Raw genomic sequence first — 104,299 nt, 5'->3', positions numbered from 1 at the left:
ACCCGTCCCCCATCCCCTGCCCTTTACAATCCCCCGACTTCATCACGCCGCCACCCATGCTCACCTCGCTCTACGTTCGTCATTTCGCCGTCGTCGAAGAAGCCGAGATCGCCTTCGGCCCGGGTCTTACTGTCGTCAGTGGCGAAACCGGCGCCGGCAAGTCCCTGCTGGTGGATGCGCTGATGCTGCTGGCCGGCGCCCGCGCCGACAGCGGCATGGTGCGCGCCGGCAGCGACCGCGCCGAACTCACCGCCGAGTTCGACCTGGGGCAGCTGCCTGAGGCACGCGAGTGGTTGCGGCAGCAGGAGCTGGACGAGGACGACAACTGCCAGCTGCGCCGCGTGATCCGGGCCGAGGGCAGCTCGCGTGCCTGGATCAACGGCCGTCCGGCCAACGCCAGCCAGCTCGGCGAGCTCGCCACGCTGCTGGTGGAAATCCACGGCCAGCACGAACACCAGGCCCTGCTGTCCCGGGCCCACCAATTGGAGCTGCTCGATGCCTATGCCGGCAACGAAGGGCTGGCCGCGCAGGTCCGCGAGCTGGCCGCCCAATGGCGCGAACTGGGCCAGCGCATCCGCAAGCTCAGTGGCGGCGACGATCGCGAGCAGCGCATCGAACTGCTGCGCCACGAACTGGACGAACTGGAAAAGTGGGCCTTGCCGCCCGGCGAGCTCACCGAGCTGGAGGCCAGCCACAAGCGCCTGGCCAATGCCGGCCGCTTGGCCGAAGGCGCCGGCGGCGTGGTCGAGCTGCTCGACGGCGACAGCGAATTCGCCCTGCGCCGGGCCCTGGGTCGCGCCCAACTGGAGCTGAGCAAGCTGGCCGGACTGGACGACAAGCTGGCGCCGCTGCTGGAGCTGCTGGACAACGCCTCCATCCAGCTCAGCGAGGCCGCCGATGGCCTGGGCCGCTACGCGCTTGATGTCGACCTTGATCCCGAGCGCTTCGCGGAAGTGGACACCCATCTGACCCGGCTGCACGAACTGTCGCGCCGCCACCGCGTGGGCACCGCCGAGCTCCACGACAAGGCAGCCGCGCTGCGCGACGAGCTCGGCGAACTGGAGGGCGCAGGCGATGCGCTGGAGAAGCTCGCCCTGCAGCGCCAGCGCCTGCAGCAACAGTATGACGAGGCCGCGGGCAAGCTGAGCCACGCGCGAGAGACCGCAGGCCAGCGCCTGGGCGAGGAGGTCAGCGCGCTGATGGCCGAGCTCGGCATGGGTGGCGGGCGCCTGGTGATCGAGCTGGAAGCCACCGGCGAAGGCGAGCCCGACGTGCAGGGCCGCGAGCGCTGCGAGCTGCTGGTCAGCGCCAACCCGGGCCAGCCGCCGCGCCCCCTGCGCAAGGTGGCGTCAGGTGGCGAGCTGGCGCGCATCAGCCTGGCCATCGAGGTGGCCACGCTGGGCAAGGACACCATCGGCACCATGGTGTTCGACGAAGTCGACACCGGTATCGGCGGCGCCGTCGCCGAAGTGGTGGGGCAGAAACTGCGTGCGCTCGGCCAGCAACGCCAGGTGCTGTGCGTGACCCACCTACCCCAGGTGGCGGCACAGGGCCATTCCCACCTGCGCGTGAGCAAGGCCAGCGACGGCGAGTCCACCCGCACGCGCATCGAAAAGCTCGATGCCAACGGCCGCCGCGACGAACTGGCGCGCATGCTCGGCGGCGTGGAGATCACCCGCGAAACCCGCGCCCACGCCAAGCAGATGCTCGAACGGGCCCAGGCCTGACCACCACTGCGCCGCGCTCTTTGCAGGAGCGCCCCCTGTGCGCGATTGTCGCGCTCACCGTCGCGCGGCGGCCGGGTCATTGGTGACGCCGGGCCTTCCTGCGTCATCGCTTCGTAGGCTTTTCGCGCACAGGGTGCGCTCCTACAGGGGCGGCGCTTAGTTCTTGCGGTTCAACAACCCGCGCTCGGCCGCCATGCGATAGAGGTCCAGCTCCGAGCCGGCGCCCAGCTTGCCCATCAGGCTGGCACGATGGATGTAGACCGTCTTCTGGCCAATGCCCAGTTCGCCGGCGACCTGCTTGGGCGCGCGTCCGGCTGCCAGCAGCAGGAACACTTCGCGCTCGCGGGCGGTCAGGCGATTGATCGGGTCACGCCCTTCGTTGGGGCGTTCCGCACGACGCTTGCGCAGGTCGGAACTCAGGAAGCACTCGCCCTGCATCACGGCGCGCAGGCCAGCCACGAGTTCCTCCGGCGCCACGCCTTTGGTGACATAACCGCTGGCGCCACGCCGCAGTGCCTCCGATACGTACGGCTCGCCGTCATGCATGCTCAGCACCACGATGCGCGTGTCGGTGGCCACGCTGCGCAAATGCTCGATCAAGGGCAACCCGCTGCCGTCAGGCAGCGAGAGATCAAGCGCCACGAGATCAGGCTTGCGCGAGCCAACCGCCTCCACCGCATCATCGGCGCTGCGGCACTCCGCAACGACCTCCAGATCCGGCTCCAGCTCGATCAGCCGTTTGAACCCCTCGCGTACGATGGCATGGTCATCGACCAGGACAATGCTGTACATGGGATGCATGTATAGCAGCCTCGGGGATGGCCGCCTATCCCCTCAGCGCGCGTTCACGAACAGTCGCTCGCCCGCGGCATGTAACATCGACCGCATGCGATCGAAACCTTCTGCGCTGCCCGCACCCAACCTCTTGTTCGGCATTGCCTATCTGCTGCTTTGGTTGCTGCTGTGGCCGACCGAGCAGCCCTACTGGATGCTGCCCTACGGCCTGCGCTTCGGCGCCTTGCTGCTGGCACCGCTGCGCATGTGGCCCTGGCTGCTGGGTGCCGAGTTCGCCGCGACCGGCCTGATTGGCCTGGTGCACGGCGTGACCATGGGCTGGATGGGCCTTTTCCTGGGCGAACTACCCGAGCCGCTCGTCGTGGTGATCTGCCTGTGGTTGATGCGCCGCGCGAACCTCCATGCCAGCTTGCGCGACCCCGAAGACGTGGCGCGCCTGCTGCTCTCGGCGGCCTTCACGGTAGCGGCAACCACCGCCACCGAGGCCGTCTTGCTGGCGCTGATCCATGCCAGCCCGACCTCCGACGAGATGGTGCAGGCGCTGGGCCAGAACCTGCTGGGCAACTACGTCGGCGTGCTGCTGGTGGTCCCCCTGCTGGTGATGCTGTTCCGGGCGCCATTGAGCCGGCGCGCATTGGGGCGCCTGCTGATGGATGGCCTGCTGGTGCTGCTGCCGTCGATGGCGATCCTGCTGGTGCTGTCCTCGCACGAAGCCCCGCAACCCCAGTTCGCCCGCGTGCTGTCGCTGGCGCCGGTGCTGTTCTTCGCGTTCCGCCACGGCTGGCGCGGCGCCAGCCTCTCCATGCTGATCTCCAGCCTGGGCATGACCGTGGTAGACAGTTATTCGGGCCATGGAGCCCCGGGCGCGGCCGGCATCCTGTTCCTGGCGGTGGCCGGTACCGGTGCCCTGATGCTCGGTTCAGCCACGGACGCGCTGCGCCGCAGCAGCGAACGGGTGGCCGAACAAAACGTCTATCTGGCGGCCGTGAACCGACGCCTGGACCACCTCGCCCGGCAGCTGCGTGACGCCGCGCGCGGCAACCTGCGCACCGAGGAAAACCAGCGCCGTCACATGGCGGCCGAACTGCATGACGAGTTGGGCCAGAACCTCACCGCGATCCAGACTCACCTGAAGCTCGCGCAATCGCGACTGGCCCAGGCCGGCATGGACGACATCGGTGTTTCGATCAACACCATCCTGGGCCACATGCGGCGCGCGCTGCACCGCTTGCTGGATGATCTGCGCCCGGCGGTGCTGGATGAGTTCGGCCTGCTGCGCGCGCTGGATGAAGGCCCTATCCGCGACCTGCTCAACGCGGCCGGCGTGGCCTACCGCACCGAACTGCACGGCGATCCGCGCCTGCTCGACGACGACACGCGCACGGTGGTTTATCGGCTGGTGCAGGAAAGCGCCACCAACGCCGTCAAGCATGCCCACGCGGACCTGTTCCAGTTGCGCCTGCGCATCGGCGAGCGCCAGGGTATCGCGCTGGCCTTGCTGGATATCCGCGACAACGGCATCGGCCTGCCGGCCCGCGTTCCGCGCGGCGGCCGTGGCATGCAGGGCATGCGCGACCGGGTGACTTCGCTGGGTGGCCTGTTCCGCGTCCGCCCCGAGTCGCAGGGCGTTCATCTGCGTATTTTGCTGCGAAGCAGCACGGCTGTCGGCGAACCGCCCCGAAACTAAAGCGGTTACATAGGAAATTTTCTGATACCGGCCGTGTGAAGGCTTCGTTAGTCTGAATCCATCGATGTGGGGGAGCCACCATCGCAAGATGGTGAGCCTTGCCAACCGTGGGGACGGTGGGCAAGAAGAGCGGCAGGATGCCGTTCCGCCGGAATCGGTGGCACAACCGGGACTCGCGAGCAACTCGCCTCCTTGGAGCCATCCGGTAACGGATCAGCCGCTGGGCGGACAGGAGTCCTCCCGCGGCTTTTTTTATGCGCGATCGCCGGCGCCGGCCCAATGAAAAGGGCCGGCGACCCTTCGGCCGCCAGCCCCGCAACGCGCCACCCGCTTACTTGGACCCGTGCTTGTGCTTGGGCCGCACGTACAGCACCAGGCTGTGGTCTTCGATCACGTAGCCATGCTTGGCGGCGATTTCGTGCTGGAGGCGCTCGATCTCCTCGCTGACGAACTCGATGACCTTTCCGCTGTCCACATCGATCATGTGGTCGTGATGCTTTCCGCGGTCCAGCTCGTAGACGGCCTGGCCGCCCTCGAAGTTGTGCTTGACCACGATGCCGGCGGCCTCGAACTGGGTCAGTACCCGGTAGACAGTGGCCAGGCCAATGTCCTCCTGGTGCGCCAGCAGGCGCTTATAGATGTCTTCGGCGGTGAGGTGGTGCGCCTCCTCGTCCTCGAAGATCTGCAGTATGCGCATGCGGGGGTGGGTGACCTTCAGCCCGGCTTTGCGTAGTTCTTTGGTTTCCTGTTCCATAGCAAGCTCCACGCACACGGCGCCACGGGGCCGTTAGTGTATCATCCGACACCTTTACGATCCGGACGCAACACGCATGCACAAGCTGATTCGCACGCTGGGTTTTGCCCTGCTGGCCGTCTCCCTGGCCAGCTGCCGCCTCATTTACACCCCCGACGTGCAGCAGGGCAACCTGCTCGACAAGAAGACCGTGGATCAGCTGCAGCCCGGCATGACCAAGCGCCAGGTGCTCGTCCTGATGGGCTCCCCCTCGGTGAACTCGCCGTTCAACCAGAACGAGTGGGATTACGTTTCTACCCAGCAACATCGTGGCGGCGACCTGAAGATCCGTACCCTGAAGCTGACGTTCAATAACGACGTGCTGGTCCGCACCGAAGGCGATTTCTTCGCCGAAGACGCCCAGAAACTGGTGAATGACACCAAGAAGTATCACGCCAGCTACCCGGTCGACGAAACCAAGGGTGACAAGAACACCGATGGTTCGAGCGGCAAGGACGGCGGCGACAACGGCGGCGGCGGCGGCGACGACAACGGCCACTGAGTGGCCCTGCCGGCGTCAGCCCTCGTGGGCGCGGCGCCGGCGTGCTTCCTTGGGGTCCAGCGTGAGCGGCCGGTACACCTCCACCCGGTCGCCATCGAGCACCACCTGCTGCGGCGACACCTTGCGGGCGTAGATGCCCAACCGGTCCGGATCGACCACCAGCCCGGGGATGGCCCGGGCCATGCCTGAGGCATCGATCGCCTGCATCACTGTGCTACCGGCCGGCAAGCTCACGCGGCGCACGAACTGACGCGACGGCTCGGCGTACACCACGTCCACGGTCACCTGCTCAGCCATAGGCGCGCTCCGCCTCGCGGCAGAAGTCATCGACCATGCGGCCTGCCAAGCCCTGGAAACCAAGCTTGAGGGCCGTACCGCCCAGCTTGCCGGCATAGTCGAAATCCAGCGCGAACGACACCTTGCAGCCGGCGTCGCCCAGCGCAATGAACTCCCACAAGCCGTCGAGGGTGCGGAACGGGCCATCGACCAGGCTCATGTGCAGGCGTTGCGGGCGCACGGTGGTGTTGCGGGTGGTAAAGCTCTGGCGGAAGCCGGCGTACTTGAGATCCAGCCGCGCAACCAGCACATTCTCACTTCGCTCCAGCACTTGCGCGCCGACACACCAGGGGAAGCGCTTTGGGTATGCTTCGACCTCATTGACCAGGTCGAACATCTGGGCCGGCGAATATCTCACCAGGGCGCTGCGGCGGATCTCGATCACTTCAGCCTCTTTTCGGAATCATCGGGATCCAGGCCGACGGGCCGGATCTTCATCGGGGCAAACAGCCCGAAGTTTAACGGACATGGCCAAGCCTAAGGACAAAGACAAGCACGCTGGCGGAACGATTGCGCTCAACAAGCGCGCCCGCCACGAGTACCACATCGACCAACGCTTCGAAGCCGGCATTGAGCTGCAGGGCTGGGAAGTGAAGTCGCTGCGCGCCGGCCGCATCAATTTCGGCGACAGCTACGCCATGGTGATCGCCAACGAGATCCAGCTGGTGGGCACCTCCATCCCGCCGTTGATCAGCGCCTCCACCCACGTGGTGGCCAACGACCGCCGCACGCGCAAGCTGCTGCTGCATCGCGCCGAGATCGACACGCTGATCGGCGCAGTCGAGCGCAAGGGCTACACCCTCATCCCCACCGCCATGTACTGGAAAGGCAACAAGGTGAAGGTGGAACTGGGGCTGGCCAAGGGCAAGCAGGCCCACGACAAGCGCGAAACCGAGAAAGAGCGCGACTGGCAGCGCGAGAAGCAGCGCACCATGCGCGCCCACAACCGCTCAGCCTGACTTGCCCCAGCGCAGCCCGGGCTCTCCCTCGGAGAGCCCCACCACGCCGTCGTGCAAGGTCATGTTCATGGCGTCCACCGAGGTACCAAAGCCGAACCGCTCGTACATGCGGTGAGCCGCCGCGGTGGAATGCAGGTTCAGCGAATCCACCTCCTGCTCCCGCGCCGCCGCGCCTACCGCGGCCAGCAGCGCGCTGGCGATGCCTTGCCGGCGATGGCTGCGCTTGACGTACATGTTGAGCACGTACCAGCCCACGCCCCGGCGGAAATACCCCGAAGGCAAATGCGTGTAGGGATGTACCGCCACGCACCCAGCGGTTCGCCCATCCACTTCCGCCAGCCAGGCCAGCAAGCGCCCCTCGGGCATCGCCTCTTCGATCCAGCCGCGCAACTGGTCGGCAAAGCCATCCGGCAGTTGCTGGTGAAGCTCTTCTTCCAGAAACGCACAGCGCAATTGAGTCAGCACACCTGCATCGGACAGCCCAGCCTGACGAATCCGCAGCATGGCCCTACCCTTCCGGTGGTGGTCGGCGGCCAACGATAGCCTTGACCCACGGCCTTGATGAAAGCCCGGCCGCCTACATATACTGGCTGACCAGCAATCTTTTCCCCGGGGGTGTCCTGGCTTCGACGGGGGTAGTGAGATGGCTTGGTGCATGCCGAGGGGGCAGCTTTCCTCGTTAATCCAGCGGCAAAACTCATAGTTGCCAACGACGACAACTACGCTCTGGCCGCTTAAGGCCTAGCCCCGAACCCACTTGTGCTCGTGCTCGTGGATGTAGGGTCATTATCACGAGATCGCCCGAAGCTGCCGCCTGTCGGTCAGGGCTAAATCAAGCAGGCTGGTCCTTCGATGCGCTTCGCGCACCGTGCTGTCGCGGGACGAGATCCAACGGTGAGCTAAGCATGTAGTACCGGGCGTCAAACGCCTTCGGACGCGGGTTCGACTCCCGCCACCTCCACCATCACCCATCGGCAGGTCAATGCAAGCCATTGTCCTGCCGATGTTTTTTGGCAAGAACGATTTACCCAAAGCGGCCTTTCCTTAGGTATCGTTTTAGGTATCGTTTCCATGCCCAAGCCTTTCTTGATGCATCGTCCATCTGGCTGGTATGTGCGCTTTCGCGTGCCGCTCCATGCTCGCGAAAGCATCGGCTCACGATTCATTGTTCGAGCAATCGGCCACTTGGACGGCGATGAAGTCCGCTTGGCCGCGGCACGGCTCGGCTATGCTCTGGCGCAACAGTTCCGAGCGATCAAAGACTCGATGAGCGATGAGCCATTTGGAAAAGACGCGTTGAACCTGAGCACCTGGACAGCATCAATCGGCGACGCGACCAGACTCACCCAGCTTGAGGTCGCGGACCCAAGCGCGCTCATGCTGCAGATCAAGTGTTATCTCCCAATCGCGCAGAATGCCTCTCCCGAAATTTCCATCCATGATCAGATCCTTGACGACTGCCTTCCCTTCCACACCGAGACTATCCACTACTGCTGCTTTGAAATCTTGAGGGTGGGGATTGTTGGGATCCAGCCCAAGCAGAGGAGCAATCGTCTTATCGATCATGGCCGGACCATAGTTGCCAGTGTCCAGTTCCATCCATGCCGTGCCCGAAGCAGTGCGTATGCCCACATCAACCGTAAGTGCAGCACCCTCGGCAGCACGCACCAAACGGATTGGCACCTCGACTTCACTTTTTCGAATCGAGTCGAAGCTTGCAGCATCTTCGACTACGACTTGGTGCTGGGCAATATTGAGCGTCACCACCTCCCCCCTGAACGCATCCAGCCCGACGATGCCTGAAAGCCCTTTAGAAGCTGGACCCATGAATTTGGCGAGGTCGAAAACCGCGACTTGAGGCAAATACGTCTTGTAATCACTCAGCGCGAGCTTATAACCGTTGCAGCGAGGAATATCCAACCTCTCCCCAATCGCGCGAAAACCCGTGATTTTCCCCCAGGGTTTACAGCCCAACGCAGTGGCCACCTGCGGAGTTATTCCAGTTACACCAATCCCGCTATCGAAGAGATAGTTTCCGACTTGATTGCCCACGGCTGCCTGGATGGTCTCAACGCCCTTCGCAGCATGTTTAAGTGAAAGCACTTCTTGCGCGTCCGCTGTTTGGGCGATGAAAGTGCACGCAAGTGCTGCAAGTGCCACATGTTTCCTCATAAACATCTCCTTTTGGTGTGAGGAAAAGTTTATGTCCGAATTTTTACCTAGCGCCACATTACCGACGACACCCTGACTATCGGCACTCCGACGTGGGCCGACCTGAGCACAGATATTCTGTTGGATGTTTTGTGAGAAACGAAGATATCCATAGCCATGGCATTTCCGAACACCCGAACAAGTGAGGCATGCAGACGCACCGACGTCCCCCCGCATTCAGTAGCGGGGCAATTTGGAGCCCGGGGTTACTTTAGCTGCTCGGCGTAGGCGGCGGGTGTCAGCCCGCCCAACGCCTTCTTTGGTCGCTCCTCGTTGTATTCCCGACGCCAGGTTTCGATCTCGGTGCGCGCGTGTAGCGGGCTGGGAAACCAGTGTTCGTTGAGGCACTCGTCCCGCAAGCGGCCGTTGAACGATTCGATGTAGGCGTTCTGGTTCGGCTTGCCCGGCTCGATCAGGCGTAGTTGCACGCCGCGCTCGTGGGCCCAGGAGGCCATCGCTTTGCCGCAGAACTCTTTGCCGTTGTCGCTGCGAATGATCTTGGGCAGGCCGCGGGTGAGCGCCAGGCGTTCCAGCACGCGCGTCACGCCCGTGCCGGAGATCGCTCGTTCGACCTCGATGACGACGGCCTCGTGAGTGCCGTCATCAACGACCGTCAGGCACTTGATGACACGACCCTCGGCTGTACGATCGAACACGAAGTCCATCGACCATACCTCGTTGGGTGCCATCGGTCGGAACAAGGGCTGCCGTTCGCCCGCTGGCACCTTCTTGCGCTTGCGCCGACGCACCTGCAGCTTCGCGTCCTGACATAGCCGCTCCACGCGCTTGTAATTCACGCGCATCCCTTCTTGCCTAAGCTTGAGGTAGATCATGCCGACGCCGTAGCGCTTGTGTCGCTGCGCCAAGGCCAGGATCCGCTGTCGAAGTTCCACATTGCGGTCCGCGCGTGGCGCGTAACGCAAGGCACTGGCACTCATGCGCAGCACCGTCAACGCGCGGCGCTCGCTGAGTCCTTGGCTCGTCATCTCCCGCACCAGCAACCGTCGCGCCGGTGCGGTCACCACTTTTTTCGCAGTGCCTCGCGGGTGATCTCGTTCTCCAGCATCGATTCGGCCAGGAGCTTCTTCAGCCGGGCGTTCTCCGCCTCCAGCTCCTTAAGCCGCTTGGCCTCGGGCACCGTCATGCCGCCGAACTTGCTGCGCCAGAGGTAGTACGAGGCTTCGCTGAAACCGTGCTTGCGGCATAGATCCTTCACCGCCACGCCGGCCTCCGCCTCACGCAGGAAGCCAATGATCTGCTCTTCGGTAAAACGCTTCTTCACGTCCAATCTCCTTGAGTTGGGGGATTGGACTCCAAATCACCGTACTACTCAAAAGTGGGGGCACGTCGATTCGGGCGCGTGCCTGAAAATTTACTACATGCGAGGAGGCATTCCTTTTCCCATTGGCTCCCTCTCCACGGAGCACGAATACCAATCCACCGATCTATCCCTATTCCTAGATAACCCGACGCCACGGGCACGCAGGATTCGGATATCGATATCATGTGGCGATCAACACGGAGTGATTTCCAGACTGTTTATACGGGAGAAGCCTGCGGGGTAAATGCTCCGTTGGCACACTTATCTCCGACAGATGCCACAGGGGTGTCATTCAATTCAACGGATTGCCCCCTTTCGGAGGAACCCAATAATCACTACCACCCCACACAACCACATTCGTGACAATTTCGTTCTCTACAATGGCCCAGTTAGGCATCGCGCATACTCCCATATGATGATGACTCCTGCCGATCCATCACCACCAGCGACAGCGCCACCGCTTGGTTGAAGGATTGCCAGATCCACCGCCGCCGTTTCCAGTTGCCGCGCGCGATCCATTTTCGGTCGGGCCTCCCTGGGAACAGCTAAAGAACGATGCGCCACCAGCTCCGCCAAATGGATTGACTGCACCGCAGGCAACGCCCCGCATGGCACCTGGCCATGAAGCGGGCCGAGGTGCGTTACCGATGCGCCAGACTTTCAGCTCCACACTCCTTAGCGCTGGCGAGAATCCGGTCTGGGTAACATCAATGATGAGGCACAAGGGCTAGACGATGATCGTGCGCACTACGGTCGCGGGATCCCGTCGGTTGCTCCTGACGCCGGCCAGAAGGTCACCGCCGTTAGGTTAACTTCTGGTCAACTGATGGCCCTGAGGCGTTGATACAGATCAATGAGCGCTGGCTCTATCGACTCCCGCCACCTCCACCAATGACGAAACGCCCGGCCCTCAAAAGCCGGGCGTTTTGCTTTGCACGCCTCGGCGGGGGTATCCGGAAAGCCAACCACCCTCCGGGCCGGATCACGCGTTCACGCTGGAAAACCCTCGCGCACTCGGGGAAGCTATGACCGTCTGTTCGTCGAGCCCGCGTTCCGGACATCGGCCGGTAGGCGGCACGTCAGTCGGTAGCACCATGCAAGGGGAAGCTACGCCATGCCCTACCAGATGCCGCCCGGCGATTCGGTCAATCGACGATTCCGGCGCGTGGTGGTGGTGATCTACCTGGTGGTGCTGATCCTGGTGTTGTGGATATGCGCGGAGCAGTGGCGCGGTTACCGTGACGCAGCCGAGGCACAACGCGAGTTCGTGGTGGTGCAGGCCGCCCTGCAGACCATGGCCGACATCTCCAGCGAGCGCCGACCCAGTTTCAACGTGTTCATCCACGGCGATGCCAGCACGCAGGACGAGTACGCTGCGCAGGCCGCCGCGCGGCGCGCCACCGATGCGCACCTGGCCGAGCTCGACCAGACGCTGCAGGACTCGGGGTGCCGGGCTTGTGCTGGCCTGCTGGAACAAGCCGACAAGGTCCGGCCAGCGCTGGACGCATCCCGACAGACCCTGGATGCCATCAGCCGACAGCCGGCGAGTCCACAACGCAACGAGGCTGCGACATCGGCCTTCGAGCAGATGGCGGGCACGATTCCCTTGCTCTCGGCCCTCGCCGAACAGGGCGCGACTGGAGTGATACGCGAAAACGCCGATGTGCAGAGCTACCTGCTCGCCACCCGCCTGACCGCACTGCTACGGGAGCAGGCGGGTTACCTCGCCTCCCAATTCGTTCCGGCGCTGACCCTGCAGCGCTCCCTGAGCCAGGACGAGGCATTCGACATGGCCCGCACGCTCGGCCAGATCGAGCAACTGCGGACCCTGCTCGGCACCAGCGTCCGCAGCCTTCCACCGACACTGCAGCGCGACTTTGGGGAGATCGAGCGCCGTTACTTCGGCACGGCCCTCCGCTACATGAACCAGCTGCGCTCGCAGGCGCTGCAACCCGGCGGCGCCATGACCTCGCCGGCCGAGATGACCCGGCAGTACAGCCCCAACGTCGAGCCGATCAATCGTTTCCGTGACGATGCGCTCGCACTCACCGGCCAGACCATTCGCAACAGCCTGCATTGGCACCTGCAGGTGCTGATCGGTGCGGCCCTGTTTGCATCGCTGCTCACCGGGGTGCTGATGGTGACGATCTGGCGGGTCCGCGAGAAGATCGTGCGTCCGTTCGTGGAAGCGCGGCAACTCATTCTTGCCATTGCCGCTGGCAAACGCGCCGTGGCCATTCCACGCGACGTCTATAGCGGCGAGATCAAGGAACTGTTCGGTGCGCTGGCCGTACTCAAGCACAACAGCGACGAGCGCATCCGGCTGGAACACGAACGCAAGCGCCTGATCGAAGAACTGCGCACCATGGCCGAAACCGATCCGCTGACCGGCTTGCTCAATCGGCGTGCGTTCGAAGGGCGGGCACGCGTGCTGGCCAAGAACCGGCGACGCAGCGAACCCTATCTTTCGCTGATCATGCTGGACATCGACCATTTCAAGCACATCAACGACACCTACGGCCACGAGACAGGGGATCGTGCACTGGTGAAGCTCGCCAGTCTGTGCCGCGAAATATCGCGTACCGAAGACGTCGTGGCGCGCACGGGCGGCGAGGAATTCGTCATGCTCCTGCGCGTGAACGATCCGGCGGAAGCCATCGCGCTGGCGCAACGGCTGCGTGCCCGCCTGCACCAGGAACACATCACGGCGGTCAGCGATGCAGTGTTCGGCATCCGGGCGAGCTTCGGCATTGCCTCCGCATTGCGCACGGACTCGCATCAGGTCGACGAATTGATGCGGCAGGCCGACGCGCTGCTCTACCGGGCCAAGCAGAATGGCCGCGACCGTGTCGAAAGCGTAGTGCTCGGCTGAGGGCCTGCATCGACGCGAATGGCGGGGCAGTCATCCCGCCGGCGGCAGCCACTCAGGATTGATGGGCCAGGTACATGGTCGGCGCCATGCCCAGTTCGCGCTTGAACATGGCAGTGAAGGCGCTGGGACTGTCATAGCCAAACGCCAGCGCCACGTCGGCCAGCGATGCTCCCGAGGCCAGCTGCGGCAGGCTCAGTACCAGGCACATGCGCCGGCGCCAGGCACTGACCGACATGCCCAGCTCACGCTCGAACAGGCGTGACAGCGTGCGTCCACTGACGTGGATGCGCCCAGCCAGTTCGTCGAGCGTGGGCGCCCGTGCGGGATCAGCCATCAGTTGCCGGCAGACCTTCATCAAGCGCGCATCCTGCGGAAACGGCACGTGCATCGACAGCCTGGGCGCCTGTTCGAGTTCGTCGAGAATCAGCTGCATCACGCGGTGGTCGCGCCCGCTCTGGCGGTAATCGAGCGGGATGGCCATGGCAGCCATGATCGCCTCGCGCAGCAGCGGCGACACATCGATGACCTCGCAGCGCTGCGGCAACCCCGGGCGGGCATCGGTGCGCACGTATACGGTGCGCATGCGAACATCGCCCGCCATGCGTATGCGGTGCGACATGCCCGCCGGCATCCATACCGCCTTGCCGGTCGGCACCACCCAGCGCCCACCATCGCTGGTTACCGTCATGGCACCGGTCACGCCATGGATCAGCTGCGCGCGGTGATGGCTGTGCGTGGGCACCTCGTCGCCATGCACGTAGTCCGTTGCCAGCGCGGCCACGGGGCGGTCACAGGCTTCGCAATCATCGACGGTGCGCTTGATGTCCATTTCCCGACGATTGTCGTCTCAAACAAGCATAGAAGACAAACGGCCGGCATGGCCCAATGTGGGGCATTCTCCTCGGGGCCGCACTGATGCACCGGACTGCTCTAACGGCCTGCCTGCTGCTGGCCCTCAATGCCTGTGCCACGCGCCAACCGGTCCCGCCGGACCTGGCCAGCATCCATCCCCAGGGTGTGCTGGTGCCCGCGCCATCCACCCTGGTTTCGCCAGCACCTGCCGTCGATACCTGGTGGAACCTGTACGACGCTCCCAAGCTTGGCCGGCTGATTCAGGACGCCCTGCACGACAATCTCGACCTGAAGGCCGCCGCAGCGCGGGTGGCACAGGCGCGCGCGGTGCTCGACGCCCGCAAGCGGGCCCGCCTGCCCACGACACGCGTTACCGCGGGCGCCGGCGAAGGAAGCACGCTGGACGACCAGTTGGCCGCCGCCCTCGACGACACGCCGGTGCGCACCGGCATGCGCTATGACGCGGGCCTCGATTTTTCCTGGGATACCGATATCCAGGGGCGGCTGGGCGCGTCCGTTCGCGCCGCGCACGCGCACGCCGCGGAGGTGCAGGCCCTGGCCGATGCAACGCGGATCGATATCACAGTGGAAACTGCGCGGGCGTATGTCGACATCTGCGGCTATGCAGCGCGCGTGGGCGATGCCCGGCAATCGCTGGATCTGCTCAGGCAAAGCCTCACGTTGCAACGAAGGCTGCTGGACAGCGGCGCAGGCAATCGCCTGGACGTGGTGCGCACGCAGGCATTGGCCGACGAAGCCGCTGCCGCCATTCCCGCACTGCAGGCCGCGCACGACAACGCCATCCAGGAATTGTCGGTGCTGTTGGCCCGACCAGCGGATGCGCTGCCAGGCGATGCCACGGCCTGCCACGTGGTGCCGCGCCTCACCGCGGCGCCACCTGCCGGCGACGTGGCCGCGCTGCTCAAGCGACGGCCGGATGTGCGCGCCGCGGATGACCATCTACGGGCCAGTACCGCAGGCATCGACCTTGCGGTTTCGGAGCTTTATCCCTCGCTCTCCATCGGGGCCGAGCTGCTGAGCTCGGCGCCATCGATAGGCGAACTGAATGCCCGCTCGTCGATGGTGTGGCGCATCGGTCCGTTGTTGTCCTGGAGCTTCCCCAACCTGAGCGTGGCGCGCGCCCGCATTGCCGGCGCCAAGGCCGGCCAGCGCGAGGCGCTCGCGCAGTTCGACAAATCCATCCTGCGCGCGATAGCCGACGTACAGGTGGCACTCGGCAGTTACCAGGCGGCCGAGACCCAGCACAACGCCCTGCAGCATGCCAGCGCGCAGACCGGCGAAGCACTGCGCCTGGCCCAACGCGCACGCCAGCTCGGTGCCGTCGACGCGCTCGACCTGCTGGACGCGCAACGCAGCGATGTAAAGGCTCGCCTCGCCGCCACCGCTTCCGACGCCGATGTCGCCATCGCCCAGCTCGGTCTGTTCCGGGCATTGGGTGGTGGCTGGCAAACCGCGCCCGACCTCGAGCCTTCCATGCCTGCCCCATCCGGCCCATCCGGATCCGCCCCCTGAGACACGAGAAAAACCATGCTCAACCGACACACTCGCCTCGCCGTCATCCGGGATGCCAGCGCGTGGGCAGGAAAACGCCCGCTGCAGGTACTGGCCTCTCTCGGCGGCGTGGCGCTGGTACTTATCGGAACCTTCTACCTGTGGGCTGTCGCGCGATACCGTGAAAGCACGGATGACGCCTATGTCCGCGCCGACATCGTCACGGTCAGTCCGCGCGTCGCCGGCTATCTCACCGACGTGCGGGTGCGCGACAACCAGGAGGTGAAGGCAGGCGACCTGCTCGCCCGAGTCGACGACAGCGACTACCTGGCCCGCGTGGAGCTGGCCAGGGCCGCAGTGGCTGCGGCCACCGCCGACGTCCAAGGACGGGACGCCGCGCTCGCCAACCTCGCCGCCCAGGCGGATGAGCAAACCAGCCGTATCCGTGCCGCCGAAGCCGACGTGGCCACCGGCGAAGCCGCTGCGCGCAAGGCCACGCTCAACTATGCACGACAGCAGCAGCTGCATCACGAGCAGATCAGCAGTGACCAGCAGCTGGAATCCGCCGAAGCCGACGCCACCTCCAGCACGTCCGCAAACGCGGCCACCCAGGCCGCTCTCGCCGCCACCCAAAAGCGACTGGTCACCTTGCAGACCGAACGCACCCAGGCAGAGGCCGCAAGGAAAACGGCCCAGGCCGGGCTCGCCAAGGCACAGGCGGCGCTTCGGCTCGCCGACATCGAGCTGGAACACACCCGCATCATCGCGCCCGTCAGCGGACAGGTCGGCCAGCGCAGCCTGCGCCCCGGCCAGTTCGTGGCGGTGGGCACGCCCTTGCTGGCGATCGTGCCGCACGACAGCTACGTCGTGGCGAACTACAAGGAAACCCAGCTGGCACGCGTACGGCAGGGCCAGCCTGTGACCATCGAAGTGGACGCGCTGGGCGGGCGTACCCTGCACGGCCACGTCGACAGCTTCTCGCCGGCATCGGGCGCCGAATTCGCACTGCTGCCGCCGGACAACGCCACCGGCAACTTCACCAAGATCGTGCAGCGCATGCCGCTGCGCATTGCGATCGATGCGGATACCGCGCTGCTGCGCCCCGGCATGTCCGTCGTTACCACCATCGACACCCATGCGGCGAGCGCCCCATGAGCGCGGCGGACGAAAACGCCGTACCGCTGCGTACCTGGGTCGCGGTGATCGGTGGCGCCGTCGGCTGCTTCATGGCCGGCATGAACGTGCACGTGACCAACGCCTCCCTGCCGGATATCCGCGGCTCGCTTGGCGCCAGCTTCGAGGAAGGCTCGTGGATCAGCACGGCCTACCTGGTGGCCGAGATCATCATCATCCCGCTGTCGGCATGGTTGGCCCGCGTATTCTCGATACGCCGCGTATTGATGACCGGAACGCTGGGCTTCGTGGTGTTTTCGCTGCTGTGCTCGGTGGCGCCCAACATCGGCACCATGATCTGCGCGCGCACGCTGCAAGGCGCCTTTGGCGGTGTGCTGATTCCCTTGTCGTTCCAGCTGATCGTGACGGAATTGCCGCGTTCGCGGCATGCGCTCGGCATGGCGCTGTTTGCCGTGGCCAACAACGTGGCACAGGCGGCAGGCCCTTCGCTGGGCGGCTGGCTGACCGACATGTATTCCTGGCGCTACATCTTCTATCTGCAGATTCCGCCGGGACTGGCGCTGCTGGCTGCGATCGGCTGGTCGATCCGGCCCGCGCCGGTGCAGCGCGGCCTGCTGCGCAAGGGCGACTGGACGGGCATCGCCGCCATGGCGATCGGACTTTCCGCCTTGCAGATCATGCTGGAGGAAGGCGAGCGCAAGGATTGGCTGTCCTCGCCCTTCATCGCCAGCACGGCTATCGCCGCCACGCTGGGATTGCTCTGCTTCGTATGGATCGAGCTGAGGCGCAAGGATCCCTTCATCAACCTGCGCCTGCTCGGCAGCTACAACTTCGGGCTGGCAAGCCTGATGCAATTCCTGTTTGGCGCCGTGGTATTCGGCGTCGTGTTCCTGGTGCCCAACTATTTCGCCGACGTGCACGGTTTCAACGCGCGCGACATCGGCCTGACCATGATTCCCTACGGCGTGGTGCAATTCATCATGTCCTTCGCCACGCCACCACTGATGCGGCGGACCAGTCCCCGCACGGCGATCGTCGCCGGCTTCATGATCATGGCACTCGGCTGCCTGATGAACATCCATCTCAACCAGGATGCCGCGCAGAACGCCATCGTGCCGTCCCTGGTGGTGCGCGGCATCGGGCAGTCGCTGATCGTGGTCGCGCTGGGCGTGATGTCGGTCGAAGGCATGGACAAGGCCGAGCTGGGCTCGGCGTCCGGCGTGTTCTCGATGGTGCGCAACGTCGGCGGCGCCATCGGCATTGCCCTCGCGAGCCAATGGGTGGTGGAGCGGCAGAAGTTCCACGAGGCTCGCATCGGCGAGCACGTCACGCCGTACCTCCGGACCTATCGCGAACGCGTCACCGCGCTGGTCAGCCGCTTCGCTGGCCATGTCGTAAGCCCGGCCGATGCATTGCAGGGTGCGGCGTATGCGGGGTCACGGCAGCGCGCGCTCGCGCAGATCGAACAGATGGTGCACAAGCAGGCCTTGCTGCAGGCCTATAGCGACGTGTTCCTGCTGGCCGGCCTGACCATGCTTGCCTGTGCCGCCGGCGCATTCCTGCTGCGTGGTCCATCCGGGCAGCGCCGGCACGCGCAAGCGGCAACCAAGGCCGCCGAAGCCAGCGAACCCGCCGCCGAAACGGCCTGAGCCCGCGCAGCCGCTCCTGCTTCAGATCACCGATGTCTTGCCGCCGTCCATCGGAATCACCGCGCCGGTGACGTAACTGGCCAGCGGCGAGGCAAGAAACACAGCCACGTTGGCGATTTCCGCCGGCTCGGCCATGCGCCCCAGGGGAATCTCGGCGACCTGCTCCGCGAGCAATTCGTCCGCAGCGCGTCCGCTGGCGCGCGACGCGGCCTGCAGGCCCTCCTGCACGCGGCCGGTGCGGGTAAGGCCGGGATTGATCACGTTGACGCGCACGCCCCTCGCCGCATACGCATTGGCGTAGCCCACCGAGGCCAGCATCAGCGCCGCATTGGCCGCGCCACCACCGATGTGCAGCGGGTTGGCCTGGCGCCCGCCCTGCCCGACCACGTTGATGATGCTGCCGTGGCCACGTGCAGCCATGCGGCGGATCACCGGATCGATCACGTGCATATAGGTGAAATACTTCGCCTGCATCGAGGCATGCAGGGCGTCGGCATGCAGCTCGTCCACCGGCGTACGCGCGGCGGCGCCGGCGCAATTGACCAGCACGTCGATCCCGCCGAAATCGTTCTCGATGCACTCGATCACCATCTGGGCTGCAACGCTGTCGCGCAGGTCGGCCGCGGCAACCTCCATGTGCAGGCCTTCGCGCTGCAGGTCGTGCTGGGCCGCGTGCAAATGCGCGAGATCACGAGAGATACCCACCACCTTCGCACCTTCCCGCGCCAAGGCGACGGCGCAGGCCAGCCCAATCCCCTTGCTCGCCCCCGTCACCACCACAACGCGCCCTGCCAGACCTGCATCCATGGAACAGCTCCCTACGTGGCTAACCGTGTCATTGAAGCACGAGCCCGAACGGCTCGCCGGGGTGATGGCTGTCACCCGCGATGACTGATGGGCGCCCCTGCCCGGCGCCGGCCAGGAAACCGACGATGTTGCGCAGGATCCGGACCGCAGGCCTGCCCGGACCGGGCTCAGGCTTATAGGCCATCAGTCATGTTGCGAAATTCACCCGTCTCTATTGACGGTTTCGAATATGGTGTTATAGTTCACTACAACACCGGTCCACGAGGTCACTAAAGGAGACCCGCCATGAAAGCGAATAACCTGCTAGCCCTGACCGCCGCCGCCCTGTTCACCACCGTCGGCTTGGCCGCCATCCACTCCAACGTCACCAGTCTCCCTGCCAGTGAGATCAATGGCGTTCAGGTCCACAACCTGGCCCCGGTCGATGTCCGCCCGACGGCCGAAGACATGCGCGCCGCCGCCCTGCTAGCGGATGCCGGAATCGCAAGCCTGAGCGTTTCGCCGATGCTCCGCCGCGAAGCCAACGCGAGCGTGCTCGGGGCTCAGCTGGCCATGCCCTACTATTCGTTCGGTAACCAGTTCGGCCGCATCAGCAAGGAATAACCGTATGACCATCACCTGGAACGACAGCGTCCCGATTTATCGCCAGCTCCGCGAGCGCGTGGTGGCGATGATTCTGGACGGCGCCTTGAACGAGGGCGACCCGCTGCCGTCAGTACGCCAGGTTGCAGCGGATTTTCAGATCAACCCGCTGACCGTCTCGAAGGCGTACCAGGAACTGGTCGACGATCAACTGGTGGAAAAAAGGAGGGGGTTGGGCATGTTCGTCATCGATGGAGCCAGGGAGGCGCTGCTCAAGTCCGAACGCGAGCGCTTCCTGCGTGAGGAGTGGCCGGCGCTTTACGCCAGACTGCAGCGCCTCGGGCTGGATCTGAAGACCCTGCTGCGGGAAGCGCCGGGCAACACGCCGGCCGACGGGGAGAACCAGTCATGAATGCGGTCGTCACAGCCACCGGACTGACCAAGACCTACAAGAACGCGCTGGCGCTGGACCATGTGAGTTTTCGCATCGATTCCGGGCGCATCGTGGGGCTGATCGGCCCCAACGGCGCGGGCAAGACCACGGCATTGAAGGCCATCCTGGGCCTCACCGACTTCCAGGGCGAGCTGAACGTGCTGGGCCTGGATCCGCGCTCGCAACGCGACCAGCTGATGGAGCAGGTCTGCTTTATCGCCGACGTCGCGGTGCTGCCCCGCTGGATCCGCGTGCGCGAGGCGGTCGACTTCGTCGCCAACGTGCACCCCCGCTTCAACCGCGCCAAGTGCGAGGGTTTCCTCGCCCGCACCAAGCTCACCCCGGACATGCGCGTGAAGCAAATGTCCAAGGGCATGATCGTGCAATTGCACCTGGCGCTGGTGATGGCCATCGACGCCCGCCTGCTGGTGCTCGACGAGCCGACGCTGGGCCTGGACATCCTCTATCGCAAGCAGTTCTACCAGAGCCTGCTGGAGGACTACTTCGACGAGAACAAGACCATCATCGTCACCACCCACCAGGTCGAGGAGATCGAACACATCCTCACCGACCTGATGTTCATCCGCGATGGGAAGATCGTGCTCGATACCGACATGGACGCCGTCGGCGAGCGTTTCGCCGAAGTGCTGGTCAGCGCCGACAAGGCCGACGTGGCGCGCCGGCTCAAGCCGCTGGACGAGCGCCAGGTATTCGGCAAGAGCATTTTCCTGTTCGACGGTGCCGATCGCAGCGTGCTCGAGGACATGGGCGAAGTGCGCCGTCCTTCGATCAGTGACCTGTTCGTCGCCACCATGAAGGGAACCTACGCATGAAAACCTTCTACTGGCTGTTGAAGCGTGAATTCTGGGAGCACCGCGGGGGCTTCCTGTGGGCGCCGGTCATCACCGGCGTGGTGTTCCTGGTGCTCAATGTCATGGCCGTGATCGCAGCCGAGGTGCTCGGCGCACGGCATGGCTTCCACGTCGGCGGCGACAACCTGCAGATGATGATCGCCAGGGCCGATGCCGGCGATATCCGGCAGATCGGTGCCGGGCTGGACATCGCCATGCTGTCGTCGATGGGCGTGATCGGCATCGTCATGGGCATCGTGGTGCTGTTCTACTGCCTGGGCGCGCTGTACGACGACCGCCGCGATCGCAGCATCCTGTTCTGGAAGTCGCTGCCCATTTCCAACGTCAACACCGTGCTGTCCAAGGTTGTCAGCGCCATCGTGGTGGCGCCGGTGATCGCGGTGCTGGTGAGCCTCGTCGTCGGTCTGGCACAGCTGGTGATCTACGCCCTGGTGCTTTCGCTGCACGGGGTCAACGCCTGGCAGCTGATCGGCCTGGCCCATCCGTTCCGTGCCGTCGGCACCTTGGTCAGCAGCATTCCGCTGTATGCCTTGTGGGCAGTTCCCGCGGTCGGCTGGCTGATGTTCTGCTCGGCCTGGGCACGCAACAAGCCCTTCCTGTGGGCCGTGGCGGTACCGGCGGTGATCGGCCTGCTGGTGAGCTGGTTCGGCATCATGGGCCTGTTCAACCTGCCTACCGCCTGGTTCTGGAAGAACATCGTGCAGCGTGCCCTGCTGAGCGTATTCCCCGGCTCCAGCCTGGTCTATGACGATGGTTCGCTGACTGCAGGCGCCGATTTCGGTGACGATGGCCACGACCCGCTTGCCGTGCTTTCACCGATGCATACCTACGGCCTGCTGGCCTCGCCCAACCTATGGATCGGGGTACTGGCGGGCGTGGTGCTGCTTGCAGGCGCAGTGTGGTTCCGCCGGATGCGTGACGACAGTTGACGTCCAGCCGAATTCGAAGGGGAGATACGCAATGAAGATCCACATCATCACCGGCAGCATCCTTGCCCTGCCCCTGCTGTGGTCGCTTGCCGCGTGCAGCCAGTCGGGCCACGACGCCAACAGCGACCTGGCACAGGCGGCGAAGGAAGTGCAGCAGCAGACTTCGCCATCGGTCATCGGCGCACAAATCCAGAAGGGCATCGACCAGGCCAAGCAGGACCTGCTTACCAAGGACATCGACGTCAGCAGCATTCACCTCAGTGGACATCCGCACGATGGCAGCGACGCCCGCCCGAGGGCCGTGATCACCCCGCAAGGCGAGCTGGTGATCGCCGGCAAGCCGGTCGACGCCACGCCCGAACAGCACGCGATGCTGGTGGATTACCGCCAGCAGATCATTGGCATCGCCACCGCCGGCATGGATATTGGCGCGAGCAGCGCCACCATGGGCATGGGGGTAGCGCGGCAGGCCATCGTGGGCGCGTTGACCGGCAAGAGCGACAAGGACATCGAAGCCAGCATCAAGCCGCAGACCGACCAGATCCGCGCTGCCGCCATGCAGCTGTGCAGCCGCATGCCCGCCATGCTGGCCGCGCAGCAGAAGCTGGCCGGCGCCATGCCGGCGTTCCAGCCCTATGCCACCATGACGCAGAAGGACGTGGAAGACTGCGGCAAGCAGACCGACGAACACGGCAAGCCGGGTTTTGCAGTGTTCTCGGAATAGGCATGACACGCCCGTTCACGGTTCTGTCCCGCCGGCACACTGCAAGGATGCGGAGTGCCGGCGGGGCACCACGCGGCAGATGGACGCGTCGCGCGTTCGCCCATGACAGGGACTTGGAGGCATCCATTTCCACTATGCATCGAAGGGAGGAACCGATGTATCCACAAAAGCTCGCTGCCACTCTGGCCCTGGCACTGCTGCTGGCCGCCTGCGGAAAGAACGCGGGCGGCACCAATATCGCCAACGGCGGCATCGTGTACCGGAATGGCGAGGTGACCCTGCATGCAGCCGGCGCCCCGGATGCCGTCATCAGCGAAACCGGCGACCTGGTCATCAATGGCAAGGCGGTCGCTGTGGACGAGGCGCAACGCGACATGCTGCGCCGCTACCGCGGCACCGTGGTCGACATCCACACGCAAGGCATCGCTGCAGGCAAGGCCGGCGCCGCACTGGCGCTGGACTCGGTCAAGGGTGCTGTGCAGAGCCTGGGCGGCTCGGACAGCAACGCCAGCCAGAAGTCCGCCGAAGCCAGGACGGCGCAGGTGAAGCAGACCGGCACCCGGATCTGCGAGGACGTGGTCGCCATCAAGGCGGCACAGGACCAGCTGGCCGCCCAGCTTCCGGCCTTCCAGCCCTATGCGCACATCCTGGGTGACCGTAGCCACGAGAAGTGCTCGGACGACCACGCCTCATCCTGAAACGCCTGCGCCCTCAGGGTGGCGACGCCTAGCCGCCGCCACCGCCTCCGCCGTGAATTCCGCCGCGCGTGAGCGTCATGGGGTCGAGCAGCTTCTGCAGTTCCGACTTCGACAGGCCGGTGGTCTCAAGCGCCACGTCCAGGATGGGACGTTTTTCCTTGTAGGCCTGCTTGGCGGTGGCCGCGCCCTTCTCGTAGCCGATGACCGGATTGAGCGCAGTGACCAGGATCGGGTTCTTGGCCAGCGCCTCCTTCACCCGCGCCGTGTTCACCTTGAAGCCGGCGATGGCTTTGTCCGCCAGCAGCACGCTGACGTTGGACAGGATCTCCACCGATTGCAGCAGGTTGTGCGCCACCAGCGGCAGCATCACGTTGAGCTGGAAGTTACCCGACTGCCCGGCGATGGTGATGGCGGCATCGTTGCCGATCACCTGCGCCGCGACCATCGCGGTCGCCTCCGGAATCACCGGATTGACCTTGCCCGGCATGATCGACGAGCCCGGCTGCAGTGCCGGCAGCTCGATCTCGCCCAGGCCAGCCAGTGGACCCGAATTCATCCAACGCAAGTCATTGGCGATCTTCATCAGCGTCACCGCCAGCGTCTTCAACTGGCCGGACAACTCCACCGCCGCGTCCTGCGAAGCCATGCCCTCGAAGAAATTTGCCGACGAGTCGAAACGCACGCCGGTGAGCTTTTTCAGCTCACGCGCCACCGAGGCACCGAACTTCGGGTCAGCGTTGATGCCGGTACCCACGGCGGTGCCGCCCAGCGGCAACTGGCGCATGCGCTTGAGCGCATCCTCGATGCGTTCGATGGAAGAGCCAACCTGCGCCGCCCATCCGGAAAGCTCCTGTCCAAAGGTCACCGGCATGGCATCCATCAGATGGGTGCGGCCCGTCTTGGGCACGTTGCGCAACTCGCGCGCGCGCCGCTCGATGGTGCGCTTGAGATGCCGCAGCGCCGGCAGCAACTGCTCGGTGACCGTCAGCGTGGCACTGACGTGGATGGTGGTGGGGATCACGTCGTTGGAGCTCTGCCCGTAGTTGACGTGATCATTGGGATGCACCTTGCCGCCGCCACGGGCCGCCACGTGGGCGATCACCTCGTTCGCGTTCATGTTGGTGCTGGTGCCCGAGCCGGTCTGGAACACGTCGATCGGGAACTGGTCGTCGTAGTCACCCGCCGCCACGGCCAGCGCCGCCTTGCGGATCGCATGGGCCTGTGTCTTCTTCAGGTGCCCCAGCAGGAAGTTCGCATCGGCCGCCGCGGCCTTCACCAGGCCCAGCGCACGGATGAAGGCCCGCGGCATGCGCAGGCCGGAAATCGGGAAATTGTCCACTGCGCGCTGGGTCTGGGCGCCGTACAGGGCTTTCGAGGGCACCTTCAGTTCCCCCATGCTGTCGTGTTCGGTGCGGAACTGGCTCATGTCGTTGCGATTCCTCGGGAGGAGAACGGCAATATAGATAGGGATGTGTTAGCGAGTCGCCAAGAGGCGCGCGGGGCAGTGACCCGCCATTCTTGCCGGAGCGCACCCCACGCGCGAAAACCCGGCGAAGCGCAGTGCCAAGGGGTCAGCTACGAATAGCGATGGCGCCAGCCCCCATCCGTCGCAACCCGCGCGCCGGCCTCGGCGGCCGGACTTGGCGCCCCCACTATCCGCCCCTCGCCCCTGTTCCGATCCGGTCGCGCACAGGGTGCGCTCCTACAGGGCGAAATGCGGTGGCGTGGACGAGCGCCCCCTTGGAACCGGTCAGCCGCGTGGCCTAAAGCCAGGCCAGGCTCGCCCGCCCGAGGCTGCCGGGCCCGAACCCCGCCCCCGCCCCACCCCTGTTGTAAAATCTCCGCTTTCCCGCCTCTGGAACGCCCCTGATGTCCTCCCATGCCCTGACCGCCCTGTCCCCGCGGGACGGCCGTTACGCCAGCAAGGTCGAAACGCTGCGCCCGATCTTCAGCGAGTTCGGCCTGATGCATCGCCGCGTGCACGTCGAGATCGAATGGCTGCTGGCACTGGCTGCCGACCGGGGCATCGTGGAGCTGCCGGCCTTCTCCGCCGGGCAGATCGCCAAGCTCAAGGGCATCGCCGCCGACTTCAGCGTGGACGACGGCGCGCGCATCAAGACCATCGAGGCGACCACCAACCACGACGTCAAGGCGGTGGAGTACTTCATCAAGGAGCGCATCGGCAACGATGCCGCGCTGGCCCAGGCCAAGGAATTCGTGCATTTCGCCTGCACCAGCGAGGACATCAACAACCTGTCCTACGCGCTGATGCTGCGCGACGCGCGCGACCAGGTGCTGCTGCCGATGCTGGACGAGATCATCGGCAAACTGCGCGCCCTGGCGCACGCCAATGCCGGCCTGCCGATGCTCTCGCGCACGCACGGCCAGACCGCCTCGCCGAGCACGCTGGGCAAGGAGCTGGCCAACGTGGTGGCGCGCCTGGAGCGCCAGCGCAAGCAACTGGTGGCGCTGGAAATCCCGGGCAAGATCAATGGCGCCGTGGGCAACTACAACGCCCATGCGATCACCTATCCGGAACTGGACTGGCGCGGCTTCTCGCAGCGCTTCGTGGAAAGCCTGGGCCTGGACTACAACCCGTACACCACCCAGATCGAGCCGCATGACGGCGTCGCCGAGTACTGCGACGTGATCCGCCGCGCCAACATCATCCTGATCGACCTGGCGCGCGACATCTGGGGCTACATCTCGCTGGGCTACTTCAAGCAGGCGCTGAAGGCCGGTGAAGTCGGCTCCTCGACCATGCCGCACAAGGTCAACCCGATCGACTTCGAAAACGCCGAAGGCAACTTCGGCCTGGCCAACGCGCTGCTCGGCCACTTCGCCGAGAAGCTGCCGATCAGCCGCTGGCAGCGCGACCTGACCGATTCCACCGTGCTGCGCGCGCTGGGCACGGCCTTCGGCCACACCCTGGTGGCGCTGGAATCGCTGAAAAAGGGCCTGGGCAAGCTCACCGTCAACGCCGATCGCCTTGCCGCCGACCTCGACGCCAGCTGGGAAGTGCTGGCCGAGGCCGTGCAGACGGTGATGCGCCGTTACGGCCTGCCGGAGCCCTACGAGCAGCTCAAGGCGCTGACCCGCGGCCAGGGCATCACCAAGGACTCCATGCGCACCTTCATTACCGGCCTGGACCTGCCAGCCGACGCCAAGCAGCGTTTGCTGGATCTGACGCCGGGTGGCTACATCGGCCTGGCCGAACCGCTGGCCAAGGACATCTGAGCGCCTCTGCCATACCGGCAGGGACACGTGAGGGCCGCGCAGTCATGCGCGGCCCTTCGCTTTTCAGGCCGCCTTGACCAACCCCTCGGCCTGCATCGCCGCCTTCACCTGCGGACGCTCGGCCACACGCTGCTGGAACGCAAGCAAAGCCGGGAATCCGGACAAATCCAGGCCCACGTGCTGCGCCCAGTTGGTCACCGTGAACAGATAGGCATCGGCGACGGTGAAGTGCTCGCCAACCAGCCAGTCGTGCTCCGCCAGATGCTGTTCCAGCAAGGTGTAGCGCCGTTGCAGGTACGCCTTGCGCTCCTCGCGCACGGCTTCGGTCGTGTCCGGCTTGAACAGCGGCGTATAGGTCTTGTGCAGCTCGGAGTTGATGTACCCGAGCATCTCCTGCAGGCGGTAGCGGGCCGGCGTGCCATTGGGAGGCGCAAGCCCGGCTTCGGGCTTGAGGTCAGCCAGGTACTGCACGATGGCCGGGCCTTCGGTCAGCAGCTCGCCATTGTCGAGTTGAAGCGCCGGCACGTAGCCCTTGGGGTTGATCTGCCAGTAGTCCTCGCCGGCCGCGGTACGCTTGGCCCTGGTGTCGACCTTCTCCAGCGATACCGGGATGCCTGCTTCAAGCGCGACGATGTGCGGCGAGAGCGAGCAGGCTCCCGCGGCGTAATAGAGCTTCATGGTGGTTTCTCCATCGGGGGGACAGGATCGGCGCGACCCGGGCTCGCGCAGGCCCTCGATGCTAGGCCACCATGGTTACTGTTGGATACCATCTATCCATGCGTAATCCCTAAAATGCGGTAACCGCCGGGTTACCGCATTCGTCCAACAGGATCGCCGCCATGGGCCTGCCCCTGCGCAAAAGCAAAGTCGCCCCACCACCGGGCTGCCCACTCAGCGAGGTGCTCACCCTGCTGCGCGGCGCCTGGGCACCCAACGTGATCTGGCAATTGAGCGGCGAACCGCGCCGTTTCGGCGAACTGCGCCACGACATACCGCGCATTTCCGCGCGCGTGCTGAGCGCGCGGTTGCGGGAACTGGAATCACGCGGACTGGTGACGCGCCGCGTCCTGGACACCTCGCCGCCTTCGGCGGAGTACTCGCTGACGCCACTGGGCCGCGAACTGTTGCCGGCCATCGATGCGCTCGCCGGCGTAGGCCGGAAATTGATTGCGGAATGGGAAACGTACGGTCGGCTGGTCCGCGCCAGGTGATCGCGCGCCTTGCTCCCTCTTCCCGCCGGGGAAGAGGGAGCAGCACGCAATTACTCCACCTCGTCCGAACCTTCGTTGACGCCCTCGAACAGGAAGGTCGATAGATAGCGCTCGCCAGTATCGGGCAGCATGGCCAGCAGCACCGAGCCTTCCGGCGCATCCTTCGCCACCTGCAGCGCAGCGGCCAGCGTGGCGCCTGCCGAGATGCCGACGAAGATGCCTTCCTTCTGCGCCAGGTCGCGCGAGGTGTCGCGGGCGAGTACGTCGTCGATCGGCAGGATCTCGTCCGCCACTTCGCGATTCAGCACGGCCGGCACGAAGTCAGGCGTCCAGCCCTGGATCTTGTGCGGCTGCCACTCCTTGCCCGACAGCAACGCGGCCCCCGCCGGTTCGCTGGCGATGATCTTCACTTCCGGGCGCGCCACCTTCAACACTTCGCCCACGCCGGTGAGCGTGCCGCCGGTGCCCCAGCCGGTGACGAAGTAATCCAGCCGCTTGCCGGCGAAATCACGCAGGATTTCCGGCGCGGTGGTGTTGCGGTGGTAAGCCGGGTTGGCCGGGTTCTCAAACTGGCGCGCCAGGAACCAGCCATGCTTGTCGGCCAGCTCCTTGGCCTTGCGCACCATGCCGCTGCCGCGTTCGGCTGCCGGGGTCAGCACCACCTTCGCGCCATACGCACGCATCAGCTTGCGGCGCTCGATGGAAAAGGTCTCGGTCATCACCGCCACGAACGGATAGCCGCGAGCCGCGCACACCGCGGCAAGCGCCACGCCGGTGTTGCCCGAGGTCGCTTCCACCACGGTCTGCCCGGGCTTGAGCAGGCCCTTCTGTTCCGCATCGATGATGATGGCGTAGGCCAGGCGATCCTTTACCGAGCCGGCCGGATTGAACGCTTCCACCTTGGCGTACAGCGTCACGTGCTTGGGCGCCAGCCGATGGATGCGCACGATGGGCGTGTTGCCGATGGTGTCGAGGATGCTGTTGTAGATCATGGAGTCACTCCGTGGCACGGCATGGTTGGAAACGGCGTCGCGCGATGGTGCGCCCGTTCGGGATTAAGGTTGTGTCAAGCCGTCAGTGCTTCCGGCAACGGCGAACGCCGCCCCACGCCGCCTTCTGGCGGCCTGCCGTACCATGCCAGCGTTTCGGCCAGCGCTGCCACCTCGCCGATGATCAGCAAGGCCGGCGGGCGCAGCTCGTACCGGCGCGCATGCTCGACCAACTGGTCCAGGGAACCGGTGATGACGCGCTGTTCCAGCCGCGAGCCGTTCTCCACCAGGGCGAACGGGGTGCTGGCCGCGCGGCCATGGGCAAGCAACTGTTGCTGGATGACGGGAAGCTCGCTGGTGCCCATGTAGACCGCCAGGGTCTGGCGCTCCTGCGCAAGCGCGGGCCAGTCGAGCGTATCGATCGAGGCTTGGCAGTGGGCCGTCACCAGGCGCACCGACTGCGCGTGGTCGCGATGGGTCAGCGGCACGCCGGCATAGGCCGCGCACGCCAGCGCGGCGGTGATGCCGGGCACCACTTCGTAGGCGATACCGTGCGCGCGCAGGAACTCGAGCTCCTCGCCACCACGGCCAAACACGAAGGGATCCCCGCCCTTGAGCCGCACCACCCGGCGACCGGCCGAGGCGTGCTGCAACATCAGCGCGTGGATCTGCGCCTGTGTGGTCTGATGGTTGCCCGCCTGCTTGGCCACTTCGATGCGCTCGGCATCGCGACGGGCCAGGGCGAGCACCTCGGCGCTCACCAGCCGGTCGTGCAGGATCACGTCGGCCTCGTTGAGGGCACGCAGTCCGCGCAAGCTCAGCAATCCCGGATCGCCCGGGCCGGCACCCAGCAGCACCACGCTCCCGGCGCCCAGGGGTTCGGTGGCGTCCAGCAGGCGTTCGGCCGCGGCTTCCGCCAAGGCCCACTGGCCCCGCCGCAACAGGCTTTGCACGGGGCTGCCGAGCAGGCGCTCATAGAAGCGGCGGCGCCGGGCCAGGTCCGGCAGGCGCATGCGGATGCGGCTGCGCAGTTGCGCCAGCAGCGACGCCAGCGGACCCACCACCGGATCGATCAGCAGCTCCATGCGCTCGCGCAGCAGGCGGGCCAGCATCGGCGCATGGCCACCGCTGGAGATAGCAATGGTGACTGGCGCGCGGTCCACCACGGCCGGCACGTGGAAACTGGAGCGCTCGGCGTCGTCCACCACGTTGACGAAGATGCGTCGCCGCGCCGCCTGCTCGGCGATATGGGCATGCAAGGCCGCGTCGCCGGTGGCCGCAATGACCAGCCAGGGCTCGTCAAGCCAGCTATCATGGAAGGCACCAGCAAACCAGCGGATGCGCCCCGACTCGGCCCAGCGCCGGAGCTCGGGGGTGATTTCCGGGGCGCCGACGGTTACCTGCGCGCCCGACTCGAGCAGCCCAGCCGCCTTGCGTTCGCCGACCACGCCGCCGCCCACCACCAGCACGGCACGTCCGCTCAGGTCGGCAAACAGCGGATACAGCTTCATCGGTCGGCGGGCTCCAGCGGCGGCAGGGGGTAACGGTGGGTTCTGCCACGCTAGGCAAGTGGCCGTGCCTGCACAAATGATTTGTGTCTCACGGCATATGACTCTCCGTTATAAGTCCGGGCAGCCGGCCGCACCGAGTATTGACGCATCGCAACAACGGATGTATAGACGTCTAATTCACACCTATCGCCCTATTCCGCCCCGTGGACAGCCGATACCCGTTGCCAGACACCCGGATGATCGCCAGCGACCGCTGGGCGGCGGTGGACGAGGTCATGCGATGTACTCCCCCCGCAACTGCGAGCCCCTTCCTTCACGATCGCCTGCGGACCCCATGCCATGACCCTGACCCAACTGCGATACCTGGTTGCCATCGCTGACGCCGGACTCAACATCACCCTGGCGGCCGAGCGGGTGCACGCCACGCAGCCCGGCCTGAGCAAGCTGCTGCGCCAGCTCGAGGACGAGCTGGGCTTCCAGCTCTTCCACCGCAAGGGCCGCAGCCTGCATGCGATCACCCACGCCGGCACGCACGTACTGGAGCGGGCGCGCATCATCCTGGCCGAAACGGCGAACATCCGCTCCATCGCGGCCAACCTGCGCAACGAATCGCGCGGCACGCTGCGCATTGCCACCACCCACACGCAGGCGCGCTTTGCGCTGCCCTCGGCCGTGGCCGCGCTCAGTCGCAGCTATCCGCAGGTCAGCGTGCACCTGCAGCCGGTGAACGATTCGGACGTGATCTCCCTGCTCGAAGGTGGCCAGGTCGACCTCGCCATCGTCAGCACCGCCGCCGGCGCACCGCCGCCCAACGGCATCGCCCTGCCCGCCTATCGCTGGAACCGCACCGTACTGGTGCCCAAGGGCCACGCGCTCAGCAAGCAGAAGCAGGCTCCGACGCTGGAGCAGCTGGCCGCGCACCCGCTGATCAGCTACGACTCGTCGCTCAAGGCGGAATCGTCACTGGCCCGCGCCTTTCATGCCGCCAACCTGCACCCGCAGATCGCCATGACGGCCAGCGACGCCGACCTGATCAAGACCTATGTGCGCGAGGGCCTGGGTGTCGGCGTACTGGCCGAGATGGCCTACCAGCCCGAGCACGACACCGACCTGAGCGAACTCAGCGCCGATCACCTGTTCGCCGCCTGCACCACCTGGATCGTGCTGCGCCGGGAAAGCGTGCTGCGCGAGTACACCCTGGACTTCATCAGCGTATTCGCACCGCACCTGGAACGGCGCGCGGTGAGCCGCGCCCTCGCCACCGGCGGCGCCGGCACGTCACAGTGGCCGGGCGTACCGCACTGGCGCCAGCGCCAGGTGCCGCACAAGGTGCAGGATCTGGTAGCCGAGGCGCAGTAGCCCCGCACCGGGCGCATGGCTGGCCACGCCATCGGTGGCCCCGTGACTCATGCCCGCAGCAGGCCACGACTCTCCAGCAGCGACACGATGTGGCGCGCCAGCACCACCGGTTCGGCCGCATTGCCATCCACGCGCACCTCCGGCTGCTCGGGAACCTCGTACGGATCGCTGATCCCGGTGAAGTGCGCAATGGCGCCCGCCCGCGCCTGCGCGTACAAGCCCTTGCGATCGCGCGCCTCGCATACCTGCAGCGCGGTGGCGACATGGATCTCGATGAAGTCGCCATGTGCCTCCACCAGCGAACGCGCCTGCGCGCGCGCCGCGGCGTACGGCGCGATGGGCGCGCACACCGCGATGCCACCGTGGCGCACGATCTCGCTGGCGACGTAGCCGATGCGGGTCACATTGGCATCGCGATCCTCGCGCGAGAAACCCAGCCCTTTTGAAAGGTGCTTGCGTACCTCGTCGCCGTCGAGCACCGTTACCGAACGGCTGGTGCGCTCCAGCAGCTGCGCCACCACCGCCTGCGCGATGGTGGATTTGCCCGCCCCGGACAACCCGGTGAAGAACAAAGTGAATCCACGCACGGCGCGCGCCGGGTGCCGTTCGCGCAGGATCTTCACCACTTCGGGGAAGGAGAACCACGAGGGAATCTCGCTGCCCTCCTGCAGGTGCCGTCGCAGCTGGGTGCCGGAGATGTCACGCACCTCGTCCTCGGCCTGCAGCTCGGTGGACGGCAGGTAGGCGTCGCGATTGGCCACGTAGACCATGGCCGGAAACGGCACGATGCGTATCCCCAGCTCCTCCTGGTGGCGCTCCAGCAGATGCTGGGCCTCGAACGGGCCATAGAAGGGCCTGCCGCTGGCGTCCTGGCCGGGGCCAGCATGATCGCGGCCCACGATGAAATGACTGGCACCGTAGTTCTTGCGGATGATGGCGTGCCACAGCGCCTCGCGCGGACCGCCCATGCGCATGGCCAGCGGCAGCAACGACAGCTTGGCGCTGTTGGCCGGGTATTGCGGCAGCAATGCCTGGTAGCAGCGCACGCGGGTGTAGTGATCCACGTCGCCGGGCTTGGTACGCCCGACCGACGGTTGCACCAGCAGCTTCGCCCCCACCTGTTGCGCCGCGCGCAAGGTCAGTTCGCGATGCGCGCGATGCATGGGATTGCGGGTCTGGAACGCCACGATGCGATCCCAGCCTTGTGAGGCAAACCACGCGCGCAGGCTGGCCGGCGAATCGCGCAGTTCGCTGAAGTCATAATGCGCCGGCGCCTGGATGCCATGCACGCGGCCGCCGAGATTCACCGGGCGATAGCGATCCAGCAGCTCGGCAACGCCAGGATGCGCGCGATCCGTGCTGCCGAACACCTGGCGTGCCTCGTGCTCGCGATCGGGACGATAGATGTCCTCCACCTGCAGCACCGCCAGTGGCACACCCTGCGTGTCGCGCAACGCCACTTCGCTGCCAGGCGCGAGTCGCGCGGCAAATGCCTCGCTGACATCCAGCGTGACCGGTATCGGCCACAGCGTGCCGTCGGCCAGGCGCAGTTCCTCCACCACCCGTCGGTAGTCGCGTTCGGTGAGAAAGCCTTCCAGCGGCGAAAAGGCTCCGTTGAGCAACAGCTCGAGGTCGCACAGCTGGCGCGTGTCCAGGTCGATGCCGGGAAGGCCCGCGCTGCGCAGCTTGAGTTGTTCGGCTTCGGCGACAGGAAGATACAGGTCCTTCAGGTGACCACCATGCGGGGCGATCAGTTCGGCGACACGGGGCGGCTGGGACGATGCTTCGGGGGGGGCAAAGGCGCTCAGGGTCATGGGTATCTGCTGTGATCGGGGTGGCTGCCGACGCTTTGCGCCGGACGATTCTTGTCGTGTGTGCTCAGGCCAGGCCGTGCAGGCCGCACTCGCGCTTCAGGCCGAAGAAACGCGTCGATTCGGCATCCTTGCCGGGCTCCCAGCGATGCGTGGTATGCACGTCGCCGATCGAGATGTAGCCCTGGTCCCACAACGGGTGATAAGGCAGGTCGTGGCGGCGCAGGTACAGGCCGACGTCGCGATCGCTCCAGTCCGCGATGGGATGGAATTTCCAGCGGCCATCACGGCGTTCCGCGAACGGGATGCTTGCCCGCGTACGCGCCTGGCTGCGCCGCAACCCCGCGAACCACGAGCCGGCGTCCAGCTCGCGCAACGCGCGCTGCATGGGCTCCACCTTGCGCAGCTGGTTGTAGCGGTCGATACCGGCCACGCCCTGCTCCCACAGGCGGCCTTCGCGAGCCTCCAGCCAGGCCGGACTTTGCGCGGCGCTGTAGACCTTGAGGTTGAGCGCCAGTCGCACACTCAGCTCGTCGATGAACTGGTAGGTCTCGGGAAACAGATAGCCCGTATCGACCAGCACCACCGGCACGTCGGGCCGGTGCCGCGTCAACAGGTGCAGCGACACCGCAGCCTGCGCGCCAAAGCTGGACGAGAGCACATGTGCACCCGGCGCATAGGCCAGGGCCCAGATCACCCGCTGCTCCGCATCCAGCGTCGCCAGCCAGGCGTTGAGCGCGTCCAGCGCCTTGTCGTCGTGCTGGGCTTCCTCCAGCAACTCCTGCTTCATGCCACTACCTCCGCGGGAATCCGTCGCGGGTTCGCACCGATCACGCCAGCGCGCACCAGAAAATCGCCAAAGTGCTCGCCCTGCCCGCGCTCGGCCGCATAGCGCGCGAACAGCGGCGCGAGCGCATCGAGAATGGCCGCCTCGTCGACGTTCTCGCGGTACGGCTGATTGAGCCGCTCGCCGCGGAAATCCGCGCCCAGGCGAAGGTCGTAACGGCCCGGCCCACGCCCGACCAGGGCGATCTCGCCGAGGTAGGGGCGCGAGCAGCCGTTCGGGCAACCGGACAGGCGCAGCAGGATCGGCGCGTCGGTCAAGCCGTGCTGCGCCAGCAGTTGCTCCAGCAAGGGAAGGAACTGCGGCAGATATCGCTCGCTCTCGGCCATGGCCAGGCCACAGCTCGGCAAGGCCACGCAAGCCACCGCGTGCTGCCGGATGCCGCTGTGCGTGCGATAGCCGTCGAGGCCATGCGCCTGCACGATCGCATCGATGCGGGCGCGTTCGCCGGCATCGACATTGGCCACGATCACGTTCTGGTTACAGGTCAGGCGAAAGTCGCCCTGATGCACCCGGGCCAGCTCGCGCAGGCCGGTGAGCCAACGGTGCTCTCCGGTATCGGCCAAACGCCCCGATTCGATCTGCAAGGTGAGGTGCCACCGACCATCGCTGCCTTCGATCCATCCATAGCGATCGCCGTTGTGATCGAAGCGATACGCCCGCGCCTCCTGCAGGATGAACCCCAGGCGCGACTCAAGATCTGCCTTGAAGCTATCGAGCCCGCGGTGATCCAGCGTGTACTTCAGGCGCGCATGCTTTCGCTCGCTGCGGTTGCCCCAGTCGCGCTGCACCGCCACCACGGCTTCGGCGGTGGCCAGCAACTGTTCCGGCGTAACGAAGCCGATCACGCTGCCAAGCCGCGGATAGGTGGTGGGGTCGCCATGCGTCGCGCCCATGCCGCCCCCGACCGCCACGTTGAAACCCAGCAATTCGCCCTGTTCGATGATCGCGATGAGGCCCAGATCCTGGGCAAACACATCCACGTCGTTGAGTGGCGGAATCGCCAGGCCGATCTTGAATTTGCGTGGAAGGTAGGTCGTTCCGTACAGCGGCTCTTCCTTCGGCTCGCCGACCAGCGGCTCTCCGTCCAGCCAGATCTCGTGGTAGGCATGCGTACGCGGCGATAGCTCCTCCGACAGTCGCGTGGCCCAGTGGTAGGCCAGCGCATGCGCGGACGACTCAACCGGATTGGGTGTGCTCACCACGTTGCGCACCACATCGCCGCACGCGGCAATGGTGGTGGCCAGCGCCTCATGGATGGCGGCAATCGTCGGCTTGAGCTTGTGCTTGATGATGCCGTGCCACTGGAAGGTCTGGCGTGTAGTGATACGCAAGCTGCCGTTGGCGTATTCGCGCGCCAGCCGGTCGAACGCCAGCCACTGCGCGGGCGTCACCACGCCCGACGGCAGGCGCGCACGCAGCATGAAGGCATAAGCAGGCTCCAGCTTCTGCTTGCGCCGTTCCTCGCGCAGGTCGCGGTCGTCCTGCTGGTAGCTGCCGTGGAACTTCAGCAGTTTGTTGTCGTCATCGCTGATGGCGTTGGTCAAGGGGTCGCGCAGCCCCTCCGCGATGGTGCCGCGGAGATAGCGGCTGTTCGCCTTGATGCGTTCGAAGTCGGAGGGTGGTGTGCTCATGTCAGTACACGTCGCGGGCATAGCGCCCCTGTTGCAGCAGGACCGAAAGCCATTCGCGCGCCTGCTCCTGCGTCTGGCCGCCATGGGTCACCGCCACGTCGATCAATGCGGAGTTGACATCCTTGGCCATGCGGCTGGCATCGCCGCAGACGTACAGATGCGCGCCCTCTTGCAGCCACGCGTACAACTCGCGCCCCTGCTCGCGCAGGCGCTGCTGCACGTAGACCTTCTGGGCGTCGTCGCGCGAGAAGGCCAGGTCCAGCCGATGCAGCGAGCCCTCGCGCAAAGCGGCCTGCCACTCCACCTGGTAGAGGAACTCGCTGGTGAAATGCCGGTTGCCGAAGAACAGCCAGTTGCGGCCGCGCGCCCCACTTTCGCGGCGCTCCTGCACGAAGGCGCGAAACGGCGCGACGCCCGTGCCCGGGCCAATCATGATGATGTCGCGTGCATCGTCCCGCGGCAGGCGAAAGCGTTCGTTCGACTCGATGAATAGCGGCAGCCGGTCGTCCCCGGCGGCGGCAATGAATGACGACGCCGCGCCCCAGTGGCGCTCTCCGTGGGCGAGATAGTCGACCACGGCGACGGTTAGGTGTACTTCCTCACCCACCACCTTCTGGCTGGACGCGATCGAATAGAGGCGAGGTGTCTGCGGGCGCAGCACCGCGACCAGTTCCTCCGCCGACCAGCGCACGGGATGACGGCGCCACAGGTCAATCGGCTGGTCCTCCGCCAGCAACACAGCCAGGCGCGAGGCCTGGTCCGGCCGCAGCAACTGGGCCAGCTGTTCGTCACCGCTCGCCTCCGCCAGCGCCGCGACCAGCGGACGGCTCAACCGGGTGAGCTCGCGCTCGCGGGTCAGCCAACGATGCAGGCTCAGTTCGCGACCGTCGTGGCGTACCCGCTGCTCGCCATCGAGCTGCAGCCATGCCAGCCACTGCTCGACCAGCGCCAGCGGGTTGTCCGGCCACACGCCGACGGCATCGCCGGGCTCATAGGTCAGGCCCGATCCTTCGAGGGAAAGCTCAACATGGCGCACGTCGCGCTGCGCGTCACGAGCCACAATGCGCTGGTTGTCGAGCACCGCAGCCTCGAAAGGCCGCTCGCGCGAATGGGCCAGCCGGCTGGGCACCGGTTGCAGGGCCGCGACGCGAGGAACCGGCGTCGAGCTGCCCAACGCCTGGCGCGCACGCTCGAACGCATCCTCGCTCCATGGCTTGGCGACGGCATCCACGTCCACATCCGCTTCACCCAGCGGTGCAAGGCGGGCCGCGCCGAGTTCGGCCAGGCGAGCATCCAGCTGCCGCCCGATGGCGCAGAACTCCGGATAGCTGGAATCGCCCAGGCCCAGCACCGCGTAACGCAGGCGCGCCAGCCTGGGCGCTCGCTTGCCCAGCACGAACTCCACCAGCGCGCGGGCATCATCCGGCGGCTCGGCGTCGCCCTGCGTGCTGATCACCACGATGAGCAGGGTTTCCTGGACCAGGTCGCGCTGGGCATAGCTGTCGGCACGCACCAACCGCACGGCCAGCCCGGCCGCCTCCGCCCGCGCATGCAACTGGCCGGCGATGCGTTTGGCCTGCCCGGTCTGGCTACCGTACAGGATGGTCAGTTGTTCGCCCGCCTGGCGCATCGGTTGCAACGGGGCCGAGCCGCGTTGCAGCTGCTCTGCGCGCGCGGCGCTCCAGGCCGCGATCCAGTAGAGCTCGGCCGGCCCCAGGCCCTCGGTGAGGCGCTCCAGCGCGGACAACTTCCCGCCATCCATGGAAGCCTGCACCACACCTGCCGCAACGACAGCGTTCACATCGACTTCCTTTGGACGTCCATCCATCTGGGCATCCAAAGTTAGTCATCACTTAAAGTCATGTGAAAGGACGTGTTGGCATAACCATATGACCCCGCGCTCATTTCCCCTGTGGCGCGAGCCCACGTACACTGGCGTCAACACATCCTTTCCACAGCCCATGCCCACGGATTTTCTTGCGTCCGCCGCCATCGGCGTGCTGGCCCAGCTTGTCGATGGCGCCCTGGGCATGGCCTATGGCGTCACCTCCACCGCCCTCTTGCTGGGGCTGGGCGTGCCGCCGGCGCTGGCCAGCGCCAGCGTGCATTACGCGGAGACCTTCACCTGCGGTACCTCCGGCCTCAGCCACCTGCTCGCCGGCAATGTGCTGCGCCGGCTGTTCTGGGCCCTGGTGATTCCCGGCGCGGTGGGAGCCACCCTGGGCGCCTATGTGGTCAGCCATGCCCCGCCCGGCTGGATGAAGCTGGCGCTCGCGCCCTATTTGATCGGCATGGGCGTGTTCCTGCTGGTGCGCCCCACCCGACGCCAGCACCTGCATGAAGAGACCCCGCGTATCACCCGCCCGCTCGGCCTGGCCGCGGGCTTCGCCGACGCGGTGGCCGGCGGAGGCTGGAGCGCGCTTACCGTTACCACCCTGGTCGCGCGCGGCGTGAGGCCGCGGATGGTGATCGGCACGGTGCACCTGGCCAAGTGCCTGGTCAGCGCGGTGGCCAGCGTCAGCTTCCTGGTGCAGGTAGGCCTGCCGCACGGGGCCACCGTGCTGGGCCTGATCACCGGCGGCGTGCTGGCCGCCCCGCTCAGCGCGCTACTGGCCCGGCGCATGGCGCCACGGGTGGCCACGGTGCTGGCGGCGCTGGCGGTGCTGGCCATCGGCCTGAATAACATCGCCCACACCTTGCTCCAGCACTGAGCGGGAACGATTGCTTTCCGCGAGCGACTGAGTTTCAAGATTTTTCTCATGGCCGCCACCGCGCTCACCGGCCACACTCGCGCCCTCCCAGCCAAGTCCGCCCGGATGAACGATAGATCTGCTGCAGGCAACACAGCGCCATTCACCCCGGGTGCGTTTGCATTGCGTGCGTTCTGGCTGGAACTGGCCGCGGCAGCGCTCGCGGTTCCCGCGATTCAGGCGATCCCGACCCAGGGCTATCAGGACATTGGGCTGGCGATCCTTGCGTTCGACCTGGCAGCGCTGCTGGTGCTTTGCTCGTTCTGCTTTGCCATAGCGGCTTGCGCCACCTGGATCCGCTACCGGAACGACCGGCATGTCCAGCTAATCCGGGCGCAATGGGCCGCAGGCTTGCACGGATCCGTGGTCTTCGTGGGCGTCGTTGCATGGTGCTGGGCATACGACTTTCTTTGACACGAAACGGACGCCCCCGCCAAGAATGACCGCCCCTGGCGGCTTATCGGGGCGGATCGCCGCCCGCGCTCCCGTCGCGCCCTAGATCAACAGGCCCGTCATCGCCTTCGCATAGAATGCCCGGATGACCAAAGCATCCCCCCTCCCGATTGAAGTCCGCGGCAGCGCCAAGCAGCCGCTCGGCATGAGCCCCGCGCAGTTCCTGCGTGATTACTGGCAGAAGCGCCCGCTGCTGATCCGCCAGGCGTTCCCCGACTTCAAGCCGCCGATCCAGCCCGACGACCTAGCCGGACTGGCGCTGGAAGACGTCGCCCTGTCGCGCCTGATCATCCACGACGAGAAGCGCGATCGCTGGAAGGTCAAGACCGGCCCGCTCACCGAGAAGGACTTCGCCAGCACGCCCAATAGCAACTGGACCCTGCTGGTGCAGGACGTGGACAAGTGGGATGCCGACGTCGCCGCCCTGCTGGAAGACTTCACCTTCCTGCCCAGCTGGCGCCTGGACGACATCATGATTTCCTATGCCGAGCCGGGCGGCGGTGTGGGTCCGCACGTGGACCAGTACGACGTGTTCCTGCTACAGGCCATCGGCCAGCGCCACTGGGCGATCAGCACCGACCCGAACGCACCCAAGGATTTCCGGCCCGATATCGAACTCAAGCAGCTGCAGCACTTCGACCCCGACCACGAGTGGATGCTCGAGCCGGGTGACATGCTGTACCTGCCGCCCGACGTGCCGCACGACGGCATCGCCTTCGGCGGCCCCTGCATGACCATCTCGGTGGGCATGCGCGCGCCCTCGCGCGCCGAACTCACCGGCGACCTGGCCGACTACCTGGCAGAGCGCCTGCCCGACGAACTGCGCTACGCCGACCCCGACCTGGCGCCGGCCAAGGCCGCGGGCGAGATCGACAAGGCCGCCCTTGCCCGCCTGCGCACAGCGCTGCCGTTCGCCGCCGGCCTGGATGACGCCACGCTCACCGACTGGTTCGGCCGCTTCATCACCCGCTACCGCAACGCCCAGCTGCCGGTGCCGCCCGAGAAGGAACTGACCGAGGCGGCCTTGCGCAAGCAGCTCGACGGCGGCGCCCACCTTCTGCGTCATCCCTGGGCACGCATGGCCTGGGCCAAGGCCAAGGGCGGCGCCACCCTGTTCGTCAACGGCCAGGCCTATCCGGCCACGGTCGAATGGGCGACCCAGCTGTGCAGCCAACGCGAACTGAGCCCGGGCAAGTCCGCCCCTGCCGCCCAGCTCGCCTTGCTGCTGTCCCTGGTGAACGACGGGCACCTGGTGGTACGCAAGCCGCGACGCCGATGAGCACCCAGGAGCTCGCGCTTCCGGCCTCCACCCGTGGCGAACTGGCCGACAGCCGCCAGCTGCTGCTGGCCGAGGCGCGCCACCGGGTGGCGATCTACCAGCCACGCCTCACTGGCGATATTTTCGCCAGCGAGGCCGAGCTGGGCGAGTTGCGCCGACTGGCCATCTCCGGACGCGGGGCGCAGATCCGCGTACTTCTGCACGATCCGGTCACCGCCCTGCGCGAGAGCCACCGGCTGATCGGCCTCGCCCAACGGCTGTCCTCCGCCATCCAGATCCGCACGCCGGTGGAGGAGCTGGACCAGTCCTACGCCTCGGCCTACCTGCTCACCGACCAGGGCGGCTACCTGTTCCTGCCGGACGCAGCCAGGGCGAACGGCCGCGGCTCGCGCCAGGACCGCGCCGCGCAGGCGCCGCTGCTCCAGCATTTCGATGAGGTGTGGGAGCGCTCGACGCCGGCCACGGTGTTGCAGCCACTCCATCTCTAGCCGGAGGCTGAACGACGGAAGCACGCCGATGGCGTGGACGCCTTCGTCACAAATCAGCCATCTTCCCGGCGAAAAATAACGATCTACGACGATGGTCGGTACCCCAAGGGTCGAAATATCCACCATCGACCCCATCTCCGGTGCAGGTTTTGGGTTGCCGCGTCGCAGCACCCCAAGGCTATAATTAACGGGATTTTTCCCAGCCATCCGATCCACCCCGGTCGGACCGGCTGCAAGCCTCCCTTCCTCACCGGTGGTGACGTGAGCACTAATCTGATCCGCGAGTTCTTCGAATCCTCCCAACTCGCCGGCGGCAACGCCGATTACGTTGAACAGCTCTATGAATCCTGGTTGGCAGACCCGTCGTCGGTCTCCGCCGAATGGAGCAAATATTTCGAAACCTTCAAGGGCCGCGAAGCGGGGGATAAGCCCCACTCCGCGGCCATTGCGCGTATAGAGGCCGCACAAAAGCAGCGCCGCACCGCGGCGGCCGCCGTCGGCCCGATCGACGACGCCCATGCCCGCAAGCAGGCCGGCGTGCTGCGCATCCTCACCGCCTACCGCTCGCGCGGCCACCTGGCGTCCAACCTCGACCCGCTGGGCCTGGCCGAGAAGCTGCCGGCCCCGGATCTGGAGCCCTCGTTCCACGGCCTGTCCGACGCCGACCTCGACACCGAGTTCGACTGCGGCAACTTCGCCGGTGGCGGCCAGCGCATGAAGCTGCGTGACCTGCTGGCTCGACTGAAGAAGGTGTACACCAACACCCTCGGCGTCGAGTTCATGCACATCAGCAACCATGAGCAGCGCAACTGGATCTACACCCGCCTGGAGCAGGCCAATGGCAGCGCCGGCCTCGACGCCGCGGGCAAGAAGCGCATCCTCGCCGAGCTGACCGCCGCCGAGGGCCTGGAGCGCTACCTGCACACCAAGTACGTGGGCCAGAAGCGCTTCTCGCTGGAAGGCGGCGACAGCCTGATCCCGATGGTGGACGACGTGGTCCGCGCCGCCGGCGACAACGGCATCAAGGAAGTGGTGATCGGCATGGCCCACCGCGGCCGCCTCAACATGCTGGTCAACATCCTGGGCAAGCCGCCGCGCACCCTGTTCAACGAGTTCGAAGGCAAGTGGGATCACCCGGACGATCCGGCCCACTCGGGCGACGTGAAGTACCACATGGGCTTCTCCGCCGACGTCAAGACGCCCAACGGCGGCACCCACGTGGCGCTGGCGTTCAACCCGTCGCATCTTGAGATCGTCAACCCGGTGGTCGCCGGCTCGGTGCATTCGCGCCAGATCCGCCGCCGCGACACCGAGCGCAAGCAGTCGATGGCCGTCATCGTGCACGGCGACTCGGCGCTGGCCGGCCAGGGCGTGAACATGGAACTGTTCAACATGTCCCAGGCCCGCGGCTTCAAGATCGGCGGCAGCCTGCACATCGTAGTGAACAACCAGGTGGGCTTCACCACGTCCAACCCGCAGGACACCCGCTCCACGCTGTACTGCACCGACCTGGCCAAGATGGTCAACGCGCCGGTGTTCCACGTGAATGGCGATGATCCGGAAGCGGTGATCCAGGCCACCCGCCTGGCCTACGACTTCCGCAAGCAGTTCCGCAAGGACGTGGTGATCGACCTGGTGTGCTACCGCCGCCACGGCCACAACGAGGCCGACGAGCCGTCCGCCACCCAGCCGGTGATGTACCAGATCATCCGCAAGCGCCCGACCACCCGCGACCTGTACGCGCAGGAGCTGGTCAAGCAGGGCGTGATCGCCGACGGCGATGCCCAGAAGATGTTCGAGGACTACCGCAACCGCCTCGAGGCGGGCGAGCCGATGACCGAGCTCACCACGGCGCTCATCAAGGACATCGAGGTCGACTGGGACAAGTTCATCGGCGGCAAGCTGACCAACGACACCCACACGGGTTACTCCAAGCAGCGCCTGGTCGAGCTGGCCAACCAGATCCTGGTAGTGCCGAAGGACCTGACCCTGCAGTCCCGCGTGGCCAAGATCTACGAAGACCGCGCCAAAATGGCCGCCGGCGACCAGCCGGGCGACTGGGGCTTCGCCGAGAACCTGGCCTACGCCACGCTCATCGACGAGAACTACAACCTGCGCCTGGTCGGCCAGGACGTGGGCCGCGGCACCTTCTTCCATCGTCATGCCGTGCTGCATGACCAGAAGACCGGCTACACCTACATGCCGCTGGCCGACGTGCGCGGCGGCGCCGACGTCGAAGTGATCGACTCGCTGCTCAGCGAAGAAGCGGTCATGGCCTTCGAGTACGGCAGCGCCACCACCGACCCGTTCACCCTGCACATCTGGGAAGGCCAGTTCGGCGATTTCGCCAACGGCGCGCAGGTGGTGATCGACCAGTTCATCAGCTCGGGCGAAGCGAAGTGGAACCGCCTGTGCGGCCTGGCGCTGTTCCTGCCCCACGGCTACGAAGGCCAGGGTCCGGAGCACTCCTCCGCCCGCCTGGAGCGTTTCCTGCAGCTGTGCGCGCTGGACAACATGCAGGTCTGCGTGCCTACCACGCCGGCCCAGGCCTTCCACATGATCCGCCGCCAGATGGTGCGCCCGACGCGCAAGCCGCTGATCGTGATGACGCCCAAGTCGCTGCTGCGCCACAAGCTGGCCGTGTCCACCCTGGACGAGCTGGCCACGGGCAGCTTCCAGCTGGTGATCCCGGAACACCGCGACCTGGCCGCCAAGAAGGTCAAGCGCGTGGTGCTGTGCTCGGGCAAGGTCTACTACGACCTGCTGGAAGACGCCGAGAAGCGCGGCCTCAGCGACGTCGCCATCGTGCGTGTCGAGCAGCTGTACCCGTTCCCGCGTCCGCAGGTCACGGCCGAACTGGAAAAGTATCCTTCCGCCAAGGAAGTGATCTGGTGCCAGGAAGAGCCGATGAACCAGGGCGCCTGGTTCCAGATCCGCCACCACCTGCAGGCCTGCGTGGGCAGCAAGCAGAGTCTCTCGTACGCGGGACGCGCTCGCTCGCCGGCTCCGGCCGCCGGCCACCTCAACACGCACGTCGCCGAACAGGCGGCGCTCGTCGAGCAGGCCCTGGTGGCGCCGATCGGCACCGATCACGCGGCAGAGTAGTCTTCATTGAATAGTGCGGCCATGGATGGCCGCTTTTTGATCTTCGCGTTCAAGGATGAGCGCACCTCATTTGAAAAGTGCGGCTATGGATAGCCGCTTTTTGACCTTAGCGTTCATGGATGAACGCACTAATCAAAGGAATTCATATGTCCATCGAAGTCAAAGTCCCCGTCCTGCCCGAGTCGGTCTCCGACGCCACCATCGCCACCTGGCACAAGAAGGCCGGTGAAGCCGTCAAGCGCGATGAGAACCTGGTCGACCTGGAAACCGACAAGGTGGTGCTGGAAGTCCCGGCGCCGGTCGACGGTGTGCTGAAGGAAATCAAGTTCCAGTCCGGTGACACCGTGACCAGCCAGCAGGTCATCGCCGTGATCGAGGAAGGCGCCGTGGCCGCTGCCCCCGCAGCCGCTCCCGCTGCTGCCGCCCCGGCTCCGGCCGCTGCTGCCCCGGCCGCCCCGGCTGCCGCTGCGGCCGGCAACGCCGACCTGTCGCCGGCCGGCCTGCGCGTGGCCACCGAGCAGAACATCGACGCCTCCAAGGTCGCCGGCACCGGCCGCGACGGCCGCGTAACCAAGGAAGACCTGGTCAACTACGCCAAGGGCGGTTCCGCTCCGGCTGCCGCTCCGGCCGCCGTCAAGCCGACCCCGGGCTCGCGTCCGGAAGAGCGCGTGACCATGACCCGCATGCGCGCCCGCATCGCCGAGCGCCTGATGCAGTCGAAGAACTCCATCGCCATGCTGACTTCGTTCAACGAAGTGAACCTGGCCGAAGTGGTCAAGATGCGCAAGTCGCTGGGCGAGTCGTTCGAGAAGGCCAACGGCGTGAAGCTGGGCTTCATGAGCTTCTTCGTCAAGGCGGCCGCCGAGGCGCTGAAGCGCCACCCGATCGTCAACGCCTCGGTCGATGGCAACGACATCGTCTACCACGGCTACCAGGACATCTCCATCGCCGTGTCCACCGACAAGGGCCTGGTGACGCCGGTGCTGCGCGACGTGCAGGACAAGAGCTTCGCCGATATCGAAAAGGGCATCCTCGACTACGCCAAGAAGGCCCGCGACGGCAAGCTCGGCCTCGATGACCTGCAGGGCGGCACCTTCACCATCACCAACGGCGGCACCTTCGGTTCGCTGCTGTCGACCCCGATCGTCAACCCGCCGCAGAGCGCCATCCTGGGCATGCACGCCATCAAGGAGCGCGCCATCGTCGAGAATGGCCAGGTGATCGCCGCCCCGATGATGTACCTGGCGCTGTCCTACGACCATCGCATCATCGACGGCAAGGACGCGGTGCTGTTCCTGGTCGACATCAAGAACCAGCTGGAAAACCCGCAGCGCATGTTGCTCGGCCTGTAAGGCCGAGCAACAGGGAATCGGGAATCGTGAATAGGGAATGGTTAGACGCCCGCACGATTCCCCTCCCCAGCTCTGCCTGGTTTCGGAATAGCGAATCGCCCCCATATTGCGAGCTGTGCCGATTCCCTATTCCCTACTCCCCATTCCCGTAGTGAGCGAATGAAATGAGCGAACAACACTTCGACGTCATCGTCATCGGCGCCGGCCCTGCCGGCTATGTGGCCGCGATCCGCGCCGCGCAGCTGGGCCTGAAGACCGCCTGCGTCGACGCCTTCGTCGGCAAGGACGGCAAGCAGGCGCTTGGCGGCACCTGCCTCAACGTGGGCTGCATCCCGTCCAAGGCGCTGCTGGACTCGTCCAAGCAGTACTACAACATCGCCCACAACCTGCCGGTCCACGGCATCACGGTGGAAGGCGCCAAGGTCGACCTCGGCACCTTCATCGGCCGCAAGGACAAGATCGTCAAGCAGTTCACCGGCGGCATCGGCCAGCTGTTCAAGGCCAACAAGGTCACCCCGTTCTTCGGCAAGGGCAAGCTGCTCAAGGGCAATGAAGTCGAAATCACCGGCAACGACGGTTCCAAGCAGACCATCAGCGCCACCAACGTGATCCTGGCCTCCGGTTCGGTGCCGATCGAGCTGCCGTTCGCCAAGTTCGACAACAAGTTCATCGTCGACAACGCCGGCGCTCTCGACTTCACCGAAGTGCCGAAGCGCCTGGGCGTGATCGGCGCCGGCGTGATCGGCCTGGAGCTGGGCAGCGTGTGGAAGCGCCTGGGCTCGGACGTGACCGTGCTCGAAGCACTGCCGGACTTCCTCAGCGTGGCCGACGCGGACATCGCCAAGATCGCCGCCAAGGAATTCGCCAAGATGGGCTTGAACATCAAGCTCGGCGCCAAGCTGACCAAGGCCGAAGTGAAGGGCAACGAAGTCGCCCTGACCTACGAGGACAAGGACGGCGCCCATGACCTGGTGGTCGACAAGCTGCTGGTGGCCGTGGGCCGGCGCGCCTACACCGACGGCCTGCTGGCCGCCGACACCGGCGTGAAGCTGGACGAGCGCGGCCGCATCGTGGTCGACGAGCACAACCACACCGGCGTGGACGGCGTGTGGGCCATCGGCGACGCCGTGCGCGGCCCGATGCTGGCGCACAAGGGCTCCGAGGAAGGCGTGGCCGTGGCCGAGTGGATCGCCGGCAAGGCGGGCCACATCAACCTCGACACCGTGCCGTGGGTCATCTACACCGAGCCGGAAATCGCCTGGGCCGGCAAGACCGAGAAGCAGCTGAAGGACGAAGGCATCCCGTACAAGGTGGGCACCTTCCCGTTCGCCGCCATCGGCCGCGCCGTGGCCATGAACGAGGCCATCGGCCAGGTGAAGATGCTCGCCCATGCCGAGACCGATCGCATCCTGGGCGTGCACATGGTCGGCCCGGGCGTGTCCGAGCTGATCGCCGAGTGCGTGGTGGCGATGGAGTTCAAGGGCTCCTCCGAAGACCTCGCCCGCATCGTCCACGCGCATCCGACGCTGTCCGAAGCCGTGCACGAAGCGGCGCTGTCGGTCGACAAGCGCGCGATCCACAAGGGCAACTAAGGCAAGACGCCCTTATCCCGTGCCGGCCATGGATGGCCGGCGGCACGGGATCCACGGCCCGCTCGTGGCAACATGAGCGGGCCGTTTGCTTTTGTGGCATATAGAAGCCCCTCACCGTCATTCCGGCGGAAGCCGGAATCCAGCGCCTTCGGCCTCAGGCGTCATAGTCGCTGGATTCCGGCTTGCGCTGGAATGACGAGCTTATTTCCTGCGCACATCGCGACATACCATGCCCCAACCCACCGCCCTTTGCGTCTATTGCGGCTCCAGCAGCGGCAAGCATCCCCAATACCTCGAGCAGGCCCGCGCCTTCGGCGCCGAGATGGCACGGCGAGGCATCGCGCTGGTCTACGGCGGCGGCAAGGTCGGCCTGATGGGTACGGTGGCCGACGCAGTGCTGGCCGGCGGGGGCGAGGTGATCGGCGTCATCCCGCGCCAGCTGGTCGAGCGCGAGGTGGCACACAAGGGCCTGACCGAACTGGTCGTGGTGGAGACCATGCACCAGCGCAAGACCCGCATGTTCGAGCTGTCCGACGCCTTCGTCGCCCTCCCCGGCGGCTTTGGCACCATGGACGAGATGTTCGAGATGCTCACCTGGGCCCAGCTGGGCCTGCACCGTTTTCCCTGTGCCTTCCTCAATGTGCGCCAATACTATGATCCGCTGCGCGGCATGATGGACCATATGGCCGAGGAAGGTTTCATCACGCCCGGGCAACGCGAGAGTGTATGGTTCGGTGAAGACATGCAGGCGCTATTCGACTGGATGCCCACCTACGAAGGCGACCGCGCCGCGCGGCTGGTCGACAAGCGCATCGTCGACGCCTGATCCCTGCCTCGGCGCACGCCGCAAAGGATTCCCCCATGAGCTCCCCCTCAGCCTTTCGCGCCTTTCGCATCCACAATGACGCCGCCGGCTATCGCGGCGGCATCGAGACGATCGATGCCGACACCTTGAGCGCCGGCCAGGTGCTGGTGAAGGTCGACTACTCCTCGATCAACTACAAGGACGCCCTCGCCGGCACCGGCAAGGGCAAGATCCTTCGCCAGTACCCGCTCAACGGCGGCATCGACCTCGCCGGCCACGTGGTGGCGTCCACCGATCCGGCCTTCAGGGAGGGCGATGCGGTGCTGTGTACCGGCACCGGCCTGTCTGAGACACGCGACGGTGGCTATGCCGAATATGCCCGGCTGGATTCGGTCTGGGCCATCCACCTGCCCAAGGGCCTGAGCCTGCGCGAGAGCATGATCATCGGCACCGCGGGCTTCACCGCTGCCCTGGCCCTGCTGCGCATGCAGGACAACCGCCAGACGCCGGCACTGGGCCCGATCGCCGTGACCGGCGCCACCGGTGGCGTGGGCATGCTCGCCGTCGACATCTTCTCGCGCGCCGGCTATGCGGTACACGCCATCAGCGGCAAGGCCGCCCATTTCGATTTCCTGCGCGACCTGGGTGCGGCCGAGTGCATCGACCGCCACCAGCTCGCCTTCAACGGCAAGCCCTTGGATTCGGCACGCTTCGGCGGCGCCCTGGACAACGTCGGCGGGGCCATGCTGGCGGGCCTGCTGCCGCTGATCGCGCCCTATGGCAACGTCGCGCTTTGCGGCAACGCCGGGGGCATCGGCCTGGAAAGCACGGTGATGCCTTTCATCCTGCGCGGCGTGAGCCTGCTGGGCATCGCCTCGGCCGGTACCGCCCGCGACATCCGGGACCTGGTGTGGGAGCACCTTGCCGGCGACTGGAAACCGCAGCATCTTGAGCGCATTGCCACCCGCGAGGTTTCCCTTGACCAGCTGCCCGACGTATTCGCCCGCATGCTGGCAGGCGAATCCTTTGGGCGCACGGTCGTACGCATAGGCGAAGCCGCGTGAGCGTCGCGCTTGGAAGCATGGCGACAGCGTCTTAGAATCCAACGAAACAACAAGGGGAATTCCACCTTATGGCACGCATCCTGATCGTCGACGATTCGCCGTCGCAGCTGTTGGGCATCAAGCGCATCGTCGAAAAGCTCGGGCACGAGGCGCTGACCGCCGAGGATGGCGCGGCGGGCGTGGAGGCAGCCAGGCGTGAACGCCCCGACCTGATCCTGATGGACGTGGTCATGCCCAACCTCAACGGTTTCCAGGCGACCCGTACGATCAGCAAGGATCCGGATACGTCGCACATTCCCGTGGTACTGGTCACCACCAAGGACCAGGAGACCGACAAGGTGTGGGGCTTGCGCCAGGGCGCCAAGGCCTATGTCACCAAGCCGATCCGGGAAGAGGAACTGGTCACCACGCTCAAGGAGCTGCTGCCGGCCTGAGCTGGCCCAGCCCTCCCGCACAGGAAAACGGCGCCCAGGGGCGCCGTTTTTCATTTCGCCGTATGGACGTCCATCAGTGCCGCGGGTCGTACCCGGCGAACTGCTCGCGCAACGCCTCGTAGGCCTGGCGCTGGGCATCGGTATCGGCGATCGGCGCACGGATCGACAGCTCCACCAGTTGGTCGCCCGGATGCGCGCCCGGCAGGCCACGCCCCTTCAGTCGCAGCTTGCGACCCGACTGCGAGCCGGCCGGGATGCGCAGTTCCACCGTACCCGCCAGCGTCGGCACCGGCACGGTTGCCCCCAGTGCAGCCTCCCACGGGGCAATCGGCAGCACGTGCAGCACGTTGCGCCCGTCCAGGCGGAAACGCGCATCGTCACGGATACCCACCTCCAGCAGCAGGTCGCCGTTGGGGGCACCGCCCATGCCCGGATGCCCTTGCCCGGCCAGCCGGATCACCTGTCCGGGCTGGATGCCGGCAGGGATCTTCACCTCCAGCACCCGTTCCTCGCCACCGCTGCCCTGCAACGCCAGGCGGGTACGGCCGCCGTCGAAGGCGGTCTGCAGGTCGATCTGCACATGCGCATGCACGTCGCCGCCGCGGCGCGCACGCGGTGCACCGCGATGACCTGGTCCGCCACGGCCGCCAAACAGGCTCTCGAAAAAGTCGCTGAAATCACCGTCACCGGCACCAGCGCCGCCAAAGTCGAAGCCATGGCTCTGGTTCCAGCCCGGCGGTGGGCGGAACTGTTCTCCGCCACGATAGCCGCCGGCGCGAAGTTCATCGTAGGCGCGGCGCTTCTCGGCGTCGCGAAGCACTTCATTGGCCTCGTTGATCGCCTTGAATTTATCTTCGGCCCCGGCGTCCTTGTTCTTGTCCGGGTGGTATTTCTTGGCCAGCTTGCGATAAGCGGCCTTGATCTCGGCCTCGGTGGCCTCGGGCTTTACGCCCAGGATCTCGTAATAGTCTTTGAATTCCACTGCCACTCCCCGGCGATCGGCCCGCCCAGCCTGGCATGCGGGGCATCTTGGCCTCCCCGCCTACCCGCCGGCAAGGCCGAACCCGCCCGACACGTTTGGGTGATGCATGGCGCTGACCGCCACCCTCTCTATGGTGGTTGAGATGGGTGCGAAAAGAGCGTGATTCAAGGCGACAAGCCGGCGAACAGGCGCTAGCATCCGGCTCCTCTTCCCTCCAAAGACAGGCACCCACCATGAGCATCCAGGTCGGCCAGACCCTGCCCGACGTCGAGATCCGGGCGATCGGCGACGGCATCCAAGAAGCGCACACCGGCCAGCTCTTCGCCGGCCGCAAGGTGGTGCTGTTCGCCGTGCCCGGCGCCTTCACCCCGACCTGCTCCAACCGCCACCTGCCCGGCTACGTCCAGCACTACGCCGAGTTCCAGCAGCGCGGCATCCAGGTGATGTGCCTGGCAGTCAACGACGCCTTCGTGATGCAGGCCTGGGCCGCCTCGCAAAACGTGCCGCACAGCCTGCTGATGCTGGCCGACGGCAATGGCAGCTTCACCCGTGCACTGGGCCTGGAGCTCGACGGCAGCGCCTACGGCATGGGCCTGCGCTCCCGCCGTTTCGCGCTGTACGCCGAGGACGGCGTGGTGAAGCAACTGCACGTCGAGGCGCCGGGCGAATTCCGCGTGTCGACCGCCGAGGCCATGCTGGAAGCACTGGGCTGACCACTTCATCGCCGCGGCGTGAGCGCCATCGGCTGAGCGCCAGCGTGTTCGTCGTCGTCCGCAAGGGCGACGACATCCTCCTGCTGCGACGCGCGGCTACTGGCTGGATGGATGGCCATCTGAGCCTGCCGGCAGGTGGACTGGAAGCGAGCGAAACCATGCTCGACGCCGCCGTACGTGAGCTGCGCGAGGAAACCGGCCTGCTGGCGACCACCGACGACCTGCAACTGATCCATCTGCTTCACTGCCGCAGCGGGAAGGGTGGCGACGAGTGGCTGGGCGCTTTCTTCCTCGCGGAGCGATGGCGCGGTTCGCCCGTACTCGGCGAACCCCACAAGCATGACCAGTTGAGCTGGCATGCCCTGGACCGGCTGCCGGCCAGCCTCATTCCTTACGTGCGGCAGGGCCTGGATCTGGGGTTACGCAAGATCGTCCATTCCAGCTTTGGCTGGTGAAGCACGCGCCGATGTCGGCATGCGCTTCACCCTGCCCACGATAAGCTCGCCCGGTGTCCATCCAGAGGTGGCGCTGCCATGAGCGATCCCGTACGGCGCATGCCGGGCCCTGACCACCCGATTGCGCTTGAGCCCAGCCCCCTGCACATCGTGGTGAAGGTTGCCGGCAAGGTGGTGGCTGACAGCCACGCTTCGCTGGAACTGCGCGAGGCCAGCTATCCCCCGGTCTACTACATCCCTCGCAGTGACGTGGACATGTCGCTGCTCGAGCGCAGCAACCACCACACCTACTGCCCCTACAAGGGCGACTGCGCCTACTTCAGCATTCCGCTTGCGGGAGATCGCGGCATCAATGCGGTCTGGACCTACGAGGCGCCTTACGAGGCGGTGGCCCCCATCAAGGATCATCTCGCGTTCTACACGACGCGGGTCGATTCGTTTTCCATCATGACGGACTGAACCTGGCCACATCGCTACGACGTCTCGATCGGCGAAGCCAACAAAAAACCCCGGCCAGGCCGGGGTTTTTGTTGACGATGCCGGGCCGGCTTACTCGGTGGCTGGCGGCGTATCGGCGTCCGGCGCGGCGGCACCGGTTTCACCCGAGGCTTCGTCGCCCTCGCCGTTGTCGGTCTCGGCATCCAGGCGCACCACGCTCACCAGCTTCTCGTCGGCCGGCAGGCGGATCAGGGTCACACCCTGGGTGTTGCGACTCAGCTGCGATACCTCGGCGACGCGGGTACGCACCAGCGTGCCCTGGTCGGAGATCAACATCATCTCGTGCGCCTCGGTGACCTGCGTCGCCGCCACCAGCGCGCCATTGCGCTCGGAGCACTGGATGCCGATCACGCCCTGCGTGCCACGGCCCTTCTTCGGGAACTCGTCGAGCACCGTGCGCTTGCCGTAGCCACGCTCGGTGGCGGTGAGGATGTCGCCCTCCGCGGCCACGATCAGCGAAACCACTTCGGCGTCATCGGCGAGCTTCATGCCACGCACACCGGTGGCGGTGCGGCCCATCGAGCGCACCTCCGATTCGTCGAAGCGCACCGTCTTGCCGTTGGACGCGAACAGCAGCACATCGCTGTTGCCGTCGGTGAGCGCCACGTTGACCAGCGCATCGCCCTCGTCGAGGTTGATGGCGATCTTGCCCTTCTGCAGCTGGAAGGCGAATTCGGTAAGCGGCGTCTTCTTCACCGTGCCCTGGCGGGTGGCGAAGAACACGAAGCGGTCTTCCGAGTACTCGCGCACCGGCAGCACGGCCTGCACCTTCTCGCCCTGGGCCAGCGGAAGCAGGTTGACCATCGGCTTGCCGCGCGCGTTCGGACCCGACTCCGGCATCTGGTACACGTTGAGCCAGTACACGCGCCCCGTGCTGGTGAAGGTGAGCAACGTGTCATGGGTGTTCACCACCCACAGCTGCTCGACGAAATCCTCGTCCTTCAGTGCCGACGCCGAACGGCCCTTGCCGCCGCGGCGCTGCGCACGATAGGTGCTGGCCGGCTGGCGCTTGACGTAACCGGTGTGCGACAGCGTGACGACCACGTCTTCCGGCGCGATCAGGTCGAGGACGTTGAGGTCTTCCTGCGAGTGCTGGATCTCGGTGCGGCGCGCGTCGCCGTACTCCTCGTTGATCACCTTCAGCTCGTCGCGGATCACCGCGAGCAGGCGCTCGGGATCCTCCAGGATCTGGATCAGGCCGCGGATGGTTTCGAGCACCAGGCGGTACTCCTCCGACAGCTTCTCCTGCTCCAGGCCGGTAAGGCGATGCAGGCGCATGGCCAGGATTTCCTGGGCCTGCACTTCGGACAGCTGGTAACCGTCGGCCTTGAGGCCGTCGCGCGGGTCCATGTCTTCCGGACGCGAGGCTTCGGCGCCCGTGGCCGCCAGCAGCGTCGATACCATGCCCGGCTGCCACTTGCGCGCCAGCATGCGCTCACGCGCTTCCTGCGGCGAGGCCGAGGTGCGGATCAGCTCGATCATCTCGTCGATGTTGGCGAGCGCGACGGTGAGGCCTTCGAGGATGTGCGCGCGGGCACGAGCCTTGCGCAGTTCGAAAATGGTACGGCGCGTCACCACTTCGCGGCGGTGGCGGATGAATGCCTCAAGGATGTCCTTGAGGTTGAGCAGGCGCGGCTGGCCGTCCAGAAGGGCGACCATGTTGATGCCGAAGGTGACCTGCAGCTGCGTCTGCTGGAACAGGTTGTTGAGCACCACGTCGGCCATCGCGTCGCGACGGATCTCGATCACCACGCGCATGCCGTCCTTGTCCGACTCGTCGCGCAGCTCGCTGATGCCCTCGATCTTCTTTTCCTTGACCAGCTCGGCGATCTTCTCGATCAGGCGAGCCTTGTTCACCTGGTACGGCAGCTCGTGGACGAGGATCGTCTCGCGGCCGTTGGATTCGGTCTCGATCTCGGTCTTGGCGCGCACCAGGATGCGGCCACGGCCCGTGCGGTACGCCTCGACGATGCCGGACGAACCGTTGATGATGCCCGCGGTCGGGAAGTCCGGACCGGGGATGTACTGCATCAACTCGTCGATCGACAGCGAGGGGTTGTCGATCAGCGCGATGGTGGCCGCGATCACCTCGTTGAGGTTGTGCGGCGGCACGTTGGTGGCCATGCCCACCGCGATGCCGGCGGAGCCGTTCACCAGCAGGTTGGGCACGCGGGTCGGCAGGACCAGCGGCTCCTGCTCGCTTTCGTCGTAGTTGGGACCGAAGTCGACGGTTTCCTTGTCGATGTCGGCGAGCAGTTCGTGCGTGAGGCGCGACATGCGCACCTCGGTGTAACGCATGGCGGCGGCGTTGTCGCCGTCGACCGAACCGAAGTTGCCCTGGCCATCGACCAGCATGTAGCGCAGCGAGAACGGCTGGGCCATGCGCACGATCGCGTCGTAGACCGAGGCGTCGCCGTGCGGGTGGTACTTACCGATCACGTCACCGACCACGCGGGCCGATTTCTTGTAGGGCTTGTTCCAGGCATTGCCCAGTTCGTTCATGGCGAACAGGACGCGGCGGTGCACTGGCTTGAGGCCATCGCGCACATCCGGAAGGGCGCGCCCGACGATCACGCTCATGGCGTAATCGAGGTAGCTCTGGCGCATCTCGTCTTCGATGTTGACGCGAATGACTTCTTTGGCGAGTTCTGCCATCAATCGGCTTCCCTGATGATGAAAACGGTCCCACGCACGCACCGGACGGTGCCCGCGTCAGCGACGTGGAGGCAACCTATGGAGTGTACCACGTCCCGCGCCGGAATAACAGTATTTTTTCTTTTGCAATCAATAACTTACGCAGACGTCTTGGCGCGCTTGAAAAGCACCCCGCGAGCCGTCGCGAAATTGACCAGCGAAGCCGCCGCCGAGCTGGCCGCCACGGCGATCGCCGGCCAGCGATGCAGCCACGGATAGATCATCAGGATGACCGCGTACGCGGCATAGTTGACCACCGCGCCCACGCTCATCAATGCGATCCAGTGCGCCCACTCGGCCACCAGCGAGCGACCGCTCTCGCGATGCGCGAACGTGTAGCGCCGGTTCCACAGCCACGTGGCCGTGGCCGCGGAAAGGAACGACACCACGCGGGCAAGATAGGCATTCCAGTGGGCGAAGCTCACCAGCGCCTGCACCACGCCAGCGTCCACCACCAGGCCGATGGCACCACCGACGCCGAACAGCAGCACTTGCTTGCGCAGACTCATGAGCCGAACAGCGCCTGCATGGCCTTGATGGTCGGACGTTCGATCACGCCCTTCTCGGTGACGATCGCGTCGATCAATTCCGCGGGCGTCACGTCGAACACCGGGTTCCATGCCTCGGCACCCTCGACCACCGTGCGGCGACCCGCCACGGCGAGCAACTCGGCCGAATCGCGCAGCTCGATCTCGATGTCGTCGCCCGAGGCGGTGGCCATGTCCACCGTGGACGAGGGAGCGACCACCATGAACTTCACGCCGTGGTGGCGCGCCGCGATGGCCAGCTGGTAGGTGCCGATCTTGTTGGCGGTATCGCCATTGGCGGCGATGCGGTCGGCGCCGACGATCACCCACTGCACTGCGCCCGAACGCATCAGGTGCGACGCGGCCGAGTCGGCGATGAGCTTGGCGGGAATCCCATCGCGCACGAGTTCCCACATGGTCAGGCGCGCGCCCTGCTGCCAGGGTCGCGTTTCGCCGGCAAAGACCTGCTCGATGCGGCCGTTGGCCACGCCGGCGCGGATCACGCCCAGCGCCGTGCCAAAGCCCGCCGTGGCCAGCGAGCCGGTGTTGCAGTGGGTCATCACGCCCGAATGCGGGGCAATCAGGGCGGCGCCCAGCTCACCCATGTGCCGGTTGGCAGCCAGGTCCTCGTCCTGGATGGCCTGGGCCTCGCGCTCCAGCGCGGCAGCGTCGGCGCCACCGGCGATGCGCGCCTTCATGCGGTCCAGCGCCCACATCAGGTTGACCGCGGTCGGGCGTGCGGCACGCAGCATGGCCAGGGCCGCGTCCAGCGGCTCGCCCTGGCGGGCGGCCAGCACCACGCCCCAGGCCGCGGCGATGCCGATGGCCGGCGCGCCGCGCACGGCGAGATCCTTGATGGCCTGGGTAACGTCGGCGGCGCTGCGGCAGTCGATCCAGCGCTCCTCCTGCGGCAGCAGGCGCTGGTCGAGCAGGCGCAGGTGATCACCTTGCCATTGCACGGCACGGATGCGGTCGTAACGGTCGAAATCCATAAACGGTCTTGCCAAGCGGTGAAAGGAAAGCGGCGGAACGGGAGATCCGCCGCGCAATATCAGGGGCCGTCAGGCATCAGCAGCCACAACACCAGGTAGGCCACCACGCCAGAGCCGCCGAGGAAGGTCAGCACGATCCAGAGCACGCGGACCAGGGTGGGATCCCAACCCAGGTATTCGGCAATACCACCGCACACCCCGGCGATCTTCCTGTCGGTGAGCGAACGATGCAGGCGCTTTTCCATGACCAAAACCCCATCCTGTGGATAGGGCCTAGTTTCGCGTACTAAGCCACTGATGGATAGCGGGCGGTACCTCGCGCTGGGCACGGCTGGACACGTAGATGCCGATATGGCCGCCCTTGAAGGCCAGCTGGGTGTAGTCGGTGGTGCCCACGTGCCGTCCCAGCGCGCGCGAGGCATCCGGCGGCACCAGATGATCCTGCTCGGCGAAAATGTTCAGCACCGGCTGCGTGATCATGCCCAGATCCACCGGCTTGCCGCCGATGACGATCTCGCCCTTGATCAGTTTGTTCTGCTGGTAGAATTCCTTGATGAACTCGCGGAACGCTTCGCCCGCCTGATCGGGCGAGTCGAAGATCCAGCGCTCCATGCGCAGGAAGTTCTGCAACTCCTTCGGGTTGTCGAGGATGTCGACCAGGCCCACGTATTTCTGCTGGTTCAGGCGCACGGGCTTGAGCGTGAGATAGACCCAGTTGAGCAGTTCGGCCGGGATATTGCCCACGGTATCGACGAAGCGATCCACGTCGACCTCGCGCGACCAGCTGGACAGCATGTTGTCCGGCGTCTGGAAATCGACCGGCGTCACCATGGTCACCAGGTTCTTGACCTTGCTGGCGTGGGTGGCCGCATAGCACAGCGAGAAAGTGCCGCCCTGGCAAATGCCGAGCAGGTTGATGGCCTCCACGCCGGCCGCCTTGCGCACGGCGTCGACGCAGCGGTCGAGATAGCCATTGATGTAGTCGTCCAGGGTCAGCCAGCGATCGGCGCCATCCGGATAACCCCAGTCGAGCAGATAGATGTCCTCGCCCTGCTCAAGCAGGTTGCGCACCAGCGAGCGATCCTCCTGCAGGTCGGTCATCCACACCGTGTTGACCAGCGCATAGACGATCAGCGTCGGCGTCTTGGCGGTCGGCTTGCCCTGCCCCTTCATGTGCCACAGGGTCAGCTTGTCCTCGCGGTAGACGGCCTCGCGCGGCGTGTTGGCGTATTCCGGTTCTGGCTGGTGCGCCAGATTGGGGAAGCCGGCGGACAGCTTGCGCTGGAACGCGGACACTTCGCCGAGCAGCGTCGCGGGATCGAGTCGGAACGGGGGGAACATGTGTCTTCCTTACTTGCGCGTGCGCGTGGCGCCACGCACGACCGACTTGCGGGCAGCCACCGCGGCGGCAGGCTTGGGCCTGCGCACGACGGCCTCGTCCTCTTCCATGCTGCGCTTGGCGCTGCGCGTGGCGGGCTTCTTTGCCGGCAGCTTGGCTGGCGCGTCGCGCCCGGCCAGTTCGCGCTTCAGTGTCGCCACCTCGGCGCGCAAGGCAGCCACTTCGTCCGCCGCCTCCGGGGATGCGCCGACACGCACTTCGCGGCGCAGCTCCTGCAGGCGCTTGCCCAGCGCGCTGACCTCGCTGCGCGTGGGCATGCCCAGTTCACGACAGAACACATCGAGCTGCTGCCGCTGCAGTTCGCGCACGCGACTCTGTGCATTGACCATCTCGCCGTAGGCGTGACGGAATTCCTCCGACAGGGCTATCTGCGCGTACGCTTCCTCGGCTCCGTCGACCCACAGGTCGTACAGCGCCTTCAGCGATTCGACCTGCCGTGTCGTATCGGTGAGTTCGGCCAGCTTGGCCTGCAGTCGCTCGAAACCCTCGGTGTTGGCGCGCTGGATCAGCGCCTGATACCGGCCTGACCACTCCAGGTATTCCTGCATGGCCGCGGCAAGCGCCTGCTGCTGCAGCTGGCGTTCGCGGGTGTAACCGAAGGCCGCCATGTGCTCCATGTCGAAGCGCGCGCCCGGCATCGCACCCTGGCTGGCCTGCAGCCAGGACTGCCACATCTGGCCGAAGCTGCGTGCAGCTTCGCTGTCGATGCTGGCGAAGGCATGGGCAAACGGCTGGCCGCCAAGGCTGCCGAACAGATGCTGCAGCGATTGCTGCCAGTCGGCGCCACTCTGGCCAAGGCCGCTTCCCACCGCGCCCTGCAGCCATTCGCCGTAACCCTTGATGGCCGCCATGCTGCGCGCCAGCAGGTCGTCACCACTGCCGCCGGAAGCCGCGTGGGCGGCGGTACCAAATGGAGTCGCCGTGCCGGCTTGCTGTTGCAGGTAACGCGTCCAGGCATCCCAGGATTGCTGCGCCATTGCCTGGTATTCCTTCAACAAATCACTTGCCTGCTCGGCCATGCCCGCATCCTCGTCAACCTGCCAGCATCGTAGCAAAAGCATGTTGCACCGAACGCAAAATACGCATTAGCGCCAGATGCCCTGGCTTGCTGCAGTGCAAGAAAAACGAAAGCCCGGCACGGGGCCGGGCTTTCGCGACTTCTTGCTGAGCTCGAGGCTTAGGCGTTGGCGCCTTCGTCCTCGGCCACGGCCTTCATGGACAGGCGGATACGGCCCTGCTTGTCCACTTCCAGCACCTTGACCTTGACGATGTCGCCTTCCTTCAGCTTGTCGGAGACCTTCTCCACGCGCTCGCTGGAGATCTGCGAGACGTGCACCAGGCCGTCCTTGCCCGGCATGATGGTCACGAACGCGCCGAAGTCCATCAGCTTGGCAACCTTGCCTTCGTAGATGCGGCCCGGCTCGACGTCGGACACGATCTGCTCGATGCGTGCCTTGGCGGCGTTGGCAGCCTCGCGGTTGACCGAGGCGATGACCACGGTGCCGTCGTCGCTGATGTCGATGGTGGTGCCGGTCTCTTCGGTGATCGAGCGGATGGTGGCGCCGCCCTTGCCGATGACTTCGCGGATCTTGTCCGGGTGGATCTTGATGGTGAGCAGGCGCGGGGCGTACTCGCTCATCTCCGAACGGGCGGTAGTGATGACCTTGGCCATCTCGCCGAGGATATGCAGGCGACCCTGCTTGGCCTGGGCCAGCGCGGTACGCATGATCTCTTCGGTGATACCGTCGATCTTGATGTCCATCTGCAGCGCGGAAATGCCCTCGGCGCTACCGGCCACCTTGAAGTCCATGTCGCCCAGGTGATCTTCGTCACCCAGGATGTCGGACAGCACGACGAAGTCGTCGCCTTCCTTGACCAGACCCATGGCGATGCCGGCCACCGGCGACTTCAGCGGCACGCCGGCGTCCATCATGGCCAGCGAGGAACCGCACACCGAGGCCATCGACGAGGAACCGTTGGACTCGGTGATTTCCGAGACCACGCGGATCACGTACGGGAACTCTTCGATGGTCGGCTTGACGGCCTGCACGCCGCGCTTGGCAAGACGGCCGTGGCCGATCTCGCGACGCTTCGGCGCGCCGAAGCGGCCAGCCTCGCCCACCGAGAACGGCGGGAAGTTGTAGTGGAACAGGAAGGCATCCTTCGACTCGCCTTCCGGCGCGTCGATGATCTGCGCATCGCGGGTGGTGCCCAGCGTGGTCACGACCAGCGCCTGGGTTTCGCCGCGGGTGAACAGCGCCGAACCATGGGTACGCGGCAGCACGCCGACGCGCACGCTGATCGGGCGGATGTCGTCCAGGTTGCGGCCGTCGATGCGGACCTTGGTCTTCAGCACGCCGTCGCGCATGGTGCGGTATTCGAGCTCGGCGAATTCCTTCGACAGCTCGGCCTTGTCCCAGCCCTTGGCTTCGGCGTCGGCGGCCAGCGAGGCCAGCACGTCGGCCTTGATGGCGGCGATGGCGTCACGGCGCTGCAGCTTGTCGCGCACCTGGAAAGCGGTTTCCAGCTGGTTGCCGACGGCACCCTTGAGGGCGGCGATCAGCGACTCGTTGCGGGCCGGGGCTTCCCACACCATGGACGGACGGGCCGCCTCGGTGGCGAGCTCGGCAATGGCGCGGATGGCCACCTGCATCTGCTGGTGACCGAACACCACGGCGCCCAGCATGACGTCCTCGGACAGCAGCTTGGCTTCCGACTCGACCATCAGCACGGCGTTGGAGGTACCGGCGACCACCAGATCCAGCGCCGAGGTCTTCAGCTCGGTCGCGGTCGGGTTGAGCAGGTACTTGCCATCGGCGTAGCCCACGCGGGCGGCGCCGATCGGGCCCTTGAACGGGATGCCGGCGAGGCTCAGCGCGGCGGACGCGCCCAGCATGGCCGGGATGTCGCCGTCGATCTCGGGGTTCAGCGAGACGACCTGTGCGATGACCTGCACTTCGTTCTTGAACTCTTCCGGGAACAGCGGACGCACCGGACGATCGATCAGACGCGAGGTGAGCGTCTCCTTCTCGGTCGGGCGGCCTTCGCGCTTGAAGAAGCCACCCGGGATGCGACCCGCGGAGTAGAACTTCTCGACGTAGTCGACGGTAAGCGGGAAGAAGTCCTGGCCTTCTTTCGCCTTGGCGTTGGCCACCACGGTGACCAGCACCACGGTGCCGCCCATGCTGACCATGACGGCACCGGAAGCCTGGCGGGCGATTTCGCCCGTCTCCAGTGTGACTTCGTGATTACCGAACTGGAATGACTTGGTTACTTTCGCCACTGTCTTTTCCTGAATTTTGGAGTGCGGCCAGGGATGACCGCATTTTGATCTTTGCGCTCACGAATGAGCGCAAAACCATGGAATTAGCGACGGAGGCCGAGGCGCTCGATGAGGCTCTGGTAACGAGCCAGGTCACGATCCTTCAGGTACGCCAGCAGGCGCTTGCGCTGGTTGACCAGCTTGAGCAGGCCGCGGCGCGAGTGGTGGTCCTGCTTGTGGGCCTTGAAATGGTCGGTCAGGTGGTCGATGCGGGCCGACAGCAGGGCGACCTGGACTTCCGGCGAACCGGTGTCGTTCGCCACGCGGCCGAAGTCAGCGATGATCTTGCCGGTCTGTTCTGCGGTAAGGGACATGGGTATCTCTTCCTAAAAAAACGGGTGCGAAGCTTGCGCAACATCACTTGGATGACGTTGCGCAAGCTTCGCCTTGATGAATGAAAAGTTTCGAACAAGCTCCGTATTGTAACTAGCGGAGCCCAAAGACAACAAGACCGTCATGCGGGGCGGTCGCGTGGGGCAGCCGGCGGCAGGTTGAAGCCCCGGACGATGGACAACCGCCCGCCCGCCGCTTCGCCCAGGGCCAACAGGCGGCCGTCCTCGCCAAACACGGCCAGTCGCCCCGCCATCGACGGATCCAGCGGAATCTGTTGCCCTTGTGAGACAGCCAGGCTGCGCGTCGCGTCCAGACGCAGCTCGGGCAGACCGGCCAGACCGGCCGAGACCGGCAGCAGCAGCGCCAGCAAGGCTTCGTCGCCCTGCGCGGCGGCCGCCTGCAACTGCTCAACAGTGACCATGGCCGGCGCCATGAACGGCTCCACCCATAGCCGGCGCAAGGCCGTCAGATGGGCGCCGCACCCCAGGTCCTCGCCCAGATCCACGGCCAGGCTGCGCACATAGGTGCCCGAGCCGCATTCCACGTAGAGGGTGAGGCTCTCCGCGGTACGGGAGAGTACGTCCAGCCGGTAGACCTCCACCTCGCGGGCCGGCACGTCCACGGCCTCACCGCGACGGGCCTTCACGTAGAGCGGCTCGCCATCCCTCTTGATCGCCGAATAGGCAGGGGGTACCTGGGTGATGCGGCCACGCAGCTTGGCCAGCGACTGCTCGATGGCCTCGTCGGTCAGGGGCGGCACCGGCCGCTCCTGCACGATCTCGCCCTCGAGGTCGGCCGTGGAGGTGGTGGCGCCCAGCCGACATTCGGCCAGGTAGGCCTTGCGTGAGCCCAGCAACATGCCGGCGATCTTGGTGGCCTCGCCGAAACACAGCGGCAGCAGTCCACTGGCAAGCGGGTCCAGCGCGCCGGTATGGCCACCCTTCTCCGCCCGGAAAATACCCTTGCGCACCACCTGCAGGGCCTGGTTTGAACTCAGGCCCAGCGGCTTGTCCAGCAGCACGATGCCGTGGAGATCGCGAAAACGTATCCGCCGCTTCATCAGTCTTCGGTGCTTTCCTCGTCCGGCGCCACGGTACGGGCGCCGTCCTGGCGCAACAGGGTTTCAATGCGCTCGCCCTTGTCGACCGAGTCGTCGTACTTGAAGCGCAGCTCCGGCACGCGGCGCAGGCGCATGCTGCGCGACAGCGTGCGGCGGAATTCGCCGGCCAGCTCGTTGAGCGCCTTCACCGCCTCCTTGGACTGCTCGGACAGCAGCGCGGTCACCCAGACGGTGGCGAAGTCGAGGTCGCGGGTCACTTCCACGTCGGAGACGCTGACCGACGGCAGGCCGTGGTCGCGCACGGCGGCATGGACCAGCAGACCCAGTTCGCGGCGCAGCTCGGCGCCGACCCGATCGGTTCGCTTGAAATCGCGTGAGGGCATGAAAGCCTCCTTGGACGCCACAGGGGCGAGGGGCGAGTAGCGAGGGCGCCAACGCCGCAGTTTACGGAAAAAACGCAAAGCCCGGGCAGGACTGCCCGGGCTTCGGAGGCTTGCCGGACATGGGGTTTTCGCGCCCTCGCTACTCACCCCTCGTCCCGCGGTTACAGCGTGCGGGCCACCTCGATACGCTCGAAGCACTCGATCTGGTCACCGACCTTGACGTCGTTGTACTGCTTCACGGCGATACCGCATTCCATGCCGTTGCGCACTTCGTCGACCAGGTCCTTGAAGCGACGCAGCGATTCCAGTTCGCCCTGGAAGACCACGGTGTTGTCACGCAGCACGCGGATCGGCTTGCTGCGCTTGACCGTACCTTCGATGACCATGCAACCGGCCACCGCGCCGAACTTGGAGCTGCGGAACACTTCGCGCACCTGGGCGATACCGATGATCTCTTCGCGCACTTCCTTGCCCAGCAGACCCGAAGCGGCCTGCTTCACCTGGTCGATCACGTCGTAGATGATCGAGAAGTAGCGGACGTCGAGGCCCGAGGTATCGATCACCTTGCGCGCCGAGGCGTCGGCACGGACGTTGAAGCCGATGACCAGCGCCTTGGAGGCGGCAGCCAGGGTGGCGTCGGACTCGGTGATGCCGCCGACGCCGGCTGCGATCACGTTGACCTTCACGTTCTCGTTGCCGATCGCGCTGAGCGACTCACGCAGCGCCTGCACCGAACCCTGCACGTCGGCCTTGACCAGGATGTTGAGCGTCTGCTGCTCGGCACCCTGGGCCATCTGGGCCATGATGTCCTCAAGGCGGTTGGCCTTGCTGACCATGCGCGTCTCGCGGCGCTTGAGCTGGCGTTCGGCGGCCACTTCACGGGCGAGGCGCTCATCGGCCACCACCACGAAGTCGTCGCCCGACTCCGGCACGCCGGACAGACCCAGCACCTGCACCGGAATCGACGGGCCGGCTTCCTGCACGGTCTTGCCGTTCTCGTCGATCAGTGCGCGCATGCGGCCGTATTCGATGCCACACACCACGAAGTCGCCGCGCTTGAGCGTGCCCTGCTGCACCAGCACCGTCGCCACCGGGCCGCGACCGCGGTCCAGGCTGGACTCGATCACCACGCCGGACGCCGGGCCGTCTTCGACCGCCTTCAGCTCCATCACTTCGGCCTGGACCAGGATGGCGTCGAGCAGATCGTCGATGCCCATACCGGTCTTGGCCGAGATCGGCACGAACGGCGTGTCGCCACCCCACTCTTCCGGAATCACTTCCAGGTTGCCGAGGCCCTGCTTGACGTGGTCCGGATTGGCGTCGGCCTTATCCATCTTGTTGAGCGCCACGATCAGCGGCACCTTGGCGGCGCGCGCATGCTTCACGGCTTCGGCTGTCTGCGGCATGACGCCGTCGTCAGCTGCGACCACCAGCACCACGATATCCGTGGATTGGGCGCCACGTGCACGCATCGAAGTGAATGCCGCGTGGCCCGGGGTATCCAGGAACGTGATGACGCCCTTGGGCGTTTCCACGTGATACGCACCGATGTGCTGGGTGATGCCACCCGCTTCACCCGACGCGACCTTGGTGCGGCGGATGTAGTCGAGCGTTGAGGTCTTGCCGTGATCGACGTGGCCCATGATGGTGACCACCGGCGGACGCGGCTTCTTCTCGCCCTCCAGCTCAGCGCTCTGCGTGTGGGCAGCCAGCGCGGCCTCGGCGTTGTTCTCGCTGACGGCCACGGCCTTGTGGCCGAGCTCCTCGACCACCAGCACCGCGGTGTCGTGGTCGATGGTCTGGTTGATGGTGGCCATCACGCCCATCTTGAACAGGGCCTTGACCACTTCCGAACCCTTGACCGCCATCTTGTTGGCGAGGTCGGCGACCACGTTGTTGTCACCCACCACCACTTCGCGCACGACCGGCGCGGTGGGACGGGAGAAACCGTGGGCACCGCCGGCTGCCGGCGCACCGGCACGCGGCACGTCGCGACTTGGGCCCTTGCCAGGCTTGCCGCGCTTGTTGGAGCGACGGGCGCGATCGGCATCACTGAGATGCAGTTCGCCACCGGCAAAACGCTTGCCGCCCACGACGTCTTCACGATCGCGACCGTGGCGAGCCTTGCCTCGATTGTCACCCGTGCCCGTGCCCGTCGCGGCAGCGGCTGGCGCGGGGGCGGGGGCTGGCGCAGGAGCCGGTGCGGGCGCAGCCACCACCTTCTTCTCGCGGCGACGCGGTTCATGGATGCGCGGCACGATCATGCCGAGCGAGCTGTGGTCGATCTTCTGCACCACCGGCTCGGGTGCCGCCGCGGCCTTCTCGACCGGCTCGGCACTGGTCGGCTCGGCCGGGGCAGGAGCCGGCGCAGCGGCCTGTGCGGCAGCCTCGCGCTCCTGCTGTTCCTTGGCGCGTGCCGCGGCCTCGGCCTCCGCCTGCTGGCGGCGCTGAGCTTCCTCGGCCTCGCGCTTCGCGGCCTCTTCCTCGCGCTGCCGGACTTCTTCCTGGCGGCGGCGATCGGCCTCGATACGCTCGTTTTCTTCATGCTCGCGCTGCTGCTGCGACTCCTGCAGCTTGCGCGCGGCGTCTTCGCGCTCGGCATCGCCACCGGCCTCTTCGGCGATGACGCTGCGCTTGACGTAGGTTCGCTTGGCGCGCACCTCGACGTTCACCGTCTTGGCACCACCGGCGGCGCCACGGGCGCCCGGCGTCGACAGCTTCAGCTCGCCGCGCGTGCTGCGCTTGAGCGTGATCTGGCGTGGGGATTCGCCCTCGCCTTCGCTCGACGCTTCCTTGCCGTGGCTACGGCGCAGAAAGCCAAGCAGCTACATCTTTTCAGTGCTGCTGATGATCTGCTCAGGATCCGAGAAGGACATGCCTGCCTGACTCAGCTGCGTCAGCAGCCTGTCGACGGGCACCTTCATGCTCTGGGCCAGTTGTTTGATCGTTTCACCGGACATCGTGTTCTTTCTCCGCCGTTCCCGCGCTTATCGTCCGTGCGGCCTTGCCTGCACGGCCACCCCCATCCCTGGTGGAAGGCCGTTGCAGGCCCTCCTCGGCGCGCCCCTCCGGGGCGCTACCGCCCGCGGTTAGCCGCCCTTCTCCAGACGCGCGATCATCGGCGCACGCGCCGCCATGATCAGCGCTGCAGCGCGATCCTCGTCCATGCCCTCGATATCGATGAGGTCGTCCACGGCCAGGTCGGCCAGGTCGTCCACGGTCACGATCTCGCGCGAAGCCAACGCGAACGCGGTGGCTTCATCCATGCCTGACAGGTGCAGCAGCTCTTCCGACGGCTGATGCTCGTCGATGCCCTCTTCCACTGCCAGCGCCTCAGTGAGCAGCGCATCACGGGCACGGGCGCGCAGCTCCTCGACGATGTCTTCGTCAAAGCCTTCGACAGCCAGCAGCTCGGCGCTGGGCACGTAGGCGATTTCCTCGACGCTGGAGAAGCCTTCCTGCACGAGGATGTTGGCGATCTCCTGGTCCACTTCCAGCTTGTCCATGAACAGCTGGCGTGCAGCTTCCTGCTCGGCCTCGCTCTTGGCGGCGACCTGGTCCTGCGTCATCACATTGAGCTGCCAGCCAGTGAGCTTGCTGGCGAGGCGCACGTTCTGGCCACCGCGACCGATGGCCTGGGACAGCTTGTCCTCGGCCACGGCGATGTCCATGGAGTGCTTTTCCTCGTCCATGATGATGGACTGCACTTCGGCCGGCGCCATCGCGTTGATGACGTACTGGGCCTGGTTCTCGTGCCACAGGATGATGTCGACGCGTTCACCGTTGAGCTCGTTGGACACCGCCTGCACACGCGAACCGCGCATGCCGATGCACGCGCCGATGGGATCGGTGCGGGTGTCGTGCGCGACCACGGCGATCTTGGCGCGGTCGCCCGGATCGCGGGCGCAGCCCTTGATCTCGACCAGGCCCTGGCCCACTTCCGGCACTTCCAGCTTGAACAGCTCGATCATGAATTCCGGGGCGGCGCGCGACACGAACAGCTGCGGGCCACGGGCTTCGGAACGAACTTCGTAGAGGTAGCCACGGACGCGGTCGCCCACGCGGGCCGACTCGCGCGGAATGGTCTTGTCGCGCGGGATGAAGGCCTCGGCGTTGCTGCCCAGGTCTAGGTAGACGTTGCCGCGCTCGACGCGCTTGACGATGCCGGTGACCAGCTCGCCCACGCGCTCCTGGAACGCATCGACCACCTGCTGGCGCTCGGCTTCGCGCACGCGCTGCACGATCACCTGCTTGGCGGCCTGGGCGGCGATGCGGCCGAATTCGGCGTTCTCGATCTGAGTCTCGATGAACTCGCCGACCTGCGCGTCTTCGCGCTCGTCGACAGCGTCCATCAGGCGCACCTGGTGGTACGGCGACTCCATCTCACCGTCGTCCGCGATGATCTCCCAGCGACGGAAGGTCTCGTAGTCACCGCTGTGGCGGTCGATGGTGACGCGGATATCCGGATCCTCATCCGGATAGCGCTTCTTGGCCGCGGACGCGAGCGCCGCTTCCATCGCCTGGAAAATCACTTCGCGCGGCACGCCCTTTTCGTTGGCAACCGCGTCAACCACCAGCAAAAGTTCTTTGCTCATTGCAGCAACTCCGTAGACGCCACCGGCGCCCGATCGGTTTCGATTGATTTACTTCTTCGAGGCCTTCTTGCCCGGCGCCTTGCCCGGCTTGGGCTGCGGCACGTAACCGAGCGCCACCCAGTCGGGCACCACGCGCGCGCTTTCCACCGCATCGTGGTCAAACTCGAAGGTCTTCCCCTCGGCTTCCAGCGAAATCCGCTCGCCATCGACCGACACTACCTTGCCGCGCAAGCGACGACGGCCTTCCAGCGGGGCCTTCAGCAGGACCTTCACTTCCGTACCGGCCACCTTGGCAAACTGCGCCGCAGTGAACAGTGGGCGGTCGATGCCGGGCGAGGAAACCTCCAGAACGTAATGCCCCGGAATCGGATCTTCCACGTCCAACAGCGCCGACAGCTCGCGACTGGCGCCTTCGCAATCGTCCAGGCCGACTTCACGGCCCTCGGCGTCCAGATAGACCCGCAGGGTACTCTGCCCCTGCGACGGGGAGAACTCCACACCGATGCATTCCAGCCCCAAATCGGCCAGAACCTCGGTGAAACGTTGAGCGAGTGCCTGCGTGTCCATGATTCGTCTACCGTTACCTGTCGCCAGAAACAAAAAATGGGCTCAAGCGGCCCATTCCCTTATCTCGCCGATGTCCCGACCCATCCAGACCTTTCCGGGGCACCGCACGGCCAGCATCAAAGCAGCCTGTGACACAAGTGCGACGCTTCCGTGCGCCCAACAAAAAAGCCTCACGAGGAGGCTTTCTTGTTCTTCTAAGAAAGATCTGGTAGCGGGGGCAGGATTCGAACCTGCGACCTTCGGGTTATGAGCCCGACGAGCTGCCAGACTGCTCCACCCCGCATCAGAGTCCAGAAATATTAGCGAGATGGCCGATTTCTTGCAAGCCTTTTCGCAAAAAAATTTCAGATATCTGAAGTAATCGCCATGGCGGATGACAGCCGCCATGGCAGACATCAGCCTACGAACACCCGCTGGCACCAGCTGAACAGCGGGCCCCAGCCGATGCCCAGCACCAGCAACGCCCGCACGTTGAGCGAAAGCACCACGCGAACCGACACGTCGCCCTGCAGGCGGATCTCAGTACCCTCGACCGGCTTGTCGAAGTACATCACCTTGACCACGCGCAGGTAGTAGTACAGGCCGATGATGGCGAACACCGCGCCGACGATAGCCAGCCACAGGAAGCCTGCATGGATCGCGGCCTGGAACACCATCAGCTTGCCGAAGAAGCCGAACAGCGGCGGCACGCCGGCCAGCGAGAACATCACCAGCATCATGAGGAACGCAGCCCACGGCGAACGCTGGTTCAGGCCCTTGAGGTCGTCGATTTCCTCGCATTCGAAACCGGCACGGGCGAGCGCCAGGATCAGGCCGAAGGCCGCGGCGCCGGTCAGCGCGTAGCTGATGGCGTAGAACAGCGCGGAGGCGTAACCCTCGGGACCGGCGTTGACCAGGCCCAGCAGCAGGTAGCCCATGTGCGAGATGGTCGAATAGGCCAGCAGGCGCTTGAGGTTGCTCTGCACGATGGCAACGATGTTGCCGATCGCCAGCGAGAGCACCGCCAGGCAGGCCAGCATCAGCTGCCAGTCGTAGGCCAGGTCGCCCAGGCCCGAGGCCAGCAGGCGGTAGGCCATGCCGAACGCGGCCAGCTTCGGCGCCGAACCGATGAAGATGGTCACTGCCGTCGGCGAACCCTGGTACACGTCCGGGATCCACATGTGGAACGGCGCCGCGCCGAGCTTGAAGCCGATGCCCACGATCATGAAGATCAGGCCGAACACCAGCAGGTGCGGCATGGACGTCTGGGTGGCGGCGACGTGCAGGTGGGCCAGGTCAAGCGTGCCGGTAGCGCCGTAGACCATCGACATGCCGTACAGCAGCATGCCCGAGGCCAGCGCGCCCAGCACGAAGTACTTGATGGCCGCCTCGGAGGACAGGCGCGAGTCACGGTTCAGGGCAACCAGCGCGTACGACGACAGCGTCAGCAGTTCCAGGCCCAGGTACACCATGATCAGGTTGCCGGCCGAAACCAGCAGCATGATGCCGATCACCGCGAAGATGGTGAGCGTGTAGAACTCGCCCACGAACAGCTTGCGGTCCATCAGGTAGGGCTTGGCGTAGATGAACACCAGCACCGTGGTCAACAGCGCGAAGACCTTGAGGATCTCCGCCACGCCGTCGCGGACGAACATGCCATTGAAGGCGGTGACCGCCTGGCTGGGCTGGCCTTCTACCACAAGGTAGATGCCCACCAGCAGGACGGCGATGGAGAGCCAGTGCAGCAGCGGACGCTGTTCGGCCTTCATGAAGGCGTCCAGCAACAGCAGCAAGCACGCCGCCGCCACCAGATACAGCTCCGGCAACAGGATCAGAATGTCATTGAAATTCGGCATGATCGGTCCTGCTTAGATCTTGTGGTTGCCAAGCTGCGTCACCAGCTGCGACACCGAGGCATCCATCAGGTGGATGAGCGGCTGCGGCCAGATGCCCAGGGCCAGCACGGCGGCGGCGAAGGCGCCCAGCACGAACCACTCGCGGCCGTTGATGTCCTTCATTTCAGCCACGTGCGGGTTGGTGATGTCGCCCCACAGCACGCGCTTGACCATGTACAGCGTGTACGCGGCACCGATGATCAGCGTGAAGGCTGCGAAGAACGCGATCCACGGATTGGCCTGGAAGCTGGCCAGCACCACCTGGAACTCGCCCACGAAGCCGCTGGTACCCGGCAGGCCGCTGTTGGCCATGGCGAACAGCACGTAGAAGAAGCCGAACCAGGGCATCACGTTGATGACGCCGCCGTAATCCTTGATCTGGCGGGTATGCAGGCGGTCATACAGCACGCCGATGCACGAGAACATGGCGCCCGACACGAAGCCGTGCGAGATCATCTGCACCATTGCGCCCTGCATGCCCAGCTTGGCCGCATCCAGGTTGCCGGCGCCACGCACCAGCATGAAGGCGATAAAGATACCCAGGGTGACGAAGCCCATGTGCGCCACGGACGAATACGCCACCAGCTTCTTCATGTCTTCCTGCACCAGTGCGATGTAGCCGATGTAGACCACCGCGATCAGGCTCAGGCCGATGACCACCCAGGCGTACGCTTCGGAAGCGTCAGGGGTGATCGGCAGCGAGAAGCGCAGGAAACCGTAGCCACCGATCTTCAGCATCACCGCGGCCAGCACCACCGAACCGCCGGTCGGCGCCTCCACGTGGGCATCCGGCAACCAGGTGTGCACCGGCACCATCGGCACCTTCACCGCAAAGGCGATCAGGAAGGCGAAGAACAGCCAGGTCTGCTCCTTCATGGTCAGCGGCAACGCGGCCAGCGTATTGAGGTCGAATGAGCCGCCGGCCTTCAGGTACAGGTAGATCAGGCCCACCAGCATGAAGATGGAGCCGAAGAACGTGTAGATGAAGAACTTCAGCGTGGCGTAGACGCGACGCGGGCCACCCCAGACACCGATGAGGATGAACATCGGGATCAGCATGGCCTCGAAGAACACGTAGAACAGCAACGCGTCGGTGGCGCAGAACACGCCGATCATCAGGCCTTCGAGCACCAGCATGGCGGCCATGTACTGGTGCGGGTTGGTCTGGATCACCTCCCACGCGCCGACGATCACCAGGATGCCGACGAAGGTGGTGAGCAGGATCAGTGCGACCGAGATGCCGTCGACCGCGAGGCTGTAGTGGACGCCAAGCGAGGCGATCCACACGTGGTTTTCCACCAGCTGCTTGGCGCCGTCGGCTGCGTTGTACTGCGGCAGCAGGTAGAGGCTGAGCACGAAGGTGACGATGGCGACCAGCAGTGCGGTCCAGCGTGCACCGTTGGGGCGACCGGAGCCGCAGAGCAGCACCGGGATGGCACCCACGATGGGGAGCCAGATCAGCAGGCTGAGCAAATGATTGAACATGGAGCAGGTTCCCTTATTGCCCGACCAGCCAATACCCGCCGAGCAGCAGGATCAGGCCGAGAATCATCGCGAAGGCGTAGTGATAGAGATAGCCGGACTGCAGGCGGCGCACGCCACCGGCAATGCGATCCACCAGACCCGCCGAACCATTGACCAGCACACCGTCGATCACCGCCGCGTCACCACCCTTCCACAGGGCGCGACCAAGGGCGATACCGCCACGGGCGAACACGATGTAGTACACCGCATCGAACCAGTACTTGTGATTGAGCACGTTGTAGATCGGCTTGAGCGCGGTCTTGATGCGATCGGCCACGGCCGGGTTGAACAGATAGATATAGGTCTGGATCACGAAGGCGGCGGCCACCAGCCAGAACGGCAACTGGGTGAAACCGTGCAGCGCCATCGCGGCCCAGCCGTGGAACTCCTTGCCAACTTCGCCAAGCACATTGTTGGCTTCGTTGATATGGATGGCCGAGCCGAACCACTCGCCGAACAGCAACGGCTGGATGGCCAGCGCACCGACGATGATCGACGGGATCGCCAGCAGGATCAGCGGCAGCGTCACCACCCACGGCGACTCCTTCGGCGTCTCGTGCATGATGCCCGGCTCGTGGTGGCCATGGTCATCCTTGTGCGACACGTGATGGTGCTCGTCGTGCTCGGCATGCGCGTCGTGGCCATGACCGTGGCCATGATCGTGCACCACCACGAAACGCTCCTTGCCGTGGAAGGTCAGGTACATCTGGCGGAAGGTGTACAGCGCGGTCACGAAGGCGCCGGCCATCACGCAGAAGTAGGCATAACCTGCGCCCCAGCGATGCGATTCGCCGACCGCCTCGATGATGGCGTCCTTGGAGTAGAAGCCCGCGAAGAACGGCACGCCGCACAGCGCCAGCGAACCGATCCACATGGTGATCCAGGTGATCGGCATGTACTTGCGCAGGCCGCCCATGTAGCGCATGTCCTGCTCATGGTGCATGGCGATGATCACCGAGCCGGCACCCAGGAACAGCAGGGCCTTGAAGAAGGCGTGGGTCATCAGGTGGAACACGGCGCCGGTGTAGGCCGACACGCCCAGCGCCACCGTCATGTAGCCCAGCTGCGACAGCGTGGAGTACGCGACGACGCGCTTGATGTCGTTCTGCACGATGCCGATCAGGCCGGTGAACAAGGCACCGGTGGCGCCGATCACCATCACGAAGCTCAGCGCGGTCTCCGACAGCTCGAAGATCGGCGACATGCGGGCCACCATGAAGATGCCGGCAGTCACCATCGTCGCGGCGTGGATCAGCGCCGAGATCGGGGTCGGGCCTTCCATCGAGTCCGGCAGCCACACGTGCAGCGGGACCTGGGCCGACTTGCCCATGGCGCCGATGAACAGCAGGATGCAGATGACGGTGGCGGCATCCCAATGGGTGTTCTGGGTGATCTGCAGGGTCTTGCCGATCAGGCTGTCCGCGCTGGCGAAGGCCGTGGCGTAGTCCAGGGTACCCAGGAAGTACAGCACGCCGGCGATGCCGAGCAGGAAGCCGAAGTCACCCACGCGATTGACCAGGAACGCCTTGAGGTTGGCGAAGATCGCCGTCGGGCGCTTGTACCAGAAGCCGATCAGCAGGTACGACACCAGGCCCACCGCTTCCCAGCCGAAGAACAGCTGCATGAAGTTGTTGCTCATCACGAGCATCAACATCGAGAAGGTGAACAGGGAGATGTAGCTGAAGAAACGCTGGTAGCCCGGATCCTCCGCCATGTAACCGATGGTGTAGATATGCACCAGCAGCGACACGAAGGTCACCACCACCATCATCATGGCGGTGAGGCGATCGATCAGGAAACCCACGTGCGCGCTGTAGCGGCCGATCTCGAACCAGGTGTAGATATTCTGGTTATAGACCGGCGCACCGCCCACGGTGAGCTGGTACAGCACGTAGAACGACAGGCCGCAGGCGATCGCCACGCCAAGGATGGTGGCGGTGTGCGAGCCGGCGCGGCCGATGATGCGACCAAGGAAACCCGCCAGCAGGCAGCCGACAAGCGGAGCCAGCGCGATGGTCAGCAAAATGGATGTAGACAGTTCCATCGGCTCAGCCCTTCATGCTGTCGATTTCGGCGACGTTGATGGTGCTGCGGTTGCGGAACAGCAGAACCAGGATCGCCAGGCCGATGGCGGTTTCCGCCGCGGCCACGGTGAGGATGAAGAACACGAACACCTGCCCTGCCGCGTCGCCCAGGAAACGGGAGAACGCCACGAAGTTGATGTTCACCGCGAGGAGCATCAGCTCGATCGACATCAGCAGAACGATCACGTTCTTGCGATTGATGAAAAGACTGGCCAGGGCGATGCAGAACAGCACCGCGCCAAGCACGATGAAGTGCGAGAGCGTGATCATGGGGTGGTCTCCTTGCCCGGTGCCGGCTGCGGTGCCGCCGGAACGACGGCGGCCATCTTCACCACGCGGACGCGGTCACGTGCATCGACGCGAACCTGCTGCGAGGCCTGCTGGTGGCGGACACCGGTGCGGTGACGCAGGGTCAGCACCACGGCAGCCACGACACCGACGGTGAGGATCAACGCGGCAATCTCGAACGGCAGCAGGAATTCGGTGTACAGGGCGTGGCCCAGCCACTCGGTATTGGACATGCCAGCCACGGTGGCCGGGTTGGCACCCATCACCTGCTCGTGCATGGCGCGCACGCCGATCAGGGCCAGCATTTCGCCCAGCATGACCAGGGCGACGATGATGCCGACCGGCAGGTACTTGATGAAGCCTTCCCGCACCTGCTCCCGGTCGATGTCCAGCATCATCACCACGAACAGGAACAGCACCATCACCGCGCCGACGTACACCACCACCAGCGCGATGGCCAGGAACTCAGCCTCGGCCAGCAGCCAGATGCAGGCGGTGCTGAAGAAGGTAAGCACCAGCGACAGCACGGCGTGCACCGTGTTGCGCAGGGTGATCACCCCCAGCGCCGCCACCACGGTCACCGCGGCGAAGGCGTAGAAGCAGACAAGTTGGAACACAGACGAATCAATCACAGTAGTGTCCTCAACGATAGGCGGCGTCTTGAGCGCGGGCAGCCGCGATGTCGGCCTCGAAGCGGTCGCCGATGGCGAGCAGCTGGGGCTTGGTCACCACGTTCTCGCCACGCTGCTCGAAGTGGTACTCATGGATGTGGGTCTCGACGATCGAGTCGACCGGGCAGCTTTCTTCGCAGAAGCCGCAGAAGATGCACTTGAACAGGTCGATGTCGTAGCGCGTGGTACGGCGCTGGCCGTCGCTTTCACGCGGCGCGGAGTCGATCGTGATCGCCAGTGCCGGGCACACCGCCTCGCACAGCTTGCACGCGATGCAGCGCTCTTCGCCGTTGGCGTAGCGACGCAGGGCATGCAGGCCACGGAAGCGGTTGGACTTGGGGATGTGCTCCATAGGGTAGCGCATCGTGTACTTCGGGCTGAACATGTATCGCATGGTCAGGCCCAAGCCCTTCAGCAGCTCGATGAGCAGGAGGCTCTTGAAATAGTGAGTAACGCGGGACATGTTTTCTTCAGCCTCCCGTGCCGACGGTGACCCAGCCGAAGTACTTCATGCAGCCGGCGACGAGGACCCAGGCAATAGCGATGGGAATGAACACCTTCCAGCCCAGACGCATGATCTGGTCATAGCGGTAACGCGGAAAGCTGGCGCGGAACCACAGGAACAGGAAGGCAAAGACGAACACCTTGGCGAACAGCCACAGGATGCTGGAGTGGCCCAGGAAGCCCCACGACTCCGGCAGCGGCGACAGCCAGCCGCCCATGAACAGGATCGAAGCCAGGAAGCTGACCAGGATCATGTTGGCGTATTCGGCTAGGAAGAACAGCGCGAAGGCCGAGCCCGAGTACTCCACGTGGAAGCCGGCGACGATTTCCGACTCGCCTTCGGCCACGTCGAACGGTGCGCGATTGGTTTCGGCCACGCCCGAGATGAAGTAGATGATGAAGACCGGGAACAGCGGCCACATGAACCAGTCGCCGATGCCCTTGCTGCCTGCCTGCGCATGCACGATGTCGGTGAGGTTCAGCGAGCCGGCCAGCACCAGCACGCAGACCAGGCACAGGCCCATCGCCAGCTCATAGGAGATCACCTGCGCGGCCGAACGCATGGCACCGAGCAGTGCGTAACGCGAGTTGGAGGCCCAACCGGCCAGGATGATGCCGTACACGCCCAGCGAGGTCATGGCCAGCAGATACAGCACGCCGGCGTTGACGTTGGCCAGCACCAGCTGGTCGTTGAACGGGATCACCGCCCAGGCCGCAAGCGCGGGGACCAACGCGATCAGCGGCGCCATGTAGTACATCACCCGGTTGGCGCTGGACGGAAGGATCACTTCCTTCAGCAGCAGCTTGGTGACGTCCGCGAAGGCCTGCAGCAGGCCGAAGGGACCGACCTTGTTGGGTCCCATGCGCACGTGCATCCAACCGAGGACCTTGCGCTCCCACCACACGTACAGCGCCACGGTCACCACCAGTGGCAGGACGATGGCGAGGACGCCCAGGACGGGCCAGAGGACGTTATTGAAAAGCTGTTCGCCCATGTGCTTACGCCTTGCTCAGGGTGAGGGCCGCGCCGTACGGCGGCAGCGTGACGGTGTCGTCGTGTGCGGCTTCGATCCAGGCGGCACCATCGGGCACGCTGCCATCGATCACCAGCGGCAGCACCACGTCGGCGACGCGGACCGCATGACCCTCGCCCAGGCCCAGGCGCTGGGCTTCAGCCGCATTCACGCGCACCGCCGGTGCGCGATTCAGCGGATGCTTGCTCAGGGCCGTGGCACGGCGCAGAACAGCATCGGTACGGTAGATCGGCCAAGTGGCCAGGCGGCTCACGCCAGCCACCGCCGGACGCGAGGCCAGTTCGGCACGCGCCTGGTGACCACGCTCGCTGATGCCTTCGCGCAGGCCGGCCAGGTCGTCGAACTCGAAACCGGCGACCTTGAGCACGCCACCCAGCGCACGCAGCACCTTCCAGCCCGGACGCACGTCGCCTGGCGCCTTGGCGCCGGCGGCCACGCTCTGCGAGAAGCCGTCCACGTTGACCAGGGTGCCTTCGATTTCCGGCAGCAGGCCGATCGGCAGGATCACGTCCGCCACCTCACGCAGCGCGGCGCTAGCGTAGGCGGAGAAGGCCACCACCTTCTGGGCGCCCTTGAGCGACTTGAGGAAAGCCGCGCCGTCGGCCACGTCCTGCGGCTCCACGCCGTACAGCACGTACGCCTTGCGCGGCTGGACCAGCATGGCCTGCGCATCGAGGCCACCGTTGCCCGGCAGCACGCCCACGCGGGCCAGGCCCACGGCGTTCGCGCCCACCGGCAGCTCGTTGTAGGCCGCGCCCGTGGCTTCGGCGATGAAGCGCGACACCGCTCGCAGCCACGAGGCCTGCGGGTGCGTCACGGCCGCCTCGCCGAGGATGACCACGGCGCTGCCGCCCTTCATCGCGGCGATGGCGTCCTTGTCGCCCTGGTCGGAGGAGGCGCCATTGATGGCGTCGGCCAGCGCGACCGGCGCGGTGGCACCGGCCTCGACAGCCGCCTTTGCCAGCGACAGCAGCGCATCGACCAGCGCCTGCGGCGCCACGATGGCTTCACCGGCCAGCGTGTAGTTGAAGTGGAAGCTCGCCGGGTTGACGGCGTAGACCTTGGCGCCCTTCTTCACTGCCTGGTGGATGCGGTGATTGACCAGCGGCAGCTCATGGCGCAGGTCGGAACCGACCAGCAGCGCAGCCTTGACCTTGTCGAGCTCGGCCACCGGCTTGGCGAACGTCAGTGCCGCGGCGTTGTCCGCGAAGTCGAGCTGGCGCACGCGATGATCGACGTGGGCGCTACCCAGGCCACGAGCCAGGCGCACCAGCAGGTCGCCTTCCTCATTGGTGGTGGCCGGATGGACCAGCACGCCCAGGTCGCTGCCCGGCACCGCCTTCAGCGATTCCACGGCCGCACCCAGCGCGTCCTCCCAGGTGGTGGACTGCCACTGGCCGTTGCGCTTCACCTGCGGCGCGCCCACGCGGTCGGCCGCATACAGGCCCTGGTGGCTGTAGCGGTCACGGTCGGACAGCCAGCATTCGTTGATCGACTCGTTGTCGCGCGGCACCGTGCGCAGCACCTCACCGCGGCGCGTGTGCAGCCACAGGTTGGAACCCAGCGCATCGTGGTAGGCGACCGACGGCTTGGCCACCAGCTCCCAGGCGCGGGCCTGGAACTGGAACGGCTTGTTGGTCAGCGCGCCCACCGGGCAGACGTCGATGATGTTGCCCGAGAGCTCCGTCTCGATCGTCTTGCCGATGTAGGTGCCGATCTGCAGGTTGTCACCACGGCTCATGCCGCCCAGCTCGTAGGTGCCGGCGATTTCGCTGGTGAAGCGCACGCAGCGGGTGCACTGGATGCAGCGGGTCATCTCGGTGGCGACCAGCGGGCCGAGGTTCTCGTCGGCGATGGTGCGCTTGCGCTCGGTGTAACGCGACACGCTGCGGCCGTAGCCCAGCGCGACGTCCTGCAGCTCGCACTCGCCGCCCTGATCGCAGATCGGGCAATCCAGCGGGTGGTTGATCAGCAGGAACTCCATGACGTCCTTCTGATACTTCAGGGCAACGTCGGTGCGGGTCTTCACCTTCATGCCTTCGGCCACCGGAGTGGCGCAGGCAGGCTGCGGCTTGGGCATCGGCTTGCCGCCCATCTCCACTTCCACCAGGCACATGCGGCAGTTGGCGGCGATGGGGAGCTTGCGGTGGTAGCAGAAGCGCGGGATCGACACGCCGATGGCATCGGCCGCCTCGATGATCATGGCGCCCTTGCGGATCTGCGTGGGCTTGCCGTCGATCTCGATGTTCAGCAGGTCAAGATTAGGCGTAGTGGGCAGCGCACTCATGCGGCGGCTCCAAGCTTGTCGTCGACGATCGAGCGACCGTTGACGATGTAGTACTCGAATTCATCCCAGAACTGGCGCAGGAAGCCCTGCACCGGCCACGCGGCGGCTTCGCCGAACGCGCAGATGGTGTGGCCTTCGATCTGGCCGGCAATGGCCTTGAGGCGATGCAGGTCGTCCATCGTGCCCTGGCCGGCCACGATGCGATCCAGCACGCGGTGCATCCAGCCGGTGCCTTCGCGGCACGGGGTGCACTGGCCGCAGCTTTCCTTGTGGAAGAACTGCGAGATGCGGCGGGTGAAGCGGACCGTGCAGACGGTGTCGTCGAGCACCACGATGGCACCCGAGCCCAGGCCCGTCTTGAGGTCGCGCAGGGTGTCGTAATCGAACGGCAGGCCCTTCAGCTGCTCGGCGCGCAGCACTGGCATGGACACGCCGCCGGGGATCGCGCCCTTGAGGGTGCGGCCCGGACGCAGACCGCCGGCCATTTCCAGCAGCTCGTCGAAGGTGGTGCCGAGCGGAACCTCGAAGTTGCCGCCCTTCTGCACGCAACCGGAGACCGAGAAGATCTTCGGGCCACCGTTCTTGGTCTTGCTCTGCGCCAGGAACCAGTCGGCACCCTTGCGCAGGATGGCCGGCACCGAGGCATAGGTCTCGGTGTTGTTGATCGTGCTGGGCTTGCCGTACAGGCCGAAGTTGGCCGGGAACGGCGGCTTGAAGCGCGGCTGGCCCTTCTTGCCTTCCAGCGACTCCATCAGCGCGGTTTCTTCGCCGCAGATGTAGGCGCCGGCGCCAAGCGCGCCGTAGATGTCCACGTTGATGCCGGTGCCCTGGATGTCCTTGCCGAGCAGGCCGGCCGCGTAGGCTTCCTTCAGCGCCTCTTCGAAGTGCTCGAACGGCTCGTGATGGAACTCGCCACGCAGGTAGTTGTAGGCGACGGTCGAGCCCGTGCAGTAGCACGCGATCGCCATGCCTTCGATCACCGCATGCGGGTTGAAGCGCAGGATGTCGCGGTCCTTGCAGGTGCCCGGCTCCGATTCATCGGAGTTGCAGAGGATGTACTTCTGCATGTCGCCCTTGGGCATGAAGGACCACTTGAGGCCGGTCGGGAAGCCTGCGCCGCCGCGGCCGCGCAGGTTGCTCTTCTTGATCTCTTCGATCAGAGCGTTCGGGTCGGGCTTTTCGGCGAGGATCTTCTTCCACGCTTCATAACCACCGACCTGGGTATAGCTGTCCATCGCCCACGGCTTGTCGAAATGCAGCGTGGTGTAGACGACCTGGTGTTCCTTGGGTGCGGGTCCGTAAGCCATTGCGCCCTGCCCTTACTTGAGACCGTCGAGAATCTGGTCGATCGAGGCGATCGTCAGCTTCTCGTGGTAGTGACCATTGACGGTCATCGCCGGCGCACTGGCGCAGGCGGCGATGCACTCTTCTTCGCGCTTCAGGTACACGCGGCCATCGGCGGTGCTTTCGCCGAGCTTGATGCCCAGCTTCTGCTCGCAATGCTTCACCAGTTCTTCCGCGCCGTTGAGCCAGCAGGAGATGTTGGTGCAGATGGCAACGTTGTTGCGGCCCACCGGGCGCGTTTCCAGCATCGAGTAGAAGCTGGCGACCTCGTAGCCCCAAACGGCCGGCAGGCCGAGGTACTTGGTGACGGCGACGATCAGTTCGTCGGTGAGGAAGCCCTGGTTCTGCTCCTGCGCGGCGAACAGCGCCTGAATCAGCGCCGACCGCTTGCGGTCCGGCGGAAAGCGGGCAACCCACTCGTCGATGTGATGACGGGTGTGCTCGTTGAGTTCGACGAGCGGGTCGACGTTCTTGACCTGCTCGTAATTTCCGGTGGCTTTCATGTGTGGCTCCCGTGGGCTCAGCGATCGACTTCGCCGAACACGAGGTCGTAAGTACCGATCATCGCCACCACGTCGGCCAGCATGTGGCCGCGCACGATGGCATCCATCGAGGACAGGTGGGCAAAGCCCGGCGCGCGCAGGTGCACGCGGAACGGCTTGTTCGCGCCGTCGGACACCAGGTAGCAGCCGAACTCGCCCTTCGGGGCTTCCACCGCCGCGTACGTCTCGCCTGCCGGCACGCCGTAGCCTTCGGTGAACAGCTTGAAGTGGTGGATCAGCGCTTCCATGTCCTCCTTCATGTTTTCACGATGAGGCGGAGCGACCTTGTAGTTCTGCACGATGACCGGGCCCGGGTTGGCCTTCAGCCACTTCACGCACTGCTGGATGATGCGGTTGGACTGGCGCATCTCCTCGACGCGCACCAGGTAGCGGTCGTAGCAGTCGCCTCCCACGCCCACCGGGATGTCGAAATCCATCTCGGCGTACTTGGCGTACGGCTGCTTCTTGCGCAGGTCCCACTCGATGCCCGAGCCGCGCAGCATCACGCCGGTCATGCCCCAGGCCTGGGCCTTTTCGGGCGGGATCACGCCGATGCCGACCGTACGCTGCTTCCAGATACGGTTGTTGGTGAGCAGTTCCTCGTACTCGTCCACCTTGGTCGGGAAGTCGCTGGTGAACGCTTCTAGGTAGTCGAGCATGGAGCCTTCGCGCCAGCTGTTGAGGCGCTTGAGGTCCTTGCCCTTGTGCCAGGGCGACTCGCGGTACTGCGACATGTGGTTCGGCAGGTCGCGGTAGACGCCGCCCGGACGGTAGTAGGTCGCGTGCATGCGCGCGCCCGACACCGCCTCGTACACGTCCATCAGTTCCTCGCGCTCACGGAACGCGTACAGGAACACCGCCATCGCGCCCAGGTCGAGCGCGTTGGAACCGACCCACATGAGGTGGTTCAGGATGCGGGTGATTTCGTCGAACATGGTGCGGATGTACTGCGCACGCTCCGGCACCTCGATACCCAGCAGGGTTTCGATGGCGCGCACGTAGGCGTGCTCGTTGCACATCATCGACACGTAGTCGAGTCGATCCATGTAGCCGATCGACTGGTTGAACGGCTTGGATTCGGCCAGCTTCTCGGTGCCGCGGTGGAGCAGGCCCACGTGCGGATCGGCACGGACGACGGTTTCGCCGTCCATCTCCAGCACCAGGCGCAGCACGCCGTGCGCAGCAGGATGCTGCGGGCCGAAGTTCATCGTGTAATTGCGGATCTCTTGCATGATCAGTTGTTCCGCCAGTTGTCGGCCGCCTCGGCCTTGGCCTGCAGCAGGTCGGCGTCGTCACGGATGACGCGCGGCACCAGCACGCGCGGTTCGATCGACACGGGTTCGTACACCACGCGCCTCTGCTCGGGGTCGTAGCGCACTTCGACGTTGCCGATCAGCGGGAAGTCCTTGCGGAACGGGTGGCCGACGAAACCGTAGTCGGTGAGGATGCGGCGCAGGTCCGGATGGCCTTCATAGACGATGCCATACAGGTCGAACGACTCGCGCTCGAACCAGTTCACGCCCGGCCAGATGCCCGTCAGCGACGGCACCACCGGCAGCGAGTCGTCCTCGCAGAACACGCGCAGGCGCAGGCGCTGGTTGTTCTCCAGCGACAGGATGTGCACGACGGACGCGAAGCGGTTGGGCTGCATGTCGGGACGCGGGCGATCGGACCACTTGAAGCGGCCCATGGCCTCGCCTTCCACGCCACGCGAGAAGCCGGTACCGGAGACGGTTTCGGTGTCCCACTCGGTCTGGCCGTAGCTCATGTAGTCGACGCCGCAGACGTCAATCGGCACGCCGAAGCGGAACGGGGTTTCGTCGCGCAGCGCAGTGGCCACCGCGAGCAGGTCGGCGGCGGCCACTTCGGCGGTGACTTCGTTGCGGACGACGCTGATCTTCAGCGTGTCGCCGAATCGCGCGGTGAGGCGCTCGGCCAGCGAGTTGATCGGAGTATCAGTCATGGCTCAGCTGCGCCTTTGTCAGGAACGCGCGATGGTGTTGGTGCGGCGGATCTTCTTCTGCAACTGCAGGATGCCGTGGATCAGGGCTTCGGCCGTCGGCGGGCAGCCCGGCACGTAGATGTCCACCGGCACGATGCGGTCGCAGCCGCGCACCACGGAATACGAATAGTGGTAGTAGCCGCCGCCATTGGCGCAGCTGCCCATGGAGATGACCCACTTCGGATCCGGCATCTGGTCGTAGACCTTGCGCAGCGCCGGGGCCATCTTGTTGACCAGGGTGCCGGCCACGATCATCACGTCGGACTGGCGCGGGCTCGGGCGGAACACCACGCCGTAGCGGTCCAGGTCCAGGCGCGCGGCACCGGCATGCATCATTTCCACGGCGCAGCAGGCCAGGCCGAAGGTCATCGGCCACATCGAACCGGTGCGTGCCCAGTTCATCAGGGCGTCGACGCTGGTGGTGGCAAAACCGCGCTGGATGACGGGATTGTCCTCGGCCGGACGCAGGATGTCGTCCACGAGGTTCAACGGCTGCGGGTTGTGCATCACCCGGTCAAGGGACGAGATCACTCCCATTCCAGTGCTCCCTTCTTCCACACGTAAGCAAAGCCAATGACCAAGAGCAGCAGGAACGTCGCCATTTCAATCAGCGCGATGATGCCGATCTTCTGGAACACCACTGCCCACGGGAACAGGAAGGCGATTTCCAGGTCGAAAATGATGAAGAGGATCGCCAGCAGGTAGTAGCGCACGTCGAAGCGCATGCGGGCATCCTCGAAGGCCTCGAAGCCGCACTCGTAGGGCGAGAGCTTCTCCGCCTCGGGACGGCGAGGGCCAGCCAGCAGGCCAATGGCCAGCAGCACCACGCCAAGGCCGGCGGCAACGCCGATGAAGAGCAGAATGGGCCAGTATTCGGCAAGCACGGTGAAACGTACCTCCGCGCCTTCATTGGCGCATCAGTGACCGTTGGGGGAAACGGTCTGGAACTGGACTCGGCGGGCCGGTGAAGGCCGCGGGCTGCACACCACGATCGCGCTATCTGGGGGCCGCGAACGTCCGACTTTCCACGATCAGAGGCGGGAATCGCGACATTGTATCAGCGCGCTTAACAACAACAAGCCTTGACGGGTATTTGGAAGGCAATTTGCAGGCATCCAGGGGCACCTCGCGGCGGCCCGGCCCGGCCTTCTACTACAAAGGTCTTACATGGTGTGCGTCGGGCGCTCTGAGGTGGTCAGGCCGGCGAGGATGTTCTCGATGCGGGTCCGGGCGATTTCACCGTCCGACGACTCGTTGAACTGCACGCCGATGCCGGCCGTGCGGTTGCCCTGCGCACCCACCGGGGTGACCCAGACCACCTTGCCGGCCACCGACAGGCGTTCACCTTCGTCCGTCAGGTTGATCAGCAGGACCACCTCGTCGCCGAGGGAGTACCTCTGGGCGGTGGGCGCGAACAGTCCGCCATTCTTCAGATAAGGCATGTAGGCGTTATACAGCGACGCCGTGTCCTTGATCTTCAAGGAAATGATGCCCTGGCGGGCGGCAATGGCGGGATTCATGTCGGCGGCTCCTGCGAGCCGCTGCGGCGGCTCCCCTCGGTGGCATCGTAACGAGCGCCAAGCCCCAGCGACAAGCGAGTTGTCGACAGAATGTGACGGCGGCGGCCGCTCAGAGCTCGCGCCAGCCCCAGCGATCGAAGATCCAGGGGGATGGCAGGTTCATGTGCAACTTGACGAAACGCGGGCCGGCCAGGTCCTCCGGACCGTCATGCAGGGCATACCGCCCCTGCCCGTCCCGCACCAGCGGCGCCTTGGCCCACGGCCAGCCGCGCACCCCGCGTTCGTCGGCCACCAGCAGGTGCAGCCAGGGCTGCAGTGCAACCGAAGGCTGCCATGGCAGCATGGGCGCGCCCGCCCCACGATCGACGCCTCTTGCCCACTGGTAGTGCTCGGCCCGGTCGGCCATGCGGCGCATGCGCTTGCCACTCAGGGCCATCTGGCTGCGATGGCAGGCCAGCGCAGCCAGCTTGTTGGCGTGCAGGCCGACCGAGGAATCCAGCTTGACCCGTCCACTCGTCTCGCCCTCATGGCCGTGCACCAGGTAAGCCAGCAGTTCGGGCTGCTCGCCCTGCCACTGCGCCAGCGCCAGCCGCGTGATCACGTGAGCCGCCCCGTGATCCGGATGGTGATCACCCAGCGCCGGCAGTGCCAGCAGGTTCGGCCGGGCGGCGTCCAGCGCCTCACGGACAGCGGCCAGGGTCGGCTCAAACTTGTCGCACAACCGAGTGGTCAGGCCCATGTCCGGCCAGCCCAGCGCCGTCAGCGATTCGGCCGGCACGCCCAGCTGCGCCAGCGCATGCCCGACTTCGCTGCGCCGGCGCTCGCCCCAGCGACGACGCTCGTCGCTGCCGATGCGCAGCCTGCGCTCGACCCAGCGCTGCGGCCACGGGTTGTTGTCGCCGTTGGTCAACAGGAGGATGCGAACCTCGCCGCCGGACTGGCGCACCTGCTGGATCAGCTCGCCGGTGGCGATGGATTCGTCATCCGGATGCGGTGCGACCACCAGCAGACGGGTGCTGGCGTTGAGACTCAATGCCATGTCAGTGCCGCCTGCCCCGGGGCGGGGTCGGCGGCGGAGGCGGCAGCGGTCGCCAGCCCCGCTCGAACGCCTGGGTCCACACGATGGCCACGGGATTGCCCGATGCAACCTTCAAATGATGGACGCCGCGCTCGAGCACCCAGTGGTCGGCCACCGGACCGCCATCGAGGCTGCCGCTCAGTCGCTGGTGTCCGTCGGTCAGCACGTAGTCTCCGGGTACCTTCACGTCGATGGTCTGGTCGACATCATGGGTGGGAAGCATGTGTCCCGCCACCCACACGTCCCCGCCCGCCGGCACGTAATTGAGCATCACGAAACGGGCACTGGCCCGTGACAGGCGGCGCAATACCACCAGCATGGTGCGATGGCTCACCAACTCGTCGGCGATGGTGTCGGTCATCTGCCCCTTGCGGATGCGATGCAGGGCCAGGCTCTCAAGTACGGGATAGTACGGGCGCATGCGGAAGATCGAATCGCCCTTGGCATCCATCACGGTGTCGGTCTTGTCGGTATAGCGCAGCACCATGGCCAGCTCCGCGCGCTGCGCGGCGAGGCGATCCTGCCACGGCGGCGCCGATGCGAACACGCCCGCCAGTTCGACGCCCAGCGCCACGAACAGCAGCACCACCCGCAGGCGGGGCCGCTGGCCCAGCCACTCCCAGTGCGCAGCCCAGCCACAGGCCGCCAGCACGAGGGTGGGCAACACGGGCAGGAAATCCTGGCGCGTCACCAGCGGCCAGACGAACCAGATCAGCAGCAGGTACAGGCCGCCCTGCAGTGCAAAATACAGCGTCCAATCGTAGCGCGGCAGCGCACGACGGCGGGCCTCGCGCGCGATGAGCCCCACCACCAGCGCCGCGGAGATCAGGAACCACAAGGCCTGCAGCGGCGCATGCCGCTTGTTGGCACCCCCGATGTTGTAACCGGCCAGGCCATACCAGGCATCGCCAAGCAACCCCTTGCTGGCCAGCCAGAGGGTGAAGATCGCCGGCACCAGCAACAGGCCGGCCACACCTGCCAGCCAACAGCGCCATCCGGCACGCGGCGCGCCGGCCGGCTGCAGCAGGCGCACGATTGCCGCGGCCACCAACGCCGTCACCAACAGCACCAGGGTCTTCTGCGAGACCGACAGCGCGCAGCCCACCAGCAACCCCGCAAGGAAATAACGCCAGGCCCGCGGCGCCGCGCCGACCACGACAGCCATGCCGGCCAGCCACATGGCCATCCACATGTCATCGGTGCGGAACTGGCCGCTTACCACGAAGAAGCGCGGGAACAAGCCGGCCAGCAGCACAACCGCCAGCGCCAGGCGCCAGCCGTACAGGCGCCGCGCCATCCAGCCGGTCGCGGCCAGCGCGATCACGTACCACAGCTGCATCGCCAACCGCAGCCAGGTCAGTACGTCGGCGCGGTCATCCAGCAGCCGCAGCAGCGGCGAATGCAGCCAGGCAAACAACGGCCCGTGGTTGTCGAACACATCGCGATAGGGCTGCAAGCCCTGCGCCCACGCCCACGCCACGTGGGCATGCTGCGCTTCGTCCGAATTGAGCGTGTACGCGTTGAGCCATGCCAGTCGGAGGACCAGCAGGAGCAAGAGGGTAATCCAGGGCCAGATGGGGAGGCGGTGCTGCGAGGGGGACATCATCAAGAGAGCGTAGGCAGGGGTCCTGTCACCGGGCTTTCCCGATGCTTACGTACATCACGATACGCGCCAGCCTCAGCGCCAGCGCGAGAGCAATTCGAGCAGCAGCAGGTCGCCGCGCAACGGGCCACGCCAGGACTCCCGCGTGCGGTTGGCCAACATGAACCATTGGTCGAGCGCCTCGGCATCGAGCTGGCTGGCCAGCGGCCCCGTCGCGGCGGAGGCGCGCGCCTTCACTTCGTCGGCAACGGCCTGGGCCGCAAACCACAAGCGCTGCTCCGGCTCATTGTCCAGCCAGCGCTTGACCACCTCCAGCGCCTCGCCACGACCGGCTGCGAGCGCGCCCAGATCCTTGCGCACCTCCAGCCGCCGGGCCAGCACGCCCTCTTCCGCCCAGGCGCGCGCCAGTCCAGGATTGCCGCCCGCCGCATCGAGCGCGGATTCGGCATCCTTGACGCCCTGCTGGCGCAACCAGCCCAACGACACGTCGCGGGACGGCAAATGGAATTCGATGCGCTGGCAACGACTGCGGATGGTCTGCGGCAAGCGCCAGGGTGCGTCGGCGACCAGCAGCAGCAGCGTCTGCGGAGACGGCTCTTCCAGGGTCTTCAGCAACGCATTGGCTGCCGCGGTGTTCATGGCGTCGGCCGGATCGATGCAGACGATCTGCCAACCGCCGAACTGGCTGGCCATGGCCAGTCGCGCAGACAGTTCACGGATCTGGTCGACCACGATTTCGCTGCGCTGCACGCCATCCTTGCGCAGGCCGTAGCTGAGTACGGCGTAATCGGGATGCGTGCCCGCAACGAACAGCTGGCAGCTGCGGCACTGGCCGCATGGCTCGCCCTGCACGGCCTGCGTGCACAGCAGCCCCTGGGCGAAACGATGCATGAAATCGCGCTTGCCCAGGCCGGCCGGCCCACACAGCAGCAAGGCATGCGGCATCGCGTTGCGCTCACGCCGCGCCTGCAACCTGGCCCAGTGCTCGGCGTGCCATGGCGGCGCACTCATGCATTCACCCCGAACAAATGGGATGTGGCGTCGATCGCCGCGGCCAGCACCTGCGCCGGACTGAGGCTGGCATCGATCAGGCGGAAGCGTTCAGGCTCGGCCGCCGCGCGTGCGCGATAGGCGGCCCGCACGCGCTCGAAAAAGGCGTCAGCCTCCACCTCGATGCGATCGGCCTCGCCGCGCCCCGCGGCGCGAGCGCGCCCGGTGGCTACCGGCAGGTCCAGCAGCAAGGTCAGGTCGGGCCTCAGCCCGTCGGTAGCCCACTGCTCCAGCGTGGCGATGCGGTCGACCGCCACGCCACGGCCACCGCCCTGGTAGGCATAGCTCGCATCGGTGAAGCGATCGCACAACACCCACTTGCCAGCGGCCAGCGCCGGCTCGATGCATTCGCGCACCAACTGGGCACGAGAGGCGAACATCAGCAGCAACTCCGCCTCGGCACACATGCCACGCTGCGCGGGGTCGAGCACGATGGCACGCACCGCCTCGCCGAGTGGCGTACCGCCCGGCTCGCGCGTCTGCACCAGGGACACGCCCTGGTCGACCAGATACTGCTGCAGGCCGGCCAGCAGGGTGCTCTTGCCGGCGCCTTCGCCGCCCTCCAGCGTGATGAATTTGCCTCTAGAGAGCCTGGTCATGGTTCCAACGTGGTTCGGGTTGAGTTCGTGTGCCGCCTTGGCGTGGTGCGCGACGCGGAGCATGGCGGGGCCATGACCAGGGTCTCCATTCATTGGCAACGCTTCAGTTGGTAACAGGCCACATTGCGATTGTGCTCGTCCAGCGTACTGGAGAACACATGGGTGCCGTCGCCCTTGGCGACGAAGTACAGCTCGGTGCCGTCGGCCGGATGCAGCGCCGCCTCCAGCGCCGGCTTGCCGGGCATGGCGATCGGCGTGGGCGGCAGGCCGGGCCGCGTATAGGTGTTGTACGGGGTATCGGTGGTCAGGTCCACCTTGTGGATGCTGCCGGTATAGGCTTCGCCCATGCCGTAGATCACGGTGGGATCGGTCTGCAGCAGCATGTGGCTCTGCAAGCGGCGCACGAACACGCCGGCAATGCGCGGACGCTCGTCGGCACGGCCGGTTTCCTTCTCCACGATGGAGGCCAGGATCAGCGCGTCGTACGGCGTGGCCAGCGGAAGGTCCTTGGCGCGCCGTGCCCAAAGCGCGTCGAGCTGTTTGCCCATGGCGGCATGAGCGCGACGCAGGATGTCCAGGTCGCTGTCGCCCTTCACGTAGGCATAGGTCTCGGGCAGGAAGCGGCCTTCCGGCGCCTCGCCGGGGGCGCCGATGCGGGTCATCAGCGCGGCATCATCCAGCCCCGCCCCGTCCTGGCGCAGCTTGTCGGCCTTGGCCAGGGCCTGGCGCAGCTCCTTGAAGTTCCACCCGTCGACGATGGTGAAATTGCGCTGCAGCACCTTGCCCGCCGCCATGTTCAGCAACAGGTCGCGCGGGGTCATGCCGGCGGTGAGCGCGTATTCGCCCGCGTGCAGGCGGCCGGCCACGTGCAGCTGCTCGGCCAGCACGCGCCAGTACAGTGGTCCGGTGCTGGTCGCGCGCTGCCCGCGCAGCATGCCCACCACGTCGCGCAGGCTGCTGCCCTTGGCCACATCGACACTGGGCGCCTGCGCCGTGACGGCCAGCGGCGTACGCACGAAACGCTGGTAGTCCAGCCAGCCGTAGACGATGCTGCCGGCCACCACCAGCAACACCGCCACCGCGAGCACGCTCCAGAGCGCCCGCCCCTGCATCTTCAATCCACTCATGCCTGCTCCAACGGAAAACCCAGCCCGCGCCAGTGCTGCTGCAGGGCACGGGTAACTGGGCCGGGAACATACACGTTATCGCCCACGGCCTGAACAGGCAGGATGCCGCGAACCGCGGAAGTGAGGAACAGCTCGCTGGCCCGATCCAGCGCAGCCCGGTCCAACTGCACCACGGCGACACCTTCGCGGGCAGCCAGCACTTCGGCACGGGCCACGCCGGCCACGCCGCAGCGATCGAGCATGGGTGTCGACAACACCCCATCGACCACGGCGAACAGATTCGACATGGTGGCCGAGATCGGATGGCCGTCCAGGTCGCACAGCAACCCTTCGGCGACGGCCGGATCGCTCCACTCCGCCCGGGCCAGTACCTGCTCCAGGCGATTGAGGTGCTTAATGCCCGCCAGCAGCGGCTGTGTCGCCAGGCGCGTCTCGCACCAGCGAACGCGCACGCCTTGTGCATACGCATCACCGCGCATGGCCGGCGCGTCGAAAGCCGCCACCACACGCGTGGGCGTGGCCGACAGCGGCGGCGCGTAACCGCGCTCGCCCAGGCCGCGCGTCACGGTCAGGCGCACGACGGCGTGCTCCAGTCCCGCGCTGACCATCATGGCTTCACGCCACAGCAGGTCCGGATCCGGCGCCGGCAGGCGCAGTCGCACGGCACCCTCGAGCAGGCGCCGCAGATGCCTCGACCACAGCGGCGCCCTGCCCTGCACCAGGCGGATCGTCTCGAACAGGCCGTCGCCATAGGCCAGCCCGCGATCGAACGCCGACACCGTGCCGGTCGGCACGCCATCGACGAGCACGCGCCCCGACGCGGCCATTACCCCTGCACTCCCAATGCACGCAACAGCCCGCGCGCCTTGGCGCGCGTTTCGTCGAGTTCCTTGTCCGCCACCGAATCGGCCACGATGCCGGCGCCAGCCCGCAGGGTCACCTCACAACCCGACAGGGTGAAAGTACGGATCAGGATATTGAGATCCAGGTCACCGTTGCGATCGAGGTAACCCAGCGCGCCGGTATACGCGCCACGCGGCGCATGCTCCAGCGCCGAGATGATTTCCATGCAACGCACCTTGGGGCAACCGGTGATGGTGCCGCCCGGAAAGGTCGCCGCGATCACCTGGCCCGGCGTGACGTCATCACGCAGGCGCCCGCGCACATTGGAGACGATGTGATGGACGTGCGCGTAGCTCTCCACCACCATCAACTCGTTGACCTCGACCGTGCCGGGCACGCAGACGCGTCCCAGGTCGTTGCGCTCGAGGTCGATCAGCATCACGTGCTCGGCGCGCTCCTTCGGATGCGTGGCCAGTTCACGGATACGCTCCAGCTCGTCATCCCCCGGCATGCGCGGACGCGTGCCGGCGATCGGCCGCGTCTGCGCCAGGCCGCCGCGCACCTCCACCAGCCGCTCGGGCGAGGAACTCACCACGGCCCATGCCGGCTGCTGCAACAGGCCCGCGAACGGTGCCGGATTGGCCTGCCGCAACGCGGCGTAAAGCTGGGCGGCGCGCGGTGGCTCGGCGTAATGCGCGTGCCAGGCGCGGGACAGGTTGACCTGGAAAATGTCACCGGCATGCAGGTGTTCATGGATACGCGCGACGCCATCGAGAAACAGGGCGGGCGCATCCTCGCCGCAGCGCTCGGGCGCAGGCATCCGTGGCAGCTCGGCAACGGCCGACAGGTCCGCCTCCATGGCGTCCAGCAGCGACGCATGCCCCTCTTCCGCGATCAGCACGGTGCAGCCACGCAGGTGGTCGACCACGATGGCGGCAGGGCAACGCAACGCAAGCGCCGTGGGCAACGGTGCCGGCGGACGCAGCTTCAGGCGCGGCTCGATCTCGCCCACAAGCTCGTAGGCCAGCAGCAACAGCCAGCCGCCGTGGAATGGCAGGTCATCCGCACCACCGCCCGGAAGGCGCTCGGCCAGCCAGTCGTGGTCGAGCGCATCGAGAAAACGGCCCGGGCGTTCGTTGCCATGCCCGTCGACCAGGCGGCCATCCGCATGCAGCGCCAGGCTGTGCTGCGGAAAGCCGAAAAGAATGTCGTAGCGCGACTGTGGCGTGCCATGGGTCACGCTCTGCAGCAAACCGGGATAGCGGCCCGGAAATGCAGCGGCCGGCGCGAGCAGATCGCGCCGGCCGTGCAGGGTACGACGATGGACGTTGGACACGTCGATCAGTTCACGCCGCTCAAACGCGACGGAATGCGAGCGTGCCGTTGGTGCCGCCGAAACCGAACGAGTTGGAGATGGCCACGTCGAGCTTGGCTTCGCGCGCGGTGTGCGCCACGAAGTCGAGGTCGCAGCCTTCGCTCGGCTCGTCCAGGTTGATGGTCGGCGGCAGCACCTGGTCACGCAGCGCCAGGATGGTGAAGATCGCCTCCACGCCACCGGCGGCACCCAGCAGATGACCGGTCACCGACTTGGTCGAGCTCATCGCCAGCTTGTAGGCGTGGTCGCCGAACACGCGCTTGGCAGCCAGCACCTCACCCAGGTCGCCCAGCGGCGTCGACGTACCGTGCGCATTGATGTACTGCACGTCGACCGGGTTGAGGCCGGCGTCCTTGAGTGCGCTGTCCATGCAACGACCCGCACCTTCGCCGCCCTCACTGGGGGCGGTGATGTGGAAGGCGTCGCCGCTCATGCCAAAGCCAACCAGCTCGGCGTAGATCTTCGCGCCACGGGCCTTGGCGTGCTCGTACTCCTCCAGCACCAGCACGCCGGCGCCGTCAGACAGCACGAAACCGTCGCGGTCCTTGTCCCACGGACGGCTCGCCTTGGTCGGCTCGTCGTTGCGGGTGGACATGGCCTTGGCCGAGCAGAAGCCTGCCATCGCGGTACCGGTGGTGGCGAACTCGGCACCGCCGGCGATCATCACGTCGGCATCGCCATACTGGATCATGCGCGCGGCCAGGCCGATGTTGTGCGTACCGGTGGTGCACGCGGTCACGCAGGCGATGTTCGGGCCCTTCAGGCCGTACATGATCGACAGGTGGCCGGAGACCATGTTGATGATCGAGCTGGGCACGAAGAACGGCGACACGCGGCGCGGGCCCTTGTCGTGCAGTTCGATCGAGGTGTGCTCGATGGTATGCAGGCCGCCGATGCCGGCCGCCACCGCCACGCCGATGCGCGGCGCATTGGCTTCCGTCACTTCCAGGCCGGAATCGCGCAGGGCTTGCGTGCCCGCGGCGATGCCGTAGTGGATGAACGGATCCATCTTCTTGATCTCTTTCGGGGCAATCCATGCCGCCGGATCAAAATCGCGTACCTGGCCGGCAATGCGCGTGGCATAGGCGGTGGCGTCGAAATGGGTAACCTCACCGATGCCACTGACGCCCTTGAGGATGTTGTCCCAGGCAGTAGCGATATCGTTGCCGACCGGCGAGATGATGCCGAGTCCGGTTACAACCACACGTCGTTTGCTCATGCTGATCTTCCCTCGTGTTTCCGTGGCACTGCCATCGACGGCAGGAATTCGCGCTATCGCGGCCACGTCATCCGGGCCGCGCGGCGCGCGTGCGCGCACCATACGGGATCGGACGTTGCAAAATGCAGAAACGAAAACTGCGCCAGTATGGCGCAGCTTCCGATATCACCTGTGGACGGACGCATCACGCGAAACGCCCGTCACGACGGAGTGATCACTCCTTGGTGTGGGCCTTGATGTAGTCAACAGCCTGCTGCACCGTGGTGATCTTCTCGGCTTCCTCGTCCGGGATCTCGGTCTCGAACTCTTCCTCAAGGGCCATCACCAGCTCGACGGTGTCCAGCGAATCAGCGCCCAGATCGTCCACGAACGAAGCGTTCGCCGTGACTTCTTCCTCCTTCACGCCCAGCTGCTCGATGACGATTTTCTTGACGCGCTCTTCGATGGTGCTCATGTTGCCAATACCTCCCAAGGAGTAGTTACCTGTCACGCCGGCCACAAGGCCGACATTTGGCCGGCGGATTGTAGTGGCTAAGCCGCATGGCCGCCACGATCCTCCGACGATGTAAAACGCAGGCCACGGGACCGGCGCGAAAGAAGCAATTGTCGCCTAAAACGAAGCTGTGTGCGACAACTCCTTGTTAAACCGGCCCGTGCCGGCGCGCCAGGCAGTGCTCCAGCGAGGCTGGAAGACTGCCCGGACGTTTGAAACAGCTGGGAGCAGCGGGGTTTGCCGCCGCTTCCTCACGCCTTACGGCATGTACATGCCGCCGTTGACGTGCAGGGTCTCACCCGTGATGTAAGCCGCTGCCGGGGAGGCCAGGAAGGCCACCGCCTGCGCGATGTCGCGAGCTTCGCCCAGTCGCCCCAGTGCGATCTGGCCCAGCAGCGCCTGCTTGGATTCCTCCGGCAGCGCGCGCGTCATGTCGGTGTCGATGAAGCCCGGGGCCACCACGTTGACCGTGATGCCGCGCGAACCGATCTCACGGGCCAGCGACTTGGAGAACGCAATGATGCCGGCCTTGGCGGCGGCGTAGTTGGCCTGGCCCGGATTGCCGGTGAGGCCGATCACCGATGCGATGGAAATGATGCGGCCCTTGCGCGCCTTCATCATGCCGCGCATGACCGCCTTGGAGGCCCGATACACCGAAGTGAGGTTGGTATCGAGGATGGCCTGCCAGTCTTCGTCGCGCATGCGCATCAGCAGCTGGTCGCGAGTGATACCGGCATTGTTGACCAGGATCGACACTGCACCGAATTCCTTGGCGATACCGTCGACCAGCGCCTCGATGGCACCCTCCCCGGTCACGTTGAGCACGCGCCCGTGCCCGCCGTGCGGAGCCAGTCGCTCGCCGATCGCGGCCGCACCGCTTTCGCTGGTGGCGGTACCGATCACGGTGGCGCCCAGTGCAGCCAGCTCGTCGGCAATCGCCGCGCCGATGCCACGACTGGCGCCAGTGACCAGGACGATCTCGCCTTGCAGTGTCTTGCTCATCTGTCAGTTCCCTTTGGATGGCTGGACGTCAATGCGTCCAGCCGCATGAATGGGGTGTGCGATCGGCCGGCTCAAGCCCACTCGGCGCGGGCGGCATCGAGCTCGGCCGGCGTGCCGATGGCGCGCGCCTCGACGCTCTTGTCGATGCGCTTGATCAGGCCGGCAAGCACCTTGCCCGGACCGGCCTCGGCCACGCGCGTGGCGCCACCGGCAACCAGCGCCTGCACGCACTCGGTCCAGCGCACCGGCAGGTACAGCTGGCGCTGCAACGCGGCGCGGATGTCGTCCAGCGAGTCGTAGCTGCGGGCCTCGGCGTTCTGCACCACGGGAATGGCCGGCTGCTGCCATGCGATCGAGGCCATGCGCTCACCCAGGCGATCGGCGGCGTCGCGCATCAAGGCGCAGTGCGACGGCACCGACACGGCAAGCTTGATGGCCTTCTTCACGCCCTGCTCGGCCAGCTTGGCCAGCGCGCGATCCACCGCCTCGGCATTGCCGGCGATCACCAGCTGGCCCGGCGAATTGAAGTTGGCGGGCGAGACCACCTGGCCCTGCGCGACCTCTTCGCACACGGCCGCGATCTGCGCGTCGTCGCCGCCCAGGATGGCGGCCATCGCGCCGACGCCCGGCGGCACCGCCGCCTGCATCAGGCGGCCGCGCTCGGCCACCAGCGCTGCCGCATCGTGCAGCGAAATCGCACCAGCGCAGACCAGGGCACTGTACTCACCCAGGCTGTGGCCGGAGAGCTGCGCCGGCCGTGCGCCACCGAGCTTCTGCCACACGCGCCACACCGCCACGCTCGCCGCAAGCAGCGCGGGCTGCGTGTTCTCGGTGCGATTGAGCTCATCCTCCGGACCCTGCTGGCCCAGCGACCACAGATCGACGCCCGCGCCCTGGGACGCTTCGTCGAAGGTAGCCCTCACTTCGGGATGGACAGCGGCCAGCTCGGCCAGCATGCCCACCGATTGCGAACCCGGGCCCGGGAAAACGAAAGCGAGGTTGGCGGCAGTCTGGGTCATGGAACGGGGTGCGTCCGAATCGAAAAACGGAATGGTGCCAGCATTGCGCGCCATACGCAGCTGTATTTGGCAACAAGGGCCGCGAAGCGTGGCGCACGGTGGGGTTGGCCAGGGGTAGCGGGGGCGCCAAAACCAGATACCTGGAGCCCGCTTCCAGCCCGCGACATGCGAACAAAGCCGCGCCCTCGCCCTAGAAACAACAAGGCCGCCCAAAGGCGGCCTTGTTGCAGAAAACGACACCGACGCTCAATAGCGCAGCAGCGCCGACGCCCAGGTGAAACCGCCGCCGAACGCTTCCAGCAGCAGATTCTGGCCACGCTTCACCTTGCCCGAGCGCACCGCGTAATCCAGTGCCAGCGGCACGGAGCCGGCCGAGGTATTGGCGTGCTCCTGCACGGTGACGATCACCTGCTCCATCGGCATGCCCAGGCGCTTGGCCGTCGCCTCGATGATGCGCAGGTTGGCCTGGTGCGGGATCAGCCAGTCGATCTGCGAGGCTTCCATGCCGGCGGCCTGCAGGGTTTCGTCGACCAGCGAGTCGAGCGTCTTCACGGCGACCTTGAACACCTCGCGGCCGGCCATGTTGATGCGCACGCCGTGATTGGGCTCGTCCGTGAAGCCGGCCGAGACGCCCACGGGGTTGAACAACAGGTGCTTGAAGCCGCCATCGGCGTGCAGCAGCGTGGCGTAGATGCCGGGTTCCTCCGAGGCCTCCAGCACCACGGCGCCCGCACCGTCGCCGAACAGCACGCAGGTCTCGCGCTCGTTCCAGTCGATCATGCGGGTCAGCGTTTCGGCACCGATCACCAGCACTTTCTTGGACTGGCCGCTGCGAATGAACTTGTCAGCGACACCCAGCGCATAGACGAAGCCCGAGCAGGCTGCGTTGACGTCGAACGCGGCGCAGCCATTGGCGCCCAGGCGGTGCTGCACGAGGCAAGCGGTGGACGGGAAGATGATGTCCGGCGTGGTCGTGCCCAGCACGATCAGGTCGATTTCGGAGGCCTTGACGCCGGCCGCCTCGAGGGCGCGCTGCGCAGCCTCGGTGGCGAGGTCACCCGTGGTCTGGCCCTCGGCGGCAATGTGGCGCCGCTGGATGCCGGTACGGGTACGAATCCATTCGTCACTGGTTTCGACGATCTTCTCGAGATCGGCGTTGGTCACCACTCGCTCGGGCAGCGCGCTGCCGGTGCCGGTGATGCGGGCATAGATCTGGGCCATTAACTTTCCATGCAGCGGGTTGCGACGGATGGGCAGCGCGTGACGCCGCGCCCCCTGACCAACCTGCCAACGTTACGTGGGTGATCGCATAAACGCAAAGCGGCGCGAAATCGCGCCGCCATGCGGAATCGCATCCCTTGCGGGATCGATCAATCCTCTTCGACCACCGCCGTGTTGGTGTCGATGACCTTCTTGCCGCGGTAGTAGCCATCCTTGGTGACGTGGTGGCGCAGGTGCACTTCGCCACTGGTCGGATCGGTGGCCAGCTGCACGGACTTCAGCGCATCGTGCGAACGACGCATGCCGCGGGTGGACGGGGTCTTGCGGCTCTTGGCAACGGCCATGGCGAGGCTCCAGCTAAATCAACGTTTCTTGAGTTCGCGCAAAACCGCGAACGGGTTATCGGAACGCCCTTCGCCCGAGGAGGATTCCTCTGGCCCGGGGCCTACTACTTCTTCGGGCAACGCGCTGTCCGGATTGACCGGGACCAGCGGCAGCGCCAACAACAATTCGTCTTCGATCACATCCGAGAGGTTCAGCTTGCCGTCGTCGGCGATGAGCAGAGGCTCAACACCCGGCGGCAGCGCTGCTTCTTCCCGTTCGAGCCGGATCAGCCCAAGCCTGCTGTCTACCGTCACCGGCAGCACGAACGGCTCAAGCGTGCGCTGGCAGGTCAGCGTAAGCGGTGCCTGGACGCGAACGTCGAGGTACGCCGTGCCGAACTCGTCGCGGCCAAAATCCAGCTCGTATTGCGCTGTTCCTTCCGTACCGGCCAGGGCCTCGCCCAGTCGCGACAAGGCGGCTACGGGCAGTACCCCTTGGAACGAACGCCGCGCCGAGACCATGCGCCAAGCGTCCACGGACTCTGGCAGTGTCACGGACATAGACGCGAAATCTTAGGATTACAACACGTTGAAGTCAACGGGTTGTGCGGACCTCAACGGGCGTCGGACGCCATTTTGCCTGAATGCTTCCAGTACGGCAGACTTCAGGCCCTGCCTTCCTCTCGACCGGCCGCCTCCGTGAACTCTTACCTGCCGCTCGGCCTGGCCGTCCTGCTTGTGCTCGCCCTGGCCCTGGTCTGCCTGGGCGTACTGTACCGGCGCCGCGCCGAACGGCGCTCCGGCAGCGTCCGCCAGCTGCTTGAACTGGCTGACCGGCTGGAGGCCGATCTCAAGACCTGCCGGACCGGCCTGCAGCAGGCCCATGCCGTCATGTCGGTGAACCCCGACCTGCCCGCCAGCAGTGAGCAGGAGGCCCGCCACGCCATCGACGCCGGCCTGCGCTCGCTATTGCAGCAGCGCATCTGGATCCGCGACCAGGCGCCTCGCGCCACCCAGCAACAGCTGGACGAGGCCGTGGCCGCCATGAATGGCACCCGCGAACGGCTGCGCCCACTGCTGGCCGCCCTGGACCGGGCCCAGCACGACCTGGACAGCGCCATGCGAGAGCACCTGCGACGGGAGCACGACGCGTGAGCCTGCCTACCGTCGTGCTTGGCTCCACCTCGCGCTATCGGGCCGAACTGCTGCGCCGGCTGGTCGACGACTTCCAGCAGCGATCCCCCGGCACGGATGAAAGCCCGCTGCCGGACGAACAGCCCAGCGATCGGGCCCGGCGCCTGGCCGTGGCCAAGGCACGGGCGGCCGCCGACGGGCTGGAAGACGCCCTGGTGATCGGCTCGGACCAGGTCGCCGAGCTGGAAGGCCTGGTGCTGGACAAGCCCGGCACCATGGAGCGGGCGCGCGAGCAACTGTCGGCAAGCTCGGGCCGCGAAGTGCACTTTCATACCGCCCTCTGCCTTTACGACACCCGCTCAGGCCAGGCGCAGGTCCATGTGGACCACACCCGGGTGCATTTCCGCAGCCTCGCGACCGATGAGATCGAGCGCTACATCGCCCGGGAGCAGCCGCTGGACTGCGCCGGCAGCTTCAAGTGCGAGGGGCTGGGCATCAGCCTGTTCGAGCGCATCGACAACGAGGACCCAAGTGCATTGATCGGGCTACCGCTCATCGCGCTTGCGCGGATGCTGAGGGAAGCCGGGCTCGCCCTGCCCTGAGACCGGATCTTCAGCCGCCCGATTCCGCCCGGTAGGCCTCCTGCCACGGCAGACACTGCTCATCGGCCATGACCGCCCCCACCGGACTGGAAGGCACCCGCCCTTCGTAGAAGGCCATGCGACGGCGCCCGCCGAACAGGTCCAGGCGCTGGGCCAGCCGCGACCCGTCGATGCGACCGCACAGGGTGCGCAGCCAGGGAGCACGCTCACGCACTCCCAGCGCGCGCTCATCAACCGCCAGCAGCATGGGCTCACCGCCATGCATGCGGCGCAACGAGGCTTCGTCGCGCTGCCAGATCGCCAACTGGGGCGCCCGCCCATGCTTCACATTCAGCGGGCTGTCCAGCGTATACACCGGCACGCTGCCGCCCAACTCGAAATCCAGCTCGGCGGCCAGCATGAAATTGTCCGCCACCAGCACGCCCGGACGCGCCTGCAGAAGCTGCCTCGCCACGTCGGCACTTTCGCGCCAGCCAACGAAACGCGCCGGAAACGCTTTCACGCCGGCCAGCACCTGCGCACCGTTCTCGTGCGCCGCCAGCCCCAGGTATCCCAGCGCGGCCAGTTGCCCCACCGCAGCCAGGGCAAACGCTGCCCGCAGCCAGCCGCGCCGCCACACCGGACGCTCACGCAACAACACCGGCAAGGCCGCCAGCAGCGGTAGATAGCCCGGTAACGGCCAGTGCGCCCGGAACCGCAGGTCATCGGCGAACAAGCCCAGCACGAAATAGAACACGATGAAGCTGGCCGAGACCGCGGCGATGACGTCCCACGGCGCCCGCTCGTCGTCGCGCCGTAGCCAGCTGCGCCAGGCTGCCCACAACAGCAGTGCATAGAGCAACGGCGTGCAGGCCAGGGCCTGCTCCAGAGGCTGGGCCAACGCATCGAGCTGGAAGCTCCAGGGGTTGCGCTCCACCAGCTGGAAGGCGACACCCGCGCCGCGTTGTTGCCAATTGGAGATCACCAGCGGCACCAGACCCAGCGCCGCCACGGCCAGCGCAAGCCACAAGCCCGGCCGCTGCCATTGGCGGCGGCCGCGTGCGGTGAACGTGCAAAGCAGCAGCCCCGCCAGCATGGGCATGGCCGCGCGGTAATGCGTGAGCCAGGCGATGCCGAGCCCGATGCCCACCCACAGCCAGTCGCGCAGGCGGTCGCGGCGCATGGCCCGCGCCAGGGCGAGCACGGCCAGCATGATGGCGGCCGTGAGCGGCGCATCGGGCACCGCCATCACGCCCAGGCTGCCCGCCAGCGGCATCGCCAGGCACAGCAGGCCCGCCTGCCAGCCGGTTCGCTCATCGAAGGCCTCACGGGCAAAACCGCGAACCAGCCAGGGCAAAGCGGCACCGGCCAGCAGGAACGGCCAGCGCATGCCGAGCAGGCCGTGCCCGGCCACCGTCTCGCCCAGGCGGATCAACAACGCGGTGAGTGGTGGCAGGTCGCTGTAGCCCCAGGCGAGGTGGCGACTTTCCTGCCAGTAGAACGCCTCGTCACCGAATGGCGACAGGTGGGCAGCAAGCATCAGCTTGACCAGGAACACGACGACGAATGCCGTGACGAATGCACCTCGCCAGCGCGCGAGGCCCACGGCTACACTGGCTTCGTCACGCACGCGCCTTGCCCTGCATCGTCCTTCCCCGCTGCCAGAAACCCATGTCCGCCATTACTCCATTGCACCAAGAAACACTGGGCACGCGCCTGGAAGCCGCCATGGACCAGGTCAATCGCGTGCTGCTGGGCAAGCCTCGCCAGGTGAAGCTCGCCTTCACCTGTCTGATCGCCGGTGGGCACCTGCTCCTGGAAGACGTGCCGGGCGTGGGCAAGACCACGCTGGCCCATGCGCTGGCCGCCAGTTTCGCGCTCGACTTCCAGCGCGTGCAGTTCACCAGCGACCTGTTGCCGTCGGACATTATCGGGGTCAGCGTCTATGAGCGCGAGACCGGCCAGTTCCGCTTCCACCCCGGGCCGATCTTCACCGGCCTGCTGCTGGCCGACGAGATCAACCGCGCCACGCCCAAAACGCAAAGCGCACTGCTGGAAGCGATGGCGGAGAGCCAGGTCACCGTGGATGGCCAGACCCACGTGCTGTCGCAACCTTTCTTCGTGGTGGCCACGCAGAATCCGCTGGACCTCGCCGGCACCTTCCCCTTGCCCGACTCCCAGCTGGATCGCTTCATGCTGCGGGTCTCGCTCGACTATCCCGACGCCGCCGCCGAACGCGCCCTGCTGACCGGCAGCGACCGCCGCGACCTGCTCGCCCAACTGACGCCGCAACTGGATGCACAAAGCCTGGGCCAGCTGTCCAGCCAGGCGCAGGCCGTCACCGCCAGCTCCGCCCTGCTCGATTACCTGCAGGCGCTGCTCGCCGCCAGCCGCCGCCATGCCGACGTGCGTGTCGGCCTGTCGCCTCGCGCCGGCCTGGCGCTGCTGGGTGCGGCGCGCAGCTGGGCCTTGCTCAGCGGACGGCAGTACGTGCTGCCAGAAGACATCCAGGCGGTCTTCGTGCCGTTGGCCGCGCACCGACTGGTACCCACCCGGGGCGCCAGCGGCGACAGCCTCGCCCGTCAGCTGCTCGCCGACGTCGCGGTGGATTGATGCTGGCGACCTATCGTCGCCTGCAGGCCTGGGCCGAGCGACGCCTGCCTGCACTAACCCGTTACAAGCGCCCGGAAAGCCTGCCCATCACGCTGCACCGGCGGCGCATCTACATCGTGCCCACCGGTTTCGGCGCCGGCTTTACGGTGCTATTGCTGGTGATGCTGGTCGGCTCGCTGAACTACAACAACAATGCGGCCTTGCTGCTGACTTGCCTGCTGGGCGCAGCCAGCGCCGCCAGCATGCTGGTCGCCTTCCGCAGCCTCAATGGACTGCGGCTCGGCGCCATCCGGCAGGGCCAGGCACTGGCCGGCGAGCCGCTCGATCTGCACCTCGTGTTCGAGGGTGGCGACCACGTGCATCCGTCGGTTCATGCCGAACTGGACAAACAGGCGATGGCCTTTACCGCCAGCTCCGGCGAGACCCGGATCATCCTGCAGCTGGCGACCACCCAGCGCGGCTGGCAGGCCTTGCCGCGCTTCAAGCTGTGGAGCAACTGGCCGCTGGGCCTGTTCCACGCCTGGAGCTGGATCCATCCCGACCACGCGGTGCTGGTATGGCCCCGCCCGGAGCTCGCCGGGCCACCTCCGCTGCTGCCCGACGACAGCGAGCAACGGCGACGACTGCATCAGGGTGAAGACATCGCGGCGCTGCGGGACTACCGCGCCGGCGATCCAACGCGTCACATCGCCTGGAAGCACAGCGCCCGCCATGAACACCTGCTGGTGAAGGATTTCGAGCAACCCGAATCGCAGGAGGAGTGGCGACTGGACTGGCGCCAGTTGCAGGCCCTGCCGAATGAAACGCGGATTGCCCGGCTTGCCCGCTGGCTGGGCGAGGCCGAAGCCGTCGGACGCCCGACCAGCCTGTGGCTGCCGGACGAAGAAATCGGCATGGGCCACGGCCCCAGCCATTACGCCCACTGCATGAACGCGCTGGCCAGGCTGCCATGATCGGCAAGCTGTTCCACCGGACTCGCAAACCTCATCCCCCGCTGGGCGAGCGCCCGTTCGACCTGCTGTGCCTGACCGTGGCCGTCGTGCTCGGCGTGCACGCCCCGCACATACCGGTGCTGCTCAGCACGGCGCTTGCCGCCACGCTGGGGTTACGCTGGTGGCAACGCAGACGCTACGGCGGACGCGCTCCCGCCTACCTGAAACTGCCGCTGGTTGCCCTGCTCGCGGCGGTGGTGATCTTCCAGTACGGCAACCTGTTCGGGCGCGAGCCGGGTGCGGCCCTCGCGGTGGGCCTGCTGGTGCTCAAGCTGCTGGAAACGGAGTCGCCGCGCGACGCCCGGGTGGGTGCCGCCTTCGCCTGCTTCACGCTGATGGCCGCGCTGCTGTTCGACCAGGGCATGGTCGCCACCTTCGTCGTCGCGCTTGGCTTGGTGCCCGCGCTGGGGACGTTGCGCGCGCTGGAGCCCTCGAACACGCCCACCCGCCTGGACCGCGAGCTGTTGCCGCCCCTGCGCCTGCTCGCCGTATCCCTGCCGCTGGCCTTGCTGGCCTTCGTGCTGGTGCCCCGCCTCAACTCCCCGTTGTGGGGCGCCCCCAACCCGGCGCAGTCGAGCACCGGCCTCAGCGACGAGATGTCGCCCGGTGAATTCTCCGAACTGCTCAATGACGACCGGGCCGCAATGCGGGTGAGTTTCGACGGCTCGCCCCCGGCGAATGCCGAGCGCTACTTCCGCGCCTATGTGCTGCCCAACTACGACGGTGTCCGCTGGAAGCGCGCGGACATGCAGGCGCCTCCGGCGCCGGTACTGGCGGGCCGCTCCATCACCTACACCGTCACGCTGGAGGCCAACAACCAGCGCGTGCTGCCGGCGCTGGACGTGCCGCTGCAGGCGCCTTCACAGGCACAGCTCGGTGCCGCCCGCGAAGTACTCGCCGACAGGCCCGTCACCGATGTGCGCACCTACACGGTGCGCTCGGCGCTGGACTACCGCCTGCAACCCGATCTCGATCCGCTGGAGCGCCGACTCGACCTGCAGCTGCCACCCGGTTACAACCCGCGCACCCGCGAACTGGGCCTGCGCTGGCGAACCCAGCACGGACACGACGACGCCTCCATCGTGCGTTCGGCCCTGCAGCTGTTCCACGACGGCGGTTTCCGCTACACGCTGGGACCGGCTCCGCTTGGCCGCAACGCCATGGACGACTTCCTGTTCTCCACCCATGAGGGGTTCTGCGAACACTACGCATCGGCGTTCACCGTGCTGATGCGCGCCGCGGGCATCCCTGCACGCGTGGTCACCGGCTACCAGGGCGGCTACTGGAGCACCCTCGGCAACTACTTGTTGCTGCGTCAATCAGACGCACACGCATGGAGCGAAGTATGGCTCGCCGGCAGCGGCTGGGTACGCGTGGATCCCACCGCCTCTGTGCGCGCGGACCATGTCGACCAGGGCAGCGCCGGCAGCGCAGCGGCGAGCTCCGACTGGTCGCCCAACCAATGGTGGCTCGGCCTGCGCAACCACTGGGATATCGTCAACCGGTGGTGGAACCAAGGCGTTATCGGCTTCGACACGCTTCGACAGCATGGCCTGTTGACGCCGTTTGGTCTGCACGATGCCGACGCGGGCACGCTGGGCATGCTGCTTGCCATCGGAGGGTCGCTGTTCGCGGTACTGGGTTTGGCCTGGGCACTCTGGCAACGCCCGACGACCGATCCCGCGCGCGCCGCGATGCTGCTGCTGGAGCGGCGGCTGGCCACGGTGGGCGTGGCACGTCGGCACAACGAAGGACCACAGCACTACTTCAGCCGGGCGGCACGGGCACTCCCCGCCCAACGCGCGGACCTGGAGCGATTGAAGAGGACGTATCTGGAATTGCGCTACGCCCATGAACAGCCACCGGCGGAACTTCTGAAAAACTTTCGACGAGCCGCACGGGACTTTCGACCGCGTCGCGTGGTCAAATGATATTGAACCGTGGATGCGTCGCATCCACTACACGATGGAGAAAGCGTCATGTCCATGTACAAGCCGTTGATTCTCGCGACCGCTGTTGCCACCTTGGCGGCCTGCGCAACGGTGCCGCAGCCGCTGCAAGGCACATATACCGACATCACCTCGGTGGCCGCCCAGCAGGGCAACACCGGTGCCGTGCAGGTGCGCTGGGGCGGTCAGATCATCAAGACCGAGCCGGGTCCCCAGGAAACCTGTTTCTACGTCCTGCAGCGTCCGCTCGATAGCGAAGCCCGCCCGAGTGCACCCAGCAGCAACGGCGAGACCCAGGGCCGCTTCGTGGCCTGCCGCGCCGGCTTCTATGATCCTGAGGTATTCACCCGCGGTCGCGACATCACTGTCACCGGCGTGCTGCAGGGCACCAAGCCCGAGAAGGTGGGCGACTACACCTACGCCTATCCGCGCGTCGAAGCGAGCGTCGTCTACCTGTGGCCCAAGCGCGTTGTGAACCCCTATCCGCCGGGCTGGTATGACCCGTTCTGGGGCCCCTACTGGGGTCCGGGCCTGGCTCTTAAACACATCTGCGAGCCCACGAGACACGCAG

Annotated in this window: 96 protein-coding genes, 1 tRNA gene, 1 other RNA gene and 1 pseudogene; 37 read left to right on the top strand and 62 right to left on the bottom strand. The window is 66.0% G+C overall.

Annotated elements, in window-relative coordinates; genetic code table 11:
* The first annotated feature begins 56 nt into the window (after positions 1–56).
* The gene (recN, locus tag DVU99_RS16240) at positions 57–1,727 is read left to right on the top strand and encodes a DNA repair protein RecN (protein WP_114241272.1); all 1,671 of its coding nucleotides are present in this window, start codon (positions 57–59) and stop codon (positions 1,725–1,727) included.
* A gap of 156 nt (positions 1,728–1,883) precedes the next feature.
* Here the strand turns inward: recN and DVU99_RS16235 are convergent, their stop codons facing one another.
* Complete coding sequence (locus tag DVU99_RS16235) at positions 1,884–2,519, bottom strand: response regulator transcription factor (RefSeq protein ID WP_114241271.1); 636 nt, start codon at positions 2,517–2,519, stop codon at positions 1,884–1,886.
* Positions 2,520–2,613: 94 nt separating this feature from the next.
* Here DVU99_RS16235 and DVU99_RS16230 point away from each other — a divergent pair, with 94 nt between their 5' ends.
* A complete protein-coding gene (locus tag DVU99_RS16230) occupies positions 2,614–4,209 on the top strand; it encodes an MASE1 domain-containing protein (RefSeq protein WP_114241270.1) in 1,596 nt (531 codons plus the stop codon).
* Positions 4,210–4,540: 331 nt separating this feature from the next.
* Here DVU99_RS16230 and fur read toward each other — a convergent pair whose 3' ends face one another.
* A complete protein-coding gene (fur, locus tag DVU99_RS16225) occupies positions 4,541–4,963 on the bottom strand; it encodes a ferric iron uptake transcriptional regulator (protein WP_114241269.1) in 423 nt (140 codons plus the stop codon).
* Between the two features lie 76 nt (positions 4,964–5,039).
* Here fur and DVU99_RS16220 point away from each other — a divergent pair, with 76 nt between their 5' ends.
* Entirely contained in the window at positions 5,040–5,504 is a 465-nt protein-coding gene (locus DVU99_RS16220) for an outer membrane protein assembly factor BamE (RefSeq protein WP_114241268.1), read from the top strand.
* A gap of 15 nt (positions 5,505–5,519) precedes the next feature.
* Here the strand turns inward: DVU99_RS16220 and DVU99_RS16215 are convergent, their stop codons facing one another.
* Positions 5,520–5,801 carry an RnfH family protein gene (locus tag DVU99_RS16215; RefSeq protein ID WP_114241267.1) on the bottom strand — a complete coding sequence of 94 codons (282 nt, stop codon included), beginning with the start codon at positions 5,799–5,801 and terminating at the stop codon, positions 5,520–5,522.
* Positions 5,794–6,225, bottom strand: coding sequence for a type II toxin-antitoxin system RatA family toxin (locus DVU99_RS16210; RefSeq protein ID WP_114241266.1), 432 nt, complete (start codon positions 6,223–6,225; stop codon positions 5,794–5,796). Before DVU99_RS16210 ends, DVU99_RS16215 begins: the two co-directional genes overlap by 8 nt.
* Before the next feature lie 82 nt (positions 6,226–6,307).
* On the opposite strand from DVU99_RS16210, the gene smpB reads away from it, so the two are divergent.
* Entirely contained in the window at positions 6,308–6,799 is a 492-nt protein-coding gene (gene smpB / locus DVU99_RS16205) for an SsrA-binding protein SmpB (protein WP_114241265.1), read from the top strand.
* On the opposite strand, the gene DVU99_RS16200 is transcribed toward smpB, so the two are convergent.
* Positions 6,791–7,303, bottom strand: a complete 513-nt coding sequence (locus DVU99_RS16200) for a GNAT family N-acetyltransferase (RefSeq protein ID WP_114241264.1) — start codon at positions 7,301–7,303, stop codon at positions 6,791–6,793. The two genes, smpB and DVU99_RS16200, sit on opposite strands and share 9 nt — an antisense overlap.
* 107 nt (positions 7,304–7,410) lie before the next feature.
* On the opposite strand from DVU99_RS16200, the gene ssrA reads away from it, so the two are divergent.
* Positions 7,411–7,763: a transfer-messenger RNA gene (gene ssrA, locus DVU99_RS16195) on the top strand.
* 356 nt (positions 7,764–8,119) lie between these two features.
* Here the strand turns inward: ssrA and DVU99_RS19805 are convergent.
* Together DVU99_RS19805 and DVU99_RS16185 are read right to left on the bottom strand one after the other, a co-directional pair.
* Positions 8,120–8,971 carry a hypothetical protein gene (locus DVU99_RS19805; RefSeq protein ID WP_157971464.1) on the bottom strand — a complete coding sequence of 284 codons (852 nt, stop codon included), beginning with the start codon at positions 8,969–8,971 and terminating at the stop codon, positions 8,120–8,122.
* Between the two features lie 245 nt (positions 8,972–9,216).
* Positions 9,217–10,292, bottom strand: a protein-coding gene (locus DVU99_RS16185; RefSeq protein WP_114241262.1) for an IS3 family transposase whose coding sequence is annotated in 2 segments (ribosomal slippage) — positions 9,217–10,037 and positions 10,037–10,292 — 1,077 coding nt in all. Because the reading frame shifts where the segments join, the coding sequence is not laid out codon by codon here.
* Between the two features lie 1,153 nt (positions 10,293–11,445).
* On the opposite strand from DVU99_RS16185, the gene DVU99_RS16180 reads away from it, so the two are divergent.
* Positions 11,446–13,203, top strand: coding sequence for a diguanylate cyclase (locus DVU99_RS16180; protein ID WP_114241261.1), 1,758 nt, complete (start codon positions 11,446–11,448; stop codon positions 13,201–13,203).
* Between the two features lie 52 nt (positions 13,204–13,255).
* Here DVU99_RS16180 and DVU99_RS16175 read toward each other — a convergent pair whose 3' ends face one another.
* Positions 13,256–14,032, bottom strand: a complete 777-nt coding sequence (locus tag DVU99_RS16175; RefSeq protein WP_114241260.1) for a helix-turn-helix domain-containing protein — start codon at positions 14,030–14,032, stop codon at positions 13,256–13,258.
* An 86-nt stretch (positions 14,033–14,118) separates the two neighbouring features.
* On the opposite strand from DVU99_RS16175, the gene DVU99_RS16170 reads away from it, so the two are divergent.
* Genes DVU99_RS16170 through DVU99_RS16160 form a run of 3 tightly spaced genes read left to right on the top strand, consistent with a single transcriptional unit; the run spans position 14,119 to position 18,350 of the window.
* Positions 14,119–15,588, top strand: a complete 1,470-nt coding sequence (locus DVU99_RS16170) for a TolC family protein (protein WP_198670356.1) — start codon at positions 14,119–14,121, stop codon at positions 15,586–15,588.
* A 15-nt stretch (positions 15,589–15,603) separates the two neighbouring features.
* Positions 15,604–16,722, top strand: coding sequence for an HlyD family secretion protein (locus DVU99_RS16165; protein WP_114241258.1), 1,119 nt, complete (start codon positions 15,604–15,606; stop codon positions 16,720–16,722).
* Entirely contained in the window at positions 16,719–18,350 is a 1,632-nt protein-coding gene (locus DVU99_RS16160; RefSeq protein WP_114241257.1) for a DHA2 family efflux MFS transporter permease subunit, read from the top strand. The genes DVU99_RS16165 and DVU99_RS16160 overlap by 4 nt, the downstream gene beginning before the upstream one ends.
* 21 nt (positions 18,351–18,371) lie before the next feature.
* Here DVU99_RS16160 and DVU99_RS16155 read toward each other — a convergent pair whose 3' ends face one another.
* On the bottom strand, positions 18,372–19,157 hold the full coding sequence (locus DVU99_RS16155; protein WP_114241256.1) for an SDR family NAD(P)-dependent oxidoreductase: 786 nt from the start codon (positions 19,155–19,157) through the stop codon (positions 18,372–18,374).
* 285 nt (positions 19,158–19,442) lie between these two features.
* Between DVU99_RS16155 and DVU99_RS16150 the strand changes: the two genes are divergently transcribed.
* The 6 genes from DVU99_RS16150 (at position 19,443) to DVU99_RS16125 (ending at position 23,395) form a co-directional block, all read left to right on the top strand.
* Complete coding sequence (locus DVU99_RS16150; protein ID WP_114241255.1) at positions 19,443–19,760, top strand: hypothetical protein; 318 nt, start codon at positions 19,443–19,445, stop codon at positions 19,758–19,760.
* 4 nt (positions 19,761–19,764) lie between these two features.
* Positions 19,765–20,151: a GntR family transcriptional regulator gene (locus DVU99_RS16145; protein ID WP_114241254.1), complete on the top strand. Its 387-nt coding sequence runs from the start codon at positions 19,765–19,767 to the stop codon at positions 20,149–20,151.
* Complete coding sequence (locus tag DVU99_RS16140) at positions 20,148–21,005, top strand: ABC transporter ATP-binding protein (protein WP_114241253.1); 858 nt, start codon at positions 20,148–20,150, stop codon at positions 21,003–21,005. The genes DVU99_RS16145 and DVU99_RS16140 overlap by 4 nt, the downstream gene beginning before the upstream one ends.
* The gene (locus DVU99_RS16135) at positions 21,002–21,973 is read left to right on the top strand and encodes a hypothetical protein (RefSeq protein WP_114241252.1); all 972 of its coding nucleotides are present in this window, start codon (positions 21,002–21,004) and stop codon (positions 21,971–21,973) included. Before DVU99_RS16140 ends, DVU99_RS16135 begins: the two co-directional genes overlap by 4 nt.
* Before the next feature lie 31 nt (positions 21,974–22,004).
* The gene (locus DVU99_RS16130) at positions 22,005–22,697 is read left to right on the top strand and encodes a hypothetical protein (protein ID WP_114241251.1); all 693 of its coding nucleotides are present in this window, start codon (positions 22,005–22,007) and stop codon (positions 22,695–22,697) included.
* Positions 22,698–22,852: 155 nt separating this feature from the next.
* Positions 22,853–23,395 carry a DUF2884 family protein gene (locus DVU99_RS16125; protein WP_157971463.1) on the top strand — a complete coding sequence of 181 codons (543 nt, stop codon included), beginning with the start codon at positions 22,853–22,855 and terminating at the stop codon, positions 23,393–23,395.
* Positions 23,396–23,423: 28 nt separating this feature from the next.
* Here the strand turns inward: DVU99_RS16125 and DVU99_RS16120 are convergent, their stop codons facing one another.
* On the bottom strand, positions 23,424–24,821 hold the full coding sequence (locus tag DVU99_RS16120) for an aspartate ammonia-lyase (protein ID WP_114241249.1): 1,398 nt from the start codon (positions 24,819–24,821) through the stop codon (positions 23,424–23,426).
* Positions 24,822–25,264: 443 nt separating this feature from the next.
* Between DVU99_RS16120 and purB the strand changes: the two genes are divergently transcribed.
* Positions 25,265–26,632 (top strand): adenylosuccinate lyase, encoded by a 1,368-nt coding sequence (gene purB, locus DVU99_RS16115; RefSeq protein ID WP_114241248.1) that lies wholly within the window; start codon positions 25,265–25,267, stop codon positions 26,630–26,632.
* Positions 26,633–26,695: 63 nt separating this feature from the next.
* On the opposite strand, the gene gstA is transcribed toward purB, so the two are convergent.
* Positions 26,696–27,310, bottom strand: coding sequence for a glutathione transferase GstA (gene gstA / locus DVU99_RS16110; RefSeq protein WP_114241247.1), 615 nt, complete (start codon positions 27,308–27,310; stop codon positions 26,696–26,698).
* 161 nt (positions 27,311–27,471) lie between these two features.
* On the opposite strand from gstA, the gene DVU99_RS16105 reads away from it, so the two are divergent.
* Positions 27,472–27,843 carry a helix-turn-helix domain-containing protein gene (locus DVU99_RS16105; RefSeq protein ID WP_114241246.1) on the top strand — a complete coding sequence of 124 codons (372 nt, stop codon included), beginning with the start codon at positions 27,472–27,474 and terminating at the stop codon, positions 27,841–27,843.
* A gap of 50 nt (positions 27,844–27,893) precedes the next feature.
* Here the strand turns inward: DVU99_RS16105 and cysK are convergent, their stop codons facing one another.
* Both cysK and cysG read right to left on the bottom strand, forming a co-directional pair.
* A complete protein-coding gene (cysK, locus tag DVU99_RS16100; protein WP_114241245.1) occupies positions 27,894–28,835 on the bottom strand; it encodes a cysteine synthase A in 942 nt (313 codons plus the stop codon).
* Positions 28,836–28,909: 74 nt separating this feature from the next.
* A complete protein-coding gene (cysG, locus tag DVU99_RS16095) occupies positions 28,910–30,343 on the bottom strand; it encodes a siroheme synthase CysG (RefSeq protein WP_114241244.1) in 1,434 nt (477 codons plus the stop codon).
* 339 nt (positions 30,344–30,682) lie between these two features.
* Between cysG and DVU99_RS16090 the strand changes: the two genes are divergently transcribed.
* Entirely contained in the window at positions 30,683–31,702 is a 1,020-nt protein-coding gene (locus DVU99_RS16090; RefSeq protein WP_114241243.1) for a LysR substrate-binding domain-containing protein, read from the top strand.
* A 47-nt stretch (positions 31,703–31,749) separates the two neighbouring features.
* Here the strand turns inward: DVU99_RS16090 and DVU99_RS16085 are convergent, their stop codons facing one another.
* The 4 genes from DVU99_RS16085 to DVU99_RS16070 all read right to left on the bottom strand — a co-directional run bounded on the left by DVU99_RS16085 (position 31,750) and on the right by DVU99_RS16070 (position 37,753).
* The gene (locus DVU99_RS16085; protein ID WP_114241242.1) at positions 31,750–33,516 is read right to left on the bottom strand and encodes a bifunctional sulfate adenylyltransferase/adenylylsulfate kinase; all 1,767 of its coding nucleotides are present in this window, start codon (positions 33,514–33,516) and stop codon (positions 31,750–31,752) included.
* Between the two features lie 64 nt (positions 33,517–33,580).
* Entirely contained in the window at positions 33,581–34,303 is a 723-nt protein-coding gene (locus DVU99_RS16080; protein ID WP_114241241.1) for a phosphoadenylyl-sulfate reductase, read from the bottom strand.
* On the bottom strand, positions 34,300–35,991 hold the full coding sequence (cysI, locus tag DVU99_RS16075) for an assimilatory sulfite reductase (NADPH) hemoprotein subunit (RefSeq protein WP_114241240.1): 1,692 nt from the start codon (positions 35,989–35,991) through the stop codon (positions 34,300–34,302). Before cysI ends, DVU99_RS16080 begins: the two co-directional genes overlap by 4 nt.
* A 1-nt stretch (position 35,992) precedes the next feature.
* The gene (locus DVU99_RS16070; RefSeq protein WP_114241278.1) at positions 35,993–37,753 is read right to left on the bottom strand and encodes an assimilatory sulfite reductase (NADPH) flavoprotein subunit; all 1,761 of its coding nucleotides are present in this window, start codon (positions 37,751–37,753) and stop codon (positions 35,993–35,995) included.
* A 199-nt stretch (positions 37,754–37,952) separates the two neighbouring features.
* Here DVU99_RS16070 and DVU99_RS16065 point away from each other — a divergent pair, with 199 nt between their 5' ends.
* The 10 genes from DVU99_RS16065 to pilH all read left to right on the top strand — a co-directional run bounded on the left by DVU99_RS16065 (position 37,953) and on the right by pilH (position 49,313).
* On the top strand, positions 37,953–38,702 hold the full coding sequence (locus DVU99_RS16065) for a sulfite exporter TauE/SafE family protein (protein WP_114241277.1): 750 nt from the start codon (positions 37,953–37,955) through the stop codon (positions 38,700–38,702).
* Positions 38,703–38,750: 48 nt separating this feature from the next.
* Positions 38,751–39,155: a hypothetical protein gene (locus DVU99_RS16060; protein ID WP_114241239.1), complete on the top strand. Its 405-nt coding sequence runs from the start codon at positions 38,751–38,753 to the stop codon at positions 39,153–39,155.
* A gap of 124 nt (positions 39,156–39,279) precedes the next feature.
* Positions 39,280–40,473 carry a cupin domain-containing protein gene (locus DVU99_RS16055; RefSeq protein WP_114241238.1) on the top strand — a complete coding sequence of 398 codons (1,194 nt, stop codon included), beginning with the start codon at positions 39,280–39,282 and terminating at the stop codon, positions 40,471–40,473.
* Positions 40,470–40,961 carry a hypothetical protein gene (locus DVU99_RS16050; RefSeq protein ID WP_114241237.1) on the top strand — a complete coding sequence of 164 codons (492 nt, stop codon included), beginning with the start codon at positions 40,470–40,472 and terminating at the stop codon, positions 40,959–40,961. Before DVU99_RS16055 ends, DVU99_RS16050 begins: the two co-directional genes overlap by 4 nt.
* 261 nt (positions 40,962–41,222) lie before the next feature.
* Entirely contained in the window at positions 41,223–44,066 is a 2,844-nt protein-coding gene (locus tag DVU99_RS16045; protein WP_114241236.1) for a 2-oxoglutarate dehydrogenase E1 component, read from the top strand.
* 146 nt (positions 44,067–44,212) lie between these two features.
* Positions 44,213–45,418 carry a 2-oxoglutarate dehydrogenase complex dihydrolipoyllysine-residue succinyltransferase gene (odhB, locus tag DVU99_RS16040; RefSeq protein WP_114241235.1) on the top strand — a complete coding sequence of 402 codons (1,206 nt, stop codon included), beginning with the start codon at positions 44,213–44,215 and terminating at the stop codon, positions 45,416–45,418.
* A 164-nt stretch (positions 45,419–45,582) separates the two neighbouring features.
* Positions 45,583–47,010, top strand: a complete 1,428-nt coding sequence (gene lpdA, locus DVU99_RS16035; protein WP_114241234.1) for a dihydrolipoyl dehydrogenase — start codon at positions 45,583–45,585, stop codon at positions 47,008–47,010.
* Between the two features lie 229 nt (positions 47,011–47,239).
* Positions 47,240–47,836, top strand: coding sequence for a TIGR00730 family Rossman fold protein (locus tag DVU99_RS16030; protein ID WP_114241233.1), 597 nt, complete (start codon positions 47,240–47,242; stop codon positions 47,834–47,836).
* Positions 47,837–47,871: 35 nt separating this feature from the next.
* On the top strand, positions 47,872–48,879 hold the full coding sequence (locus DVU99_RS16025) for a YhdH/YhfP family quinone oxidoreductase (protein WP_114241232.1): 1,008 nt from the start codon (positions 47,872–47,874) through the stop codon (positions 48,877–48,879).
* 68 nt (positions 48,880–48,947) lie between these two features.
* Positions 48,948–49,313, top strand: coding sequence for a twitching motility response regulator PilH (gene pilH / locus DVU99_RS16020; RefSeq protein ID WP_114241231.1), 366 nt, complete (start codon positions 48,948–48,950; stop codon positions 49,311–49,313).
* 73 nt (positions 49,314–49,386) lie between these two features.
* On the opposite strand, the gene DVU99_RS16015 is transcribed toward pilH, so the two are convergent.
* The gene (locus DVU99_RS16015; RefSeq protein ID WP_114241230.1) at positions 49,387–50,295 is read right to left on the bottom strand and encodes a DnaJ C-terminal domain-containing protein; all 909 of its coding nucleotides are present in this window, start codon (positions 50,293–50,295) and stop codon (positions 49,387–49,389) included.
* Between the two features lie 233 nt (positions 50,296–50,528).
* On the opposite strand from DVU99_RS16015, the gene DVU99_RS16010 reads away from it, so the two are divergent.
* From DVU99_RS16010 to DVU99_RS16000, 3 genes are all read left to right on the top strand, one after another.
* A complete protein-coding gene (locus DVU99_RS16010; protein WP_114241229.1) occupies positions 50,529–51,008 on the top strand; it encodes a peroxiredoxin in 480 nt (159 codons plus the stop codon).
* Positions 50,963–51,463, top strand: a complete 501-nt coding sequence (locus tag DVU99_RS16005) for an NUDIX domain-containing protein (protein ID WP_255412920.1) — start codon at positions 50,963–50,965, stop codon at positions 51,461–51,463. The genes DVU99_RS16010 and DVU99_RS16005 overlap by 46 nt, the downstream gene beginning before the upstream one ends.
* 78 nt (positions 51,464–51,541) lie before the next feature.
* Positions 51,542–51,922 (top strand): DUF427 domain-containing protein, encoded by a 381-nt coding sequence (locus DVU99_RS16000; protein WP_114241228.1) that lies wholly within the window; start codon positions 51,542–51,544, stop codon positions 51,920–51,922.
* 90 nt (positions 51,923–52,012) lie between these two features.
* Here DVU99_RS16000 and gyrA read toward each other — a convergent pair whose 3' ends face one another.
* From gyrA to DVU99_RS15785, 43 genes and pseudogenes are all read right to left on the bottom strand, one after another.
* A complete protein-coding gene (gene gyrA, locus DVU99_RS15995; RefSeq protein ID WP_114241227.1) occupies positions 52,013–54,616 on the bottom strand; it encodes a DNA gyrase subunit A in 2,604 nt (867 codons plus the stop codon).
* A gap of 137 nt (positions 54,617–54,753) precedes the next feature.
* On the bottom strand, positions 54,754–55,164 hold the full coding sequence (locus DVU99_RS15990; protein ID WP_114241226.1) for a GtrA family protein: 411 nt from the start codon (positions 55,162–55,164) through the stop codon (positions 54,754–54,756).
* Positions 55,161–56,174, bottom strand: a complete 1,014-nt coding sequence (gene mtnA, locus DVU99_RS15985) for an S-methyl-5-thioribose-1-phosphate isomerase (RefSeq protein WP_114241225.1) — start codon at positions 56,172–56,174, stop codon at positions 55,161–55,163. The genes DVU99_RS15990 and mtnA overlap by 4 nt, the downstream gene beginning before the upstream one ends.
* 59 nt (positions 56,175–56,233) lie before the next feature.
* Positions 56,234–56,419 carry a PspC domain-containing protein gene (locus tag DVU99_RS15980; protein ID WP_114241224.1) on the bottom strand — a complete coding sequence of 62 codons (186 nt, stop codon included), beginning with the start codon at positions 56,417–56,419 and terminating at the stop codon, positions 56,234–56,236.
* 28 nt (positions 56,420–56,447) lie between these two features.
* Positions 56,448–57,515, bottom strand: a complete 1,068-nt coding sequence (phaC, locus tag DVU99_RS15975) for a class III poly(R)-hydroxyalkanoic acid synthase subunit PhaC (RefSeq protein WP_114241223.1) — start codon at positions 57,513–57,515, stop codon at positions 56,448–56,450.
* A gap of 9 nt (positions 57,516–57,524) precedes the next feature.
* Entirely contained in the window at positions 57,525–58,592 is a 1,068-nt protein-coding gene (locus DVU99_RS15970; protein ID WP_114241222.1) for a poly(R)-hydroxyalkanoic acid synthase subunit PhaE, read from the bottom strand.
* Positions 58,593–58,750: 158 nt separating this feature from the next.
* The gene (gene pnp, locus DVU99_RS15965) at positions 58,751–60,856 is read right to left on the bottom strand and encodes a polyribonucleotide nucleotidyltransferase (protein WP_114241221.1); all 2,106 of its coding nucleotides are present in this window, start codon (positions 60,854–60,856) and stop codon (positions 58,751–58,753) included.
* Positions 60,857–60,939: 83 nt separating this feature from the next.
* Positions 60,940–61,209, bottom strand: a complete 270-nt coding sequence (gene rpsO / locus DVU99_RS15960; protein WP_114241220.1) for a 30S ribosomal protein S15 — start codon at positions 61,207–61,209, stop codon at positions 60,940–60,942.
* A 140-nt stretch (positions 61,210–61,349) separates the two neighbouring features.
* On the bottom strand, positions 61,350–62,288 hold the full coding sequence (truB, locus tag DVU99_RS15955; protein ID WP_114241219.1) for a tRNA pseudouridine(55) synthase TruB: 939 nt from the start codon (positions 62,286–62,288) through the stop codon (positions 61,350–61,352).
* On the bottom strand, positions 62,288–62,671 hold the full coding sequence (gene rbfA, locus DVU99_RS15950) for a 30S ribosome-binding factor RbfA (RefSeq protein ID WP_114241218.1): 384 nt from the start codon (positions 62,669–62,671) through the stop codon (positions 62,288–62,290). Before rbfA ends, truB begins: the two co-directional genes overlap by 1 nt.
* Before the next feature lie 161 nt (positions 62,672–62,832).
* Positions 62,833–65,631 (bottom strand): annotated as a pseudogene (gene infB / locus DVU99_RS15945) (translation initiation factor IF-2).
* A gap of 129 nt (positions 65,632–65,760) precedes the next feature.
* A complete protein-coding gene (nusA, locus tag DVU99_RS15940; protein ID WP_114241217.1) occupies positions 65,761–67,266 on the bottom strand; it encodes a transcription termination factor NusA in 1,506 nt (501 codons plus the stop codon).
* Positions 67,267–67,314: 48 nt separating this feature from the next.
* Positions 67,315–67,833: a ribosome maturation factor RimP gene (gene rimP, locus DVU99_RS15935; protein ID WP_114241216.1), complete on the bottom strand. Its 519-nt coding sequence runs from the start codon at positions 67,831–67,833 to the stop codon at positions 67,315–67,317.
* A 206-nt stretch (positions 67,834–68,039) separates the two neighbouring features.
* Positions 68,040–68,116 (bottom strand) — tRNA-Met (locus tag DVU99_RS15930).
* A gap of 112 nt (positions 68,117–68,228) precedes the next feature.
* Positions 68,229–69,668 carry an NADH-quinone oxidoreductase subunit NuoN gene (gene nuoN, locus DVU99_RS15925; RefSeq protein ID WP_114241215.1) on the bottom strand — a complete coding sequence of 480 codons (1,440 nt, stop codon included), beginning with the start codon at positions 69,666–69,668 and terminating at the stop codon, positions 68,229–68,231.
* Positions 69,669–69,680: 12 nt separating this feature from the next.
* The gene (locus DVU99_RS15920; RefSeq protein ID WP_114241214.1) at positions 69,681–71,192 is read right to left on the bottom strand and encodes an NADH-quinone oxidoreductase subunit M; all 1,512 of its coding nucleotides are present in this window, start codon (positions 71,190–71,192) and stop codon (positions 69,681–69,683) included.
* A gap of 13 nt (positions 71,193–71,205) precedes the next feature.
* Entirely contained in the window at positions 71,206–73,275 is a 2,070-nt protein-coding gene (gene nuoL / locus DVU99_RS15915) for an NADH-quinone oxidoreductase subunit L (RefSeq protein ID WP_114241213.1), read from the bottom strand.
* 4 nt (positions 73,276–73,279) lie between these two features.
* Entirely contained in the window at positions 73,280–73,585 is a 306-nt protein-coding gene (nuoK, locus tag DVU99_RS15910) for an NADH-quinone oxidoreductase subunit NuoK (RefSeq protein ID WP_114241212.1), read from the bottom strand.
* Positions 73,582–74,232, bottom strand: coding sequence for an NADH-quinone oxidoreductase subunit J (locus DVU99_RS15905; protein ID WP_114241275.1), 651 nt, complete (start codon positions 74,230–74,232; stop codon positions 73,582–73,584). The genes nuoK and DVU99_RS15905 overlap by 4 nt, the downstream gene beginning before the upstream one ends.
* A 13-nt stretch (positions 74,233–74,245) precedes the next feature.
* On the bottom strand, positions 74,246–74,737 hold the full coding sequence (gene nuoI / locus DVU99_RS15900) for an NADH-quinone oxidoreductase subunit NuoI (protein ID WP_114241211.1): 492 nt from the start codon (positions 74,735–74,737) through the stop codon (positions 74,246–74,248).
* Positions 74,738–74,744: 7 nt separating this feature from the next.
* Positions 74,745–75,773, bottom strand: a complete 1,029-nt coding sequence (nuoH, locus tag DVU99_RS15895) for an NADH-quinone oxidoreductase subunit NuoH (protein WP_114241210.1) — start codon at positions 75,771–75,773, stop codon at positions 74,745–74,747.
* A gap of 4 nt (positions 75,774–75,777) precedes the next feature.
* Positions 75,778–78,099, bottom strand: coding sequence for an NADH-quinone oxidoreductase subunit NuoG (nuoG, locus tag DVU99_RS15890; protein WP_114241209.1), 2,322 nt, complete (start codon positions 78,097–78,099; stop codon positions 75,778–75,780).
* Positions 78,096–79,406 (bottom strand): NADH-quinone oxidoreductase subunit NuoF, encoded by a 1,311-nt coding sequence (gene nuoF, locus DVU99_RS15885; RefSeq protein WP_114241208.1) that lies wholly within the window; start codon positions 79,404–79,406, stop codon positions 78,096–78,098. Before nuoF ends, nuoG begins: the two co-directional genes overlap by 4 nt.
* Before the next feature lie 12 nt (positions 79,407–79,418).
* Complete coding sequence (nuoE, locus tag DVU99_RS15880) at positions 79,419–79,946, bottom strand: NADH-quinone oxidoreductase subunit NuoE (protein ID WP_114241207.1); 528 nt, start codon at positions 79,944–79,946, stop codon at positions 79,419–79,421.
* Between the two features lie 17 nt (positions 79,947–79,963).
* Complete coding sequence (locus tag DVU99_RS15875) at positions 79,964–81,217, bottom strand: NADH-quinone oxidoreductase subunit D (protein ID WP_114241206.1); 1,254 nt, start codon at positions 81,215–81,217, stop codon at positions 79,964–79,966.
* 2 nt (positions 81,218–81,219) lie between these two features.
* The gene (locus DVU99_RS15870; RefSeq protein WP_114241205.1) at positions 81,220–81,948 is read right to left on the bottom strand and encodes an NADH-quinone oxidoreductase subunit C; all 729 of its coding nucleotides are present in this window, start codon (positions 81,946–81,948) and stop codon (positions 81,220–81,222) included.
* An 18-nt stretch (positions 81,949–81,966) separates the two neighbouring features.
* On the bottom strand, positions 81,967–82,524 hold the full coding sequence (locus DVU99_RS15865; protein ID WP_026034090.1) for an NADH-quinone oxidoreductase subunit B family protein: 558 nt from the start codon (positions 82,522–82,524) through the stop codon (positions 81,967–81,969).
* The gene (locus DVU99_RS15860; protein ID WP_114241204.1) at positions 82,515–82,871 is read right to left on the bottom strand and encodes an NADH-quinone oxidoreductase subunit A; all 357 of its coding nucleotides are present in this window, start codon (positions 82,869–82,871) and stop codon (positions 82,515–82,517) included. Before DVU99_RS15860 ends, DVU99_RS15865 begins: the two co-directional genes overlap by 10 nt.
* Positions 82,872–83,150: 279 nt before the next feature.
* Positions 83,151–83,507, bottom strand: a complete 357-nt coding sequence (locus DVU99_RS15855) for a PilZ domain-containing protein (protein ID WP_114241203.1) — start codon at positions 83,505–83,507, stop codon at positions 83,151–83,153.
* Between the two features lie 109 nt (positions 83,508–83,616).
* Positions 83,617–84,546 carry a PIG-L deacetylase family protein gene (locus tag DVU99_RS15850; protein ID WP_114241202.1) on the bottom strand — a complete coding sequence of 310 codons (930 nt, stop codon included), beginning with the start codon at positions 84,544–84,546 and terminating at the stop codon, positions 83,617–83,619.
* Between the two features lies 1 nt (position 84,547).
* Positions 84,548–86,140, bottom strand: coding sequence for a glycosyltransferase family 39 protein (locus DVU99_RS15845; RefSeq protein WP_157971462.1), 1,593 nt, complete (start codon positions 86,138–86,140; stop codon positions 84,548–84,550).
* Positions 86,141–86,263: 123 nt separating this feature from the next.
* Positions 86,264–87,199, bottom strand: coding sequence for a DNA polymerase III subunit delta' (holB, locus tag DVU99_RS15840; protein WP_114241200.1), 936 nt, complete (start codon positions 87,197–87,199; stop codon positions 86,264–86,266).
* Entirely contained in the window at positions 87,196–87,837 is a 642-nt protein-coding gene (gene tmk, locus DVU99_RS15835) for a dTMP kinase (RefSeq protein WP_114241274.1), read from the bottom strand. The genes holB and tmk overlap by 4 nt, the downstream gene beginning before the upstream one ends.
* Before the next feature lie 89 nt (positions 87,838–87,926).
* The gene (gene mltG / locus DVU99_RS15830) at positions 87,927–88,964 is read right to left on the bottom strand and encodes an endolytic transglycosylase MltG (protein ID WP_114241199.1); all 1,038 of its coding nucleotides are present in this window, start codon (positions 88,962–88,964) and stop codon (positions 87,927–87,929) included.
* Positions 88,961–89,791 carry an aminodeoxychorismate lyase gene (pabC, locus tag DVU99_RS15825; RefSeq protein ID WP_114241198.1) on the bottom strand — a complete coding sequence of 277 codons (831 nt, stop codon included), beginning with the start codon at positions 89,789–89,791 and terminating at the stop codon, positions 88,961–88,963. The genes mltG and pabC overlap by 4 nt, the downstream gene beginning before the upstream one ends.
* On the bottom strand, positions 89,791–91,119 hold the full coding sequence (locus tag DVU99_RS15820) for an aminodeoxychorismate synthase component I (RefSeq protein ID WP_232823633.1): 1,329 nt from the start codon (positions 91,117–91,119) through the stop codon (positions 89,791–89,793). Before DVU99_RS15820 ends, pabC begins: the two co-directional genes overlap by 1 nt.
* 43 nt (positions 91,120–91,162) lie before the next feature.
* Entirely contained in the window at positions 91,163–92,401 is a 1,239-nt protein-coding gene (gene fabF / locus DVU99_RS15815; RefSeq protein WP_114241196.1) for a beta-ketoacyl-ACP synthase II, read from the bottom strand.
* Positions 92,402–92,615: 214 nt separating this feature from the next.
* On the bottom strand, positions 92,616–92,855 hold the full coding sequence (acpP, locus tag DVU99_RS15810; protein WP_019466215.1) for an acyl carrier protein: 240 nt from the start codon (positions 92,853–92,855) through the stop codon (positions 92,616–92,618).
* 297 nt (positions 92,856–93,152) lie between these two features.
* On the bottom strand, positions 93,153–93,896 hold the full coding sequence (fabG, locus tag DVU99_RS15805; protein WP_114241195.1) for a 3-oxoacyl-ACP reductase FabG: 744 nt from the start codon (positions 93,894–93,896) through the stop codon (positions 93,153–93,155).
* A 71-nt stretch (positions 93,897–93,967) separates the two neighbouring features.
* Positions 93,968–94,915, bottom strand: coding sequence for an ACP S-malonyltransferase (gene fabD, locus DVU99_RS15800; protein WP_114241273.1), 948 nt, complete (start codon positions 94,913–94,915; stop codon positions 93,968–93,970).
* Between the two features lie 246 nt (positions 94,916–95,161).
* The gene (locus DVU99_RS15795) at positions 95,162–96,136 is read right to left on the bottom strand and encodes a beta-ketoacyl-ACP synthase III (RefSeq protein WP_114241194.1); all 975 of its coding nucleotides are present in this window, start codon (positions 96,134–96,136) and stop codon (positions 95,162–95,164) included.
* A 149-nt stretch (positions 96,137–96,285) separates the two neighbouring features.
* Positions 96,286–96,480, bottom strand: a complete 195-nt coding sequence (gene rpmF, locus DVU99_RS15790; RefSeq protein ID WP_038616846.1) for a 50S ribosomal protein L32 — start codon at positions 96,478–96,480, stop codon at positions 96,286–96,288.
* An 18-nt stretch (positions 96,481–96,498) separates the two neighbouring features.
* A complete protein-coding gene (locus DVU99_RS15785; RefSeq protein WP_114241193.1) occupies positions 96,499–96,981 on the bottom strand; it encodes a YceD family protein in 483 nt (160 codons plus the stop codon).
* 177 nt (positions 96,982–97,158) lie between these two features.
* On the opposite strand from DVU99_RS15785, the gene DVU99_RS15780 reads away from it, so the two are divergent.
* Together DVU99_RS15780 and DVU99_RS15775 are read left to right on the top strand one after the other, a co-directional pair.
* Positions 97,159–97,614, top strand: a complete 456-nt coding sequence (locus tag DVU99_RS15780) for a hypothetical protein (RefSeq protein ID WP_114241192.1) — start codon at positions 97,159–97,161, stop codon at positions 97,612–97,614.
* Positions 97,611–98,195, top strand: coding sequence for a nucleoside triphosphate pyrophosphatase (locus tag DVU99_RS15775; RefSeq protein WP_114241191.1), 585 nt, complete (start codon positions 97,611–97,613; stop codon positions 98,193–98,195). The genes DVU99_RS15780 and DVU99_RS15775 overlap by 4 nt, the downstream gene beginning before the upstream one ends.
* Positions 98,196–98,205: 10 nt before the next feature.
* On the opposite strand, the gene DVU99_RS15770 is transcribed toward DVU99_RS15775, so the two are convergent.
* Positions 98,206–99,804 carry a glycosyltransferase family 39 protein gene (locus tag DVU99_RS15770; RefSeq protein WP_114241190.1) on the bottom strand — a complete coding sequence of 533 codons (1,599 nt, stop codon included), beginning with the start codon at positions 99,802–99,804 and terminating at the stop codon, positions 98,206–98,208.
* A gap of 41 nt (positions 99,805–99,845) precedes the next feature.
* On the opposite strand from DVU99_RS15770, the gene DVU99_RS15765 reads away from it, so the two are divergent.
* The 4 genes from DVU99_RS15765 to DVU99_RS15750 all read left to right on the top strand — a co-directional run.
* A complete protein-coding gene (locus DVU99_RS15765) occupies positions 99,846–100,787 on the top strand; it encodes a MoxR family ATPase (RefSeq protein WP_114241189.1) in 942 nt (313 codons plus the stop codon).
* Positions 100,787–101,740 carry a DUF58 domain-containing protein gene (locus tag DVU99_RS15760; protein WP_114241188.1) on the top strand — a complete coding sequence of 318 codons (954 nt, stop codon included), beginning with the start codon at positions 100,787–100,789 and terminating at the stop codon, positions 101,738–101,740. The genes DVU99_RS15765 and DVU99_RS15760 overlap by 1 nt, the downstream gene beginning before the upstream one ends.
* Entirely contained in the window at positions 101,737–103,710 is a 1,974-nt protein-coding gene (locus DVU99_RS15755) for a DUF3488 and transglutaminase-like domain-containing protein (RefSeq protein ID WP_114241187.1), read from the top strand. The genes DVU99_RS15760 and DVU99_RS15755 overlap by 4 nt, the downstream gene beginning before the upstream one ends.
* Positions 103,711–103,758: 48 nt before the next feature.
* The coding region (locus DVU99_RS15750; RefSeq protein ID WP_114241186.1) for a Slp family lipoprotein at positions 103,759–104,299 on the top strand (541 nt) is incomplete at its 3' end.

Origin of the sequence: Dyella sp. C9, assembly GCF_003332825.1 — a bacterium.
Classification (GTDB): Bacteria; Pseudomonadota; Gammaproteobacteria; order Xanthomonadales; family Rhodanobacteraceae; genus Dyella.
Note: the sequence above shows the minus strand (reverse complement) of the source record. Positions and strands in the feature narration are given on the sequence as shown.

Excerpts from the sequence above, each read along its gene's own strand:
- DVU99_RS19805 (WP_157971464.1), bottom strand. The coding sequence starts at position 8,971 with ATGAGGAAACATGTGGCACTTGCAGCACTTGCGTGCACTTTCATCGCC.
- DVU99_RS16050 (WP_114241237.1), top strand. The coding sequence starts at position 40,470 with ATGAGCACCCAGGAGCTCGCGCTTCCGGCCTCCACCCGTGGCGAACTG.
- rbfA (WP_114241218.1), bottom strand. The coding sequence starts at position 62,671 with ATGCCCTCACGCGATTTCAAGCGAACCGATCGGGTCGGCGCCGAGCTG.
- DVU99_RS15865 (WP_026034090.1), bottom strand. The coding sequence starts at position 82,524 with ATGGGAGTGATCTCGTCCCTTGACCGGGTGATGCACAACCCGCAGCCG.
- DVU99_RS15870 (WP_114241205.1), bottom strand. The coding sequence starts at position 81,948 with ATGACTGATACTCCGATCAACTCGCTGGCCGAGCGCCTCACCGCGCGA.
- DVU99_RS15990 (WP_114241226.1), bottom strand. The coding sequence starts at position 55,164 with ATGAGTCTGCGCAAGCAAGTGCTGCTGTTCGGCGTCGGTGGTGCCATC.
- DVU99_RS15970 (WP_114241222.1), bottom strand. The coding sequence starts at position 58,592 with ATGGCCGAGCAGGCAAGTGATTTGTTGAAGGAATACCAGGCAATGGCG.
- DVU99_RS16055 (WP_114241238.1), top strand. The coding sequence starts at position 39,280 with ATGACCAAAGCATCCCCCCTCCCGATTGAAGTCCGCGGCAGCGCCAAG.
- DVU99_RS16080 (WP_114241241.1), bottom strand. The coding sequence starts at position 34,303 with ATGAAGCAGGAGTTGCTGGAGGAAGCCCAGCACGACGACAAGGCGCTG.
- DVU99_RS16220 (WP_114241268.1), top strand. The coding sequence starts at position 5,040 with ATGCACAAGCTGATTCGCACGCTGGGTTTTGCCCTGCTGGCCGTCTCC.
- fur (WP_114241269.1), bottom strand. The coding sequence starts at position 4,963 with ATGGAACAGGAAACCAAAGAACTACGCAAAGCCGGGCTGAAGGTCACC.
- fabD (WP_114241273.1), bottom strand. The coding sequence starts at position 94,915 with ATGACCCAGACTGCCGCCAACCTCGCTTTCGTTTTCCCGGGCCCGGGT.
- purB (WP_114241248.1), top strand. The coding sequence starts at position 25,265 with ATGTCCTCCCATGCCCTGACCGCCCTGTCCCCGCGGGACGGCCGTTAC.
- DVU99_RS16120 (WP_114241249.1), bottom strand. The coding sequence starts at position 24,821 with ATGAGCCAGTTCCGCACCGAACACGACAGCATGGGGGAACTGAAGGTG.
- DVU99_RS16140 (WP_114241253.1), top strand. The coding sequence starts at position 20,148 with ATGAATGCGGTCGTCACAGCCACCGGACTGACCAAGACCTACAAGAAC.
- DVU99_RS15850 (WP_114241202.1), bottom strand. The coding sequence starts at position 84,546 with ATGGCATTGAGTCTCAACGCCAGCACCCGTCTGCTGGTGGTCGCACCG.
- DVU99_RS16155 (WP_114241256.1), bottom strand. The coding sequence starts at position 19,157 with ATGGATGCAGGTCTGGCAGGGCGCGTTGTGGTGGTGACGGGGGCGAGC.
- cysG (WP_114241244.1), bottom strand. The coding sequence starts at position 30,343 with ATGAAGCTGTATCCGCTGTTTGCCGACCTGAGCGGACGTGCCGTGCTG.
- fabF (WP_114241196.1), bottom strand. The coding sequence starts at position 92,401 with ATGAGCAAACGACGTGTGGTTGTAACCGGACTCGGCATCATCTCGCCG.
- DVU99_RS15785 (WP_114241193.1), bottom strand. The coding sequence starts at position 96,981 with ATGGTCTCGGCGCGGCGTTCGTTCCAAGGGGTACTGCCCGTAGCCGCC.
- lpdA (WP_114241234.1), top strand. The coding sequence starts at position 45,583 with ATGAGCGAACAACACTTCGACGTCATCGTCATCGGCGCCGGCCCTGCC.
- nuoN (WP_114241215.1), bottom strand. The coding sequence starts at position 69,668 with ATGCCGAATTTCAATGACATTCTGATCCTGTTGCCGGAGCTGTATCTG.
- rimP (WP_114241216.1), bottom strand. The coding sequence starts at position 67,833 with ATGGACACGCAGGCACTCGCTCAACGTTTCACCGAGGTTCTGGCCGAT.
- DVU99_RS16085 (WP_114241242.1), bottom strand. The coding sequence starts at position 33,516 with ATGACCCTGAGCGCCTTTGCCCCCCCCGAAGCATCGTCCCAGCCGCCC.
- cysI (WP_114241240.1), bottom strand. The coding sequence starts at position 35,991 with ATGAGCACACCACCCTCCGACTTCGAACGCATCAAGGCGAACAGCCGC.
- DVU99_RS16150 (WP_114241255.1), top strand. The coding sequence starts at position 19,443 with ATGAAAGCGAATAACCTGCTAGCCCTGACCGCCGCCGCCCTGTTCACC.
- pilH (WP_114241231.1), top strand. The coding sequence starts at position 48,948 with ATGGCACGCATCCTGATCGTCGACGATTCGCCGTCGCAGCTGTTGGGC.
- DVU99_RS15760 (WP_114241188.1), top strand. The coding sequence starts at position 100,787 with ATGCTGGCGACCTATCGTCGCCTGCAGGCCTGGGCCGAGCGACGCCTG.
- acpP (WP_019466215.1), bottom strand. The coding sequence starts at position 92,855 with ATGAGCACCATCGAAGAGCGCGTCAAGAAAATCGTCATCGAGCAGCTG.
- rpmF (WP_038616846.1), bottom strand. The coding sequence starts at position 96,480 with ATGGCCGTTGCCAAGAGCCGCAAGACCCCGTCCACCCGCGGCATGCGT.
- nuoK (WP_114241212.1), bottom strand. The coding sequence starts at position 73,585 with ATGATCACGCTCTCGCACTTCATCGTGCTTGGCGCGGTGCTGTTCTGC.
- truB (WP_114241219.1), bottom strand. The coding sequence starts at position 62,288 with ATGAAGCGGCGGATACGTTTTCGCGATCTCCACGGCATCGTGCTGCTG.
- holB (WP_114241200.1), bottom strand. The coding sequence starts at position 87,199 with ATGAGTGCGCCGCCATGGCACGCCGAGCACTGGGCCAGGTTGCAGGCG.
- mtnA (WP_114241225.1), bottom strand. The coding sequence starts at position 56,174 with ATGGATTTCGACCGTTACGACCGCATCCGTGCCGTGCAATGGCAAGGT.
- smpB (WP_114241265.1), top strand. The coding sequence starts at position 6,308 with ATGGCCAAGCCTAAGGACAAAGACAAGCACGCTGGCGGAACGATTGCG.
- nuoL (WP_114241213.1), bottom strand. The coding sequence starts at position 73,275 with ATGGAACTGTCTACATCCATTTTGCTGACCATCGCGCTGGCTCCGCTT.
- DVU99_RS15875 (WP_114241206.1), bottom strand. The coding sequence starts at position 81,217 with ATGCAAGAGATCCGCAATTACACGATGAACTTCGGCCCGCAGCATCCT.
- DVU99_RS16090 (WP_114241243.1), top strand. The coding sequence starts at position 30,683 with ATGACCCTGACCCAACTGCGATACCTGGTTGCCATCGCTGACGCCGGA.
- DVU99_RS15765 (WP_114241189.1), top strand. The coding sequence starts at position 99,846 with ATGTCCGCCATTACTCCATTGCACCAAGAAACACTGGGCACGCGCCTG.
- DVU99_RS16200 (WP_114241264.1), bottom strand. The coding sequence starts at position 7,303 with ATGCTGCGGATTCGTCAGGCTGGGCTGTCCGATGCAGGTGTGCTGACT.
- mltG (WP_114241199.1), bottom strand. The coding sequence starts at position 88,964 with ATGAGTGGATTGAAGATGCAGGGGCGGGCGCTCTGGAGCGTGCTCGCG.
- DVU99_RS16175 (WP_114241260.1), bottom strand. The coding sequence starts at position 14,032 with ATGGACATCAAGCGCACCGTCGATGATTGCGAAGCCTGTGACCGCCCC.
- DVU99_RS16160 (WP_114241257.1), top strand. The coding sequence starts at position 16,719 with ATGAGCGCGGCGGACGAAAACGCCGTACCGCTGCGTACCTGGGTCGCG.
- fabG (WP_114241195.1), bottom strand. The coding sequence starts at position 93,896 with ATGAGCAAGACACTGCAAGGCGAGATCGTCCTGGTCACTGGCGCCAGT.
- DVU99_RS16215 (WP_114241267.1), bottom strand. The coding sequence starts at position 5,801 with ATGGCTGAGCAGGTGACCGTGGACGTGGTGTACGCCGAGCCGTCGCGT.
- cysK (WP_114241245.1), bottom strand. The coding sequence starts at position 28,835 with ATGATCTACAACAGCATCCTCGACACCATCGGCAACACGCCCATCGTG.
- gstA (WP_114241247.1), bottom strand. The coding sequence starts at position 27,310 with ATGAAGCTCTATTACGCCGCGGGAGCCTGCTCGCTCTCGCCGCACATC.
- DVU99_RS16105 (WP_114241246.1), top strand. The coding sequence starts at position 27,472 with ATGGGCCTGCCCCTGCGCAAAAGCAAAGTCGCCCCACCACCGGGCTGC.
- nuoH (WP_114241210.1), bottom strand. The coding sequence starts at position 75,773 with ATGGGCGAACAGCTTTTCAATAACGTCCTCTGGCCCGTCCTGGGCGTC.
- DVU99_RS16230 (WP_114241270.1), top strand. The coding sequence starts at position 2,614 with ATGCGATCGAAACCTTCTGCGCTGCCCGCACCCAACCTCTTGTTCGGC.
- rpsO (WP_114241220.1), bottom strand. The coding sequence starts at position 61,209 with ATGTCCCTTACCGCAGAACAGACCGGCAAGATCATCGCTGACTTCGGC.
- DVU99_RS16030 (WP_114241233.1), top strand. The coding sequence starts at position 47,240 with ATGCCCCAACCCACCGCCCTTTGCGTCTATTGCGGCTCCAGCAGCGGC.
- tmk (WP_114241274.1), bottom strand. The coding sequence starts at position 87,837 with ATGACCAGGCTCTCTAGAGGCAAATTCATCACGCTGGAGGGCGGCGAA.
- DVU99_RS16125 (WP_157971463.1), top strand. The coding sequence starts at position 22,853 with ATGTATCCACAAAAGCTCGCTGCCACTCTGGCCCTGGCACTGCTGCTG.
- DVU99_RS16165 (WP_114241258.1), top strand. The coding sequence starts at position 15,604 with ATGCTCAACCGACACACTCGCCTCGCCGTCATCCGGGATGCCAGCGCG.
- DVU99_RS16060 (WP_114241239.1), top strand. The coding sequence starts at position 38,751 with ATGGCCGCCACCGCGCTCACCGGCCACACTCGCGCCCTCCCAGCCAAG.
- DVU99_RS16180 (WP_114241261.1), top strand. The coding sequence starts at position 11,446 with ATGCCCTACCAGATGCCGCCCGGCGATTCGGTCAATCGACGATTCCGG.
- DVU99_RS16235 (WP_114241271.1), bottom strand. The coding sequence starts at position 2,519 with ATGTACAGCATTGTCCTGGTCGATGACCATGCCATCGTACGCGAGGGG.
- DVU99_RS15755 (WP_114241187.1), top strand. The coding sequence starts at position 101,737 with ATGATCGGCAAGCTGTTCCACCGGACTCGCAAACCTCATCCCCCGCTG.
- DVU99_RS15920 (WP_114241214.1), bottom strand. The coding sequence starts at position 71,192 with ATGTTCAATCATTTGCTCAGCCTGCTGATCTGGCTCCCCATCGTGGGT.
- DVU99_RS16000 (WP_114241228.1), top strand. The coding sequence starts at position 51,542 with ATGAGCGATCCCGTACGGCGCATGCCGGGCCCTGACCACCCGATTGCG.
- DVU99_RS16065 (WP_114241277.1), top strand. The coding sequence starts at position 37,953 with ATGCCCACGGATTTTCTTGCGTCCGCCGCCATCGGCGTGCTGGCCCAG.
- recN (WP_114241272.1), top strand. The coding sequence starts at position 57 with ATGCTCACCTCGCTCTACGTTCGTCATTTCGCCGTCGTCGAAGAAGCC.
- nusA (WP_114241217.1), bottom strand. The coding sequence starts at position 67,266 with ATGAGCAAAGAACTTTTGCTGGTGGTTGACGCGGTTGCCAACGAAAAG.
- DVU99_RS16025 (WP_114241232.1), top strand. The coding sequence starts at position 47,872 with ATGAGCTCCCCCTCAGCCTTTCGCGCCTTTCGCATCCACAATGACGCC.
- DVU99_RS16135 (WP_114241252.1), top strand. The coding sequence starts at position 21,002 with ATGAAAACCTTCTACTGGCTGTTGAAGCGTGAATTCTGGGAGCACCGC.
- pabC (WP_114241198.1), bottom strand. The coding sequence starts at position 89,791 with ATGGCCGCGTCGGGGCGCGTGCTCGTCGATGGCGTGCCGACCGGCACG.
- nuoI (WP_114241211.1), bottom strand. The coding sequence starts at position 74,737 with ATGTCCCGCGTTACTCACTATTTCAAGAGCCTCCTGCTCATCGAGCTG.
- DVU99_RS15980 (WP_114241224.1), bottom strand. The coding sequence starts at position 56,419 with ATGGAAAAGCGCCTGCATCGTTCGCTCACCGACAGGAAGATCGCCGGG.
- DVU99_RS16145 (WP_114241254.1), top strand. The coding sequence starts at position 19,765 with ATGACCATCACCTGGAACGACAGCGTCCCGATTTATCGCCAGCTCCGC.
- nuoG (WP_114241209.1), bottom strand. The coding sequence starts at position 78,099 with ATGAGTGCGCTGCCCACTACGCCTAATCTTGACCTGCTGAACATCGAG.
- nuoE (WP_114241207.1), bottom strand. The coding sequence starts at position 79,946 with ATGAAAGCCACCGGAAATTACGAGCAGGTCAAGAACGTCGACCCGCTC.
- gyrA (WP_114241227.1), bottom strand. The coding sequence starts at position 54,616 with ATGGCAGAACTCGCCAAAGAAGTCATTCGCGTCAACATCGAAGACGAG.
- phaC (WP_114241223.1), bottom strand. The coding sequence starts at position 57,515 with ATGTTCCCCCCGTTCCGACTCGATCCCGCGACGCTGCTCGGCGAAGTG.
- DVU99_RS16010 (WP_114241229.1), top strand. The coding sequence starts at position 50,529 with ATGAGCATCCAGGTCGGCCAGACCCTGCCCGACGTCGAGATCCGGGCG.
- DVU99_RS16130 (WP_114241251.1), top strand. The coding sequence starts at position 22,005 with ATGAAGATCCACATCATCACCGGCAGCATCCTTGCCCTGCCCCTGCTG.
- nuoF (WP_114241208.1), bottom strand. The coding sequence starts at position 79,406 with ATGGCTTACGGACCCGCACCCAAGGAACACCAGGTCGTCTACACCACG.
- DVU99_RS15855 (WP_114241203.1), bottom strand. The coding sequence starts at position 83,507 with ATGAATCCCGCCATTGCCGCCCGCCAGGGCATCATTTCCTTGAAGATC.
- odhB (WP_114241235.1), top strand. The coding sequence starts at position 44,213 with ATGTCCATCGAAGTCAAAGTCCCCGTCCTGCCCGAGTCGGTCTCCGAC.
- DVU99_RS16170 (WP_198670356.1), top strand. The coding sequence starts at position 14,119 with ATGCACCGGACTGCTCTAACGGCCTGCCTGCTGCTGGCCCTCAATGCC.
- DVU99_RS16070 (WP_114241278.1), bottom strand. The coding sequence starts at position 37,753 with ATGGATGGCGGGAAGTTGTCCGCGCTGGAGCGCCTCACCGAGGGCCTG.
- DVU99_RS15795 (WP_114241194.1), bottom strand. The coding sequence starts at position 96,136 with ATGGCCCAGATCTATGCCCGCATCACCGGCACCGGCAGCGCGCTGCCC.